We start from the raw sequence: 93,773 nt of genomic DNA, 5'->3' as shown, positions 1-93,773 counted from the left end.
GCTATTAACAAAAAGCTATTAACAAAAAGCTATTAACAAAAAGCTATTAACAAAAAGCTATTAACAAAAAGCCCCTTCACAGGAAGGGGCTTTTTGAAAGAAACCTGTAATACCACTTTAGCAACATGCGGCGGATGTCGTTAAGCTGACTCTCTCACCATCTCAGTTACTCATTAATGACCGCAACTGGGATAAAACATATTACTAGAAGATGGTAGCGGGGACCGGATTTGAACCGATGACCTTCGGGTTATGAGCCCGACGAGCTACCAGACTGCTCCACCCCGCATCAATCTAGGTCGACAATAATAGACACTTGAACCACTTACGTCAAGAACTCATTTTCAAGAACTTGCTTCAAGTACAATTTTTGTCTCAGGTGCCAACCCCTGCTTTCTTTTACAAAAGCGTCTTAGGCAAAAACTCTGGGAAGCTGACAAGCCAGCAAAACAGATGGTGCCGAAGGCGGGACTTGAACCCGCACGACCATACGGTCACTACCCCCTCAAGATAGCGTGTCTACCAATTCCACCACTTCGGCATCAGGGGAGGCTAAAGAAAGCGACATCAAGACGTTACTCGCTGCTTTCCTCTAGCACTGGCGCGGTATTATCCATACTTGCAGGGCCGTCGTCAAGCGTTGGAAGACTACGCTGCTGCTCAATGAGGCGAGAGTCGGGGATACCTGCTTCCGGGGATTGGCTCGCCTGGGTCGCAAAGTAAGCGAGCGTCATCGAGGTTACGAAAAAACCTGCCGCTAGCACAGCGGTCGTACGGGATAAGAAATTACCGCTTCCCCGCGAACCAAAAACGGTTTGCGATGCACCGCCACCAAAGGCGGCCCCCGCTTCGGCACCTTTACCCTGCTGAAGCAGGATGAGTACAACCAGGGCGATCGCAATCACCACGTGAACCATAAGAATTGCAACTTGCATGGCGTTATCCTGCTGACTGACAAATGGCGTAGAAATCGTTGGTTTTGAGCGAGGCACCGCCCACTAAACCACCGTCGATATCCGGCTGCGCGAGTAGCTCAGCCGCATTACTTGCGTTCATGCTGCCGCCGTATAGCAGCTTAAGCTGCTCGGCAAGCGAGGCATCAAAACCAGCCTGGTAGGCGCGAATACCCGCCATCACCTCTTGGGCCTGCTCAGGAGTAGCGGTGCGCCCGGTACCAATTGCCCATACGGGCTCATAGGCAATCACGACATGAAGGCGCTGAGCGGGTTCCAAACGGGCCATCACGTGACCGACTTGGCGAAGCACAACATCCATCGTACTGCCCGCATCACGCTCTTCCAGGGTTTCGCCAACGCAGAGAATAGGCGTCAGGCCGACATCCAAGGCGGCTACCAAGCGGTCAAACACCTGCTCATCGGTTTCACGATAGAGCTTGCGACGCTCAGAGTGGCCGACCAGCACATAGCCAACCTCAAACTCTTTCAGCATTCGGCCGCTAATTTCACCCGTATGCGCCCCTGAGTGCTGGGGGTTGAGCGTTTGCGCCCCTAATTGCAGCGGCGTGTTTTTGAACGCATGACGGGCCGCATCCAAATACGGAAATGGCGGTATGATAACAACGTCGATATCTGCAGACAGTGTTGCTGCCGCGAAAGCGTCTCCAAACGCTTGAATCAACGCCGTCGAACCGTTCATTTTCCAGTTACCGGCAATTAATGGCGTGCGCATTGACTATCCTCACTCAAGGTGGAGCGAAATGGTATAGGAGCAGCCTTGTCAAGACAACCGCTGTTACAGGCATAGCGCGGTTTGTTGTACAGCTTAACTCAGCAGCGCCTGCACCTGATTGGCTAGGTGGCTGGCCAGCTTATCCACATCCAGATGGGCACGACCTTCCACCATCACGCGAATAAGCGGCTCGGTGCCCGAAGGCCTGAGCAGCACACGCCCCTGGTCACCCAACTCTTTTTCAAGCGTCGCTACGGCGTGCTGCAAAGGCTCTGACGCCATTACTTCTTTGGCACTAGCACCCTTTGGCAGCCTAACATTCACCAGCGACTGCGGCACTTTTTCCAAACCTTTTAGCAGCACGGGTAAGGTTTTTTGTTCACGCATCATCAGCGCTAACACCTGAAGAGCAGAAACAATCCCATCCCCCGTGGACTGCACATGCCCGCAAACAATATGCCCCGAGGACTCGCCGCCAAGCTCCCACCCATTCTCAGCCATCATCTCCATCACGAAGCGATCACCGACCTTGGCCCGGGCAAAGGGGATACCCAGCTTTTCCAGTGCCATGGCAAGGCCAAAATTGCTCATGAGCGTTCCCACCACGCCGCCTTCCAGCAGCCCTCGCTCGTGACGGTCCCGGGCAATCAGATAAAGAATATCGTCGCCATCGACTTCGCGGCCATCAGCATCGACCAACAGCAAGCGGTCGCCATCCCCATCAAAGGCAATGCCTAAATCCGCCCCCTGCTGAATAACCGCTGCCCGCAGCGCTGCGGGGTGGGTGGAGCCTACTTGCTGATTAATATTTAGCCCGTTAGGGGAGGCCCCGATGACACTCACCTCCGCACCCAGCTCACGGAACACATTGGGCGCAATGTGATACGTCGCGCCATGGGCGCAGTCGAGCACCACTTTCAGTCCGTGCAGGCTTAAGCGATCCGGCAAGGTAGACTTACAAAACTCAATGTAGCGCCCCGCGGCATCATCAATCCGCGTTGCTTTTCCCAGCGAAGCCGCCGCTGCCGTGGTTAACGGTGCATCCAGCATTGTTTCAATGCGATCTTCTATCTCATCGGGTAGCTTTTTACCCTCCGCCGAAAAGAACTTAATGCCGTTATCATCAAAGGGATTATGGGACGCGGAAATAACAATACCGGCATCCGCACGGAAGGTGCGAGTTAAGTAGGCGATCCCCGGCGTGGGCATAGGCCCCAAAAGCGAAACATCGACGCCTGCAGCAGAAAGCCCTGCCTCAAGCGCAGACTCAAACATATAGCCTGAGATGCGCGTATCTTTCCCAATCAGCACCCGGGTAGACCCCTTTTCACGGCGCAGCACTTGACCCGCCGCCCAGCCCAGTTTGAGCATAAAATCAGCGGTAATCGGCGCCTGCCCAACGGTGCCACGAATACCGTCTGTGCCAAAATAACGTCGTGTCATGCATCAAACTCCTTGTTTAGCGGCGGCTCGCAACCCTCTTGCAACACTGCCCACGCCATATTAACGGCATCCACCGTTGGGCCTACATCGTGAACGCGTACGATATTAGCCCCCCGCTCGACCGCCATAGCGGTTAGCGCAAGACCACCTGCCAAACGCTCTTCTACCGGGCGACCCAGCACTTTACCAATCATGCTTTTGCGCGACATACCGACCAACAGTGGCAGCTCTAACGCCTGTAACGCATCCATATATTTGAGCAAGCGTAGATTATGTTCAACGGTTTTACCGAAGCCAAAGCCGGGATCGAGCAGCAACCGGTTACGGCGCAACCCTGCAGCTTCGCAGGCCGCAACGCGCTCTGCCAAATAGGCCACTACCGCACTTTCAACCGGCTGCTCATAGCGGGGTGACTGCTGCATATTCTGCGGCTCGCCCTGACGGTGCATTAAGCAGACCGGCAGGCCACTACCGATAGCAGCAGCCAGCGCACCTTCTCGCTCTAACGCGCGCACATCATTAATCATACCCGCACCGAGCGCGCTGGCTTGGCGCATGACCGCTGGACTGCTGGTATCGATCGACACCAACGCGTCCAACTCTCGCACCAGCGCTTCCACAACAGGGGACACACGATCTAGCTCTTCTTGCTCAGAGACAGCTGGCGCACCTGGGCGCGTTGACTCGCCCCCCACATCAATCATCACCGCCCCTTCGGCGAGCATGCGCTCCGCATGGCGTAGCGCATCGTCCAGGGCGACGTGCTGCCCCCCATCGGAAAACGAATCAGGAGTCACATTGAGAATACCCATTACTCGGGGAAACGAGAGATCTAGCAAGTGGCGCCCACAGCGCAAGTGAAAGGCGCTGTCCGCTGCCTGTAAAGATGATGAAGAGTCAACTGTCGATTTCATGCGGCGGCCTGATTAAAAAGAGAACATTGCTGCGTGATGACCACAGCATAACAAAAAGGCGCCCCATAATGGGACGCCTTACCCGATGACATTAGATAAGCTACTGGTGCAGTTATATTACTTGTAGCCACTATTTCTCTTCTGGAAGTGATGCTACCTCTTGAGTCGAATCATAAAGATAACAGGCCACCTCATGCTCCCTGGCGATTAACCGCCGCCTTGGCGATGGCTGAGCGTCAAACTGCACAAGCAGGCACTTGCCTTGCACATTGATTCGCGCAGCCTCCCAAAGAGAGGCATGCTTCGCAGAAAGCACCTCTTGAAGCTCTTTGCGTGCGGCCGTTTCACTGACATTTTCGGCTAGTGCTAGCTGAGCCGATAATCCAGTCACGCTAACCCCGGCTAGCTTGTGAAGCTCACCTCCTCGAATTCGCCATTCACTCATAGCAGTTGCCACATCACGCCCCTCCCAGCCACAGCATGCCATCGCCTTCGGACAGCGCGTATGAAAGTGGCAACCATTTGGAGGCTCCACGGCACTTGGAATCTCACCAGCACTTTCTAATGGCGCTTTGAATACGGCGGGGTCGGGTTCGGGGCTAGCATCCAACAAAAGCTGCGTATAAGGATGTTTGCGCTCTCGAATCAAAGTATCAGTAGGGCCGACTTCAACGATTTCACCGAGATACATGATCGCCGTTCGATCCGCCACATAGCGAATTGTCGGCAAATCATGGCTAACGTAGACAAATGATATCCCTAACTCATTGCGGAAACGCCGCATCAGGTTAAGCACCCCGGCGCGAATTGATACATCCAGCATAGACACCGGTTCATCAGCCACCATAAAGCGCGGCTCAAGCACGATGCCCCGCGCAATGGCGACACGCTGCCGCTGCCCGCCAGAAAGTTCGTGGGGAAAACGCTCCTGATAAGCACTGGCTGGCTTTAGGCCCGCGCGCTCCAAAGACTCAACCACCCGCTGCTCTAGCTCTTCACCCTCGGCCAGCTTATGAATGATCAGCGGCTCTGCAACAATATCGTAGATCGTAAAACGCGGGTTGAGCGTTTGATACGGATCCTGAAAGATCATCTGGGCACTGCGTCGGAAAGCCTTAAGATCCGCGCCTTTGAGTGCCGCGATGTTCTGGCCGTCAAAACGAATTTCGCCCGCGGTAACATCCTGGAGGCGAACCAACATTTCACCCGTGGTCGTCTTGCCTGACCCAGACTCTCCCGCTAAACCGAGGATTTCGCCTTCACGCAGCTCAAAGTCGATATCATCAACAGCGTGCACCTTGCGCTCCTGGCGCTTGCGGCCAAAGCCTTCAAAAAAGCCCTGCTCCACGGGGAAGTATTTCTTAAGCCCCTCCACTTCAAGTAGCGGTGTATCGCTAATCCGTCGCTCAAGACTCCCCGCGCCCTGCACCTGTTCACCGAGACGCTCACCAGCAATCTGCCAAGTGTCATTCCTGGCCGCCTGCTGGCGAAATTCCGCCGCCTGCTCAGGATAATGGCAAGCAGCCTGCCGCCCCTCTCCCACGTATGTTAATGCGGGGGTTTCCTCGCTGCAGCGTTGAGTAGCAAACGGACAGCGCTCGGCAAAACGACAGCCCGAGGGTGGATTGAGCAAGTCAGGCGGACTGCCCGGAATCGAGATCAGCTCCTTCTGAGCGCCCTCCAGGGTTGGGAAGGCATTGGTCAGGCCCATGGTGTAAGGGTGAAAGGGCGACGCAAAGACTTCACGCACCGGCCCAGTCTCCATGATGTGACCACCATACATGACCGCCACCCGGTCACAGGTCTGAACGACCACAGAGATGTCGTGGGTAATAAAGATCAGCGCCAAACCGCGCTCACGACGCAGCTTCGTCAAGCGAGATAAAATCTGCGCTTGAGTCACCACGTCCAGCGCCGTCGTTGGCTCATCCGCCACTATCAGCTGAGGATCCAGCGCTAGCGCCATGGCGATCACGGCACGCTGCTTCATACCACCACTCATTTCGTGTGGATAGGCAGACAGCCGCCCAGGGTCAATCCCGACATCACGAAATAACTGCTCGGCATGAGCCCAGGCTTCTTTGCGGTTAATCTTGCGGTGCGCACTCATCGCCTCAAGAATTTGGTCACCCACGGTATAGACCGGATCCAGGGCATTCATAGCGGCCTGAGAGATCCAGGCAATCTCATCCCAGCGCACCTTGCGCATGGCTTCAGGGTCGAGGTTCAACAGGTCTCGGCCAGCAAAATCAATGCGCCCCTTTGGCACTAGGCCATTAGGTGGTAACAGGCGCAGCATCGCCTTGGCGGCAGTAGTTTTACCGCACCCCGACTCACCCACCAGCCCCAAGGCTTCGCCAGGTGCCAAATCAAAGCTCACACCATCGACGGCCTGCACTGGCCCAGCCCCTGTCTGGTAGTGAATGGCTAAGTCATCGATGGTTAATAGCGGTTTAGTGGTCATCGACGTGCCCTCAAACGTGGATTGGCGACTAACTCAAGTGAGCGAGAGATGAAAAACACTGAGAGCACTGTGATCATAATTAGCAGGCCCGGTGGTAGATTCCACCACCACGCCTCGCGCCAGGCGCCGGATAGGCGAGCATTGTGCAAAATCCCACCCCAAGAGATCGATTGGGGGGGGCCTAATCCCAAGAAGGATAGCGTGGCTTCCGCAATGATCGACACCCCGACAATAATTGCCAATTCAAGGAATACCAGCGGCATAACGTTAGGGAAGATATGCAGATACATAATGCGCAAATCGGACGCCCCTGCCACACGTGCGGCTTTAACGAACGGTCGTTCACGCAGGCTCAGGACCTGAGAGCGAATCAGCCGCGCAACGGTTCGCCAGGTCAGTAGCGATACCGCCAAAATCACAATAAAGAGACTGGGCTCAAACAGCAGCACCAGAATCAGCGCAAAAGGCTCAAAGGGAATGCCATACATCACATCTACCGTGCGCATCAGCACGGTCTCGGTGCGGCCACGGAAGTATCCTGCCACCAGTCCCACATTGGCACCTATCAATACCACCAGGGAGGCGCCAAGAAAGCCTACCAGCAGGGCAATTTGAGAACCGTGAACATTCTGACTGAACAGGTCGCGACCCAGGTGATCGGTACCAAACCAGTGCTCACCGCTCGGCGGTGCCAAGCGATTCACAAACCGATCGGAGCCGATAGCAAAGAAGCTATCTTCGGTGACCATTAACGCCCTTAAGTGGCGCTCTTCGTCACTGGGCACCAGCTGCCATTCGCCTCCTGGCTCACGCTCGAAGACAATACCACTCCGCCCCACCGCGAACGCATGGCCCTCATCGGTTATCCAACCAGCGCGCATGGCGCGGGAGTCCGGAGCACTCTGGCTCTGCCAACGAGCCTGGGCATCCTCACGTACCAGCACGGTTCCCCGCTCGCCAACAATCAGCCCCGCCCCGCTATCCGCAATATGGATATGATTGAGTTCACGATTGCCGGGCAACCGCTCCAAGCTCAGGCTATCGTCCTGGGGGTCAAGGCGGAGCGCTATACCACGGTCACCGACCAGCCAGGCGCTTCCGTCTGTGTCCAGCGCCACCGCATTGAGCTCGAAGCCACGACCCACGGGGCTCACCAGCGATGTCACCTCTCCGCTGTCCAAGCTCAATAGCCAGACCGTTTCTCCACCGCCCACCAACAGTGCTGTGTCGTCGTCGCGCCAAGCGATGCCATTGACACTTAGCGGATCGGGCATCTCAAAAGTTTGCCAGCTGTCATCTGGACTCCACAGCGCCACCGTACCTTGAGCCCCAGCCACCAGGGTTGCACCGTCTTCACGAATATTGACGGCGTTCAGCGTCGTGGTGATAGGTGTATCGAGAGGCGACCAATCACCACCCGCATAGCGCCACACCACACCGTCGCGGCCTACTGCCATTCCTAGCCCATCGCGGTAGTCGGCAGCATTAAGGGTGACTTCGCCGAGCGGTGAAGATGCCACCCAATGTACTTGGTCACCGTCGTCGCTACGCAAGAACAGCGAGCCCTCCTCGCGCTCGTTAACAGCCAGCGGCTCATGGGTGGATAGAAACGGCGCAAACAACGCCATAGCGATAATCGACAGCAGCACGAAGAGACCCACGAGCGCCAGCCGATCGCCCAGAACAGCCTTTACAGGCTCCTGAGCACTTTTCAGAAATCGAGATCGGTTCATTTGAAGCTCACCCTTGGATCCAACATGGTGTAAAGAATGTCGACCAACAGATTAAGAGTGACCACGAAAGCGGCCATCACTAGGAAACTGGCTTGGGCAAGCGGGAAATCAGAGGTGCGCACTGAATTGAGAATTTCCCGCCCCAATCCGGGCCAAGAGAAGACTACCTCGACAACCACTTGACCGCCCGCCGCCAAGCCAATTGTCACAGCTAACTGGGTGACCACTGGCAACAACGCATTACGAGCAGCGTGAGCATAGAGAATGCGGCGTTCTGGCAAACCTTTAGCGCGCGCCATTTCGATAAAATCTTCGCCATAAACTTCCAACATGGTGTTACGCATGATCAGTAACGGCGACCCCAGATAGTAGAGAGCTACCACTAGCGCAGGCAGGATCAGGTGATGCAAAAAGTCGAGGGTGAATATTTTGTCAAAAAAGCCCGAGGCTTCGTAGGGGAGTGTTCGCATGCCGCTGGTGGGTAACCAACCAAGCCCAATGCCAAATACCAGGATAGCGATCATCCCTGTCCAAAACATTGGTGCCGAACGGAACATCAAGCCGACAAAGATACCGCTGGTGTCTACACGACTGCCCCGCCGCCATGAAAGCCAGGCCCCTAACGGCGCGCCAACAGCATAAGCAAGCACAATGGCGGGCAGCATCAGCACCATGGTGTTCCCTAACCGCTCCCAGATGATATCCGCAACAGGGGCACGGTAGTGGAAGGAGTAGCCAAAATCGCCCTGCACAATATTGGCTAAGTAGATAAAGTATTGCTCCCAGATTGGTCGATCAAGGCCAAAACTGGCACGGATGCGTTCGCGCTCCTCGGGGTTTAGCCCCTCAGTAATCAGCGCTGCTGTGGGATCCGGCAACCCTAAGCGAAAGAGAAAGAATAGCAACGTGGCGATGATAAACAGCGCCATAAAACCATGCAGAACACGGCGTATCAGATAACTGCTACGTGATGACATGACGGACTCGCTGTGAACGGCCGTTCACCCTGCACAGCCTTGTGGGTGTGCAGGGTGGTGGCACCTATATTAAGGAAGGATGTACCCGACGCGCTTAGCGCAGCAGGCGACCATCCTCGTCCCAGGAGTAACCAGCCTCTTCCAGCTCGGCACGCGCCGCTTCCATATCAAACTCAAAGCGTTCGATAAAGGCGTCATGCCAGAAGGTGTTAACCGGCGCAATCACGCTAGACCCAACCTCACCACGGCCATCGAGCAGCACATTGACCATGCGCTCACGATCACTCGCCATGGTCAAAGCACGGCGCATGGCACGGTCGTCAAACGGTTCGCGACGCAAGTTGAAGGTTAAGTGGAAGTAGCCAAAGTCAGGCACATTGACCACGGTAAGATGATCCTGGCTTTCAGCCAAGCTGATCTGGCCAGGTTCCATGCGCCAAGCAGTCACATCGATCTCGCCAGTCTGCAAGCCGGTGTAGACACCCTCCATATCGGCGTAGATGATAAACTCCACCCCATCAACGTCGATGTTATCAGCATAGAAGTGATCATCGAACTTACTGATGGCCATGAACTCCCCCCGATCAAAGCGCTCGAACTGGAAGGGGCCAGAGCCAACTGTTGGTGTCTCGCTGGGGCTCAGTGTGGACGCATCCTCTATTTCAGACCAGATATGCTCGGGCAGAATAGGAATCTGTGATAAAGAAATGCTCGCAAAGGAAGCGGATGGCTCTTTTAGGTGGAAGTGCACCGTCAGCTCATCGACCATCTCTGCCCGCTCCAGCGCTGCTAGGTAGGAGTTGAAGTAGCTGTAATCCTGGTCAAGGTAGTAGTTCCAGGTAAAGGCAACGTCACTGGCCGTTACTGACTCGCCATCGTGAAACGTCATGCCTTCCCGAAGTGTCACCTCAATCGTGGTGTCGTCAACTTGCTCTACCTTCTCAGCCGCCCAAGGGAGTGGCTCTACATCAGCGGACAGACGCACTAAACGATCATAGTAGAGGCGCATCCATTTCCAGCCCCATACCGAGGTGGATGCCAGTGGGTTAAGGTTGTCTGGCTCCTGTGGCCCACCGATACGCAGGGTGCTGCGCTCGCCTACTGGGACAGCTTCCATCGGCCCCCATTCGCTGTACAGTCCCTCGCCGGCCATCGGCTCAAAACCTTCGAAGGCATCATGGTTGTAGGCCACCACCTCATCGCGGAAGAAAAGCACGATCAACGGCGCATCGGGTTTATAGAGTTCCTGCATCTCCATGACCAGTTGCTGACGCTCTTCTGGGTCGAAGGCTTGCGATTGCTGGTCAAACAGCGCGTCAAACTCAGGGTTATTATAACCACCAGGGTTATTGCCACCTGGCGAAGACTGACGAGAGTCCAATGTGCTCAGGAAAAATTGCGGATCCAAGCGATCTGTGCGACCACTCCAACCAAGAATCGTTGCGTCAAAATCTTGCTGATCGTAGAAGCGTTCTAGAGCGGTACTAAATTCTGTGGGCGCTACTGTGACATCCAACCCCAGCTCCCTCCAACGCTCAGCAACAATAAATGCTGCTTCATAGCGAATAGGGTCATAAGATTCCGTCGTTGTAGTAAGTGTAATCGACGGTATAGGCTCTTGAGCTTGAGCTTGTATAGCAAAAGCGCCAAAACCCAATGTAAGCGCCGCCAGTAATGGTACTGAAGCACTCGGCACCCCCAAAGCGCCGATTAGTCGCTTTTTATTTATATTATGCATTTTATCTCCCTAAGGACATTGCCCAGGCAATTTAAAATTAGTTTTTTTAGTTACTAAACCAACCTAATAAACATACGTTAAACTGTCAAATTCTCCCTTTAAACACTTTTTATGCTGTTCCTACCCATACTTCCATTTCGTAGAGAAACCCAAAGACAAGTAAGGCGCCTATAGAGGCGCCTCAGATTGCTTACAAAATGCTGGCACTTTTGCCAGTGCTTTGATCCTGCACAGCAGAGTCAAAGCACTCTTACCCGCCTAGATCGACCCTTAGTGCGCTATGACAAATAAACTGCACTCCACAGTGATTGCACCAAAATAAGCACCTTAAACGACAAAGCCCCACCAAAAGTGGGGCTCGTCAGCAGTCTTAATCGCCCTGTTCAGGCCGAACAATTTAGAGAATGTTTTTACGACCCAGCAGGACCACCTAACGGATCTGAAGGGCGGCGACGAGGTTCGTCGTCATCTTCTTCACCATCATCCTGGGATGGCGTGCCGTCTACCGGCTCTTCAGCACTGGCTTCTGGCTTGTCATCATTGACGGGCATACCGCCACCAGATGAATCACCATCGTCCCAGCCTTCCGGTGGACGCGGGTCGCGACCTTCCATGATGTCTTTCAGCTGCGTGGCATCAATGGTTTCAAACTTCATCAGCGCTTCAGCCATGGCGTCCAGCTTGTCGCGGTTGTCGTTCAGAATCTGCCGCGCTTGCTCGTAGCACTCGTCAATAATCTTGCGGACTTCTTTATCAAGACGCGTGGTCGTTTCGCCAGACTTTAGCTTGCCGCCTTGACCAGGGCCGCCGAGGAACTGGTGAGACTCATCCTCGTCGTACATGATCGGGCCCATTGCATCCGAAAGCCCCCACTTCGCCACCATATTGTGAGCAAGCTCGGTTGCACGCTTGATGTCGTTCGAGGCGCCCGTAGTCACACCATTGGGGCCTAACGTCATCTCTTCGGCGATACGGCCACCAAACAGCGAGCAGATTTGACTGAGGATCTGCTGACGCGAGAGGCTGTAGCGGTCTTCTTCCGGCAAGAACATTGTCACGCCCAGCGCACGGCCACGCGGAATGATAGTTACCTTATAGACCGGATCGTGCTCAGGCATGACCAAACCGATAATGGCGTGACCCGACTCATGGTAGGCCGTATTGAGCTTCTCTTTATCGGTCATCACCATGGATTTGCGCTCGGCGCCCATCATGATCTTATCTTTAGCAAGCTCCAGCTCTTCCATAGCCACTAAGCGCTTGTTACGACGAGCAGCAAATAGTGCCGCCTCGTTAACCAAGTTGGCTAAGTCAGCACCGGAGAAACCCGGGGTACCACGGGCGATCAATTGCGGCTTAACGTCGTCGGCCAACGGCACTTTGCGCAGGTGAACGCCCAAAATGTGCTCACGGCCACGAATATCGGGCAAACCAACCGTTACCTGGCGGTCAAAGCGACCTGGGCGCATTAACGCGGGGTCAAGTACGTCAGGACGGTTAGTGGCCGCAATAACAATGATGCCTTCGTTCGCCTCGAAACCGTCCATCTCAACCAATAGCTGGTTAAGGGTCTGCTCGCGCTCATCATTACCGCCGCCCATCCCAGTACCGCGTGAACGGCCAACGGCATCGATCTCATCGATAAAGATAATGCAGGGCGCCTGCTTTTTGGCCTGTTCGAACATGTCGCGTACACGGGACGCACCCACACCCACGAACATCTCAACAAAGTCAGAACCCGAAATAGAGAAGAATGGCACTTTCGCTTCGCCGGCAATAGACTTAGCCAGCAGCGTTTTACCGGTACCCGGCGGGCCAACCATCAACACGCCGCGGGGGATAGTGCCACCCAAGCGCTGGAACTTCGTGGGATCGCGTAGGAAGTCGACCAGCTCTTCGACCTCTTCTTTCGCTTCATCACAGCCTGCAACATCAGCAAAGGTAGTTTTAATCTGGTCTTGCGAGAGCAGTTTTGCCTTCGATTTGCCAAAGCTCATCGGGCCGCCTTTACCGCCCCCAGCGCCACCCTGCATTTGGCGCATAAAGAACATAAAGATGGCTAGAATCAACAGAATCGGGAAGCTGGCGATCAGCAGGCGCACCCAAATGCTTTGCTGCTCGGGCTCTTTACCGACAACCGTTACGTTGTTGCTCAACAGATCGTCCATCAGCTTAGGATCTTCTGCCGCAGGGCGAATGGTTTGGAACTGTGTACCATCCGTGCGCTCACCCGTGATGGTATAGCCATCAATAGTGACACTACGCACCTGCTGATTTTGCACCTGCTGCACAAACTGAGAGTAGTTAGTGGCTTGCGGTGCACTTTCCGTACTGAAATTGTTGAACACTGTCAGTAGAACGGCCGCGATGACCAACCACAGAATCAGGTTCTTCGCCATATCATTCAAGGGGCTACCCTCATTACAAGAATCCGTCAGTTAACCGCTAATACTCAGACCTTACACTAGAGCTTAACGTTCAACCATTGCCAAAGCGCATATGGCTTTGGGCCATCTGTGTCACGCTCGTCCAAGATGCCTAATGTGACACATGTTCCGCTTGCCTGTCTGGCAATTGCGGCGATAAAACTTAGCTATTACGGTGAATCAGGTCTATTGAGCTGCCTAGCTGCCGGTTAACTGTGCCTAACACAGCATGCAGCTGGTCAAAAAACAGTACGACACCCATAGCGCGCTATCAGCAGCCCGCAGCTAGCTACAACTAGCCACGAAACCCTTCCGCCAGAAAATAGACTTCACGGGAGCGCGCCCGGGAGGCATCAGGCTTACGTGTTACCACCCGATTAAAACTACCGCGCAACGCCTTCAAGTAAGCGTCAAATCCTTCGCCTTGAAACACCTTAGCCAAAAAACGCCCCCCAGGGGGTAACGTTTCCCGGGCAAGCTCTAAAGCCAATTCTACCAGATACATAGCTTGAGGCTGGTCAATTGCTGCCATACCGCTCATATTGGGGGCCATGTCTGACATAACAAGGTCTACTGGGCGATTTCCTAAACGCTCAAGGATCGCGTTTAGCACGCGCTCTTCGGTAAAATCACCCTGAATGAAGTCAACCCCCGCGAGGGCATCCATCTCCAGTATATCAGAGGCGATGACCACACCTTCAGGCCCCACCTTCTCTGCGGCTATTTGACTCCACCCGCCAGGTGCTGCCCCTAAATCAATCACCGTCATGCCGGCACGAAAAAGCTTATCCTTTTCATCCATCTCCAGCAGCTTATAACTCGCCCGCGAGCGATAGCCGTCTTGCCAGCTCTGTTTAACGTACTGGTCGTCAAAATGTTCCTTCTTCCAGTTATTGCTGGTCTTGCTCACTGAATGTTTACGACTTGGGGGCTTTTGCTGCATGTGGGAATCTAACACTGATATAAGAGATGGGCGCATTTACGCGATTGCTTTCACTTAGCGGCATTTCACCGTAAGATGGAACGTTAAGCGCTAACCGGGATACCGCAAGATACCATGAGCTTGTCACAGGCACAAAAGAAAGCATTTCGTAGCATTGGCCACCACCTGAACCCGGTGGTCACCGTTTCTGAGAACGGCGTCTCCGAAAACCTGCTCGCAGAACTCAGCCGCGCGCTCAATGATCACGAGCTGATTAAAGTGAAGCTTGCCCTGCCCGAGCGCGACGACCGCGCCGCAATGGTCAACGAGCTACTGGCCAACAGTAAGGCCGAACTGGTGCAAACCATCGGTAAAATGGCGCTACTTTATCGCCGCAACCCAAAGGCCAACCCGAAGCTCTCTAACGTTGTGCGCTTTGAGAGCCACCACGGTCGGCACTAGCGCCTGCTCCACGTCTAAAAGCGACGAGCAGCGCTAACATCGTCAGCGATGCAAAAAGCCCGAGGCATTAACTGCTTCGGGCTTTTTTTAGCACGTCATTAGGCTACCAAAGCGCGGGCGCGATTAGCGCCCGCGAGTGGCGACGAACTAGAGATGCTCTACGCTCTCAATTTCGTACTCAACATCACCGCCGGGTGTCTTCACTACCACCACGTCGCCCTCTTCTTTACCAATCAGAGCACGGGCGATAGGTGACGTGACTGAAATGCGGCCCTCTTTAATGTTGGCCTCATCTTCACCCACGATACGATAGGTTACGCTGGCATCGCTATCCAGATTCAGCAGCGAGACGGTTACACCAAAAATCACCTTACCCGTTCTCGGCAGCTTCGTAACATCAATCACTTGAGCAACAGAGAGCTTGCTCTCAATTTCCTGAATACGCCCTTCGATAAACCCCTGCTGCTCGCGAGCGGCGTGATACTCGGCGTTCTCTTTAAGGTCGCCGTGTTCACGCGCCTCTGCGATAGCGGCAATCACTTGAGGGCGTGCCTCGCCCTTCAAATGAGCAAGCTCATCACGGAGGCTCTTTTCTCCCGCTACCGTCATCGGGACCTTGTTCATTGCGTTGCTCCTGCATGCAGATCCTGAAGGCGCCGCACCGTAATCTCCCTACCGTACTCAAGCGCCATGCAAACAGCATTAGCGCCCGCCAAGGTGGTCGCATAGGGCACCTTGCGCGAGAGAGCAGTACGGCGAATTACCGAAGAGTCGTTAATAGCCTGACGACCTTCCGTAGTGTTCACAATGTAGGCGATTTCGTCGTTCTTAAGCAGATCGACGATATGGGGACGGCCTTCGTAGACTTTATTGACGTGCTCTACGTCGAGCCCGGCAGCTTCAAGTGCCGCTGCCGTGCCACGCGTTGCACATAGTGTGAAGCCCAATGTTAGCAGAGAACGCGCCACTTCGATAATCCCCTGCTTGTCCGGCTCGCGCACTGACAGGAATGCTTTACGCTCGCCATCCAGCGCAGGAATCGCTTCACCCGCGCCCAACTGTGCCTTGAAGAAGGCTTCGGCAAAGGTGTCGCCAGACCCCATCACTTCACCAGTAGACTTCATTTCTGGTGAGAGGATCGGGTCTACGCCCTGGAACTTGTTGAACGGGAAGACCGCTTCTTTGACGCTATAAAAATGCGGGATAATTTCGCGCTCAAACCCCTGCTCGGCGAGCTTTTTACCGGCCATGCAACGTGCGGCAATTTGCGCAAGCGACGTGCCGATGCACTTAGACACAAACGGCACGGTACGCGAGGCGCGGGGGTTCACCTCAATCACGTAGATCTCGCCATCCTGCCACGCGAGCTGGACGTTCATTAAGCCTTTAACACCCAGCTCAACGGCCATCTGCTTCACTTGGTCACGCATTTCATCCTGCACATCGGCAGGCAGCGAGTAAGGCGGCAACGCACAGGCGGAGTCACCGGAGTGAACGCCTGCTTGCTCAACGTGCTGCATAATGCCGCCGATCACCACTTGCTGGCCGTCGGACACCGCGTCGATGTCGACTTCTACTGCGGCACTCAAGAAGTGGTCAAGCAGCACCGGAGAGTCATTGGAGACTTTCACCGCATGGGTCATGTAGCTTTCAAGCTCAGAGGCGTCGTAGACGATCTCCATCGCCCGGCCACCCAGTACGTAGCTGGGGCGAACCACGAGCGGATAGCCAATCACTTCTGCCTTAGAAAATGCTTCTTCAAAGCTACGCGCCGTCGCATTAGGCGGCTGTTTCAGCCCAAGCTTGTCGATCATCACCTGGAAGCGCTCACGGTCCTCAGCGCGGTCGATGGCGTCTGGCGTGGTGCCGATGATCGGCACGCCTGCGGCTTCCAGCTCACGGGCCAGTTTCAGCGGTGTTTGACCACCGAACTGAACGATCACGCCTACCGGTTTCTCTTTATCGGCAATTTCCAGCACGTCTTCCAGCGTTACCGGCTCAAAGTAGAGACGATCCGAGGTGTCGTAATCGGTAGATACGGTTTCCGGGTTGCAGTTGACCATGATGGTTTCATAGCCATCGTCGCGCATAGCGAAAGCGGCGTGAACACAGCAGTAGTCGAACTCGATACCCTGGCCGATACGGTTGGGGCCACCGCCAAGTACCATAATTTTCTGGCGATCCGACACATCCGCCTCGCACTCCTCTTCATAGGTGGAGTACATGTAGGCGGTGTCAGACGCAAATTCCGCAGCACAGGTATCAACGCGCTTATAAACCGGGCGAATACCAGCGGCCTGACGGGTTTTGCGGAACTCTTTTTCCGACACGCCAAGCAGTTTTGCCAGGCGCGCATCGCCGAAGCCTTTGCGCTTGAGCTGGTAAAGCTCGCGGGCAGAGAAGTCAGCGAGCGTGCGCTTGGCGACGGCGTTTTCAGTCAGCACTAAGTCTTCCAGCTGCACCAGGAACCACGGGTCGATATTCGTCAGCGCAAATACGTCCTCAACGCTCATACCTGAGCGCATGGCGTCCGCAATGTAGAAAATGCGCTCGGCACCGGCGGCTTGAAGCTCACCCTGAATGACCGACATGTTATCCGGCGTAAAATCGGTGATGATCGGATCAAGGCCATCGTTACCGGTTTCCAGGCCGCGCAGGGCTTTCTGCAGTGACTCTTGGAAGGTCCGGCCAATCGCCATCACCTCACCCACCGACTTCATCTGGGTGGTCAGACGGTCATTGGCCTGGGGGAATTTTTCAAACGTGAAACGTGGAATTTTGGTTACCACGTAATCAATCGAGGGCTCAAACGACGCGGGCGTGCGGCCACCGGTGATGTCGTTTTGCAGCTCATCTAACGTATAGCCCACGGCCAGCTTGGCGGCGATTTTGGCAATCGGGAAGCCCGTCGCCTTAGACGCCAGCGCCGAGGAGCGGGATACCCGCGGGTTCATCTCGATAACCACCAAGCGGCCGGTTTTCGGATCCATACCGAACTGGACGTTGGAGCCGCCGGTTTCCACACCAATCTCACGCAGTACCGCGAGGCTGGCGTCACGCATGATCTGGTACTCTTTATCCGTCAGCGTTTGCGCAGGCGCAACGGTAATGGAGTCACCGGTGTGAACGCCCATAGGGTCGAAGTTTTCAATCGCACAGACGATGATGCAGTTGTCGTTGCGATCGCGTACCACTTCCATTTCGTACTCTTTCCACCCCAGCAGCGACTCATCAATCAGCAGCTCGTGGTTATTGGAAAGTTCGAACCCACGCATACAGATCTCTTCGAACTCTTCCTTGTTATACGCCACGCCGCCGCCGGAGCCGCCCATGGTGTAGGAAGGGCGAATAATGGTCGGGAAGCCCAGCTCAGCCTGAATCTCCCAGGCTTCATCCATACTGTGCGCGACTTTCGCTTTCGGGCACTCTAAACCAATGCGCTTCATGGCCTGATCGAACAGATCGCGGTCTTCGGCCATGTTAATCGCATCGGCGTTGGCGCCGATCATCTCGACATTGTACTTTTCCAGCACGCCGTGCTTTTCAAGCTCAAGGGCACAGTTCAGCGCCGTTTGGCCACCCATGGTGGGCAAAATAGCGTCGGGACGCTCGGCTTCAATAATCTTTTCCACCGCCTGCCAAGTGATTGGCTCGATGTACGTGGCATCGGCCATGGCGGGGTCGGTCATAATGGTAGCGGGGTTGGAGTTAACCAACACAACCCGGTACCCCTCCTCGCGTAGCGCTTTACACGCCTGAGCACCGGAGTAGTCGAACTCGCAGGCCTGGCCGATAACGATCGGACCAGCGCCAATAATAAGAATGCTGTTGATATCAGTACGCTTTGGCATAACGGTTCCCGCAAAAAAGTGGTGACGATGAGCAACAAAAACGGCGTAACGTTGGCAGCGCTGCGTTAGCGACGCGCTTTCATCATGGCGATAAAGCGATCAAACAGCGGCGCTACATCGCGCGGCCCGGGGCTCGCTTCCGGGTGCCCTTGAAAGCTAAACGCCGGGCGGTCAGTGCGCTCAATGCCCTGCAGGGTGCCGTCAAACAGCGAGCGATGCGTTGCCCGCACGTTACTGGGCAGCGTTGCCTCATCAGCGGCAAAGCCGTGGTTTTGGCTGGTGATCATTACCGTGCCGGACGCTAAGTCTTGCACCGGGTGGTTAGCACCATGGTGACCGTGGCTCATCTTGAGCGTCTTCGCGCCGGAGGCCAGTGCCAGCAGTTGGTGACCAAGGCAGATACCAAATACCGGCGTGTCGGTTTCCAGCACCTCTTGAATGGCTTTGATCGCGTAATCGCAGGGTTCAGGATCCCCGGGGCCGTTGGCTAAGAAAACACCGTCCGGGTTCATCGCCAATACCTCGGCGGCTGGCGTTTGCGCCGGCACAACCGTCAGACGGCAGCCGCGAGCGGCCAGCATGCGCAGGATGTTAAATTTCACGCCGTAATCAAACGCCACCACGTGATAAGGGCGCTCACGCTTAGTCATGTCGGCGTAGCCCTCACCCAGGGTCCACTCGCCCTCTGACCACTCGTAAGCTTCTTTACACGAGACTTCTTTAGCCAGGTCCATGCCTTTCAACCCAGGAAACGCCTTCGCCGCCGCCAGCGCCCGCTCAACCGCATCGCTGCCCTCTGCATCCGCCCCTGCCAAAATCGCGCCGTTTTGCGCACCCTTATCGCGCAGAATGCGCGTTAACCGGCGAGTGTCGATGTCGGCAATGCCCAGTATGTTTTGGCTTTTCAGATAATCCGAGAGACTTTGCTCAGAACGGAAGCTACTCGCCATAAGCGGAAGATCGCGAATCACCAGGCCCGCTGCTGCAATAGACGCCGATTCCACATCTTCGGAATTAATGCCGGTATTGCCAATATGCGGGTAAGTGAGCGTAACGATTTGACGGGTATAAGAGGGGTCGGTGAGGATTTCTTGATAGCCGGTCATGGCTGTATTGAACACCACCTCACCGCTTGTGACGCCATCTGCGCCAATCGCTGTACCGTGAAATACGCTGCCATCTTCTAAGGCCAATATCGCGGGTTTGCTCAATGCGGGGTTATTCAAAACAAGTTCTCCCATGCTGGTGGGAGCCTGTGGGCGCAGGCTCGGCGATCCGGTTACGGCGTTTTTATAAGCAAACGTCGGGTCGTAAAAAAGCGGGACGAAGCCGATAATAAAAAAATCGGTTTCATCCCGCTTGTTGTTCTCTTCCACGGCGAGTTGCCATGGCGCAGCGTTTGGCTGACTATTTTTTCTAACCTAAGGCCAGTGCAACAAGCGCGGTGCTTTTTTACAGAGCATTCTCTACAGATGTTCGTTCACTGCAGATATGCTGCTGTTTTTTGCAGCCACTGGGCCAAAATTTTTGGAATGTTACAGGAATTTCAGGCCAAAGACTACCCCTGAATAGCAGAGGTGTTTAGCAATAGTTCGCTGTTTAAAACATTCGCTACCACCTACTCCAGCCCCAACACATCCTGCATATCGTAACGGCCCACCTCTTTGCCAGCGACCCAGCGCGCCGCGCGCACCGCACCTTTGGCAAAGGTCATGCGGCTGGAGGCTTTGTGGGTAATTTCGATGCGTTCACCTTCAGTGGCAAACATCACCGTGTGCTCGCCGACAATATCCCCCGCACGCACGGTAGCAAAGCCAATCTCTTTATCAGTGCGCGGGCCACACTGCCCTACCCGCTCATATACACCGTGCTCTTTGAGGGTCCGACCGATACTTTCCGCGACCACTTCACCCATTTTGATCGCCGTACCTGAGGGCGCATCAACTTTATGGCGGTGGTGAGCTTCGATAACTTCAATATCGTAGCCTTCATCACCCAGCGCCTTAGCTGCCGTTTCCAAAAGCTTCAGGGTCAGGTTAACGCCGACGCTCATGTTCGGCGCGAACACCATGGCCACTTTATCGCGGTAGCTATCAAGCTGGGCCAGCTCGTCATCGCTCATGCCGGTGGTGCCAATCACAATGCGTTTGTCGTGCTCGGCGCAGAAAGCCAAATTGGCCAGCGTTACCTGGGGCGCGGTGAAGTCGATCAGTACATCGAAGTCGTCCACAATCGCACTTAATGAATCCACCGCTGCCACACCGCGCTTACCAACGCCCGCCAGTTCGCCAATATCCGCACCAGCCAGGGAGCTGCCCGGCTCAACAATTCCGCCTGCTAGCGAGGCATTAGCCTCTTGCTCAACCGCGTTCACTAACGTGCGGCCCATACGGCCAGCCACGCCTACAATGGCAATTCGGGTCATGACAACTCCTGCGCATGCGCCGTTCGGCATCACGCGTTAGATAAAAATAAGGACAAAAAAGTGGCCGCGATTATAACAGACCGCCCCCTTAGTTTTCCCAGACGATTTCCAGCGGCTCGTCTTTCGCCATGCGCACTAAGTGGCTCTCCACCACGCCCTCTAACTGATCGAGGTGCTCCTCCTCCAGCGTCTCAATAGACACCAGCAGCCGTTCAGGCTCGGCATACATTAAGCAGGTGCCCGCCTCAAAGGTGATCGTGGCTTGCTGCTCGCTTTGCTCAACGTCGAACTTATGCGCCCAGTGTTGGCAGAGACGGCTCATCAACCGCTCGCCGGAGGGGGTCGCAATTTCAGCACGGGATAAAGGCATCGAAGTCTCTCCATGTAGATAGCGAGTGAGTACCCACTAGCCTAATCCGCGTGGCGATAAGAGCCAAGCAGACAATGAGCACTTATTACAACGATGCGTTCACTTAGCAACTTCCCATAAAAAACCAGCACCCAATGGGTGCTGGTTTTTAGCGTCGTTACGCAAACTGCATAAGATGAAATAAAGTTTTTACGGCTTCATCTCTTCAAAGAACTTCTTCACGCTGTCGAAGAAACCGGTCTTCTTCGGCGAGTGGCTATGGCTGTTGCTGCCATCGAAGCTCTCTTGCAGCTGGCGAAGTAGGTCTTTTTGCTCGTCGTTGAGATTGACGGGCGTTTCCAACACCACTTTGCACAGCAGGTCGCCGGGGGCGCCGCCGCGTACCGGTTTCACACCTTTGCCACGCAGGCGGAAGAGTTTGCCGGTTTGGGTTTCCGGCGGGATCTTCAGCTTCACGCGGCCATCTAGCGTGGGCACTTCAAGCTCGCCACCCAGCGAGGCATCCACAAAGTTGATCGGCACGTCGCACTGCAGGTGCTTACCGTCGCGCTTGAAGATGTGGTGCGGCTTAATGGCAACCTGAACGTACAGATCACCCGGTGGGCCACCGTTAACGCCGCTTTCGCCTTCGCCATTAAGACGAATACGATCTCCGGTGTCCACGCCCGGCGGTATCTTCACCGAGAGGGTGCGGGTTTCGCGAACGCGACCTTCGCCGTTACATTTATGGCACGGCACCTTAATGTGCTGGCCACTGCCGTGACAGGTTGGGCAGGTTTGCTGAACCGCAAAGAAGCCCTGCTGCATACGTACCTGACCATGACCATGGCAGGTGGGGCAGGTTTCTTTACTGGAGCCTGGCTCAGCGCCACCACCATCGCAGCGGTCACACTCGATATGGCGCGGCACTCGGATGTCTACCGTGGTACCGGCCACCGCACTCTCTAGATCAAGCTCTAGGTTGTAGCGTAGGTCGGACCCTCGGGCTGGTGCGTTGGGGCCACGACGACGGCCACCGCCGCCACCAAAGATATCGCCAAACACATCACCGAAGATGTCGCCGAAGTCACCAGCGCCACCGCCGAAACCACCGCCACCAAAGCCGCCGCCTTGGCCATCCACACCGGCATGACCAAACTGGTCGTAGGCCGCGCGCTTTTCGCCATCGCTTAGGATTTCGTACGCTTCAGACACTTCACGGAATTTTTCCGCTGCAGTGTTATCGTCCGGGTTTCGATCGGGGTGGAATTTTTGCGCCAGACGGCGATAGGCCTTTTTGATCTCTTTCTGATCGGCCCCTTTTTCGACACCCAGGACTTCGTAATAATCGCGTTTGGACATGGGTCCTACGCCTCCTGGTTAGCTACGCACTTAATAGGCGTCTCGGCCGCGGAAACAGCAACGCGGGAGTTGCCTCCCGCGTTACCACTTTCCTTGGCAGAAAGAGGTTAATTACTGCTTTTTCTGATCGTCGTTGACTTCTTCATACTCGGCGTCAACCACATCGTCGTCCTGCTTGGCGTTAGCATTTTCAGCGCCTTCACCCTCAGCCTGCTGGGCTGCTTCCGCCTGCTCAGCGTACATTTTCTGCGCCAACTGGCCAGAAGCTTCGGTCAAAGCATCCAGTTTCTTCTGGATGTTGTCCTGATCGTCGGTTTTGATCGCTTCTTCCAGCTCAGTGATAGCGGTTTCGATGGCCTGTTTTTCGTCATCGGTCGCTTTATCGCCCGCTTCCTGTACGGTTTTGCGGGTGGCGTGAATCATGCCGTCCGCTTGGTTACGTAGCTGTACCAACGCTTCGAATTTTTTATCTTCGTCAGCGTGGGCTTCAGCATCGCGCACCATCTGCTCGATCTCTTCATCGGTCAGACCGCTAGAGGCCTTAATGACGATCGACTGCTCTTTATTGGTCGCCTTGTCTTTGGCTGACACGTTCAGAATACCGTTGGCATCCAGGTCAAAGGCCACTTCAATTTGCGGTACGCCGCGCGGTGCTGGCGGAATGTCGGCGAGATCAAAACGACCCAGCGACTTATTCTGCGACACTTGCTTACGCTCACCCTGAACGACGTGAATCGTCACAGCCGTTTGGTTGTCATCCGCCGTCGAGAAGGTTTGTGTCTTCTTGGTCGGAATCGTAGTGTTCTTGTCGATGAGCGCAGTCATCACGCCGCCCATGGTTTCAATACCCAGGGTCAGCGGGGTAACGTCCAACAGCAATACGTCTTTAACGTCACCGCCCAGTACGCCACCCTGAATCGCAGCACCTACGGCCACCGCTTCGTCAGCGTTGACGTCTTTGCGCGCTTCTTTACCGAAGAAATCAGCGGCTTTCTTCTGCACCATCGGCATGCGGGTCTGACCACCGACCAGAATCACTTCGTCGATTTCAGACGCAGAGAGACCAGCATCTTTCAGCGCCATTTTGCACGGCTCAAGCGAGCGTTGTACCAGCTCTTCAACCAGTGACTCCAGTTTGGCACGCGTCACCTTCACATTAAGGTGTTTCGGGCCTGTGTTATCCGCCGTGATGTAGGGCAGGTTAACATCCGTTTGCTGGGCGCTGGAAAGCTCAATTTTGGCTTTCTCGGCGGCTTCTTTCAAACGCTGCATGGCGAGGTTGTCGCCGGACAGATCAATGCCGCTATCTGTCTTGAACTGGTCAACTAAGTAGTTAATCAGCGCCAGATCGAAATCTTCACCGCCCAAGAAGGTGTCACCGTTAGTGGCTAACACTTCAAACTGGGTTTCGCCATCAACGTCAGCGACTTCGATGATCGAAATATCAAACGTACCGCCACCCAGGTCGTAGACCGCGATGGTTTTATCACCGCGCGTCTTGTCCATGCCGTAGGCCAGTGCAGCAGCGGTTGGCTCGTTGATGATGCGCTTAACGTCCAAACCAGCAATACGGCCAGCGTCTTTCGTCGCTTGGCGCTGGCTGTCGTTGAAGTAGGCCGGCACGGTGATAACCGCTTCCGTCACTTCTTCGCCCAGGTAATCTTCGGCGGTTTTCTTCATTTTCTTCAGCACTTCCGCGCTTACCTGCGGCGGTGCCATTTTCTTGCCTTTTACTTCTACCCACGCGTCGCCGTTATCTGCTTCAGCGATTTTGTACGGCACCATTTTGATGTCTTTTTGTACAACGTCGTCTTTGAAGCGACGGCCAATCAGGCGCTTGATGGCGTAAAGCGTGTTTTCAGGGTTAGTCACGGCTTGGCGTTTCGCCGCCTGACCTACCAGCGTTTCACCGTCGTCGGTGTAGGCAATGATGGAAGGCGTGGTACGACCGCCTTCGGCGTTTTCGATTACTTTAGCGCTGTCACCATCAAGCACGGCCACACAAGAGTTGGTGGTGCCCAGGTCGATACCAATAATGCGTCCCATAGCAAAAACCTCGAATTCGTTTGTTACAAAACTGAAAAGTTCGTTTTTTAAAACAGTGTGCGGGCGTATCCCGCGGGGTTGACCCTTATCTGGGGGCCGCTAGCAGCATTTCAAGGGCTTTTTTGTGCTTAGCGGCAACCTTTTCTTACTTAGCTTTTTGGCTAACCACCACCATGGCCGGACGCACTAAGCGTCCGTTGAGCAGATAACCCTTCTGCATCACGTCCATAACGGTATTTGGCTCAAGCTCGGGATTGGGCACCATGGTCATCGCTTCATGCACCTGCGGGTCGAAGGGTTCGCCCTGGGGGTCAATACTCTCAACGCCAAACTTGTTGAGCACGCCCAGCTGCATTGTCAGGGTCATCGAGACACCCTCACGGTGAACATCCGACGCACCGTCTTGCATGCTTTCGAGCGCTTTTTCGAGGCTGTCCACAACGGGCAGCAATTCTTTGACAAACTTCTCAAGGGCAAACTTGCGGGCTTTTTCGGCTTCTTGCTCAGCCCGGCGGCGTACGTTCTGGGCTTCGGCCGCAGCGCGTAGGGCCTGGTCTTTAGCCTCTGCCAAGCTTAATTCCAGCTCTTCTACTTGAGCAGCCAGCACGTCAGCTTCTGGGCTGCCTTCTTCACCCTCCAGCGGAACCTCATCGTTAATCAGCCCTTCGAGCTCGTCTTCAATTAGGCGCTCTTCAGCGGATTGCTCGGTGACTTCCGCTTCTTGCTCACGGCGGGCCAACTCATCATCCATGGGGGTTTGCGGTTCTTTAGCCATGCCTTGCTCCTAAAAATAAATATGCAGTGGTGCCCAAAAGCGGCACACCAGAGTTAAGTAGGGAGTATTAACCACGTATGCAGCCTATATGGGGGCCATAAAAGCCATCTCAAGAGCAGCATTGAAGTGAGTTATCGACTACTGTATAAAACAACAATCATTGGATAAGTATCCAGCTTCTGTGCCGCACCGCCTCAGGAGGCCTTATGCTCACTCAGCTTGCCATCCAGGACTACGCTATTGTTGACCGTCTGGAACTCGATTTAACCCGTGGCATGACCGCCATTACCGGGGAAACCGGGGCGGGTAAATCGATTCTACTGGGCGCCCTTGGCCTCTGTTTGGGTGAGCGTGCCGATGCTGGCAGCGTGCGCCACGGCTGCGAACGCACCGACCTTTCTGCCCGTTTTGATATTCAGCACCTGCCTGCCGCCGTGGAGTGGTTAACCGCCCGAGAACTACCCACAGAAGAGTGCTTACTGCGCCGGGTAGTCACCGCCAGCGGGCGCTCTAAAGCATGGATTAACGGCCATCCCGCCACGATTGCCGATCTAAAATCGCTGGGTGAGCAGCTGATCCAAATTCATGGGCAGCACGCGCATCAAGCACTCATGCGTGAAGAGACTCACCTTGCGCTGCTGGATGATTATGCGGGGCTGCGCGAAAGCAGCCAGCAGCTCGCAGACACATTTCGCGAATGGCGAAGTGCTAGGCGACGGCTGAAAAAGCTCAGCGAAGAAGGCAGCGAAGTGGAAGCCAAGCGCCAGCTGCTGCGCTATCAAGTAGAAGAACTCGACCAGCTTGGTTTGGCAGAGGGTGAGCTTAAAACGTTAGAAGAAGAGCAGCACACCCTGGCCCACGCGGAAGAGACCCTGCGAGAAACTCAGTTTGCCGCCGACTGTTGCGCCAGCGACGAAGGGGGTGCGCTCTCTTTGCTGAATCAAGCTTACGCTCATTTAAGCGCCCTTCCGGGGAGCGATAAGGGCACACTCGCCAATACCTTGGCCATGCTGAGCGATGCCCGCATTCAGGTTGAAGAAGCCTCTAGCGAGCTTAGCCGATTGGCAAGCACCACTGAGCTAGACCCAGAGCGCTTGGCCTGGGTGGAAGAGCGCATGGGGGATGTTCACCGCATCGCCCGCAAGCATCATGTTGCTCCAGAAGAGATTTGTGCGCTGCACGCCCAGCTGAGCCACGAGGTCGCCCAGTTAGAAAGTAGCGATAACGACCTGGAGTCGTTAAGCACTTTGGTGGCTGAGTGCCGGGAGCGCTACCGTAGCGATGCCAAAAAACTCAGTGAGGCACGGCAGAAAGCCGCCGTGCGCCTGGGGAAAGAGGTGCAGCAGCAGCTGGCCTTCCTAGCCATGGGCAAGGCTCGCTTTGAGGTCGATGTTACGCCCCGTGATACTCCCACCCCGGAAGGGCTGGATCACATTCAGTTCCTGATTAGCGCAAACCCAGGCCAGCCCGCAAGACCCCTTACCAAAGTGGCGTCGGGGGGAGAGCTTTCGCGTATCAGCCTCGCAATTCAGGTCGTGGCAGCGGCTCACTCTACTATTCCTAGCCTGGTGTTTGATGAGGTGGATGTGGGTATTTCAGGGGCAACAGCAGAAATTGTCGGCCAACTGCTACGTAAGCTGGGGGAAAATGGCCAAGTGATGACCGTGACCCACCTCCCCCAGGTGGCCGCTCAGGCGCATCAGCATCTACATATCGAAAAACGCGCCAAGCGGGATACTACGCTGACCCACATGGCGCTGCTAGATGAACGCGGGCGAATTAGTGAGCTGGCTCGCATGCTTGGGGGCGTGACGCTCTCCGACCAAACACTGGCCCACGCCCGTGAAATGCTCCACGCCAGCCAGCGCCTGCCGCATTAAGGGTTAACCACTGCAGCGCCACCCGCTTGGCGCTGCAAGCCCTTACAACATCCGACTCGCCTGCTCCATCACTGTGCGCCTCAGTGCTGCAAGCGGTGCGCTTTCTGTTTGCCAAAAGTGCCAATAGAGCGGTACATCCAGGGTAAAAGCGGGCCCTACGTCCAGCAGCTGACCGCTTTCGAGGTAATCCGCCACCTGTAGTTCCGGTAACATACCGTACCCTAGGCCATGGAGTGCCATTTTGACGAAGCCCTCAGAAGAGGGTACGCGATGCTGACGACCAGGCGGCGGCAGCCCCTGCGCCTCAAGAAACTGGTGCTGCAAGCGGTCGTCTCGGTTAAAAATCAAGCAGGGGGCGTCAACCAACCGCCAGGGGTCACACTGCGTGCGATAGCGCTCAATAAAGGCAGGGCTTGCCAGCGCCCGGTAACGCAAAACACCTAGCGGGCTTACCGCGCCCCCATTAACCGGCTGCGCTTCAGCACAGATACACGCCATCACTTCGCCATTGCGCATCCGGCCAAGCCCCACCTCTTGGTCTTCAACCACTAAATCAAAATCCATCTGATGACTTAGTGGGCAAGCCGCTATCGCCTGCGCTAACCATGTGGCCATTGAATCCGCATTGACCGTCAATCGCACCTTAAGCGGCTCCCCCTGCGCTTCGTCTAACAGCCCCAATTCCAGCTGCTTAACCTGCTGCAGGTGGTTATTCAAACGACGCCCCAGCGCTGTCGCCACCGACGGCGAGCGCCTTAGCACTACTGGTTGGCCCAGGCGGTGCTCTAGCTGGCGAATTCGCTGACTAACCGCTGATTGGGTGAGGTGAAGCTTCTGCGCTGCTTTTTCGAACCCACCCGTTTCAATAACCGCACTCAGTGCTTCCAATAGCCGGTAGTCCAACATTTCGCCCCCTTAATAGCATGAAAACTGATGTGAACAGCACATTGCTCAAATTTGCAGCGTAATAAAAAGTGCTTTGCACCATGGCGAGTACGAGACGTCGGCCAAACACGTATTTTTCGCACAACGGTCAAGCACTAATCACAGCTTTTCACACGCTTACCCACCTACTACCCACCTACTACCCACACACCCATCCACACATTTATCCACAACTACATGCACACGCCTGCTCACTAGGGGCTGGAAAGCGCTGTGCTGCCGACGCTGTAGATAGCCCTTGGCATAAGAAATGCTTATGTAGCATAAATATTATTCGTTAGATTAATAAACAAGCCCACACTTACTGTAAAAGGCTCATTAATCAGCATTAGAGGCACTTCGCATGACACCGTCGCTACTCACGGGCTTTGGCATTTCCCTGGGTTTAATTGTCGCCATTGGCGCCCAAAACGCCTGGGTGCTTAATAAAAGCATGCGCCGAGAGTACCCCTGGGTCGTAGCTGCCATTTGCGCCAGTATCGATGCCACCCTGATTACGCTGGGTGTTTATAGCATTGAGTCGCTTCAGCAACGGCTACCCACACTGGTACCGGTCATGACTTGGCTAGGGATAGCGCTGCTGTGCTGGTTGGGTGGGCAAGCTTTCAGGCGCGCCTGGCAGGGCAGCAGCGGTTTGTTAACCAGCCAACAGCGTGGCGCCCATAGCGGCTGGCAGATTGCGGGCCAAGCAGCCGCTATTTCGCTTCTAAATCCGCACGTATACCTTGATACCGTTGTACTTATTGGCAGTGTCGGCGTGCAGCAAGCCAATACAACGGCGTTCGTTATTGGGGCGTCGTCTGCTTCGCTACTGTGGTTTTTCTCCCTGGCGGGGTTTGGGCGCTTTCTTGGCCCCAAACTGCAATCTCCTCGCGCATGGCGAATCTTTGATACGTTAATTGGCATCATTATGTTGCTAGTGGCGTTTTCACTTGCCCCCACTGCAACCGGCTAAAATAGAGATAAAAATGCCCGATATAAAAACGCCCCCAAGGCGCAAGTGAAACGTCACTGGCTCCCTGGGGGCGATTTTTTAGCGCAACTAACGGCTATTTTTTATTCCTAGGGCCACTGTCTTGGCGCGTAATGTCCGACCCGCGAGGGCGCACATACAACACAAGGGCGTGGTCTACTAGCTCGTAGCCGTGCTCTTCCGCTATTTCTTGCTGGCGACGCTCGATGATGTCATCAAGAAACTCGATGATTTCACCGCTTTCCAGACACACCATGTGATCATGGTGGTCTTCTTGAGTCATCTCGAATACCGCATGGCCACCGTCAAAATTGTGACGAATCACTAAGCCTGCCGACTCAAACTGAGTCAGCACGCGATAGACGGTTGCCAGACCAACATCCTCGCCCGCATCAATCAGTGTTTTGTACACTTCTTCTGCGCTAAGGTGGTGTTGGCCCGAAGCATTTTCGAGAATCTGCAGGATCTTGACGCGCGGCAGGGTCACTTTCAGCCCGGCTTTGCGCAGTTCATGGTTCTGATCGGCCATGGTTGCTCTTCGCAGTAACAGGTTAGGTCGGGTATGATCGACCGAAACCACGATAGTGAAGAACAGGCTCAAATGCAAAAATTGACTCGTATCATTACCCTTTCCGTTGCCCTAGCCGTTGTTAGTGGCTGCAGCTACGTTGGCGTTTACAAGCGCGACATTCCCCAGGGCAACCTGGTCACCCAAGAGATGGTTAGCCAGCTCCAACCAGGCATGACCCAGGAGCAGGTAACCTACGTCATGGGTCGTCCGCTATTGGAAGCGCCCTTCGACTCACAACAGTGGGACTACGTTTACCGCCTCGACAAAGCCTACAGCGGCGTCGAGCAGCGCCGCGTTACCCTTACCTTTGATAACGCAGGGCGCTTGGTCAGTATTGATCAGCAAGGCAACTTCTCGGGTAACCTTCCCATCAGCACCGATAGCGGCGTAGGCCCAGCGGTAGAAGGATCCGACCCGCTAGACGCGCTACCTACGCCTACTCAGCAAGCACCCACCCCTGAGAACGCCCCCAACCCGCAGCCGGTGATTATGACCGAGTAATATTACTGGCCCTTGGCTTGGCGCTTTGCGCGCTCAAGCCTTGCGGCTTTGGGATCAACCTGCAGCGGGCGGTAAACCTCCACACGGTCGCCCGCGCGCAGGACTTCCTTTTCAGGCTGACGCAGCGCTTTGCCAAAAATACCCAGCGGCGCCTGTTCAAAGGTAGTGCTAGGCAGCTCAGGAAACAGGCTCGGTAAATCGGCGAGTGCCACTGCCTGGCGCGCCGTTGTACCCTGAGGCACCCTAACGGCCACTAGACGCTGCTTATGAGGCAACCCAAAGGCGACCTCCACGGTAAACGCATCAGCGTCCATACAGCTCGTCAGCACGTTTAGTGAAAGCGTCTACCAGCTGTCCAGCAATTTGCTGAAAAAGTTTGCCAAACGCCATGCCCAACAGCCGATTGCTAAACTCAAAATCCATTTCTAGGCTAACCTTGCAGGCATCTTCCCCCATGGGGATAAACAGCCAGCGACCTGTGAGCCGCTTGAAGGGGCCTTTCACTAACGACATTTCTATCCGCTCGGGCGCAAAGAGATTGTTACGGGTGGTAATAGTTTGTTCAACCCCGGCGCGCCCTAAGGTCATTTCGCCGATTAAGTGAACATCATCGCGCTCAAGCAAGCGCGCGCGGCGACACCCCGGCAAAAATTCGGGATAGCGTTCGAAATCATTGACTAAATCGAACATTTGCTGGGGGGTGTGCCGCACCAAGGCGGTACGATTAACGGTTGGCATTGACCTCTCCGCTGACTTCACAGTGCCCAAAGCGTATCATGGGAAACATTTTTCAGACCTTGAATGGTATCACGCATCCCCCTATAACGAATGGGGGCGCTACCGACAGATCAACGATGAGGTTCCATGGCCACTAAGAAAGGTAAGAGCAAGGGCCCCAGCAGCAGCGTAATTGCCCAAAACAAGAAGGCGCGGTTTGAGTACCACATCAACGAGGTGCTTGAAGCCGGTTTGGTGCTTGCTGGCTGGGAAGTAAAGAGCTTGCGCGCCGGTAAGGCGCAGCTGACGGATACCTATATCCTGGTACGCAACGGAGAAGCATTTCTGCTGGGTAGCCATATCATGCCACTGAATACGGCAAGCACCCACGAGATTGCCGACCCTACGCGCACGCGAAAACTGCTGCTACATCGTAAAGAGATCGCCAAAATCTTTTCGATCACCCAGGATAAAGGCCATACCTGTGTGCCGCTCAAGCTTTATTGGAAGCGCAATAAAGTAAAGTGTGAGCTGGCGTTGGTGACAGGTAAACAGCTGCATGACAAGCGCGCAACTGAAAAAGATCGCGACTGGAGCCGTCAAAAAGGGCGAATCATGCGGGAACATAACAAGGCTTAACTGGTCAATTAGCAGCGAGCACGTTAGAATGCTCACTTGTAATAAGGGGGCGACATGGTTTCGACGCCGGTGACAACCCTTGCGGTGCATGCCGAGAGCGTGATGTATCTCGTAAATCCCACATCACAATCAAATAGTCGCAAATGACGAAAACTACGCTCAAGGCGCGCTAGCAGCTTAAACACTGTTAGCTTCTTGTCTGGCCCCAAGGTGATGTGCCTATTCATCACTGAGGGGATACGAGCTAAAGCTGATAGGACCGCGGTTGGTGGTGTCTTCTCTCCAACCGTTAAACTTTAGAGGGCTCGCGTGACTGAATCCTGACCGTCGGAGTCAGTTGCGTTAAAACAAATGACGGAATCTAAGCATGTAGAGCCAATAGGCGAGTGCTGGCGGACGCGGGTTCAATTCCCGCCGCCTCCACCACCTTACTATACAAATCAAGCACCTACGGGTGCTTTTTTTGTGCCCGAACAATCACTAAAGCGATTTCCATTTAACGTGGGTAGCTAATTCGTCTATGCCTCTTCCCGCATAGCCTAAAAAGAGCGCGATGCGCCCTGTTATATGAATCGAGCAGGATTATCAGTTAGGATACCTTCAACAAACGACACGGGGTGTCCTGGCGTTACGCCAGGGCTGAGATAAGACCCGCTGAACCTGATCCAGTTCATACCGGCGAAGGGATGTCACACTAATGCCCTGCCATGGGCCGGTATGCATCCCTCGCCTTTACGAGGGAAATACCATAATGCCAACAACACCCACCGCACTCCCGCTTTCCCAGCAACTTGTGTTGATCACCGGCGCTAGCCGTGGCCTAGGCGCGTGCCTAGCGCACGCGTTTTTAGCCCAGGGCGCACGGGTTATCGTCAACTACTTAAACAGCACTGACGCGGCAAATGCCGTGGCGGCACACGCCCCTGAGCGCGCGCTGGCAATACAAGCCGACGTGCGTGACCCTGCCGCCGTGAAGGCGATGTTCACCACCGCGCAAGCACATTTTGGGATGCCGATAACCACGCTGATTAACAACGCCCTGCCGGATTTTTCATTTAACGGCGACGCCCGCCCATCTCCAGATACACTCACCTGGGAAAACCTCGACCAGCAGCTGCAGGGCGTGGCACGCGGCGCGCTCAACACCATTCAGGCGGCGCTGCCGGGCATGCGCGAACAGGGTGGTGGGCGGATTATCAATATTGGCACTAACCTCTTCCAGAATCCGGTCGTGCCTTACCACGATTACACCGCTGCCAAGGCGGCGCTGCTGTCGCTCACCCGCACGCTTTCCAACGACCTGGGGCCTGACGGTATTACGGTGAATATGCTCTCGGGCGGGCTGCTGCGCACCACCGATGCCTCAGCAGCTACGCCTGAAGCGGTGTTCGACCTCATCGCTGCCAACACCCCGCTGCGCCGCGTCACTACTCCGGAAGAGTTTGCAGATGCAGCGCTGTTTTTCGCATCGCCTTGGAGTCGGGCTGTCACCGGCCAAAACTTGGTGGTCGATGGCGGGTTGGTTAAAAACTAATGACAACACCGATGCATCTCAATCTTTTCATCATGGGCTGCGGGCATCACAAAGCCGCGTGGCGCGAACCGGGTTCTGCTGCCGAGCGCATGGGTGACATTGGCTATTATGAGTCGCTGGCACGCACCGCTGAGCGTGGAAAATTAGACGCCGTCTTTTTTGCCGATGGCCATGCCGCAGGCAACGTGAGCGGAGGGCCGCAGTGGTTTTTAGAACCGTTGACGGCGCTATCCGCTATGGCCCGCGCCACCGAGCACATCGGCTTGATTTCGACGATATCCAGCACGTTTTTTAGCCCGTTTCATGCGGCGCGAATGCTCGCTTCGTTAGATCATATTTCTAACGGCCGCATGGGGTGGAACTTAGTCACCTCGATGTTTGATAGCGAAGCGCGCAACCATGGCTTTGAGGCCATGCCTCCTCAGCAGGTGCGCTACGACCGCGCTGAAGAGTTTGCGCAAACGGTGTTAGCGCTCTGGGATTCATGGTCCGACGATGCGTTACGCTGCGACCGAGCGGGCCAGTATGCTGACCCACGCAAAGTGCGGCCTATTGAGCACCATGGCGAACACTTTTTGGTCGATGGCCCGCTAACCGTACCGCGCCCACCCCAAGGGCATCCTGTGCTGTTTCAAGCGGGGGCGTCTGAACCGGGGCGCAACTTGGCAGCGCGCTATGCAGAAGCGATTTATGCGGTGGCCTACGACCTCCCCTCGGCGCAAGCCTACTCCCAAGACATTCAGGCCCGCGTGCGGGCGGCTGGCCGCGCGCCAGTGGCGATTATGCCTGGGCTGGTCACGTATGTAGCGCCCACCGAGGCCGCCGCAAAGGCAAAGCAGCGTGAACTGGATGAGCGGTTACCCACCGAAGATTCGCTGCATCAGCTAAGCCAATTTATCGGTCAGGATTGCCGCCACTGGGAACTGGATGCACCGCTGCCTAAGCTACCACCCTTAGAGGATTTTGCTGGCCCTAAAGGGCGCTATGCCACCATTTTGCGCATTATCGAAAGCGAATCCCCGACACTACGCCAGCTATTAGGCAGGTTAGCGGCCGGCGGTGGCCACTGCACCATGGTGGGCACACCCGAACAGATTGCGGATGAGATGCAGCGCTGGGTAGAAGGCGGTGGCGCAGACGGCTTCAACCTGATGCCGCCGACACTACCGGGTAGTATTGAGGACTTTATTGAGCAGGTCGTTCCACTGCTGCAGGCGCGTGGGCTATTCCGCCGTGAGTACACGGGTAACACCCTGCGTGACCATTTGGGGCTGGCCCGCCCGACAGCGTAAGCGATGCAGGGCGGACATATTAGCGCTATATCGACTGCCCGGCATTCACCCCCTAAAGCGGCGCACTGCCGTGTGCAACAAGCCAAAATCATACGCTGGGCGTGACGGCAGGACACGTAAGAGCAGTAACGACACCGCCACGGGCACCAGCGCCGCTAGTAGGAAAGACTCCAATAAGGTTGCCGTACTCGCTCCGGGTGCAGGGAACATTGCCAATCCCGCCACAAGCCCCAGCGCGGTACTGATAACCGCGTTAAGGCCCGTGTAACGACGATAGAAAAGCCCAAAAAACACCGGGAATGCAGCGGCTGAGCAGAGCAAATCAGCGAGCAAAAATAGATAAAGCACGCTGTACCCCTGGGAGGCGACCCAGGTAACCGGGATGGCAGCCAATACAATCAACCAGCGTGACATACTCATCAATGAAGCACTGCTGGCGTTGGGGAGTAACCGCCCCATATCCACAGCAATAATACTCGACGTTGCGCTAATGGTGGAGTCCGCGCTACTCATCACCAACGCGAGGCCCAACGGCACCAGCGCTAAAGCGAACCATAACGGCACATCCGCCAATAGCACGCTAAACAGCGCCACAGAGCCGTCACCTTCAAGCCCCAGCCCTACAAAGGCCAACCCAAATAGCCCCATCAGGGCCACCACGATGAAGCTGCATACACCACTAATCCAGAAGCCTCGGCGCAGCACCTTGGTATCTTTCGCCGCGTAAATACGCTGCCACGTACCTTGATAAAAGAGTCCGGTAAGCGCTACGGCAAGAAAGAACGTTAACCCTGCGCGTATACCGCCTATATCGCTCACCTGCAGGAGCTGTGGCGCACTCTCGGCAAGCCCTGCAAGCGTTGGCGCAACGCCACCGGCAGCCTGCCAGCCAAACACCAGCAGCAGCCCTAGCAGTGGCATAATCACCACCATCTGTAACTTATCCGTGTAAATGGATGCGCGCAGGCCGCCGTAAAAGGTATAAATCAACGTGGCGACCATCACCACACTGGCCGTTACCCACAGCGGAATAGGGGCCAGCAGACCCACCATACGGGCAACAGCGGTTAGCCCAGCGGCCAACAAAATAAAGAGGTAAAACAGCATAATCACGAGCGTGAATGCGTACATGGTGCGGCCATAACGGTGGATAACGAACTCCGTCAAGCCATGGCCTTCAGGGATCAGCTCGCGCATGCGTCGGCCAAGAGGGATCATCACTAGCCTGGGCACCATCGAACCAAACGCATAGCCTAGCACGGCACCAATGCCACCCCAGGTAGCGGCCTGGGCGGGGCCAAACAGAATCCAGGTACCTAGCGTGGTCGCGACCAGCGTAAGCACCGTGGCACGGGTATTCTGGCTATTGCGGGCGATAATGTAGTCTTCAAGATTATCGCGATGACGGCGGGCATAAAGCAGGCCTGGCACAGCTAGCGCAACGGCACATAGCGACAGCCACAGGCCAGTCCAGATAGGGTCAAGCATCATGAAAGCGGGTCCTCTTTGCCTGTTGTTAGACCGGGCTGTGCAGTGGGCGCACGGCAGGCAGGCGAAAGCAAAGAGGGAGTATTGTTAGGCTACATCCTTCCCTTCGCCGGCATGACCCGGATCAGGTTCTAAGGGTTACCAACGCCAAATGGCGGTGGAGTCTCAGCCAGTGCAGGCTCCCCTAGGACAGCAGCTACCCTAGGTGCTGAGACGGGCGCTGTCAATTGAGGATGCCCACGGGCACCTCTCAGTAACCGACTCAGCAACGTCTAGCTTATCGGACGCTAACTCAACCATAACTCGATAAGCATGTGGTAAAGCGGTATGCCCAGCATGACATTGAGCGGAAAGGTAATCCCCAGTGAGGCGAGCATCGCTAGGCCGATATTGGCCTGGGGTATGGCCGCGCGCATCGCAGCGGGAGCAGCAATATAAGAAGCGCTGGCAGCAAGTGCCGCCAGAATGACCACCGAGCCGACCGGGAGTCCCAATGCCGTGCCCATGAGAATGCCCAGCATGGATAGCAGCAGCGGCGTGATGAGGGCGAAGGTCACCAAGCGCCAGTGATGCCAGGGCATTGGCCGCAAAGTTTGCGCAGCGGTTAACCCCATTTCCAACAAGAACAGCGCCAACACCCCCTTGAACGCCCCCGTGAACAGCGCAGTGACTTCTTCCCCTTGGAAGGGCCCGTAGAGCGTTCCAATGACCACACCGCCTGTCAGCAAAATCACGCCACGGTTGGTGAGCGTCTCATGCCACAGCTTACGAGTACTTTCTTTTACCGCCGCGCCTTGATGGCGCCTAAATAGCGCAATCGCCACCATAATGGCAGGCAGCTCCATGGCCACTAAATAGAGTGTGACTTCACTGCCCACGGCCAGCTGCCGCGCCTCCACATAGGCCAGCGCCACCGCAAACGTTCCCGCACTGACCGAGCCGTAGTGGGCGGCGATACTAGCGCTGTCCGCCGGGGAAAGGCGTACCCAGCGCCGCAGCACCGGCATTAGCAGCAGCGGCGTTAAAGCAGAGAGTAGCGCAACGCCTAATAGCTCGGGTACCAATCCCCAATGAATATTCCCGTGCAGCGCCATACCGCCCTTTAAGCCGATGGTCAGCATTAACAGCAGGCTTAACGTGTCGTAGGTGGCTTTGGGTACCTGCAGGTCTGACTTCACCGCCCCTGCTATAAGCCCCAGTAAGAAAAACATCACCACAATATCTGGCATCGCTGACGCTCCACAGGGTTAAAAGAGGCTGCATTTTGCGTGGATTTACGGATGACAACTAATAATAACTTGAAAGACAGTCATAGATAATCATCTATACTAGCTGGCGTAACCAAAGGGCACCTCAGGAGCGCCTAGAGCCATGAACATTCGCCAACTGACATTTAGACTACTGCAAGTCTATGTCACTGTCGTGCGCTGCGGATCGATCAGCGAAGCCGCAAGACAGCTGCACCTCACCCAGCCGACGGTCTCCCAACAGCTAAAGCGGCTAAGCGAGGCAGTCGGTAGCCCACTACTGGAGCATCATCTACAAGGGCTTACCATGACGGCCACCGGGCAGGCGCTTTATCAGGCAAGCCGGGATGTCTTAGGCCGTTTTGATGACTTTGCAGATCAACTCAGTGATTTTCAGCAAGGCAGCAAGGGGCGCTTTAGTATTGCCCTGGTGAATACCGCCCAATATGTATTGCCACGCTTACTCGGCCCGTTTAGCCAGGCGTTTCCTGAGGTGGACGTAACGGTACATATTGGCAACCGCCGCCAAGTGTTGGCACGCTTTGAGCGTCAAGAAGACGACCTTTATGTATTTAGCCATCCGCCTGCTCTTGCCCATGCCGTGGCAGCACGCTTTATGCGCAACCCGCTGGTGGCCATCGCTGCCGCTGGCCACCCCCTTACACAGCACTCATCAATCACCATGGAGCAGCTGCTTAATGAGCGCTTGTTGCTGCGCGAACCGGGGTCAGCCACGCGTATGCTACTGGAAAGTTGGCTACAAGAGCATGGGCTAACCATGAAGAAAACCCTGCAAATGGCCAGCAATGAAGCGATTCGCGTTGGCGTGGCGGCGCGCATGGGGGTCGCGGTGCTATCAGAGCATGTACTGCCAAGCGAGCATCCCGAGATATCGATTCTTCCGGTAGAAGGCTTACCCATTGAAAGCCACTGGCAGATGATTGTCCGCAATGACCAGCGGCTTCCCCAATCCGCCCAGCGCTTTCTTCACTATGTCAACGCACATCTTGCCCAGTGGATCGAGCCACGCTTCATATGCAATGAGCTGGATGCGCTGCTTCACAGAGAGCATGAGCATAGTCGCTGTCACTAGTCACTAGCGAGCTCCGGCAAATATCAGCGATAGCTACTTCAACAAAATCTTATGTTTTTTATTAGCAAAATAATTAGTTTCTAAAAAAAGACGTAATACCTGCCTTATTAGCGGTTTTCATTCGTTTTTATTCCGTATTGCAATGCAACACGGATTGATAAACTAGCCGCGATTAACCCTCTCCCCTTCTAATCTTTATTAGGATAAAGCCCATCATGTTGATGTTGCAGCAAGACCCCAGCCAGCCGCGAGTTTCTCGCCGCTGGCTTTTTCTGTTTGCAGCTTTACTACTCGGTATAAGCCCTGCGGCTTTTGCTGTCACCGGAGATATTGATTTAACCACGTCTGTTATCGGCTTCTTTGCAGTCGCAGTTTTCGTTTTGGCCTACGCGTTAGTTATGGCTGAAGAGAAAATCCACATGCGCAAGTCCAAGCCTGTACTGGTAGCAGCCGGTATCATTTGGGGACTCATTGGCTGGGTGTACGTCCAAAATGGCATGTCGGAAACGTCAGAACATGCGTTCCGTGTGACCCTTTTGGAGTTCACCGAGCTAATGCTGTTCCTGCTAGTAGCGATGACCTATATCAACGCCATGGAAGAGCGCCGGGTATTCGATGCGCTGCGTTCGTGGATGCTGCGTAAAGGCTTTAGCTACCGCCAGCTGTTCTGGCTAACGGGTGGCCTCGCCTTTGTGCTATCTCCCATTGCCGATAACCTAACCACGGCGCTACTCATGTGTGCTGTCATCACCAAAGTGGCTGAAGGTGATAAGCGCTTTATTAATCTTGCCTGTATTAACGTTGTGGTGGCCGCCAATGCCGGCGGGGCCTTTAGCCCATTCGGGGACATCACCACGCTGATGGTGTGGCAGGCAGGTATGGTCGCTTTCCAAGAGTTCTTTGTGCTCTTCTTGCCCTCTCTGGTCAATTTCCTGATTCCTGCCGTCATCATGAGCGCCTTTATCAAAGACGAGAAGCCCAGCAGCGTCTATGAGGATGTATGGCTAAAGCGCGGTGCACGGCGAATTATCGCGCTGTTCCTGCTGACCATTACCACCGCTGTGTTGTGCCATACGCTGCTGCATCTCCCGCCGGTACTCGGCATGATGACCGGGCTTGGCTACCTACAGTTTTTCGGCTATTACCTGCGCCGCACGCTACCTCAATCACTGGAGCGCAAACGTGAACGCTATAGCCGGCGCGGCGACAATAAAAAACTTGAGCAGCTAGGCGGCGTGGTGCCGTTCGATGTGTTTAACCGCGTGGCACGCGCTGAGTGGGATACACTGCTGTTCTTCTATGGGGTGGTGATGTGCGTAGGCGGTCTTGGCTTCATGGGCTACCTTGGGTTGCTTTCCGAAGCGCTTTACACAGGCTGGGATGCTACCTGGGCAAATATAGTGCTGGGGGTCGTATCGGCGGTGGTGGATAACATTCCGGTGATGTTTGCCGTACTCACCATGCAGCCAGAGATGTCCCACGGCCACTGGCTATTGATCACGTTAACCGCAGGCGTAGGCGGCAGCTTACTCTCTATTGGCTCAGCAGCAGGAGTGGCCGTTATGGGCCAAGCCCGCGGCGCTTACACCTTTATGGGCCACCTGCGCTGGGCACCGGTTATTTTTCTCGGTTACATCGCCAGTATCCTCGTGCATCTGTGGCTTAACGCCGACAGCTTTACTGTCTTTAATTAATAAATAACCGCCATAACACCTAATGCCCGCGCCAAGCGCCTACAAGCGCTGCGCGGGCGTTTTAGTAAGCTTCAAATAAATACTCGATTGGCGTTGGTCTGCCCAGCAGGTACCCCTGGTAGCGGTAACACCCATGCCCCCGCAGCCATTCCAACTGCTCTTTCTTCTCGACCCCTTCGGCCACCACGGTTAGGCCCAGGCTTGCTGCCAGAAGAATCGTCGTATCCACAATCGCAGCATCGGTTTTGTCGGTCAGCAGCTCACGAATAAACGACTGATCGACTTTGAGCTCATCAAGTGGCAAGCGCTTTAAGTAACTCAACGACGAGTAGCCCGTACCAAAATCATCCAACGCAAAGCGAATGCCCTGGGCACGCAGCTTAAGCATGGTATTGCGAACTCTGGTCGGCTCCCGCATGAGCAGGCTCTCGGTTACTTCCAATATCAAACGGTTTGGCGGCGCCTGAGTTTCAGCTAATAACGCCTCTAAATCCCGCACAAACTCAGGGTGTTGGAACTGCACTGAACTGACGTTGACCGAAATCGTCAACGATGAATAGGCGGGCTGGAAAGCCCACTTCGCCAGCTGCTCGCAGGCGGATTTAAGTACCCAGTAGCCAATGGGTAAAATTAGGCCATTCTCTTCGGCCAAAGGAATGAAGGTCCCGGGAGACACCCAGCCGCGCTGCGGGTGGTACCAGCGAAGCAGCGCCTCTACTCCGACCGTCACGCTGCGATGGTCAACCTGCACTTGATAGTGAAGCGCCAATTCGTTACGCGCCATTGCTTGGTTCAGGTCACCTTCTAAACTGGCGCGCTCCAGTACGCTGGTTTGCATATCCCGATTAAAGAAACAGAGGTTATTGCCGCCCGCTGCTTTGGCCTGCTGAAGCGCTATATCCGCCTGCTGCAATACGCTATTCATGCTGTGCTCTGTCCCTTTAAATAGCGTAATACCAATGCTTGCGCTAATCGGTAGCGATCGGTCGTTGTGCAGTTGGGAAACAGCTTCAAGCAGTTGGCACGCGACACGCTCAGCGCTCAGCCCAGCCACCTCGGGCTCTTCCCCTAGCGCATTTAACAACACGACAAACTCATCGCTACTTACCCGCGCAACAGTCGCTTCCTGGATGACTTTATAAAGCGACTCCTGCAGCTGCACTGCAACGTTAATCAACAGCTGATCACCGCTCTCATGACCCTGGATATCATTGATAAGCCGGAAGTTATCAAGGTCAATAATCAGCACGGCACTGAATGTCGACACGTCATCATCTTGTTCCGTCACTAATGCTAACGAATCCATCAAGAGGCGCCGATTTGGCAATCCCGTTAAAGCGTCGTAAAAGGCTAAATGATGAGTGCGCGACTGCATCTCCAAGTATTCTGTCAGCTCGGTTGAAATACCGCATAAGCAAGGCGCCTCCCCTTTACGCATCACAAGGGGCATTTTTATGGATAAAAACGTACGTACCCGCTCTTCACCCTTGAGCAAGCTGTGCTCTTCCAGCGTCGTTTTTTTGCCCGACGCTAATACCTGACGGTCAACTTGATGCATTTCTGCGGCGCTTGCTGCATCAAAAAAAGCCTCATCGCACTGGCCGATGATTTTCTCGGCAGGCAAGCCAAACAGCTCGCTAACTTGTCGGTTAACAAAGCGGTACTTCAAGGAGGGTGACTTGATGTAAATATGCGCATCGACACTATCCAAAATAGTCGCCAATAGCGCTTCATGAGTAACGAGCTGCTCACGGTTAGCCACTACCCGTCTTTTTAGCAGCACATTGCAGCCCAAGGCCAGCATCAAGAAAAGCGTCAGCAGGCCAACCCCCCACCACAGCCAAAGGGGAACTAAAGGGGGAGGCGGGGTGGAAACGCGCCAAGCGCGTAACGTATCAAAATAGACAGAATTACTATCCTGTTTCCAGGCTCTGAGCGTTGTATCAATACGCTCTAGTACGCTATCAGAGACTTGATAAGAGGCTGCATAAAATAACTGTGCGGGCTGGAAAATAATCGGCGTCTCTCGCAGGCCATATTCACGAGCACGCCAATCACCATATAAGTGATTAGACGCCACCAGATCAGCCTCATCACTTGCAACGGCTTCAAAGCCCTCTGAAAAACTGTTAACCAACACCCACGTTACCGGCACACTAAAACGCTCGGTAACGGCCGCTAAATACTGTTGCTGTATGGCATTCTCAACCACCGCCACGCGCATTTGGGCCAGATCCAAAATTGCCTCAACACTCATTTCTTCACGCTGATAGAGCAGTGACCAGCTGTGCATCACCGGTTCTTTATGGAAAGCAAAGCGCTGGGCGCGTTCCTCACTCCACGCAACATCAGGCAGCAGGTCAATCTCGCCCTGCTCTAGCAGCGTTAGGCAGTGTGAAAATTCACAGCTTAGGCTCTCTAAATGCCATTGCTGCTCCTCAGCAATCGCTTCTAGCAACTCACCCAATACCCCCCGCAGCTGGCCTTGGTTGTCAGCAAATAACTTCGGTGGATTGTGGTAGACCCCAACAAGTAGCGCTTCACTCGCCAACGATGAAGGGGCCCATAGCCACATGCTGACCAGCATAGCGCCGGTAAGCCAGCGGAGGGGGGAACACCGAGCCTCGCTCTCAGTAGGCGAAAAGCGGACGCCGAGTGGTTTTCGCGTGCGCGAGATCATCGGCCCTACTCACCGGGCATGGTGAGCGGGCCTGCCCGCACAACTACTCGCTGCCACGCAGCATCATTTTCGATACGCGCTACAAACGCGGCAATGTGCGGGTACTTTTCCAGTGACTGGGTAGCCGCCACGGCTTGAAGCGGAAAACTCATTTGTACATCAGCCCCACTTGGCCAACGTCCGGCGAAGTTTTCCTTTGAGCCCAGGTGCTTATTAATAACGTCTAAATGCTGGTTCATTTGTGGCTGAATAAAACGCTGGCGCACGGTCGAACTAATGCCTTTAGCCAGGGGCTTAATGAACCATGGTGACTGTTTGGGGATTTGATTAAACACCAGGCCCATCACCAACAGGGGCATCAATGAGCCTTCGGCATAGTGTAGCCAGTAGCGATAATCTACCCAGTCATTCGTATCAGCCTCCGCTGGCTGCAGGCGCCCTTCACCATAACGGCTGATAAGGTAATCAATAATAGCGCCAGACTCAGCGACGGTTAATTCGCCATCGGTAATAACAGGAGACTTACCTAGCGGGTGGATTTTTTTAAGCGCATCTGGCGCTTGTTGAGTTTTACGATCACGCTGATAAACCTGGATCTCGTACTCAACGCCTAGTAATTCAAGAAGCCATAAGATTCGGTGGGAACGGGACTTTTCCAGATGATGAACGTGAATCATAAACACTCCATGGGGCGACTTGTCACGCTGCCAACGGGTCAGCGCCAGTTATCCTTTTACTGCAAGCTTATATAGCGTAGCACCCTTGCAGCGTTGAACCCTATGGAAGTGTTAAGCAAAGCTTAGTTTTTGACTCAAGACAACTATTTGCACAATAGGAGTGCAAATAGYGCACCATTTTGGTCACATTGACGCTCTACTTACTTATGCTTTGTGCTCGTGGCGCCACTTTGCCAAGAGATCAGCGAATGACCATTTACCCTGCAACCAGGGAGCCAATAAACGCATTGAAAGCGGGATAAATACAAACACCATAACCGGGGTAAGCATCAGCGTGCTAACGACTACCCGGGGAACTAACGCCCAATCCGCGATGGCGCCGCCAAATAACCATTGAAACATTAGTGAGACAGGGAAAAACGCCAACCAAACGGCCACCGCTTGCTTCCAGCGGGGCGGGGTAACCCCTGGGTTAACCTGAAACCAAGCATCAAGACCCGTCGCGCGATGCTCATGGGGGGCCTCATACAGGTCTTTCCCACGGGCAAGCCAGGCGTGGCGTGAAGCGGAATGTTCCCAGGCGTTTAGCGTGTCGCTGCTGCTAAATCGAAAAATAATTTGATACTCGTCGTCATCTTTTGGCGGCGCCAATACGCCTGACCCCAGGTAGCCTGGAAAGTCAGCCGCTAGTTCACGCCCTTCATTTAACCAACGGTTAAAGTCTTGATAGCGGCCATTCGCCACGCGGCGGGCCACCATTAAGGTGACAGGTGAAGCAGACATGGTATATCTCCTAAAGATACTACAGCCATTGCCGGGTAAGCAGGCTGTTTACTAGTGGGCGGGTAAGCCCGTTACTTGCACTGCAGTATACATGCAATGTTGGTGCCATGTGGGCACTGATCAAGCGCTCAACGCTTTGAGAGCGGCTGGATGCTAACAAAGCGCCCCTGATCAGAAAACTCAAGCCGAAAAATGCCCTGAACACCCTCTCTTGTTACAACACGGCGCAGCGCTTCGGCAGGAAAAACCACCCAGCGGCCATCCACACTACGGGTACGCACATTGGCGTAGCGACCTTCATAGTGCGCTAGGCATTCACTCTCGGAGAGATGGATAACCACATCAATGGCAGGCATAAACACTCTTAAAAAAGTAACACTTAATATTGAGCAGATAATAATAGAGCGGTACTAAAGAGGACAGCACTTACGCCCGCTAGCGACTCCCAAAGCAGGCAAATGCCGAGAAAAACAGAACGCCATATTTGCGCACCAGGGCTGGCTCGCTGATACTCAAGACTACCTATAACCATTTATACGCCGGTAACTGCTTATGGAACTCTCCTTTATGAGTGCGTTTATTGCTTCGCCCATAGCGGCCAGTAGCCCATCGTCGCCCGCTATCGCCGAAGAAGCACAGCGCCGCGCTCAAACCGACGATGCTACGCAGGTGAGCGAAGATGATCAGCGCGCCAGTGAAGCAACAGGCCCCACCCGGGCGGACGGCACCCCGTTAGCACCTGAGGAAATCCAGTATTTAGAGCAGCTAAAGCAGACTGACCGGGCGGTGCGCCAGCATGAAATGGCCCACCAGATAGCGGGCGGCCCTTATACTGGCGGCGCCTCTTACGAGTATGAGATAGGTCCTGATGGCAAGCGCTACGCGGTTGCCGGCGAAGTGCCCATTGACTACGGCCCGGTTCCTGGCGACCCACAAGCGACAGTGGAAAAAATGCAAACGGTGATCGCCGCGGCCTTAGCGCCTGCCGACCCCTCACCTAAAGATTATCAGGTCGCTGCCCAAGCGCGACAATACCTGCTGGAAGCTAAGCTGGAAGCGGCCTTAGAGCAGAGTCAAATGAATCAAGCACGTAACGATGGAGCCGCCACCAGCCCACCGGAGCAAGCCGCCTGAATCGAGCCGCCCAGGTTAAATCCCTTATAACCCTAGCGGCGTTGAAGCGTTGCCATATCCTTATTGCAGCGTTGCTAAAGAGTGCCAATCATTGCGCTGCGGCCACCCCTCCAGCCAAGCTGGCATTTCACACGGGGGCATAGGGCGAGCAATGCCATAGCCCTGGGCAAGCTCACAGCCCAATGCCATTAACGCTTTCGCATGGGCCAGGGTTTCAACACCTTCGGCTAACATCGGCCGCTTAAAGCGGTTAGCCATGTAGATTACGCTTTCCACGATTGCCATATCGTCCTGGTCGCTCAGCATATCGCGTACAAAGCTCTGATCGATTTTGATTAGATTAACGGGCAGCTGACGCAAATGCGTTAACGACGAAAAGCCCGTTCCAAAATCATCAATGGCAAACCCAACCCCTAAGGCTTGGCAACGTGCCATGTTTTTTAGCGCTGCCTGAATATCGTGCATGGCAGCGCTCTCAAGCACTTCGAGCTTAAGCATGGCAGGCGCAACCGTAGGGTAACTAGCTAGCAGCTCGGCAAGCCGCTCACTGAACTCTTTACCCAGCAGGTGGGCAGGGCTGATGTTCACGTTGATAGGCAGCACAATACCGGCTTTTTGCCATTCGGTAAGCTGCTGTAGTGCCTGCTCAATCACCCACTCCCCAAGGTCGACCTCCAGCGGCGTGGCATCAATAATGGGTAAAAACTGGGCCGGCGAGAGCAGCCCCTCATCTGGGTGCTGCCATCGAATCAACGCTTCCACGCCCACCACTCGCCCACTGGCCATATCTACCTGAGGCTGATAAAAAAGCCGCAACTCGTTGTGGTTAAGGGCATCCATGAAACGCTGACGCTGCTCATGACGCACTTGCAACAGACGATCTTGGGTGGGGTCAAAAAAGTGGTAGGTATCCCGTCCCCGCTGCTTTGCTCGGTACATAGCTTGGTGAGCATGGCGCAGCAGCACATCGCCCTGGGAGTGGTCATTTGGGTAACGTGTAATGCCCAAACTCGCGGTGAGATAGATGCTTTGTCCATCAATCACCAGCGGTTTTCGGATCGTGGTCAGCAGCTTTTCAAAGAAGTGCTCATCGTCGCTGTGGTGCAGTAGCAGCACAAACTCATCGCCTCCCACCCGCGCCAACACATCATCGCCAAACAGCAGGTGGCTAATACGCTGCGCAAAGGTGGAAAGTAAACTATCCCCGACATGGGCACCTAGCTGCTCGTTAACCGTCTGAAAATGGTCGATATCCAGGGAACATATTGCCAGCGGTAGTTGTTTGGCTTCCGCATGCTGGATCGACTCCTGAATCAACTGGGTGAGTAGCTGAAGGTTAGGCAACCCGGTCAACGCATCAAAAAAGACCTCACGTTTCAGGTGACGCGCGTGGGCAGGGATGGCGGAAAGATCAGCCAGGACAACGACATGGTGGTCGACCTGCCCCTGTGCATTACGCACGCGATTTATCGACATCATGCCAGGGTAAAACTGGCCGTCGTGGCTGCGGTAACTCACTTGGCATTTACTGCGATCCCGAAGCTGCTGTTGCTCACGCATGAAGCGCGTGGTGCGGCTGTCGTCGAGGGATAAAATGCTAAACGCCTCTAAGGATTGGCCGTAGACCTCTTCAAGGCATAAGCCGGTGAGTTCACAAAACGCGGGATTAACGTCGGCCACACAGCCGTTGGCATCGGTAATAATGATGGCTTCGTTGGCGAAATTAAACGCCGACTCAGCGCGAAGAAGCGGTGCACCGGGGGTGGTTTTCGACGCTAGGATCGTCGACATAGAAGTTATGGACCCAGTCGTTCTCGACCCAGTCGTTCTCGACCCAGTCGTTCTTGAACGTGCAGTAGCACTATCCAGTTCAGGAGCATCATGATTAGTTTGCAGAGACAACGCCAGCTCCTTAAGCAGACTCAGAGACTGACACGCGCAGCTGCGTTCTCCTCATCTAACTCAGTATAGGTTGGATTACGTTTAGCCATACTACCACCACACACAAACACTATGTTTTACATGAAACAGCGATTAGTCAACGCGACAAGGGTCAAGAAACATGCAAAAACCACCCCTACGCCGATGATGCTGGTTTAAGGCGCAACCCCTGCCGCGCCTAAAAAGCGCTGCTCCCAATAATCGATATCCAAGGGCACGCTGACCACTGCCCGGCCGCTGCCAGGGGCGTGAATCATCTGCCGGTTACCGCGATAAATCCCAACATGCGAGGCTTTCGCGCCACTGCCAAAAAACAGCAAATCCCCAGGACGGGGAGTATCAACCGCAGGCAGTGCCCGGAATTGATCATGGGCGGTACGGGGAACACGAATACCTGCTGCGCGGTAAGTCATTTCAACTAACCCCGAGCAGTCCAGCCCTTCTGGAGAGTTACCGCCAAAACGGTACGGCGTACCAATGGCTTTTTGGGCATGGGAAAGAATCAGCGCTCGCTCCATGGAGATCCCCGCCTGAGCACCAGGCGCAGATGGCGGGGCAACCTCTTTGCCGGCACACCCAGCTATCAGCAACAGGGCGAACAGCGTGATTAAGCGCTGCAGAGGCATCAACCGCCGCAAGCGGACCAGCGGCACAAAGTACATAGAGAGCACACAGGGAAACGGCATAAAACGCTCCAGCGCGGCATGTTAGCAATCGCTTTATCATGGCCTAAGAGCTGGTGACTCGCTACTGATTCATGGCGCGGTTTATTTAACGCCCAATCCACTCAACGAAGGTGGTTTCTCCCAGCGCATGGCGCTCATGGCGTAGTCGGCTCATCGCGGCATAGGGCAAATCCATCACTAAGCTATTGCAAAGCGGCTGTTCCAATACTTGACGCAGCAACGCGTTACATACAAACAGGTGGGCGACCACCAGTACATGCTTGCCCGGTGGGCTTACCAACAGTCGCCGCCAGACATCACTGACCCGAGCATCCAATGCATCTACTGTTTCCCCTTCGGGTGGAGCCGCTTGGGAAGGGTTATGCCAAAACGCGCTCATCTGCTCGCTACCCTCTTCGGCAAACACCTGAGCATGGGTTTTGCCCTCCCAGCGCCCCAAGTGAAGCTCAGCTAGGTCATCCTCCACCTGTACCGGCAGGTCGAACTCTTCACCTAACCACAGCGCAAATTCACGACAGCGCAGCAGCGGTGAGCTGATAACGGCATCATAAGGCAGCCGCCCATCCACACTTTGTCGCATCACGGCATCACTCACTTGCTGCCAACCGGCTTTACTCAGCGGATGGTCGGTACTACCACGCAGCATGCGCCCGCCGACTGGCTCGCCGTGGCGCATAATATCGATGGTCGTGATAGTGGCATTTGGAAAGCGCATGATCGCTCCTTACCCTGGCTGTCTGGCTAGATAATAGCGTGGCGTACACGGGCAGAGATCCACTCTGAGACCAATACCGTGGCAAAAATCATCACAAAGATAACGCTAACCTGGTTCCAGGCGAGGCTGTTAATCGACGCGTTAAGCTGCAAGCCGATACCGCCAGCGCCAACCAGACCTAGCACGGTAGACTCACGAATATTAATGTCCCAGCGATACACGCTGATACCCGCGAAAGCAGGCATAACCTGGGGCAGCACACCGTAGTTCATCACCTGTAGACGGCTGGCGCCGGTGGCGCTAATTGCCTCAACGGGGGTGGGGTGAATCTCTTCAATGGCCTCATAGAGCAGCTTGCCGACAAAACCAATTGAGCGCAGCGCGATGGCGATGATTCCCGCCAGCACACCGGGGCCAAGAATGGTGACCAGCAGCATGGCCCAAATCAGCGAGTTAATAGAGCGCGATGAGACGATAACGGTGAGCGCTAGGCTGCGTACCAGCGGGTGCGGCGTAGTGTTGCGTGCGGCTAAAAATGCCACAGGAAACGCCATGGCAATGCCCAGCACGGTGCCTAACGTAGCGATGTTCAGCGTATCCCACATGGGCTTCCATAGCACGCTGGCATACTCCCAACGCGGCGGCATCATTCGGCTGATCAAGTCGCTGCCTTGGCGGCCCGCATCTTCGACAAACACCCACATGGTGTTATCAGAAATCACTTTCCAGCACAGTAGAAACAGGCTGATGCCGACAAGCCAGGCGGCGTACTGAAGCCACTGGGCGCGAGTAGTGCGCCGCTGCCACAGCGGCGCGCCCTGGGGTGTTGTTGAAACTGGCATAACGTTTCCTCTTAAAGACAAGCGGCGTGGGGTTATTGCGTCCAGCGACGAACGTAGCTGGAGGCGTACTCGCTCATCAGTACAATCGCGATGATAATTAACAAGATGGCGGCAGAAGTACCGTACTCATAACGGCTGAGTGAGGTGTTGAGAGTCGCGCCAATGCCGCCCGCCCCGACAATGCCAATCACCGATGACTCACGGAAGTTGATATCCAGCCGGTACATCGACAAGCCAATTAAGCGCGGCATCACCTGGGGTTGGATGGCATGGTTCATGGTTTGCCACCAGCTCGCCCCGGTGGCGCGCACGGCTTCTACCTGCCGCCAGTCGAGGTCTTCAATATCTTCTGCCAGCAGTTTGGCCATAAAGCCAATGGTGGCAAACGCCAAGGTCAGCATCCCGGCAAACGGCCCAAAGCCGAACATCACCACAAATAGAATCGCGATGATAATTTCCTGGAAGGTGCGCGAGACCGCAATAATGGCGCGGCATACTGCGTAGATGGGTAAGGGCGAGATATTGCGCGCCGCCCCCAACCCCACGGGAATCGCCAGCAACACGCCAATCACCGTAGAGGTTAACGTCATGGTGAGGCTTTCCAGCAGACCCGCCATAATGTCGTTTTGGCGACTAACAAAGTCGGGCTGCAAAAATGCCCCGAGAAAATTCAGTGCGCGCCCAGAACCTTCCGCCACACGCGCCCAGTTTACTTCGACAGACGCTAATGCGAGCACCAAATACACGACGCCGCCCAGCACCAACCCCCAGCGCATACGCGGATTATCAATCAGCGGTAGCCTCCGCCAATGGCCTTGGCGTGCCGCCTGTTGACGCGCCAGCGTATCAACACCGCTCATAGCGCGCCTCCGCTGGCAACACTGGCCAACGGCCGCTGCGTGTGGGCAGCATAGGGTTGGCGAGTGAACGCATTTTCCTTCTCTTCAACATCGCCACTCTCAACAGGCTCAGGCGACGTATCCCAATACTCTTCACCGTATATCGTGGTAAGAATCTCGCTGGTTAGCTCACTTGGCTTGCCATCAAAGACGATTTCACCTGCCCGCAACCCCACAATACGGTCGGCAAACTGCTTCGCCAGCGCCACATCGTGAATATTAATGATCGCTGCAAGTTCCCGTTCAGCGCATAGCTCACGAATCAGTCGCATGATTTGCCGGGAAGTTTTTGGGTCAAGGCTCGCGGTGGGTTCATCGACCAGGAGCAGCTTAGGGCTTTGTAACAGCGCACGGGCTATGCCAACCCGCTGGCGCTGGCCGCCAGAGAGCGCATCGGCGCGCTTGTCGATGGCATGGGGAAGGCCAACCCGTTCAAGTAGCCGAAACGCCTCGGTCACGGCTTCCTGAGGGTAACGGCGCAAAAAGCTACGCCAGAATCCAACATAGCCTAGCTGACCGGAGAGCACGTTATCCATCACGGTTAAGCGATCCACCAAGGCGTATTCCTGGAAGATCATCCCCATGGAGCGACGCGCGTGGCGCAGACGATTGCCTGATAGCTTCGTCAGCTCGATATCTTCCAACCGAATGCTGCCTTGGGTGGGCTCCACCAAGCGATTAACACAGCGAATCAGGGTGCTTTTACCCGCCCCAGACGGCCCAATCAGCGCCATGACCTGGCCTTTGGGAAGCGCCAGCTCGATATCAGTAAGCGCACGATCCCCAGTGGGGTAACGTTTGCCAACGCCGGTAAGTGTCAACATGGGTTTTACCTCATCTTCATAACGGTTCGGCCAGAAGGTTGCCCTTCTGGCCGATGGGGTTGCACAGCTGCCAAAGGGTTAATCGCAGTCGTAAGTCACACCGTTGGCTTCAGCAATGGTGCGAATCACAGACCAATGCTCTTCATAGGTGATCGGGATAAACTGCGCTTCACCGGAATTGGCAAACTCAGCCTCAAGGGCGGTGCCTTCCCAGTCGTAGCTGAAGAATGCGTCTTGAATTTGCTGGGCAAGCTCAGGCTTTAGATTGTGGGCAACGCCATAAGCCGTGGTGGGGAAGGTTTCGGAGGTATAGATAATCTCGTAATCGCCTTCGCTTACCACACCGCGCGAGATCATCCGAGTAGCCACCGAGTTAGCAATGGCGGCAGCATCGTAATCTTTATTCACTACACCTAGCACAGAGTTATCGTGAGAGCCGGAGAACGCGGTCTTGTAATCGTTATCGGCTTCTAACCCATACTCAGAGCGCAGCAGCGCAGAGGGCGCACGGAAACCAGAGTTAGAGGTTTCTGAGGTAAACGCCAATTGGCGACCTTCAAGGTCTTCAACGGACTCAATACCGCTACCGGGATAGGTAATAATTTCCATCTCATAGCCGTAGCTACCATCTTCACTCGCCATAATGGCGAAGGGGCGAAAGCCACCACAGTTAACAGCAACCGGCACACCGCCTGTGTTGAAACCCGCGACATGCAAGCGGCCTGCACGCAGCGCCTCTTGCTGGGCAGCATTCGACTGCACGGGGAAGAACTGCACACGCTTACCGGTTGCTTCGCTTAGATGATCCAGAAAGCCAGACCATACATCCGCATAAACAGCAGGGTCTTCAACCGGCGTATAGGCAAAGACCAAGGTGTCCGGGTCGACCCACTGAGACTCGTCAGTCGGTGCATCGGCAACCATATCGCCATCGTTGTCTACGTAGCGCGAGGAGAGGTCGGCGGAGGCGTTAACTGCTGCCAGCGCAAATGCACTTGCAACAGCAGCGCTAATCAATGTGCGGGAAAGCGAGTTAGAAAGCGTGGGAGCGTGCATGCATCACCTAAGTGGCTGTTCAAAGATGACGCTATCCTGCCAAGCCTGCATGACAGCAGCGGGTCACTCTCGTGACAACCTAGTGACGTCTCAATGACAGCAAAGTGACACCCCTTAGCTAAGGCAGCACGCGTCAGTTCCGTCGATCTATAAAGAGACTATTACCGACTATTTTTTTCGCCTGATGTTTTAGCTCGGAAAGTTGGGCGGCAATGTCCAGTGCCTTGCAGGTGCTGGGGTCGATAATGGGTTTAACCGCAATCGACACGCTAACAAAGGGAAAGAACGCCGTAGCACCTTGGCGGCTTTCAATAGTGATACCGCCCTGCAGCAAGCGCGACAGCAAAATAATCACGAGATCACCGCGGGCCTAGCCATAAGCATCGTTAAACGCTTTGAAATTATCTAAGTCGACGTAGGCGGCTGCGAACACTTAGCGGGCCCCTTTGGGCCCGCTACTCTTTTTGTACTGACTTTAGTTAACGGTAATTCTGGCAATTTCCTCGCGCCATGATGGCTTCAGCGATGCGTTCTATTCCCTGGCGGTAGGCGGCTTGGCGATAGGTGACTTTCTCTTTCTCCGCCCGCGCCAACACGCTTTCTGCCTGCACACCCAGCAGGCTATCTAGGCGCTGATTGACCTCTTCTTCTAGCCATTTTTCGCCTGCGCGGTTCTGCAGCCACTCAAAATAGCTAACAATGACGCCGCCAGTATTAGCCAAGACATCAGGTAGCACAGGTATTTCGCGTTTGGCTAATACATCATCGGCATCGCTGGTTAACGGCCCGTTAGCAATTTCAAGAATCGCCCCCGCCTGCACATCGTCAACGTTATCGCAGTGAATTTGGTTCTCTAGTGCCGCTAACGCCAACACATCCACCTCAAGCGACAGCAGTTTATCGCCTGCCAGTGATTTACCTTGTTTACTCTTGGATAACGAACCGTGCTTGTCTTTGTCCTGCTTCGCAGCGTCAACATCAAGCCCGTCCGCGCTGTAAATAGCGCCGCTTGAGTCCGATACCGCCACAATTTTATAACCCCGCTCACTGGCTAGTCGGGCAAAATGATAAGCAGCATTACCAAATCCCTGCACGGCAACGGTGGTCTCTTCTGGCTTGCGCTCTTCGCGCTCGGCCCACAAATTCAGCACTTTTAACGCGCCGCGCCCGGTGGCCGCTACCCGACCCGGGGAGCCCCCTAGAGACAGCGGCTTACCTGTGATAGCGGCAGGCGCTTGGGCACGCACGATATGTTCGTACTCATCAATCATCCAGCCCATTACCGTAGCATCGGTATTTACATCCGGGGCGGGAATATCTCGGTCTGGCCCCATAATATCGGCAATGGCACGAATATAGCCCCGAGCCAACCGCTCTCGCTCAAGGGAGGAGAGGGCCTTGGCATCTACCTGTACACCACCTTTCCCCCCGCCATAAGGTAAGCTAACCACCGCGCACTTCACCGCCATCCAGAAACTTAGCGTGGTGACTTCGTGCTGATTAACGTCCGTATGGAAACGCACGCCACCTTTGGCAGGCCCTAAGCTGGTATCGTACTGAACCCGCCAAGCGGGGAAGGCCTTCAGGCTTCCGTCATCCATGCGGATTGGCACACTTACCTGCAACGATAGGCTCGGCTGCATCAACCGTGCCTGGGCATCCGGGTGAATATCCAACGCTTCAAATACCGCCTCCAGCCGCGAGCGGGCATCTTCAAAAAGCGCCGCGCCTGTTTCAGGGGTCAGGGCTTGCAGCGTCTTCTTTTCAGCTTGCGGTTTACGTGTTTTGGATGCTTGCTGCTTTGCTTTATGCTTTTTCGCTTTCGCATTGGCCATGTAGCACTCTCCTTCTGCTTGATAGGCGCCAGCGCCTGCTCATAAGGGACCTAGCACTTTGTAAGCGTAGCAGCTTGGTAAATGCACACGCTTTTTAACTTGCGAAATCCCAGCTTTTTCTCACACTTAGGCTATTCGCACGGATGCCCAGGGAGAACATAGTGAGTCCAATAACACGTAGCGCCCTAGCTTGGGGAAGCCTTTACAGTTTACTTGCCCTGCTGCCGATAGGCTGGCTGCTGCTCTCACCACCAACACCCCGCAGTTGGCTTGGTGAAGCGGCGGTGTTGCTTGGCGCACTCGCCCTAAGCATCATGGCACTGCAGGCGTTAATATCGGGCCGACACGCTTGGTTTGCCCATGAGATCGGTTTTGATAACGTACTCCAGTTTCATCGCCAGATCGGTATTGGGGCGCTTTTCCTGGTTATTGCCCACCCCGTTGCCCTGTTTATCGCCCACCCTTCGCTGATTCACTTTCTTGACCCACGAGAAGAAACCCTGCGCGCCCTAACCCTGATAGCGCTGCTAGGTGCCAGCATTGTGCTGATTATTAGCTCGCTCTGGCGAAAACGTTTTGGGCTACCATATGAGTGGTGGCACCTACTCCATGGCGGCTTAGCGCTGTTTATCGTTTTTGGGGGGCTTGGCCACGCCATAATGGCCCAGCGTTACACTGAGGGCTTGGTTACCTCGATGGGTCTGGCGCTGCTTATTCTGATTCCGGCCTGCTTGGTACTCGAAACCCGCTTATTAAGGCCATGGCGTATGCGCCGTCGCCCCTGGCGCGTGGTGGACACAAAGCTTGAGCGCGGCGATACCACCACACTGACGCTTGAACCCGCAGGCCCTCACCGCTTCACTTTCCAACCGGGGCAATTCTTCTGGATTACCCTGGGCGACACCCCATGGTCGCTACAGCAACACCCTTTTTCGCTCTCATCAAGCGCTGCCAGCAGTGGTCGTATAACCTTCAGCGCTAAACGCCTGGGCGACTTTACCCGACAACTACCCAAGGTAACCGCCAATACACCTGCGTTTATTGAGGGCCCATTTGGCGCTTTCATCCCTCGCCCCAACAATCCCTCGGGGCTAGTAATGATCGCAGGGGGAATTGGCATTACGCCGTTTATGAGCATGCTCTACACCTTTCGCGACCAGCAAGACCGCCAACCGATTTGGCTGATTTATGCCAACCCCACCTGGCAAGAAGCCACCTTCCGTGACAACCTGGATGAATTGGCTCAGCAACTTAACTTAACGCTGATTCACGTTATTTCAGACCCCCATGAGGGCTGGGAAGGGGAAGTGGGCTACGTTGACCAAGATCTCCTGGCCCGCTGCTTGCCCCAGGATGATGGGAAGCGTGACTACTTTATTTGCGGCCCGGACCCCATGATGGATAGTGCTGAAAAGGGCTTAATTGCCCAGGGCATCGCCCCCACCCATATTTTCTCCGACCGCTTTGACATCGTTTAGGGAGTTTTTATGCTGCATAACTACGCAAGATACGCAGGGGGGCTAGTGCTGGCGCTATTAGTCGCCGTTGTGCTCCTGGCAGCGTACGCCCTGCAATGATTCACGAGTGCCTTCTGTGATAGTGAGCAACGCGCCCAGCGAGCACTACTCCGCTCACCTTAGCTCTCAAGCAGCCCGCGACTTAGCGTGGCTAATCGCCACACCGGATGTCGTTGAGCTACCGCCGCCCATCCCCTGTGGCGGCAAGCCAACGCAACAAGAGCTTGGTTTGACGGACAGCATAGACGCCTGGTTGGCGCAGCTTACGCCAAAGCTGAACGCGCTGGATGGCAGGTTAGCTACCCGTATGGGCCACTACCACGAACAGCTTTGGCACCTGCTGTTAGATAATGCCCCTACTACCCGGCTTTTGGCCAAGAACCTACGCATTACGCAGCGGCGCAACACGCTCGGCGAGCTGGATATGCTCTACCGTACCCGCGACAACACCGCTCCCGTGCATTTGGAAGTAGCCATTAAGTTCTACCTAGGGCTACCCGAAGGGCCGGGAGATGCCACCAGCCAAAGCCGCTGGATTGGCCCTGGCGGGCTAGACAGCCTAGCGCTGAAATGCAGCCATCTGCGCCACCATCAGCTGCCCATTTCGAGTACCGCCGTCGCGCAGGCACTGATCACCCAATGGCTAGCGCCAAGGGACCTTGGCCCCACCGCGCCGCTTAACGGCCAGCTCACCCAGCGCCTAGCCATGCCCGGCGTACTGTTTTATCCCTGGCACACGGCAATGCCGCCGCCCATCGGGGCAACAGCCAATCATCGGCGCGGTAGGTGGTGTTATATAAAAGATTGGCCAGCGCTTGCAGCCCAAACGAGTGAGTCACTGCACATGGCGTGGTTGGAGAAACCCCATTGGCTGGCCCCGCCACCTAAAGCGGCGTTTCAGCCAGCCAACGAGGAAATGGCAATCGTGAAGCCACTGATTGAGCGCTACGGGCCACAGCAGGTGATGCTTTACGACCCAGAAGCGGAGACAGGAACAGCAACAGCAACAAAGATGCAGCCACTGGAGCGTCTCATCCTTGTCCCCAATGACTGGCCACGCCAAGTGCCGCTGCCGCCCCGCCCTCGCGATTAAACAATCACTTCGCTAAACAGCCACCTTGCCGTTAAACAGCTACTTTGCGGTTAAACAACGACTAAGTTATCGCGGTGGATCAACTCGTGAGCTTCTACGTACCCCAGGATTGCTTCAATCTGGTGGCTTGGCTGGCCTGCTAACTGACGAGCTTCCTCAGCTCCATAGTTGACCAACCCTTTGGCCACGCGCGTGCCCTGCTCATCCACGCACAGCACCATATCACCGCGCTTAAAGCTGCCCTGCACTTCGCGCACGCCCACTGCCAGAAGGCTAGAGCCTTTGCCACGCAGTACGTTCACCGCGCCGGCATCTAGCACCAAGGTGCCCCGCACCTGCAATTGCCCCGCCAGCCAGCGCTTGCGGGCGGCGATAGGTGCCTGGTCAGGCCGCAACAAGGTTCCCAGCGCTTCGCCTGCCATGACGCGAGAAATAACGTCTGGCTGACGACCACTGGCAATCACCGTGACTGCGCCAGAACGGGCCGCGAGCTGCGCCGCGCGTATTTTGGTGCTCATACCACCGCGCCCCAAGGCCCCACCACTGCCTGCTACAGCGGCTAGCCGTGGATCGTCAGCGCGCCCTTCGGCAATCATCTGAGCATTGGGGTCGTGGCGAGGGTCGGCGTCAAACAGCCCCTCTTGGTCGGTAAGCAGCAGCAGTGCATCGGCTTCTAACAGGTTGGCAACCAGCGCGCCGAGGGTGTCGTTATCGCCAAAGCGAATCTCGTCGGTGACCACGGTATCGTTTTCATTGATCACCGGCACCACGCGCATCTCGACCAAGGTACGCAGCGCCGACAGCGCGTTGAGATAGCGCTTGCGGTTAGACAGGTCATCGTGGGTAAGCAGAATCTGAGCCGTTAACATGCCGTGGCGAGCAAAATGCTGCTCGTAGCACTGGGTAAGGCCGTTCTGGCCCACCGCTGCGGCGGCTTGAAGCTCATGGACAGCGCTGGGGCGTGCTTGCCACCCCAGACGCACCATACCGGCGGCAACCGCGCCGGATGAGACCAGCACGACCTCGATACCCTGCTGATGCAGCGTGGCGATCTGGTCGACCCAGCCACCAATCGCCACCTCGTCCAAGCCACGGCCATCGTTGGTGAGCAGCGCGCTACCAATTTTAACCACTACCCGGCGGGCGCTGCTTAACGCCTCCCGGCCGGGCAACTGCTCATTGCTTTCCACGTCGCGACTCTCCCAAGCCTTTTCGCTCACAGCCTTGCTTCCGTTAACCCTGTTGACGCTTCCCACTCAACCGAGGGTCGGTTATGGGGCGTACTCTACCTCGACATCGTAATCATCATCGTCGAAATCGTCGTCGTCTTCGTCATCGTCCCGCTTACGGCGGCGGCCAAGACGCGCTTCCGTACGGGCTACTGACTCCTCTTCCATGCGGCGGCGCATTTCCTGCTCGCGGGCATGAGCTTCTTCATCTTCATTTTCCAGACGCTGCTGCTCGGTCAACCAGCGATACGCTGCCTGTACCAGCTTGTCAGTGCCGTCGTTGCTGATTGCCGAGATGCGGAATACCGGGCCATCCCAGTTCAGCGCTTGGATAATCGCCTCGGCGCGGGCTTCGCGCTCATCTTCTGGCAGCAGGTCAAACTTGTTCAGCACCAACCAACGGGGCCGCTCAGAAAGGGCTGGCGAGAACTGACCAAGCTCGTGAATAATCGCCTGCGCCGCTTCCACCGGGTCGGACTCATCGAAAGGTGCCACATCCACCACGTGGAACAGCAGACGCGTGCGGGTCAGGTGCTTCAAGAAACGCAGCCCCAAGCCCGCGCCGTCAGAGGCACCTTCAATCAGCCCCGGCACATCTGCCATCACAAAGTGCTCGTGCATACCCAGCTTCACCACGCCCAGGTTAGGCACCAGGGTAGTGAACGGGTAGTTGGCTACTTTGGGCTTGGCCGCAGATACCGAACGGATCAGCGTAGACTTACCCGCATTCGGCATGCCAAGCAGACCCACGTCCGCCATTACCTTCATTTCCAGGCGCAGGTTACGGCGGTCGCCTTCGGTGCCCGGCGTGGTGCGGCGAGGCGCACGGTTGGTCGAAGATTTAAAGTGAATATTGCCCAACCCACGGCGACCACCTTCGGCCACCAGTACCACCTGACCGATATCGGTGACATCGGCGATGACCTCAAGGGTATCCTCATCGATCACCGTGGTGCCCACCGGCACTTTCACGTGCAGGTCTTCACCGGCTTTACCACTCATCTGACGGCCCATGCCACCCTGGCCGTTTTCAGCTTTATAAAAACGCTGAAACTTGAAGTCAATCAAGGTATTCAGTGAATCGTCACCAATCAGGTAGACGCTACCACCATGGCCACCATCGCCACCATCAGGGCCACCTTTGGGCACATATTTTTCGCGGCGAAAGCTCAGACAGCCATTGCCGCCTTTACCTGCCTCAACAATAATCGAGGCTTCATCGACGAACTGCATTGGATTCTCCCGGCCGCTTCCGCCGCCCTAACTGCAATATCCCGCCCATTAATAACAGGCAAAAGGGATCGAAAAGACAAAAAAGCCCCGCCATGGCGGGGCTTTTATTTCGTCATCTTCGCTCTGCGCAACAGCTGTTGCTTAGGCAGAAACGATGCTAACGAATTTACGGTTGTTCGGACCTTTGGTCTCGAACTTCACGAAGCCGTCGTTCAGAGCGAACAGCGTGTGATCACGGCCTAAGCCAACGCCAGTGCCTGCATGGAAACGTGTGCCACGCTGACGAACGATGATGCTACCTGCGCTGGCTGCTTGGCCACCGAACAGTTTCACACCTAAGCGTTTGGACTCGGAATCGCGACCGTTGCGCGTGGAGCCGGCTGCCTTTTTATGTGCCATTGCAAAATCCTCCTAAAGGAAATAGCTGCTTACGCAGAAATTCCGGTAATTTTGACTTCAGTGAACCACTGACGGTGGCCCTGACGCTTCATGCTGTGCTTCCGGCGACGGAATTTGATGATCGTTACTTTATCGCCACGGCCGTGGGAAACGATCTCAGCAGACACTTTGGCACCGCCGATGAAGGGCGCGCCAATGTTTACGTCGTCGCCGTCTGCAACCAGCAGCACTTCATCAAACTCAATCGTTTCGCCGGTAGCGACTTCGATTTTTTCGAGCTTGAGGGTTTGACCTTCTTTAACACGGTACTGTTTGCCACCGCTTTTAATAACTGCGTACATGTCGCTCTCCGGACTTGTCGTTAATGCCGGTTACGCCCCGCGTAACCAACGCTCATCGCCTTCCGCTCTTATCGACCTGCTGCGAGTGGCGCCCCTTTTGGCAGCCATCTGACAGGGAGCATGATGAGTGGGTCGCGAATTATAGCGACTATCGCTGTCTACCACAAGACTACAAGGCCTTGTCAATCACACCTTACGCCATGAGCGCTTAGCTCTACCTTGACGCCTCACAACCAGCCCCATAGCATGGCCTCAACTACCCCACCCCCGCGATGAACGGAACCCATGACAGCCAACGTCTCTCAAACCCCGCCTGCCAGCCCAACGCCTTCACCGCTGCACGCCGTGGTGGCCGATGACTTTGACGCCGTAAACCGCACCATTGTCGCGCAGCTGAACTCCAAGGTGCCGCTGGTCGAAACCATCGGCCAATACATTATTGAAAGCGGTGGTAAACGCCTGCGTCCGCTGCTGGTGCTGCTGGCGGCCCGCTCGCTAGGCTATGAGGGCGACAAACATATTACGCTCGCCACGCTGATCGAATTTATGCACACCTCCACCCTATTGCACGACGACGTGGTGGATGAGTCGCACATGCGGCGTGGCAAAAAAACCGCCAACGACGCCTGGGGCAACGCACCTTCCGTGCTGGTAGGTGACTTCCTCTATTCGCGCTCATTTCAAATGATGGTCGATGTAGGTTCCATGCGCATCATGGCAATTCTTTCCAGCGCTACCTGCATTATCGCCGAAGGGGAAGTGCTGCAACTGACTAACATTGGCAACCCCAGCATTTCTGAAGCGGACTACTTTGAAACTATTCAAGGTAAAACCGCCATGCTGTTTGAGGCCGCCTCCCACAGCGGTGCCGTACTTGCAGACGCTACACCTGGCCAAGAGCGCGCCCTGCAGTATTACGGCCGTTATCTAGGCCTCGCCTTCCAGCTCATCGACGACCTGCTGGACTACCAAGGCGATGCCGAAGCCATGGGTAAAAACGTTGGCGACGACTTAGCAGAAGGCAAACCTACCCTGCCACTGATTCATGCCATGGAACGCGGCACGCCGGACCAGGCTAAGCTGATCCGTCAAGTGATTCGCCAGGGTGGGCTTGAGCAGCTCAACGAAGTGCTTGAGATCATCAACGCCACCGGTGCGCTGGAATATACCCGTGCACGCGCCGTTGAGATGGCCAATAAAGCCCTAGCTGAACTGGACGCCCTGCCCCCTAGCCCCTACCGTGATAGCATGGCGAACATCGCACGCTTAGCGGTTGATCGCAAAGCATAAAGTCCGCGCAACAAAGCAACGGAGCACGTAAAAAGAGGCTTGAAAAAAGCCCTTCGCCTGCGTATGATTCGCTCCGTTGTTAAGCGCTGCCTAGCACTGTTTAAGCAACGTTCGGAATATAGCTCAGCTTGGTAGAGCGCTGCCTTCGGGAGGCAGAGGTCGTAGGTTCGAATCCTGCTATTCCGACCAAGAATTCTATTAAAAACGGCCACTTAGCTAACGCAGCAAGTGGCCGTTTTTWGTTGGGGTGGCGCTAGGTTCCATATAGGTGACAGCGCCAACAAGCCACTACAGGTAAGGTAAGCTATCGGCCTACTCTGTCAAGCCTGAAAACGATTGGCCATTCCCCTACATTTTGGAGCGTGTCATGGGCGTTCTTCATTTACTGACTCGCAGAAGTGGCCGCCTTCGCGCCTCGCTTGCCACTTGGATAGCGCTATTAGCTTTGCTGCTGGCCGCGCCAGCGGTCGCCAATTGTGCACTTCCCTCCACCACCGACATAGTCAGCATCAAGGGCGACAGCCAACAGCCTGCGCTCCCCGAGGGCAGCGACGTCGTTGTCGACGGCATTGTGACTGGCGTGTTCCTCGGCAGAGACAACCTTAACGGCTTCTATCTTCAGCAATTCACTGACCCCGGCCCGGCGGGCGTGTTCGTCTATATGCCCAGGGTCACACCGAGTCAGGCTGAACGAATCGCCCCTGGGCAGCACCTGCAGCTCCACGCGGAGGCTGGCAGGTTCCACGATCGGATTCAGCTCCAGCGGGTCGCGCAGATCGAGACCTGCGCCAACCATCAATTGCCTGAGCCTATAGAAGCAACCTGGCCTCTTAACGAAGATCAGCTGCACCAGCTAGAAGACCTGTTGGTGGTGTTCCCGCAACCCCTCACCGTTACCGGCAACTATGAGCTTGCACGCTACGGCACGCTGAAGCTGGCCGCAGAGCGCCTGTTTCGGCCAACAAATACAGCGGAGAAAGCGACTGAGGAGGGGGCTATTTTGCTGCTGGACGATGGCAGCTACCGTGCTTTCCCAAGCCCCATCCCCTACCTGGATACCAACGGCAGCCGCCGAGTAGGTAGCACCATTGAGGGGCTGACCGGGGTTATCATGCAAGCCTTTGACGCCTATCGTTTGCAACCAACTGAAGAGCCGCGTTTCGAGGATACCAACCCGCGCCCACAACCGCTGACCGCCCCGGGTGATCAGCTGAGAGTAGCGACCTTCAACGTAGAAAATTATTTCACCACCCTAGGGGAACGGGGAGCTGCCAACAGCGATGAGCTGGAACGCCAGAGAGCCAAGCTGGCCGCTGCGGTCTCAGGCCTTCAGGCCGATATTCTTGCGCTGGTCGAAGTCGAAAATGATCCGGGCGCTCTGGCCGACCTGATCAAGCAACTAAGCACGCGCACAGGCATCCGCTATCAGGCCGTCGGAGGTAGCGCAAATCGTGGGTCTGATGCCATCAAGGTGGCACTGATCTATCGGCCAGACCGAGTGGAAGCGCTGAGCGACCTATATGCAGACAGCCACCCTGCTCACCACCGCCCTCCTTTAGCCGCTTTTTTTCGTGATATGAACGGCGGCCCAGCCTTCGGAGTAGTGACGGCGCATTTCAAGGCTAAGTCGGGCTGCCCATCCCATGGGGATATTGACCGTGGCCAAGGCTGCTGGAACGAGCGCCGAGTAGAGCAGGCTGAGGCAATGCGTGACTTTTTGGCCCAGCTTGCCGATACCGCCGGTCATCAACGTCTACTGCTAACCGGCGACCTTAATGCCTATGGCGCCGAAGACCCGATCCGTACCCTGGTTCATGCGGGCATGGTCGATCTGCTTGCTCGCGACCTGCCGCCTGAGCACCGCTATAGTTATGTCTTCCGCGGCGAATCAGGCTACCTGGATCATGCATTGGCAAGCCCCGAACTGGCTGGCTCCGTGACCCAAACGAAAACGTGGCGAATCAACGCAGATGAACCGCGTTTTCTTGGTTATGACGGGCCGGACACTGCGCACGCTTATATCCAGCCCGATCCCTTTCGCTCTTCAGATCATGACCCGGTTGCCGTGGACTTAAGCTGGCCTTAAGCCCCAGTTCACCAATAGCCAACGTTGTGATAATACACAAGGAAGCGCCACCATGACCGACTCAACACCTTCTGTCATCCTGCTCGATGGCGGCATGGGCCAGGAACTACGCAAACGTAGCCGCTACCCGGCCTCGCCTCTGTGGTCAGCACAGGTCATGCTCGATGAGCCGCACCTGGTCACGGCGGCTCACCGCGACTTTATTGAGGCCGGGGCAGAGGTCATCACGCTCAATAACTACAGCGCCACCCCTCAACGGCTAGCGCGGGATGGCGACCCAGCGCTGTTTGCAACGCTACATGGGGCGGCACTTGCCGCAGCCCGACAGGCGCAGCAAGAAAGTGGCCGTGCTGTCCTTATTGCTGGCTGCCTGCCGCCTCTGGTGGCAAGTTACCATCATGAGGTAGTGCCTGATGACGAGACTTGCCTGGATAGCTACCGCCAGTTGGTGGATGCCCAAGCAGGCGTAGATCTCTTCATTTGTGAAACCATGTCACTGGCGCGGGAAGCACTGGCAGCCACCACTGCGGCGGCGGAGCGCGATACCCGGGTATGGACAGCATTTACCGTCGACGATACGGATGGCACACGCCTGCGCTCTGGCGAGCTTCTTGCTGACGCGGCAGAAGCGACTATGTCCGCAGGCGCTGAGAAAATACTCGTGAACTGCTCCGTACCCGAAGCCATTACCACGGCAATGGGCGTGCTGGCAGCCGCCAACATTCCCTTCGGTGGCTTTGCTAATGGGTTCACCTCTATCGCAGCACTTCAGCCAGGGGGCACCGTGGACACATTAACAGCGCGAGAGGATCTGGGCCCACAGGCGTATGCTGATTACGCGCTTCAGTGGGTGGAACAAGGCGCGACGGTGGTCGGTGGCTGCTGCGAAGTCGGCCCTGCCCATATTGCGGCTATCGCCACACGCTTAAAAAATGCCGGGTACACGCTGACAACCCCCTAGGGCGCTAGCACCCACCAGCGTGGCAGCAATGCGCGCACCTTGGTCTGGGCAAAACGATCATCCAGTAACACCACTACCCCTTCGTCCTGGGGGCTACGAATCACCCTACCGGCGGCTTGCACGACTTTAATCATGCCAGGTATGCGGTAGGTGTAATCGTCGCCCTGGCCGAAACGGGTGTTCATGCGCGCTTTCAGCGCTTCGTTAAAATCGTTGAACGGCGGCAGGCCTAAGGTAGCAATAAACGCACCGATTAAGCGCTCGCCAGGAAGGTCTATCCCTTCGGCAAAAGCCCCGCCTAGCACTGCAAATCCAATCCCTTTACCCCCTGGGGTAAAGCGCGCCAGAAAGGCGTCGCGCTCGGCTTCCTGCATACCCCGGGTTTGGGCAAACGTCGGTACGGTGGGGTGTGCGTGATGAAGCTGCGCTTTCACCTGTTCCAGGTAAGCAAAGCTGCTAAAAAACGCCAGATAGTGGCCAGGTTGACGCTGATACTGATTGACCAAGGCTTCTACAATAGGCGCCAAAGAGGCCTCGCGGTGATGATAGCGCGTGGAAATATCGACGCGAATACGCACTTCCAGCTGGCGGGCGGCAAACGGTGAGGCCACTTCCCGCCACACGCTGTTTTCGGGCAACCCTAGTAAATCGCGGTAGTAGTGAAATGGGGACAGCGTGGCTGAAAACAGCACAGCGCTGTGGGCCGCCTTGAAGCGCGGCGCTAGAAAGTCCGCTGGAATGACATTGCGCAGCCCAAGTACCGCATCGCCCCGGCCATATATAGCAAGATCGCACAGAGAGTGGTCACCAAACCGCTCCGCCAAACGGCAGAAGGCCAACGCTTCAAACAACAACTCTTGAAGCTCCACGCTTGCGGCGTCGGGGTGTTCAACCAAATAATCGGTGATCGCGCCAGCCAGCGTGTACAGCGCAGCCATCAGCTTGGTGGGCAGCGCATCAAGTAAATGGTAACGCTGTAACGCCGCTGCATCGGTGGACACTTCCTTCGTTAGCGCCTGCCACTGCCTACCGACCCGGGCTAACGATTTTGCAAGCGCGGGAGGTGAGCGGCGACGCAGACGGCTCAAGCGCTGCTGGGAAAGCTCTGCGCTGTACATGCCCCGCGCTCGTTCAACTAAGTTGTGCGCTTCATCTACCAACAGACCTACCCGCCAGTCGTTGGCGTGGGCCAATCCATGCAGCAGCGCATGAGTATCAAACCAGTGATTCACATCGCCCACCACCACGTCGGCCCAGCGGGCTAACTCTTGGCCCAAATAGTACGGGCACACACTGTGGGCAAGCGCCACCTCACGCACTCCATCGCGATCAAGCCAGCGACGTGCCACCGCAGCTTGGCGGGCGGCAGGCAAGCGGTCATAAAAACCGGCCGCCAACGGACAAACATCGCCCTGGCAGGCGGTGCCGGGGTATTCACAGGCTTTGTGCTTGGCCACCAACTCCAGCACACGCAGCGGCACCGGGGGTGTAGATGGTTTGGATGTAGATGAAGTGGATGTAGAAAGACACGCCAACGCGTCCAGAGCCAAGCGACGGCCTGGGGTTTTCATGGTCAGAAAAGCCACTCTATCCAACTGCTGGCGGGGCATTGCCGAGAGCATCGGAAACAGCGTACCAAGGGTTTTGCCAATGCCCGTAGGGGCCTGGGCCAGTAGGCACCGCCCGGTGCTGGCCGCCTTGTATACATCTTCCGCCAGCGCCCGCTGACCAGCGCGAAAATCCGGATAGGGAAACGTGAGCCTAGCCAGCCATGCATCCCGCTCCTGGCGATGGGCAGACTCCTGCTCCGCCCAGGCCAAAAAGCGCTGGCACTGATCGGTAAAAAACACCTGCAATTCGGTTGCGCTAGCCTCGTGGGTGAGCAGCGTTTCCTGGCCGCTGGTAATCTCCAGATACACTAACACCAGCGTGACCCGCTCTAGGCGGCGCTCGGCACATAGCAGTGCGCCGTATATCTTTACCTGTGCCCAGTGCAACGCGCGCTGATTAGCCGCCATGCGATCTAGATTGCCACGGTAGGTTTTGACCTCTTCCAAACGGTTAGCGTTGGGATCAAAACCGTCGACGCGGCCCGCCACGCGAAGCCCCTGATACTCACCGGAAAGCGGCAGTTCGGCCAGGTAACCCTCGCCCCGACGGCTAGCCACTAACCCATGCCCTGCGATGCCTTCCAGAGCGCTGGGGGCTGGCGTAAAGCGGTGGTCAAGGTCGCCTTCCCGAGCGGTGAAATCGCACAGCGTGCGCACCGCTACCCGATAGCGGCTCATTCGGCTTCTTCTAGTTCAGGCCCTTCTGGTTCAGCCCCTTCTACGTCAGATTCAGGCTGCCAGCGTACATGGCACACCTCAACGGGCATGCCGAAGCGGCAAAAGAAGTCGATCCAACGGCGCTGGTTATCTTGCAGGCGATCTCCCGGCCCTTTTACTTCTATCATTTTGTAGCGTGGCTCGCCGGGCGGTGCATCCGGCATTAGCTGAATCAAGTCAGGCAAGCCCGTGCGGTTATGCTTAAGGTCATCTAATAGCCGCATAAAACAGGCACGCAAATGGGCAGGCGGTAAACACTTAAGCGCAAGCGTCAGCAGTGCTTCACTGACAACTCCCCAGTGAACAAACGGCGATGCGATGCCCTTTTTGGCGTGCCACGTTCGAAGGATCGTGTCCTGGTAGCGGCCGTCATCCAACTGGGCTAGGCAGGCGTCGATATCGACTTGGCGCTGGCTAACAAAATCGTCGCGGTATAAATCCGCAGGCCCGCTGTGAAACGGGTGAAAAAACGCCCCTGGCAGCGGTTTAAAAATGGCCGGCCAGAGCAGCAAACCAAACAGCCCGGTCAGCAGGCTATTTTCAACGTAGTACACCGGCGCGTTAGGGGTCGCCATATAGTCAGCAACGGCACGCTCAACTGGCTGAGGGCCTGGCAAATGAAGCACATAGGTGGGCACCTGAGCCGCCTGTTTATTAGACACCGTCGAGCGCTCAACCTGTTGCGGTAGTTTGCGTGCCAAACGCGGTAACAGCCGCATCAAGGCTTGGATCTCGCCTTCCTTTGGCTGCGCGTCCAGCGCGCTGACCGTAAGTTCATAGGCCTCTGAATAACGGCCCAGACGCTCTAACACGCGCAACCTGCGAATACGCGCATCGCTGTTATTGGCATCGGCGTACAGCGTTAAAGCTAACGCTGCATCGCCACCACGCTCGGCCTCACGGCCCATGGTAAGCAGTAGCCGCGCCCGCCGAGAAGCTAACCAACGGTTGCTGGAAGCAGGCGGCACCTGTGTGGAAAGCGCCTGCGGCGGCTCGCCGTCGTCCAGGCGTTCGCGCAAGCGGTGAAGCGTTAAGTACGTTGTCACGTCATCGCGGCTTTGGAACGCGCGCGACGCTGCGGTTAGCGGTACCTGCTCAAAACGCTGCAGGCCCAGCTCAGTTAGCACGAACTCTGCCCAATCCTGACGTAGGTTGCCAAAAAACATCAGCCGTAGGCGGTCGCAAAGCGCCATCACCGTCAGCCGCACAATCTGCGTTGTTGACGTTGGCCACCACTGTTGAAGGGGTGCAAACACCTGGAACGGCTCGTCCAGCGCCGTTTGAAGCGCAGCTTTCGTGCTGTTGCGCGCTAGGCCTGCCTTGGTGATTTCACCTGCCAGCGCCTGGCGCAGCTCACTCAGCCGTAAGAGGCGAAACAGCTCACGGCGGCTTAACTGCGGTGCGTCGTCTACCCAACCAAGCGCTATCAGCGGTGCCAGGGCCTGCTCCGCATCTCCGATTTCCTCATACATCAGTTTGTCCAGGCGAAACAGCTCACCTTTACGCATCACCATGCGCACCAGTAGCGCTTGGGAAGCTTGGGGTAGCGTCTCAAAACGGCCAATAGCGTCGCGCTCGGAAGCACTTAATAGATCATGGTGGCGGGTGCTTACCCATGCCAATACATAACGAAAGTTCGTCAGGTAATAGAAAGGGTCATCTAGGGAGGCGGTCGCTGACGCGACAAGTGCACTGTTCATCTATCCATTGTAACAGTGCTTAATGGAGCAGGTTAACCCACCCGGTGTTGATAGAGCACGTCCAGCGCGTCTGCGTCATCCGGCTGCTGATCGGGGGTCGGGGCTTCTGCGCGAGAAGAGGGTTTGAAGACCGCGGGGTTGTGGCTGCCCACCAGTACATACCATTCCGCTTCACTTAAATAGTGCTGACACCAGCGGCCTAAACCGTCGGCCAGCTGCTCACGGCTATACTCGCCGCTGCGAAAAGCGTGGGCCAAGTGCAAGAGGTCTTGGCGGGCGGTACGGGCACGGGCGTTACCGCCATGTACTTTGGAAAGCGGGCAGCGTCGATCATAGGCCGCGTTGGTTAACGCATTTAACCAACGCTCTACTTCATGTGCCTGAATACCGCCGTAAACTGCCACACTCCACTCCATGCTAAACGGTTATTTGATATTACTAACGTTGACTGAAAGGTCATTAGACTGCCCGATTTTGGGATAACTGTCATCTTCTCATCCCGCGGCTAGCCTCGCCCCTGCTCAAAACCTTGCAAGACGTTCACCACATTGACACCGATCTCTTCAACGGCATAGCCCCCTTCCATTAAAAACACACACGGGAGCCCAGCGTCAGCTAGGCGCTTACCCAGGGCAGTAAAGTCAGCGTGTTGAAAGGTAAAGGCACTTATAGGGTCGCCTTCAAATATATCCACTCCAAGCGATATCACAATAAGCTCGCATTCAGCTTGATGAATACGCTCCAGCGCCTGTTCCAAGGTAGCCATCCACGTCGCTACCGAGGTACCTGGTGGTAGCGGGTAGTTAACAGTATAGCCTTCCCCCGAGCCTTCGCCGATTTCATCAGCGTAGCCAGAGTAGTAGGGGAAGGTTACCTCTGGGTCGCCGTGCAGCGATAAAAACAGGACATCGTTACGATGATAGAAAATGTGTTGGGTACCGTTACCGTGGTGGAAGTCGACATCCAGCACCGCGACCCGGCGCTTACCGGCACTCACCGCCCGCTGGGCGGCTATTGCGGCGTTATTGAAAAAGCAGTAGCCGCCAAATTGATCATAGGCCGCGTGGTGGCCGGGCGGGCGGCACAGGCCAAAGCTTGGCTCGCCCGTTGCTAGGGTATAGTCGACGGCGCCCAAGGCGGTGTCTTTGCTCGCCATGGCGGCGGCAAAAGTGCCTTCAGTAATGGAGGTTTCCGCCGCTAGGGCATAATAGCCTAGCTGGCCACTGACAGAGCGGGGGATTTTGTCGCTCCGCAGGGTGCGCGCTGGCCAAATATTAGGAATGGCTTCCCCTTCATGCCCGGCGGCTTGCCAGGCCTGCCAGCAATTTTCTAAAAACGCGATGTAGTCTGCATCGTGCACCGCAAGCACCGGTGCAAGTCCGTAATCACTGGGTGCGCGCACCTCAAAGGCCGCCTTGCGCAGTGCGCTAAGCACTAAATCTATACGTTCCGAGCACTCGAACGGCGCCACTATTGCGCCATCATGTAGTTCGCTTCGCGCTTGCCGCCGGCGGCTGTCTTCGGAGAAAAATGTCAGCATTGCGAGTCCTCATTCAATAGGGAGTAAGGCCAGCGAGCAGCCCATTGGCGTTTTTGCGAAGGCGATTGCTGTTTCAATTGGTACTCCGCCCGGCTGGCGGCGGCACGGTCAGCAAAGGGCTGCGCCCCTAGCAGCGCTATCGGCGGGTTAGCCCGGGTATAACGTGCACCTTTTCCACTGCAGTGGGCGTGGTAACGCTTGGCAAGGTTATTGGTAATCCCTGCATAGGTGCCGCGTTGGCACTCCAATAAATAGAGATACCACTGAGTCGCTGCCGCTGAGTGTGCCGCCGTTACCATATCGCCTCGCTAAGGCATGGGAGATGAAGAGAGTGCCTGAGCCGTCATTAACTGCTCCAATGCCGATAGCGGCATTGGCCTTGCTAAGCCAAAACCCTGGAAAAAATCGCACTGGTAAGTGAGTAGCCGCTGATGCTGCTCATCAGTTTCGACGCCTTCGGCCACCACTTTTAACCCCAGGTGGTGAGCCATGGAAATAATACCTTGCACGATAGCGGCATCGTCATCGCTATGGGTTAACTCTTTAATAAAGCTGCGATCAATTTTAACGGTACTAATCGGCAAATGCTTTAAGTAGCTCAAGCTTGAAAAGCCGGTACCAAAATCATCAATTGAGACTTTAATCCCCATACTGCGCACCGAGTGCAGAATATCAATAGCATTGGCCGTGTTATCCATCAAAATGCCTTCTGTCAGTTCTAGCGTTAGCTGCGCTGACGGCATCCCTGTATCCATTAGCGTTGCGCTCAGTGTTTCCAGAAAACTAGCGCGATGAAACTGCAGGGGAGACAAGTTGACAGCTACGCATTTTGCTCCCAGCCCTTTATCGTTTAACTGCTGCATATCCGTGCAGGCACGGTTAAGCACCCACTCGCTAATAGGCATAATTTGCCCTGTCGCTTCTGCCAGCGGGATGAATCGATCGGGGGAGATATACCCCTGGGTAGGATGAGGCCAGCGCAGCAAGGCTTCTAAACTGGCAACTTGGCCATCGCGGTTAAAGATCGGCTGGTAGTAGAGTTCAAACGCTTGGCGTTCAATAGCTTCTTGTAGGTCATTGCGCAGCGTGACCCGCTCGCTGGCGATATCGTGGCTGTTGTGGTGAAACCAGGCGTAGGCATTGCGTCCCTGCTGCTTGGCCCGGTACATAGCGATATCGGCTTGCTGAATCAGCGTTTGCGGTTGAGGTGTGTCTGGCTGACTCATGGCGATACCGACGCTGGCACTTAAATGAAGCTCGCGCCCGTCGATACAGTAAGGCTTTGACAAGGCAGGCAACAATCGCTCAACGACCTCTTCTGCCTGGGCCTCATGGGGCGTGTTGGTCAGCAGCAGGACAAATTCATCGCCACCCAAGCGCGCTACCGTATCCTCTTGACGTAGCGTATCGCGTAAGCGCTGGGCCACTTCTACCAGCACTTGATCTCCTACCGCGTGGCCTAGGCTATCGTTAATCGGCTTGAAATCATCTAAATCAACAAACAGCACACTGATACGCTGATGATGCATGTTGGCTAGCGCAAATTGCTTACACAGCGTTTCCTCAAACAGCATACGATTGGGCAGCCGCGTTAGATCGTCGTGACTCGCATAGTAAGATAAGCGCGCTTCAGACGCTTTTTGCTGGGAAATATCGTGCTGAATGCCAACGAAGTGCGTTACCTGCCCTTCTTGATCCCGCACAGGCGCTATATATAAATCATTCCAAAACGGGGTGCCGTCCTGCCGATAGTTGCATATCGTAACGTGGACTTCGCGCCGCTCTTTGATGCCGCGTCTTAGCTGTGCAACCACCTCAGGGTCGCTATCTGGCCCCTGCAAAAAGCGGCAGTTGTGCCCAATAACGTCTTCCTGGGAGTAGCCGGTTATTGCCGTAAATGCCTTATTGGCATACACAACCGGTGTGTCAGGCAGGCTGGCATCGGCAATCAGCACCCCGTTCACGCTAGCCTCAACGCCACGTTCCAGGGTGCGCAAGCGGGTTTGTTGTTCACGGCTAGCAGTCACATCCTGGGCAATACAGTGCACGCCCACAAAACTGCCATTAATACTAATCGGTAACGCGACTAAATCGAGAAGATGGGCTTCTCCATCACGATCCCGAAGAGTGAGCTCAAACCGGACACTGTTGCCCATCACTACATGTTTAAAATACTCACCCACACGCTCAACATCCGCCCCCTCGATGAAGTGCGTAAAATGCTGGCCAATAATGTCAGCGTTGGCATATCCGGTGATGGCGCCACAGCTATTATTCGCCGTCACGAAACGCCCCTCGGCATTGAGAGAAAACACGGCATCGGGGTGATGTGTAAACAAAGAGCGGTAGTGCTGTTCGCTTTGCTCTAATGATTCCCGTGCCAGAAAAAGCTCTTTAGTACGGCTCATGCTAACGATGACGACGCCCACGCTAAACGCCAGCAACCAGCTCAGCAATAGCCCCCCTAGGGCCACTGCCACCGGTATGACGCCTACCATATACCAATTATAATGCTCGCCGGGATACGCATGTAGCGTTACGTTTATGCCACCGGGCAGCCCCACATGACGCGATACTATTGCCTGTACAGGCGCCAGCGCCTCATTCGCACTAAAACCAGCGGGATGAAGCACCATCAGTGTTTCGGCCCTGCGGTTTATCCCCACTTGAAAAGGCCCCAGGCCTAGCCTCAGCTCTTGGCCTAGTAGCGTGCGCAGGTCAAATGCCGACAGCAGTTGCTGTTCACGGCTCTCGATGGGCACCGCCATCATCACCACGCTGTTCTGCGTCTCATCGGGCTGAAATAAACGGGGGCGGCTAAAGGGCACGGCTAGCCACGACTGAACCAAAGGCTGGTTCAGCTGCTCTAGTAGCCATACATCACCGTCGTTGCTACGCCCTTGCGACCAAACTGCCTCGCTCTGGGCATTCACTAACGCGATGGCTTACAAACTGGGCGTATCAAGGAAATAGCGCTGTGCGTCGCTCTCATGTAGCACCAGCCCCTGCTCAGCAGGTACTACATCCAAACGGTTTGCCATTCGCTGCATTAGCTGTAACCGCGCAGTCATCACCTGCTCAGCATTGAGTTGAACACTATCAAGCAAGTAGCCAGCCTGCTGTTCAATCTCGTTGCGCTGGTTGATACTCAAAAACAGCCAGGCTAGGCAACTGATCACGACGCCCCCCAGCGCGACGATCACCGTGTGTTTGCCTGGGCTTAAGCGTTTAGAGCGCTCGCGCCAACTGGCCACCAGCAGAGCCGTCCCGGTTAGAAACACAAACACCAGTGCAGCAAGGGGTGACGAGCTAAAAGGCGGACGATAAGCAACGCTTGCTTGCCACATCAACACGATGACAACGCCACCAAACAGCCATAGGCCCAGCCCCACCGTGCGCCAAACCATACGGCTGCGGGAAGGCGCAATACCTAACCAACAGCAGAGATTAATCAGCAAAAGCATGACGGCAGATAGCGACGTAATGCGCGGCTCGCCGGTTATCAAAGAGGCGCTAACGCCGTTATCCACCTGGTTGTGTAATAAGGTGTATATCAGCAGTATGGATAACAGCGTAGCGCTGGCGAGCCTGACAACGGCAGCGTGAAAAAGCGTGGCCAACAGGGCACTGCCAATCAGTACCGTGACGATAGACGCGTCGGGCACTAACATGGGCCCTACCAGAATGCCCGGGAACATCATCCAGCCGATTAACCCCGCACACCCCATCACTAGAAGCGTTGCCGCTGCCATTAGCAGCAGCGTTTGTGCTGCTAAGTCTCGCGTATTTAATGGCATGAAACGCACTTACTCCTTTTCAACGCTTGCACGCGACTAGCGCTGAAACTGTATCGCACCGGCAAGGGCCTGCAGTTGCTGATACTGCTCTTCCAAGTAGTGGCCGTAGGCATCTAAGGCTTTAAAATCAACGAAAGAGCCATACGTTTGCTCTAGTGCATGCACCAACTCGGGCGCTGCCAGCGCTTGCTCGAATGCTTTGGCGACGACTCCCAACCGCTCTTTCGGTGTATTCAGCGGTGCAAATAAGCCACGGTCAGTGGTGTTGACCAGCGCAATGCCCTGCTCATGCAGTGTAGGCACATGGGGTAAATCAGCCAGCCGGTCTTCGCTGGCCACGCCAAGGGGTAATAAAGCGCCAGCATTAAAAAGCGCGCGCGCCGAGGGCAAGTTCAGCATGGCAAAGTCCAGCTCGCCTCCCAGTAACGCTTCCACTTGGGCGCTGGTGCCCGGGTAGTGAACAAATTGTACATCCGCCGCTGAAATGCCTTCTTCGGCAAAAAAATGCAGCCAAAAAAAGTGATCAGTCGAGTGCGGGATAACGCCAAACAACAGCGGCTCGCTCTGCTGGTGAATCAACCTCTTGATGTCCCCAGCCCCTGTAGCAGCGTGGCCTGCTCTAGTAGCAGGAATGTTGACCGTTCGCGTAAGCAGTGCCACCGGCGCAAACGCTTGGTGAGAGTACGCGGCGACTCCCGAGAGATAGGAAAGGTCGATGGTTTGGTGGCTGCCTAGCAGCGTGTAGCCATCGGGGGCGCTCTCCTTGACGAACTGAGAGCCCAAAATAGCGCCACCCCCTGGCATGTTAACGGTGGTGATGGGGGCCTCAAGGTACTCTTGGGCCTGAGCAGCCACAGCGCGCAAAAGCACATCGGTAGCCCCACCCTCGCCATAGGGCACAACTAAGGTAACCCCTGCAGAGGGATAAGGCTCATCGGCTAGTAATGATGCGCTCACACTCAGCCCCATCACCCCTGCACCCATCACGGCGAACCCGGTCACGCCAAACCCGATCACGCCAAACCCTTGTAACAGCGTTAACCAACGCCAGTAGAAATACCCTACCCAGTGTTGGCACACAGATAATGGTTGATGGACGGATAGTGCTCGCTGCTGGCTCATTGCTTGGAATGCCTCATCCTTCTTAGCGTTAGCTACTCACCGCAACATACCTTTAATTTACGCTCGCTACCACATAAGCACCGCTCATTTCGACGAGGCTTTAGCCGCTCAACCCTAGGATCGCCATCCACATACCACCAGCGCCCCTCTTTAAAGCGAAAACGCGAGATCTCCTCTAACACATGCCAGCCGCCTGGCTCACGAAAATAGGCTCGAAAATGCACGCTGCCGGTGCTGCTACTCGGCGGGGGCGCAGCCACAATAACCAGCGACTTCCATTGAGTATCCGGGTCTGGCGGCAAGTGTGCTGGCCGCGTGGTGGCGTACCAGGAGTTTAATAGATAATCCGGTTGATTCAACGCAAAGGCTGTGTAGCGCGCGCGCATAAGCGCTTCTGGCGTGGGCGCGTTAGCACCTTGGAGATAGGGCTGGCAACACCCTTGTAGCGAAGTATTGCTGCCACATGGGCAACTATCGGTGGCTAACTGAGTCATAATGGTGGCTCTAGTATGAACAAAGAGTAGGGGCGCAGTAGATAATTTGTTTTGATATCACCTCAGTGTAAATGTATCGGTGCTGCCCTAGAGTAGGTATAGTATCAAAGCAACATCACTAGACAGACGGAGTACGCAACACGACCGATCATTCTTTCCAAACGCAGTGGAGGTTCTCCTATGAAGGTTTATAAACCGGAATGGCAGTGCACGTTTAGCGTAAACGAAGGCGCGGTAGAATCAGCAAACTGGAAAGAGCGAATCGCGTGGCGGCTAAGAGCGTTTGCCGACCGTCTTGAAGGCGGCGGACGCACAGTGAAGATCGACTGCAACGTCTCTCCACACGTTAGCCAAGACGAAGTCGATACCTGTTTAGGGAAAGGGTTTGAAGTGACCCAGCGGCTGCTAACCCAGCTGGCCCGCCAGCAGGCCTGTGAAGATGTGATGCGCCACGCAAAAGCAGAGCTTTACGAAGAGCAATCTCAAGCTTGAAGCAGTAGAGTAATATCTTAGAAAAGCACCCGCCCGTTGTTAACAGCTTTTGTTAATAGTTGGCGGGTGTTTTTTATTGGACGTTTTTCACCTAGACCTCATCCCGAAAACGGCGTTTCTAACGCTTCGCCTAAGCGCTGCATAAACGCAGAGCACGCGTTTAGCTGAGTTACCTCAATATACTCATCCGGCTGGTGCGCCTGGGCAATACTGCCCGGCCCCAAAATAATCGTTTGCAACCCCTTCCCCTGGAACTGCCCTGCTTCTGTCGCGTAAGCAACCGCGTGGCTGCAGCAGTTATCAGGCAAATGGTCTTTAGCCAAGCGGAGCACCTGATCGTTATCGCGGTCGGCTAAGCCTGGCACCGTAACGTTTAACGGCTCTGTGACTATCTCAACCGTTTTGCCTTTCGCCGATAGCGCCTCGCTAAGCTGAGCGCAGTACGCCTCAAAACGTGCATATATTTCGCTGAACGACTCCGTTGGCAGGTGGCGAATTTCCCATTCGAACTGGCACTCACGCGCCATGATATTGATCGCCGTACCGCCTTTAATTTTACCTACATGCAAACTGGTATGGGGCACATTAAACGCTTCGTCGACTCGCCCTTCTTCTACTAGCGCCGCCATAGTGTCTTCAATAAAGGTGACCAGTCGCGCGGCGATATGAATCGCCGAGGTACCCTGATTCACTTGGCTACTATGGGCTTCGCGGCCAATCACCGTGGTACGCAGGTTGGTAGCGCCCTTTTGCGCTACCACCGGCTGCATGCTGGTGGGTTCCCCCACAATGACATGGGCCGTGGTGGTGTAGTGTTCATAAAAGCGTTTAATCAAGCTAGGGGCACCGACGCAGCCAATCTCTTCGTCGTAAGAAAACCCAAAATAGATAGGCTGCTTAAGGGGCGCGTTCACCCAGGTGGGCACCATGGCCAGCGCGCAGGCAATAAAGCCTTTCATGTCACAGGTGCCACGTCCGTACAAGCGGCCATCACCGCCATCACATAGGGTAAACGGATCGCTCGACCATGGCTGGCCTGCCACTGGCACCACATCGGTATGGCCAGAAAGCATCACACCGCCAGGGGCATCAGGGCCTACGCGGGCGATCAAGTTGGCTTTGGTGCCGCAGGGGCTCATGACGCGCTCTGAGCTAACGCCGTAGTCTGCCAAATAGCGCTCAACAAACTCAATCAAGGCCAAATTGGATTCGCTGGAGGTCGTGTCAAATGACACAAGCTTCGCCAGTAACGTGGTTGCGTCTGTCATAGGACTCTCTTAATTCTCTGATTTTCGCCACACTAGCACTGCACCAGGGCTTTTCCTACTCAGCGAGTTAACCGATAACTGCTAAACGTGACTGTCACGTCAGCTTCATCGTGCATTCATAAAAACGTCATCTACACTACTTATTGTTCAATGCACCCAATGAATCCAAAAAACGCATTGTCGAGAGCTTACGGGCCAGACCGACCTGGCGACTCAAGCTCAGACCTACAAGGAGCTGTTATGTCTCGCTTCACACTGCGCGCACTTGCTATTGGCGTGGCCACTGCCAGCCTTAGCCTATCTGCCCACGCCACCACAGAGGTCAACTGGTGGCATGCGATGGGTGGTCAGTTAGGAGAAATTCTTGAAGGCATCACCGATGACTTCAACGCTTCACAAGACGATTACCGCGTGCGCCCCAGCTATCGGGGTAACTATACCGAAACGATGACCGGTGCCATCGCGGCTTTTCGTGCTGGTGAACAGCCCCATATTTTACAAGTCTTTGAAGTTGGCACGGGCACCATGATGAATGCCGCCGGTGCGGTATATCCGGTATACCAGCTGATGGAAGACCACGGCCGTGCGTTTGACAATGACGCCTTCCTGCCTGCGGTGGTCGGTTACTACACCGACACAGAGGGCAACATGCTCTCCTTCCCGTTCAACTCGTCAACTCCCATCATGTACTACAACCGTGACGTGTTTGAGGAAGCCGGTTTAGACCCCGAGCAGCCGCCGCAAACGTGGCAAGAGATGGAAGCCTTCTCAGCGCAAATCCAGGAATCCGGTGCTGCTCGCTGTGGTTTTACCTCCTCTTGGCCTAGTTGGGTGATGCTGGAAAACTTCTCAGCCATGCATAACTTACCGCTGGGCACGCTGGAAAATGGCTTTGGTGGCATAGAAACAGAGCTGAATTTCAATAACGAGCACGTCGCCCGCCACTGGGACAACTTGAAAGCCTGGCAAGAAGAGGGGCTTTACCGCTGGGGCGGCCCAGGCGCTGGTGACGACGCGGTGCCTATGTTCTACGCCGGTGACTGCGCGATGTTCTTTGGCTCCTCCGCTTCTCGTGCTGACATTGCCGCTAATGCCGACTTTGAGGTTGGGTTTGGCATGTTACCTTACTACGATGATATTGACGGCGCACCGCAAAACTCAATCATCGGCGGCGCTACGCTGTGGGCCATGCAGGGCCACGATGACGAAGAGTATGAGGCCGTTGCCGCTTTCTTTGACTACCTCTCCCAACCTGACGTGCAGGCCGATTGGCATCAGCGCACTGGCTATCTGCCGATTACTCAAGCGGCCTGGGATTTAAGCGAGGAGCAGGGGTATTACGACGAGAACCCAGGTGCCGACACGTCCATCAAGCAAATGACCCTCAACGAGCCCACAGAAAACTCCATGGGCCTGCGCTTTGGTAACTTTGTGCAGATTCGCGACATCATCTCCGAGGAGATGGAAGCCGTCATGAGCGGTCGCAAAGATGGGCAGCAGGCTGCTGACGATGCGGTTCGCCGGGGTAACGCGCTGCTCCGCGATTTCGAAGCCGCCAACCAATAAGCTAGTAACTTCTTCGCCGCCTACCTACCCGTAGGCGGCGCTTTCGTTTGTTGTAAGGTGAGCTTCCATGCAGACTAAACGCATGACGTTTCCTGGCCGCTGGTTGCCTTATGCACTGCTGGCTCCCCAGGTCATTATTACGCTGATTTTTTTCATCTGGCCTGCGGGCAAAGCGATGTATCAATCGCTGCTACGCGAAGATGCTTTCGGCCTGCGTAGCACCTTTGTGGGTCTGGAAAACTTTGCCCGACTGTTTCGTGACGGCGCGTACCTCAACTCACTGTCAGTCACCGTGGTATTTGCCGTCGGCACCACGCTGATTTCCATGTCAGTGGCGCTGCTGCTCGCCAGTACCGTGAACCGCATGATCCGCTCTCGAAGCACCTACACCACACTGCTCGTATGGCCTTATGCCATTGCGCCAGCCATTGCCGGGGTGCTGTGGTGGTTTATTTTCAACCCCTCTATCGGCATCGTGCCTTACCTGCTGGAGATGGTGGGTTACAACTGGAATCACCGTACCTCGGGTAATGATGCCATGCTGCTGGTGATTTTGGCTGCGGCCTGGAAGCAAATTTCCTATAACTTTTTGTTCTTCTTGGCAGGCATGCAGTCTATCCCCCAGTCGTTGATTGAGGCCGCCGCTATTGATGGCGCAAGCCCCATGAAACGCTTTTGGACCATCGTGTTCCCCCTGCTCTCACCCACCACGTTCTTCTTGATGGTCGTTAACGTGGTGTACGCCATGTTCGATACCTTCGGCATTATCCACGCCACGACCCAGGGCGGTCCCTCTCAGGCCACCAACATTCTGGTTTATAAAGTTTACGCCGATGGCTTTATTGGCCTGAACCTCGGCTCTTCGGCAGCACAGTCCGTGATTCTTATGATCATCGTGATACTGCTCACCGTTGTGCAGTTCCGTTTTATTGAGCGGCGGGTGAACTACTAATGGCGCACGTTCTAACCTTTACCGATAAGAGAGCCTTGTGATGGTTGAAAATCGCCCCTGGGCCAACCTGTTTGCCCATACCATTCTCATTATTGGCGTCGCGCTGGTGGTGTTTCCAGTGTATATCGCCATTGTTGCCTCGACCCATGGCCCGGGTGAATTCTTACGCGGCACGCTGCCCCTACTGCCTGGCCCCCACGCCATCGACAACTACACCGCTATGTGGAGCACCGGCCTTTCCCGCGCCGGCGCGCCGCCCGCCGGACAAATGCTCTGGAATAGTTTTGTAATGGCGATGGCCATCACAATCGGTAAGCTCTCCATTTCGCTGCTGTCCGCGTTTGCCATTGTGTACTTCCGCTTCCGCTTCCGGATGTTCTTCTTCTGGATCATTTTCATCACCCTGATGCTGCCGGTGGAAGTACGCATTATCCCAACGTTCCAGGTGGTCGCGGACCTGAAAATGCTCAACAGCTTTGCCGGGCTCTCTATCCCGTTAATTGCCTCGGCGACCGCCACGTTTCTGTTCCGGCAGTTTTTTATGACCGTACCTGAAGAGATGCTGGAAGCAGCACGGGTCGATGGCGCGGGGCCGCTTAAATTTTTTAAAGACATTTTGATGCCGCTGTCGATTACCAATATCGCAGCGCTGTTTGTGATCATGTTCATCTATGGCTGGAACCAGTACCTCTGGCCGCTGCTGATCACCACCGACCCCGACTACTACACCATTGTGATGGGCATTCAACGGATGACCACCGCCGCCGATGGCGACCCGCAGTGGCACTTGGTGATGGCGGCGGTGGTCATGGCAGCACTCCCCCCTGTGCTGGTGGTGCTCTTTATGCAGCGCTTATTTGTGAAAGGCCTGACCGAGACGGAGAAATAAGATGGCCAGTATTACCTTGGAAAGGCTAAAGAAAACCTACACAGGCAATGTCGATGCGGTAAAAGGCATCGACTTGCACATTGAAGACGGCGAGTTTGTGGTGCTGGTAGGGCCTTCAGGCTGCGGAAAATCCACGCTACTACGTATGGTGGCGGGCCTTGAAACCATCACCGATGGCACGCTCAAAATCGGTGATCGTGTGGTCAATAAGCTCGAACCCGCCGAACGCGATATTGCCATGGTGTTCCAAAACTACGCGCTCTACCCGCACATGACGGTGTACAACAACCTCGCCTATGGCCTGAAGAACCGAGGCTTTAAAAAAGATGAGATTGAAAAGCGCGTACGCACTGCTGCCAAAATGCTTGAAATTGAAGACTTTTTAGAACGCAAACCGCGCAAGCTTTCTGGCGGGCAGCGCCAGCGGGTGGCCATGGGGCGCGCGCTAGTGCGCGAGCCAGCAGCCTTTTTGTTTGATGAGCCGCTTTCCAACCTAGACGCCAAGCTACGGGTACAGATGCGCGTAGAGATCAAGCAGCTTCAGCGGCGCCTGAAAACCACCAGCCTGTACGTGACCCACGACCAGCTGGAAGCCATGACCCTAGGCGACCGCTTGGTCGTGCTGAACGCTGGGCAAATTGAGCAAGTGGGCACACCCATGGAAATCTACGCCCGTCCGGCGACGATGTTTGTGGCTGGATTTATTGGCTCCCCCGCCATGAACATGTTGCCCATTGAGTACTTAAACGCACGGGGCTCCCAGGGGCTATTAGACAACTTGGCAGAAGGTACAGATATCGTCGGTATTCGCCCAGATGACATGCATTTAGTACCACCAGCAAGCCCCCACTTAACTGTCGATTCGACGCTGGCGCTATTTGAGGCCGCCGGTGCTGAAAGCCACCTGTATGTAACCCTCGCCGATAGTGACCAGCCTACGGTCATTCGCGTGTCAGGCCAGCCGCCGGTCGCCGAAGGCGAAACACTGCGCTTTTACGTTCCCCTAGGCGCACTGCACCCCTTTAACAGCGCCACGGGGCAGCGCACTGACGCGTTAGAAGAGACTGTCCTAAACACAACTCTGAAAACATAGACGCAGAGGCACAACCCTAGAGACAAGCCCTGGAAACACCGCAAATCCCCCCGGCGGGTAGCGCTTGCCGCCCGCCGCACCGTGAGCACTTATTAACACTCCCCTCTGCGGCACTACATTCATACGGGTGTCATCGTTCACCGTTAGCATGCCATTAAGGCTAAACGAAACGGTGACCACTATGGCGAACCAACCGCGCGCACCGCTAAGTGACGAAGAAATCGCTTACTTAATTCAACTGGCTAATGGCAACGCTATTGCGAGGCAGCGCAGGCGTGAAAAAAAGCGGTCACGTTCATTGCGCCCGCCATCACCAGGGGAGTGACTCCCCATTGCTATGCCAAAACCCGCCACTGTTCTCTAGTGTTAGCGCTTCAATACGCGCGGCGATGCCTAATGCTGCCTCTTGGGGGCTGATCAACCCACCAAAATTCACCATGCGTGTTTGCACATAACCGGGATGTAGTTGCGCCACCGCAATACCTTGAGGCTTCAAGTCCATCGCCAGCGATTTCCCAAACGCATTGAGCGCCGCTTTAGAGGCACGGTAGCCATAGCGTCCACCGGAGTCGTTATCCGCTATTGAACCCATCCGGCTAGTGATATTGGCAATTTTGCTGCCCTTTTTAAGGGTAGGCAGAAGCGCTTCGACGACACGCAGCGGTGCATAGGCGTTGATCTCCATCTGCTCACGGATACTGTCGAAATCAACGCTGCCCAGGGCCTCATCGCGAAGCAGCCCCGCGTTGTTAATTAGCAGATCGACCGTTTGGCCATTAAGCGCCTCGGCTAACCGGGCAACATCGTGGGGATGAGTGACATCAATTCCATCGAACACGTGATCCGCAACGCGATCCAGCTCTTCTGACGACTGACGGCAAACGCCTAGCACGCGCCACCCAGCGTCAACGTAGTACTCAGCAAGCGCTAAGCCTACACCCCGGTTAGCTCCGGTAATAACAACGGTTGATTTCATTCTGGCTCCCTGCTGCTTTTATTGATGAGGACGAAGAGGATAGAACATCTATACACGTCCAGTGTAACTGGCTCTCGACAGGTGTGTTGTAAAGCCTGCCCTATCTATGGAGTAGCCTACGCAAACTAGCGCAAGCCTGTCATCAGTTCTTCATCCTGCTGTCTTACCAGTGTCACCCGCACGGCCCACCATGGCGTTAAATGTGATGAGGGATGAATCGCACATGCGGCTTTGTATCGTCAGCGAAACATGGTCACCCGATGTCAACGGTGTGGCGCACACCTTGGGCAGGCTATGTCGCGAACTAAAGCGCCAGGGCGTGACAGTGGATGTGATACGCCCGAAACCCAGCATTGCCGGTAAAGCATCAAAGGTGACAAGCGAGCTTCAGGTGCAGCGGCTAGCGCTACCTGGCTATGCCGAGGTGCAAGTGGGGCTTTGCACACCCGCTAAAATACGGCGTTTTTGGCACAAGCACCGGCCTGATGCGGTGTATTTAGCTACCCAAGGCCCACTCGGTTGGGCGGCTCGCCAAGCGGCACGGCGGTTGAAAATTCCGCTGGTAGCGGGTTGGCATACCAACTTTGACCACTACTGCCACGACTATGGCGTGCCCTGGCTATCAGCGATTACCCGCCGCTACTTAGGATACTTCCATAACGGGTGTGCGCTCACGCTGGTGCCTACTCACCAACAAGCAAAGGCGCTACAGCAGCAGGGCATTCATGATGTGAATGTGCTGTCTCGCGGCATCGACGGCGAACACTTTTCACCCGCACACCGTGACTCCCGGCTGCGTCGCCAATGGGGCGTTACCGACCATCAACCTGTTGCTCTTTATGTAGGGCGCCTAGCGCCGGAAAAAAATCTAGCGCTACTTCAAGAAACCCTGCAGGCCATGCGTAATGTTTGCCCTGATATGGCACAGGTGATTGTTGGCGACGGCCCGGGTCGTGCCCAGTTGCAAAAGGCACTGCCCGAGGCTCACTTTACTGGGTTTGTCGATAAATCGACCTTGGCACGCCACTATGCCAGCGCCGACATGTTTGTGTTTCCTTCGCTTTCGGAAACCTGGGGCAACGTAGTGAGCGAAGCCATGGCAAGTGGGTTGGCGGTGGTGGCCTACCAGCATGCCGCCAGCGCTGAGCTGATTCAAAGCGGCCATAACGGCATTACCGTTACCCCAGACGACACCGCTGCCTTTTCACAGGCAGCCATTGAGCTATGCCAACACCCTGCCGACTACGCGCGCCTTGGCCGTGTTGCCCGGCTACGAGTGTTAGAACAGAGCTGGTCAGGCATTGCTGAGCAGTTCACGCGTTACCTTCACCAAGCCCAGGAGAACCACCATGCGTCCACGTCCGCTTGCCGTATTCGACCGTCTTGACCTGTGGGAGTGGCGGTTTTGTCAGCGCATCACGCTGCTAAGCCTCTACCGCCCTTGGCGCCTTACGCTGCAAGCGGCTAGCCGATTAGGCGACTGGCCGGTATGGGTAGCGCTGATTGCCGCTCAGCCCTGGCTGCAGCCTCAGCATGGTTGGCGTTTGGCGCAGTACGCCGCCACTGCCTGCTTGGCGATTGTTGCTTACCGGTTGCTTAAAACTCGCCTTTGTCGCGAACGTCCGTTTATTACCTACCGCAACGGCGTGCACTGCGGCGAACCTGCCCGTGACCGCTACAGCTTCCCTAGTGGTCATACCATGCATGCGGTTATGTTTTGCGTATTAGTCGCCGCGCATACCCCGTGGTTACTGCCGATTGTGCTGCCGCTTTCACTGCTGATCGCCGTTTCACGGGTGGGCCTGGGGTTGCACTACACCAGCGACGTGATAGCAGGGGCTGCCATCGGGTATGGGTTCGCGCTTCTTAGTCTTTATGTCATGGGCTAACGCGCTTGATATAGCGTCGGTTTAATAGCGCTTTAAACCATTTCGCACTACGTTTACATCATTCCTGTCTATTTTTAGGCTTAGCCGAATCGCCTTCGGCGCCAGCTATTCATCAAGGAGTGATGAAATGACTTTATCAGTGGGTGAGCTGTTTATTGCGCTGGTGATTATTGCCCTGGTTTTGCTGGTAAGTAACGCACTACGCCTTTGGCTACCTTGGCTGCGGCGACTTTTCTTACCAAGCTCAGTGATTGGTGGGTTACTTCTACTGCTTCTTGGCCCTGACGTTATTGGTCGGTTTATGCCGACTCTATTTACAGACAGCCCTGGGCTATTCCCCGCCTATGTCCAAGAAAGCTGGTCGGCCCTGCCGGGCCTGCTGATTAACGTCGTATTTGCCGCACTTTTTATAGGCACCGCCATTCCTGGTTTACGCGCCATTTGGCTACGTGCTGGGCCGCAGGTAGTCGTGGGACAAACCATGGCCTGGGGCCAGTACGTGGTAGGGCTTAGCCTCGCGCTTTTAGTGTTAGTACCCATTTTTAATATGAATCCAATGGTAGGCGCACTTATCGAAATTGGCTTTGAAGGTGGCCACGGTACCGCCGCGGGCATGGCCGACACCTTTTCAGAACTAGGCTTTGAAGAGGGGGCTGACTTGGCATTAGGGCTTGCCACTATAGGCATTGTTTCAGGAATCCTGATCGGCACCGTGCTGATCAATATTGCTGCCCGCAGAGGAGTGGTAAAGCTTGAAGGCGAGCAAGAAGACCCTGACGAGCTGATGCGTCATGATGATCGCCCCTCAACCGAAGAGTTTAGCGAGTTTAAGAAAGACCTGATGCAAGAAGCAGGCACTACCGACCCACTCAGTCTTCATATCGGCTTAGTGGGCATTGCGATTGTCATTGGCTGGCTGCTGCTCACCGCCCTTCAGTGGATCGAGCAAATGACGTGGGCGCGCAATGACGGGCTGGAAATATTAGCCCACGTGCCGCTATTCCCGATTGCCATGATTGGTGGAGTGATTGTTCAACTGTTTATTATGCGCTTTAACTTGGAGCGGCATGTATCCACGCGAACCATGTCACGCATTGCAGGTACCGCGCTCGACTTTACCATTGTTGCCGCTCTGGCCACTCTGTCGCTCACAACGCTAGGTGACTACTTTATGCCTTTCTTACTGCTTGCTCTGGCAGGTATCGGCTGGTCCCTATTCGTACTGATCGTCATTGCCCCACGGGTGATACCTGAAAATTGGTTTGAGCGCGGCATAGGTGATTTTGGCCAATCCATGGGGGTCACCGTTACCGGTTTGCTGCTGATGAAAATGGCCGATCCCAAAAATAAATCTGGCGCACTTGAAAGCTTTGGCTACAAGCAGCTGATGTTCGAACCCGTCGTGGGGGGCGGACTATTTACAGCCGCCGCGCTACCCCTCATCGCCCAGTTTGGGGCGCTTTCAGTACTTATATTTACCGGCATTTTAACCCTCAGCTGGTTAGCCTTTGGGTTGCTCTATTTTGGACGCATGGTGCCTGAGGGCGGGAAGGGTCGGTGGCATAAAAGTAAATAAAAATGGCTACTTAAAACACCAACGCCCGCAGCTGCGGGCGTTGGTGTAATGATGTGGCGGGCTCATCTCTCAGGAGGCATATCGTCAATATCGTCGACAGTCGCCAAAAATGATGTTTTAAACATCATGTAAAGCCCAAGCCCTGAAAACACTAGAAACAGCACGAACATGCATAACATCAGTACCATGGCCATAACGCTCGTCCCTGAAGGTGTGCGGCTGCTGCGTTGACGTTTTATAACCGCTAAAAGTTGCGTGTCCCGCAAGAATAGACCAAAAAGCCTTGCTCATCTGTACAAAAAGCCGAGTGTTACGCAAAGGTTTTAAGAAATCCTAAAAATATCAGCGCGTTATTAAATCACAAACATGCAAAAAAACCACCTCGGTTAAACGAGATGGTGATTTTGCATCGTTGCCGCTCCATGACCTTGATGACCAACGCTTCCCTGCGCAGGTAGTAACAAGCAAACTGAGCGTCCTTTTAAATCCTTTTCAACTGCTGGCCTCCGTGCCTTCCTGACTTACCTGTCAGCTTACTCGTACTATTTTTCTGTCATTGCCAATTACCATCCTTGCTAACGCTTCCTTTGCTGGCTTCAATAATCCTTTAACTATAATCCTTTAAATGACAGTGTTTCTTCAGGGTACACCAAGTAACTGCAGACAATAGGCCAACAAGCCAAGATAAAGGATTAATATTATTAAAAACATAGATTTACTAAAAAATGATTTGCTGAAAAATCGACTGGATTGACTTAAAAAATCGTTTTCTAGTGTATAAAACTGACACATGAGACAAAAAGTTGCGGCAAACATCAGCATTCCCCCCCTTAAACCTGTGGCATCAGTCGCCAACTGGGCTTATTTTAATCAGTGAACCTCTTTGCCCGTGCTGGGCTCGTGTCCTTGTAAGGAATTTTCGATGAAGCGCACACTTTTACTTGGCGTGTTAGTACTGGCGACCCTACTTGTTATCAGCGGCTGCAATACCATTCGCGGCGTGGGTCAAGATATCGAACAGGGCGGCGAAGCCCTCCAACGCTCAGCAGGTAGCTAACCATTATGATGACCGTCTACCTCTCCCACGGTTTGGAAAGCGGCCCAGGTGCGTTAAAGATCCAGGCGCTCAACGGCATTGCTGAACAGCTAGAGGATTGTGAACCAGTGGTGATGGACTACCGAGGAATGCCGGAACCACAACAGCGTTTACAGCACTTGTTGGCCACCATGTCATCCCGGCGCGACACCCCTGCACGCTGTGTTTTAGCAGGTTCAAGTATTGGTGGCTGGTTAAGCGCGTCTGTGAGTGCTCAGCAGCCGGTGCTTGGCTGTTTTTTGCTGGCCCCCGCGCTGGGCTTACCCGACTACCCAGAAACTTCGCCCACTATTCAAGCAGCCGTTACGCATATTATTCATGGGTGGCGAGATGATGTGGTTCCGCCCGCCCCGGTGATTGAACGCGCCCGCCTGCAGCGGCTATCGTTACGCTTGGTCGATGACGACCACCGTTTACACGACAGTCTGGATACTATTCTTGCTGATTTTAAGCGCTTTTTAAGCCAATGCGCCGCCTTTAACCGATCACGCTAGACAATCTTCTTGGCGGTATCTCAACAAATATTCGACATACACCCCACAAACCTATACAAATAGTATACGTCAATCAGGAGAGTGCTCATGTTCGGACTATTTAAGCGCGACCCCAAAAAGAAGCTACAGCAAGAGTATGAACGCAAGCTGCAGGCGGCCATGGAAGCCTCTCGTAACGGTGACATGCGAGCTAACGCCACCTTAACCGAAGAAGCCGAAGCCCTGCTGGCCGAGATCAACCGCCTCAAAGCGGCTGAGAAGTAGGCGCCTCGATGAATTCACGTTGGATAGTCGCCTCGCTAGTAGCGCTTAGCTTAACGCCGCTTAGTGTGAACGCCAGTTGCCCCAGCCCAGGTGAGTGGTGGCAAGCTAATCAATCGGTGCCCAATAACGAACTTCTCGCTCAGGCTGCCCAGCAACAGGTAGTGCTACTAGGCGAGCGGCATGACGACATTGACCATCACCGCTGGCAGCTAAGCACGCTGGCGGGGCTGCACGCATTGCGTAATGATATGGTGATCGGTTTGGAGATGCTGCCACGTCACGCGCAGCCGGTACTAGACGACTGGGTGGCAGGTGAGCTGAATGAAAATGAACTGCTAGAACAGACCCAGTGGCAAGAGACATGGGGCTTTGATCCTGCACTTTACCTACCCATTTTTCACTTTGCGCGATTACAGCAGATTCCGCTCATTGCCCTAAACATTACCCCGGCGTTGCGCCAGCGCTTGTCTGCAGAGGGATTTGAAAACGTTCCCGCTGACCAGCGCCACCACATTCCCGCCCCGCAAGACGCGCCTGCCGCCTACCAACAAAGGCTGCAAGCGGCATTTGAGCAGCATGCCATGGACATGGACGACCCTGACCGGCTAACGCGCTTCATTAACGCCCAGCTCAGTTGGGACGTCGCCATGGCCCACGGGTTAGCCGACGAAGCTCGTCAGGGATATTTGGCCGTAGGTTTAATGGGCCTGGGCCATGTTATCTATAACGAAGGTGTTGCCCACCAGCTTAACGGGATGGGCGTAGAGCACGCCTTGAGCCTGTTACCCTGGGAGCGTAACGAGTGCCAAATACCCGACCCTTCATTAGCAGATGCTGTGTTTGTGCTTGAGGCGGATGCTCACACTCACTCTGCACCTACTAATCACAACTAGTCTCCCAGCTGTTTTTTCTCACAGACCGCATTAACGGCGTCGCATTTACTTAAAAAAGCGTTGATTGTCGCGTTTAAATGTTTCATTGCGGCAAGTTGATTATTGCCTGCTCGACTCATAGGGTGGTGATACTCAACTCATTTCAATAAAAAATAACTATGACGACCGATATCGCAGAACGCCGTAAAAATCTGTGGTCAGGACTGGGGGTTACCCTCCTCTCCTGCTGGCTGCTGATTTGGATTATCCCTCGGTATGGTGGTTCAGGCATGGCCTTTGGCATGCACCCCCAACGCCTTGCCACGCTAGGTGCTTGGGTAATGCTGTTATGTGCCGCTGCGCTTGCGTTTGTTAGCCTGATCCAGCTCAAAAAAAGCCGTGCGCCACTGTTTAAGCTCCCTCCCCTATCAAACGTTTGGCACCAATCTTGGCCTTTCTGTTATGTGCTTTTGTTTATCGGGCTAGCCACGTTTATCCCACTTACCTGGTTAGCTCCTTTTATTGTAGGCACACTGGTCGCGCTGCTTGGTGAACGACGCTGGTACGTTATTCTTCTGGCAGCGGCCATTCCGACCGCAGCGCTCTATTTATTAACGGTTCATCTAATGCGCATAGGGGTGGTCTGATATGCCGGAACTTAGCGCAATTACGGGTGCATTTGGCGATGCATTAACCCTGCACTCCATTAGCGTCATCCTTGGCGGTGTACTATTAGGTTATTTAGTCGGGGTCATTCCTGGCTTAAACCGCTCCGTTGCCATCGCGATCGCTATTCCCCTCACGTTCTATATGTCCGCTTATGCGGCTATCGCCTTTCTTATCGGCCTTTCCAAAGGCACGGCAGCAGGCAGCGCCGTTTCAGCTATTTTGCTTAACACCCCGGGCGAGCCATCCTCAGCGGCTACCTGCCTGGACGGCTACCCAATGGCCAAAAATGGCCAGCCCCGCAAAGCACTCAAGGTTGGGCTGCTAGCCTCGGTCATTGGCGACTTACTCTCGACCTTACTGCTGATCGCCGTGGTGATCCCTTTTGCCTCTGTGGCGCTCAAATTTGGCCCCTATGAGTTAGCGGCTATCCTAATTTTTGCGTTGGTGTTCATTGCTGGCATGGCAGGCGGCTCGTTCCTAAAAGGCATGGCGGCTGGTGGAATGGGCGTTATTTTGGGAACGGTGGGCCTCGACCCTGAAACGGGGGCGATGCGCTTAACCTTTGGCTTCGCTGAGTTGATGGAAGGCGTCCCTATACTTCCTCTGGTGATTGGCACCTTAGCGCTCTCGGAAATGTTTGTGCAGTTAGACGAGTACCGGCGTACTAAAGGGGGCAGCTCGGTGCGTCTTGGCCATAACCCTGATGACGACCTCTCTTACGGTGAATTTAAAAAGACGCTACCTACTATTTTTAAAAGCACCGGCGTAGGGGCCTTTGTAGGTGCGTTGCCCGGCCTTGGGCCATCAGTGGGTTCCTTTATGGCCTATGGGCTTGCTAAACGGGGCTCAAAAGACCCCCACAGCTTTGGCAAAGGCAACCCAAATGGCATTGCCGCCGCGGAAGCAGCCGATAACGCGGTTATCCCCGCCAGCTATATTCCACTCTTCGGTTTAGGCATTCCTGGCAGCGTTTCTGCTGCCCTGCTGGTAGGCGCCTTTATGATTCACGGCATTCAGGTGGGGCCGCTTATGCTGCGCGACCATCCACAAATGCTGTTTACTATTTTTGCGGGCATGGTAGTGGCAAGCCTACTTATGCTCGCCGTGGGCTGGTATGGCCTACGCATCTTTGCCAAAGTCACTAATGTGCCACAAAACATCGTCATTCCGGTGGTTATATTCCTGTGCCTAGCGGGCATACAGGTGCAGGGGTACGGCACCTTTGGCTTATTAACCGTGTTCGGTTTTGCCATTTTTGGTTATTTCTTGAAGAAGCACGATTACTCCTTCGTGACGTTCTTGGTCGCTTTCATTGTGACCCCTATGCTGGAGATGAATCTGCGCCAATCGGTGATTCTATCCGGCGGTGAAATCAGCATTTTGCTGCAGCGGCCTATCGCGCTGTTCTTCGTGGTCGCCACGGTGCTGATGATGCTACATCTTGCTTGGAGCAGCTACCGTACTTACCGACAGCGCCGCTCGGTCTCTCTATAGCCCTGCGGTGCTCAAACTAACCAACATCTGGAAACTATTTTTATAAAGCGACATATAAAAAATCAAAAAACTATTCTTATAAACGATTGAGGAAATGGCACCATGAAAAAAACACTTCTTAGTACAGCGATTCTTTCTGCGGCACTGGCTGTCGGCATGAGCACCGTTCAAGCAAGCGACTTCCCTAACAAGCCTCTTACGTTAGTGGTTGGTTTTGGCGCGGGTGGCAGCACCGATATTCAGGCGCGTGTACTTGCCAACGTACTGGAAGATGAGCTGGGGCAGCCCGTTAACGTGGTCAACCAACCCGGCGCGGGCGGCGGTATTGCATTAACACGCTTGGCCAATAATAGCGATGAGGGCTATACCTTCGCTTTCGGCACTTCAATGACCATTACTTACGGCCCGCTGGCAACTGAAACCGCCTATCAGCTGGACGATTTCCGCTACGTTGCAGGCGTTACGTTAGGGCAGTCGGCCATTGTAACCGGTGAAGACCGCCCCTTCGGCGACAGCTGGGAATCCCTGGTTGAGTTCGCGCGGGAAAATCCCGGCACTAGCTACGCCACGCAAACCGCCCTTGATCGCATGATCATTGAGTACATCTCTCAGAAAGAAGGCCTCGACCTTCGCATCGTGCCGACAGCTGGGGGAGCCGGCATGGCGCCACTGATTCTTTCCGGCGATGTGGATTTTGCCTACAGTGGCGGCACCCACTCAGGCTATGCCGAGTCTGGCGAAATGCCCGTACTGCTTAGCCTAGCGGAAGAGCGTTTAGTGGCGTTCCCCGATGCCCCAAGCATGCAGGAAGCCGGCTATGACATTAACCCGGCGGAAATCCGTGTGGTAATGGTGCCCAAAAACACGCCTGACGCCCACGTTGAACGCTTGGCCGAAGCACTGGAAGCCGCTACCCAGGATGAGCGCTTCATTGAAATCACCGAAGAGCGCATCTTAATGCCGGTGGTTTATCTCTCAGAAGATGAAGTTACCCAAACACTCACTGAGCAGACCGAAAGCTACAAAGCGTTGATTGAAGAACTAGGCGGCGTACCCGGCGCAAACGAATAAGCAACACCTAAGCCACACTAAAGCGCCCGCTGCTAAGCATAAGCAGCGGGCGCTTTTTTATAGATCACTCGCGACCACGCAGTTACGCCCCTTCGCTTTAGCGCAATAAAGGTGCGCATCTGCTCGTTTGAGAACTTCCTCGCTGGTTTCCAAGGCCTGGGGGCAGGCCACGCCTATGCTGTCCGTTACAGGCACCGGGTGGCCGTCATGATCAAACAGCGTTGCAGTTTCAACCGCCTCACGAAATAGATAAAATCACGGCTTTGATGGCGAGCCGCCAGCGTATCGCGCGTGACATACGTCACTCTCTGGTGCTTAAACGCTTAATGCGGTGTTATCACCCCTCATCGGCTAGCGCGGGCAGTAGCGTTTTTAGTTTACGGGTCAGCGTATTGCGCCCCCAGCCCAGCAGTTCCGCAGCCTCTCCTTTGCGGCCTCCGGTATGCTTCAGCGCTGTCTCTATTAAGATGCGCTCAAAATCCGGCACGGCTTCTTCCAGCAAATGGGTATGCCCTTCTGCCAAGGCGCGGTCGGCCCACTCTCTGAAAGCCGAGCGCCAATCGCCGTGGGCGCTGTTTTCTGTCGTGCTTAACGTACGTAGCTCCGGCGGCAGGTCTTCAATGAGAATCTCACGGCCCGAAGCCATGACCGTTAGCCAGCGGCAAATATTTTCCAGCTGACGCACGTTGCCCGGCCAAGGCAAACGGGTAAGGTGAGCCTCTGCTTCTGCGGTAAGCACTTTGATATCTGTTGCCAGCTCTTTCGCCGCCTCGGCCAAGAAATGGCGCGTGAGGCGGGGAATATCTTCCCGACGCTCTGCTAGGCACGGCAGATGCACACGGATCACATTTAAACGGTGGAACAAGTCCTCCCGAAAGCGCCCATCCTCTACCAGCGACTCCAGGTTTTGGTGAGTGGCCGCAATAATGCGCACATCAACTTTTACCGGCGTATGCCCACCCACGCGGTAAAACTCACCGTCAGCAAGCACTCGCAGCAGCCGTGTTTGCGTTTCAGCGGGCATATCGCCGATTTCATCTAAAAACAGCGTACCGCCGTTGGCCTGCTCAAAGCGCCCCTGACGCTGCTGGGCCGCGCCTGTGAAAGCGCCTTTTTCATGACCAAACAACTCAGACTCAATTAAGTCACGGGGAATCGCCGCCATGTTAAGCGCGATAAACGGCTTACCCGCCCGGGGACTGTGTTGGTGAAGTGCCTGGGCAACGCGCTCCTTACCCGTGCCCGACTCCCCATTAATTAATACCGTAATATGCGAGTGAGAAAGGCGGCCGATGGCGCGAAACACTTCCTGCATAGCAGGCGCCTCGCCAATAATTTCAGCGCTTAAGCCTTCTGGAACCGTTACCGGGCGCTGGCGTTCCCGGGCATGGGCAACGGCTCTACGCACTAGGGCAAGCGCCTCATCCACATCAAACGGCTTAGGCAGATATTCAAATGCCCCCCCTTGGTAGGAGGCCACCGCGCTATCTAGATCGGAATGAGCGGTCATCACGATAACGGGCAAATCGGGGTGGGCATCGCGCACCCGCGACATCAGGTCAAGCCCATCAATACCCGGCATACGAATATCGGTCACCAGCACATCGGGCGGGTTCTCTAATAGCCGGGCTAAGGCGGTGTCGGCCCGCTCAATACACTCGACTTGCAGGTCTGGCTGCGCCAGCGCGCGCTCAAGCACCCAGCGGATAGCGCGGTCATCGTCGACAATGACCACCCGTGCAACATCGGTACGTGTCGCCT

At 55.2% G+C, this 93,773-nt stretch carries 84 protein-coding genes, 3 tRNA genes, 1 other RNA gene and 2 riboswitches; of the genes, 32 read left to right on the top strand and 56 right to left on the bottom strand.

The window, feature by feature from the left end:
* Nucleotides 1–212: 212 nt before the first annotated feature.
* The 12 genes from MOY_RS05560 to rlmE all read right to left on the bottom strand — a co-directional run bounded on the left by MOY_RS05560 (nt 213) and on the right by rlmE (nt 14,327).
* A tRNA-Met gene (locus tag MOY_RS05560) sits at nt 213–289 on the bottom strand.
* Nucleotides 290–454: 165 nt separating this feature from the next.
* Nucleotides 455–541: transfer RNA gene (locus MOY_RS05555), tRNA-Leu, on the bottom strand.
* Between the two features lie 34 nt (nt 542–575).
* A complete protein-coding gene (gene secG / locus MOY_RS05550) occupies nt 576–935 on the bottom strand; it encodes a preprotein translocase subunit SecG (protein ID WP_009097414.1) in 360 nt (119 codons plus the stop codon).
* A 4-nt stretch (nt 936–939) separates the two neighbouring features.
* Entirely contained in the window at nt 940–1,689 is a 750-nt protein-coding gene (gene tpiA / locus MOY_RS05545) for a triose-phosphate isomerase (protein ID WP_009097412.1), read from the bottom strand.
* A 93-nt stretch (nt 1,690–1,782) separates the two neighbouring features.
* Nucleotides 1,783–3,132, bottom strand: coding sequence for a phosphoglucosamine mutase (gene glmM / locus MOY_RS05540; RefSeq protein WP_009097410.1), 1,350 nt, complete (start codon nt 3,130–3,132; stop codon nt 1,783–1,785).
* Entirely contained in the window at nt 3,129–4,046 is a 918-nt protein-coding gene (gene folP, locus MOY_RS05535; protein WP_035540157.1) for a dihydropteroate synthase, read from the bottom strand. The genes glmM and folP overlap by 4 nt, the downstream gene beginning before the upstream one ends.
* 130 nt (nt 4,047–4,176) lie before the next feature.
* A complete protein-coding gene (locus MOY_RS05530) occupies nt 4,177–6,510 on the bottom strand; it encodes a dipeptide ABC transporter ATP-binding protein (protein ID WP_009097405.1) in 2,334 nt (777 codons plus the stop codon).
* Nucleotides 6,507–8,243 carry an ABC transporter permease subunit gene (locus MOY_RS05525; protein ID WP_009097403.1) on the bottom strand — a complete coding sequence of 579 codons (1,737 nt, stop codon included), beginning with the start codon at nt 8,241–8,243 and terminating at the stop codon, nt 6,507–6,509. The genes MOY_RS05530 and MOY_RS05525 overlap by 4 nt, the downstream gene beginning before the upstream one ends.
* Nucleotides 8,240–9,220, bottom strand: coding sequence for an ABC transporter permease (locus tag MOY_RS05520; RefSeq protein ID WP_009097401.1), 981 nt, complete (start codon nt 9,218–9,220; stop codon nt 8,240–8,242). Before MOY_RS05520 ends, MOY_RS05525 begins: the two co-directional genes overlap by 4 nt.
* 94 nt (nt 9,221–9,314) lie before the next feature.
* Nucleotides 9,315–10,958, bottom strand: a complete 1,644-nt coding sequence (locus MOY_RS05515) for an ABC transporter substrate-binding protein (protein WP_009097399.1) — start codon at nt 10,956–10,958, stop codon at nt 9,315–9,317.
* A gap of 410 nt (nt 10,959–11,368) precedes the next feature.
* Nucleotides 11,369–13,366 carry an ATP-dependent zinc metalloprotease FtsH gene (gene ftsH, locus MOY_RS05510; protein ID WP_035540153.1) on the bottom strand — a complete coding sequence of 666 codons (1,998 nt, stop codon included), beginning with the start codon at nt 13,364–13,366 and terminating at the stop codon, nt 11,369–11,371.
* A gap of 313 nt (nt 13,367–13,679) precedes the next feature.
* Nucleotides 13,680–14,327 (bottom strand): 23S rRNA (uridine(2552)-2'-O)-methyltransferase RlmE, encoded by a 648-nt coding sequence (gene rlmE, locus MOY_RS05505; protein WP_009097395.1) that lies wholly within the window; start codon nt 14,325–14,327, stop codon nt 13,680–13,682.
* 114 nt (nt 14,328–14,441) lie between these two features.
* Between rlmE and yhbY the strand changes: the two genes are divergently transcribed.
* Complete coding sequence (gene yhbY, locus MOY_RS05500) at nt 14,442–14,768, top strand: ribosome assembly RNA-binding protein YhbY (protein WP_009097393.1); 327 nt, start codon at nt 14,442–14,444, stop codon at nt 14,766–14,768.
* A gap of 147 nt (nt 14,769–14,915) precedes the next feature.
* Here the strand turns inward: yhbY and greA are convergent, their stop codons facing one another.
* From greA to grpE, 8 genes are all read right to left on the bottom strand, one after another.
* Nucleotides 14,916–15,392, bottom strand: coding sequence for a transcription elongation factor GreA (gene greA, locus MOY_RS05495; RefSeq protein ID WP_009097391.1), 477 nt, complete (start codon nt 15,390–15,392; stop codon nt 14,916–14,918).
* Nucleotides 15,389–18,619, bottom strand: coding sequence for a carbamoyl-phosphate synthase large subunit (gene carB, locus MOY_RS05490; RefSeq protein WP_009097388.1), 3,231 nt, complete (start codon nt 18,617–18,619; stop codon nt 15,389–15,391). Before carB ends, greA begins: the two co-directional genes overlap by 4 nt.
* A gap of 65 nt (nt 18,620–18,684) precedes the next feature.
* The gene (gene carA / locus MOY_RS05485) at nt 18,685–19,830 is read right to left on the bottom strand and encodes a glutamine-hydrolyzing carbamoyl-phosphate synthase small subunit (RefSeq protein ID WP_009097386.1); all 1,146 of its coding nucleotides are present in this window, start codon (nt 19,828–19,830) and stop codon (nt 18,685–18,687) included.
* Between the two features lie 407 nt (nt 19,831–20,237).
* Nucleotides 20,238–21,044: a 4-hydroxy-tetrahydrodipicolinate reductase gene (dapB, locus tag MOY_RS05480; RefSeq protein ID WP_009097385.1), complete on the bottom strand. Its 807-nt coding sequence runs from the start codon at nt 21,042–21,044 to the stop codon at nt 20,238–20,240.
* 88 nt (nt 21,045–21,132) lie between these two features.
* Nucleotides 21,133–21,414 (bottom strand): DUF2218 domain-containing protein, encoded by a 282-nt coding sequence (locus tag MOY_RS05475; RefSeq protein ID WP_009097383.1) that lies wholly within the window; start codon nt 21,412–21,414, stop codon nt 21,133–21,135.
* Between the two features lie 189 nt (nt 21,415–21,603).
* Nucleotides 21,604–22,755 (bottom strand): molecular chaperone DnaJ, encoded by a 1,152-nt coding sequence (dnaJ, locus tag MOY_RS05470; protein ID WP_009097382.1) that lies wholly within the window; start codon nt 22,753–22,755, stop codon nt 21,604–21,606.
* Nucleotides 22,756–22,866: 111 nt separating this feature from the next.
* A complete protein-coding gene (gene dnaK / locus MOY_RS05465; RefSeq protein ID WP_009097381.1) occupies nt 22,867–24,801 on the bottom strand; it encodes a molecular chaperone DnaK in 1,935 nt (644 codons plus the stop codon).
* Nucleotides 24,802–24,946: 145 nt separating this feature from the next.
* A complete protein-coding gene (gene grpE / locus MOY_RS05460; protein WP_009097380.1) occupies nt 24,947–25,576 on the bottom strand; it encodes a nucleotide exchange factor GrpE in 630 nt (209 codons plus the stop codon).
* Nucleotides 25,577–25,782: 206 nt separating this feature from the next.
* Between grpE and recN the strand changes: the two genes are divergently transcribed.
* Nucleotides 25,783–27,456 (top strand): DNA repair protein RecN, encoded by a 1,674-nt coding sequence (gene recN, locus MOY_RS05455; RefSeq protein WP_009097379.1) that lies wholly within the window; start codon nt 25,783–25,785, stop codon nt 27,454–27,456.
* 42 nt (nt 27,457–27,498) lie between these two features.
* Here recN and MOY_RS05450 read toward each other — a convergent pair whose 3' ends face one another.
* A complete protein-coding gene (locus tag MOY_RS05450) occupies nt 27,499–28,362 on the bottom strand; it encodes a LysR family transcriptional regulator ArgP (RefSeq protein ID WP_009097378.1) in 864 nt (287 codons plus the stop codon).
* 382 nt (nt 28,363–28,744) lie between these two features.
* On the opposite strand from MOY_RS05450, the gene MOY_RS05445 reads away from it, so the two are divergent.
* Complete coding sequence (locus MOY_RS05445; protein ID WP_009097376.1) at nt 28,745–29,356, top strand: LysE/ArgO family amino acid transporter; 612 nt, start codon at nt 28,745–28,747, stop codon at nt 29,354–29,356.
* 94 nt (nt 29,357–29,450) lie between these two features.
* Here MOY_RS05445 and fur read toward each other — a convergent pair whose 3' ends face one another.
* Complete coding sequence (gene fur / locus MOY_RS05440) at nt 29,451–29,903, bottom strand: ferric iron uptake transcriptional regulator (protein WP_009097373.1); 453 nt, start codon at nt 29,901–29,903, stop codon at nt 29,451–29,453.
* 72 nt (nt 29,904–29,975) lie between these two features.
* Between fur and bamE the strand changes: the two genes are divergently transcribed.
* On the top strand, nt 29,976–30,446 hold the full coding sequence (gene bamE / locus MOY_RS05435) for an outer membrane protein assembly factor BamE (protein ID WP_035540188.1): 471 nt from the start codon (nt 29,976–29,978) through the stop codon (nt 30,444–30,446).
* A 2-nt stretch (nt 30,447–30,448) separates the two neighbouring features.
* Here bamE and MOY_RS05430 read toward each other — a convergent pair whose 3' ends face one another.
* Entirely contained in the window at nt 30,449–30,760 is a 312-nt protein-coding gene (locus tag MOY_RS05430; RefSeq protein ID WP_009097369.1) for an RnfH family protein, read from the bottom strand.
* Complete coding sequence (locus tag MOY_RS05425) at nt 30,750–31,184, bottom strand: type II toxin-antitoxin system RatA family toxin (RefSeq protein ID WP_009097367.1); 435 nt, start codon at nt 31,182–31,184, stop codon at nt 30,750–30,752. Before MOY_RS05425 ends, MOY_RS05430 begins: the two co-directional genes overlap by 11 nt.
* A gap of 126 nt (nt 31,185–31,310) precedes the next feature.
* On the opposite strand from MOY_RS05425, the gene smpB reads away from it, so the two are divergent.
* From smpB to MOY_RS05410, 4 genes are all read left to right on the top strand, one after another.
* Nucleotides 31,311–31,802 (top strand): SsrA-binding protein SmpB, encoded by a 492-nt coding sequence (gene smpB, locus MOY_RS05420; RefSeq protein WP_009097365.1) that lies wholly within the window; start codon nt 31,311–31,313, stop codon nt 31,800–31,802.
* Between the two features lie 45 nt (nt 31,803–31,847).
* Nucleotides 31,848–32,228, top strand: a transfer-messenger RNA (tmRNA) gene (ssrA, locus tag MOY_RS16870).
* A gap of 177 nt (nt 32,229–32,405) precedes the next feature.
* Nucleotides 32,406–32,506, top strand: a riboswitch (TPP riboswitch).
* A gap of 47 nt (nt 32,507–32,553) precedes the next feature.
* Nucleotides 32,554–33,336: a 3-oxoacyl-ACP reductase gene (locus tag MOY_RS05415; protein WP_009097363.1), complete on the top strand. Its 783-nt coding sequence runs from the start codon at nt 32,554–32,556 to the stop codon at nt 33,334–33,336.
* An 11-nt stretch (nt 33,337–33,347) separates the two neighbouring features.
* Nucleotides 33,348–34,628, top strand: a complete 1,281-nt coding sequence (locus MOY_RS05410) for an LLM class flavin-dependent oxidoreductase (protein WP_009097361.1) — start codon at nt 33,348–33,350, stop codon at nt 34,626–34,628.
* Nucleotides 34,629–34,673: 45 nt separating this feature from the next.
* Here MOY_RS05410 and MOY_RS05405 read toward each other — a convergent pair whose 3' ends face one another.
* Both MOY_RS05405 and MOY_RS05400 read right to left on the bottom strand, forming a co-directional pair.
* Nucleotides 34,674–36,119 carry a sodium:solute symporter family protein gene (locus MOY_RS05405; RefSeq protein WP_009097359.1) on the bottom strand — a complete coding sequence of 482 codons (1,446 nt, stop codon included), beginning with the start codon at nt 36,117–36,119 and terminating at the stop codon, nt 34,674–34,676.
* An 81-nt stretch (nt 36,120–36,200) separates the two neighbouring features.
* A riboswitch (TPP riboswitch) is annotated at nt 36,201–36,312 on the bottom strand.
* A 91-nt stretch (nt 36,313–36,403) separates the two neighbouring features.
* Complete coding sequence (locus MOY_RS05400) at nt 36,404–37,345, bottom strand: sodium-dependent bicarbonate transport family permease (RefSeq protein ID WP_009097358.1); 942 nt, start codon at nt 37,343–37,345, stop codon at nt 36,404–36,406.
* 142 nt (nt 37,346–37,487) lie between these two features.
* Between MOY_RS05400 and MOY_RS05395 the strand changes: the two genes are divergently transcribed.
* Nucleotides 37,488–38,456, top strand: coding sequence for a LysR family transcriptional regulator (locus MOY_RS05395; protein ID WP_009097356.1), 969 nt, complete (start codon nt 37,488–37,490; stop codon nt 38,454–38,456).
* Between the two features lie 215 nt (nt 38,457–38,671).
* Complete coding sequence (gene nhaD / locus MOY_RS05390) at nt 38,672–40,150, top strand: sodium:proton antiporter NhaD (protein ID WP_009097354.1); 1,479 nt, start codon at nt 38,672–38,674, stop codon at nt 40,148–40,150.
* A 61-nt stretch (nt 40,151–40,211) separates the two neighbouring features.
* Here the strand turns inward: nhaD and MOY_RS05385 are convergent, their stop codons facing one another.
* From MOY_RS05385 to MOY_RS05370, 4 genes are all read right to left on the bottom strand, one after another.
* Nucleotides 40,212–42,830, bottom strand: a complete 2,619-nt coding sequence (locus MOY_RS05385) for an EAL domain-containing protein (protein WP_009097350.1) — start codon at nt 42,828–42,830, stop codon at nt 40,212–40,214.
* Nucleotides 42,831–42,835: 5 nt separating this feature from the next.
* Nucleotides 42,836–43,507, bottom strand: coding sequence for a glutathione S-transferase (locus tag MOY_RS05380; RefSeq protein ID WP_009097348.1), 672 nt, complete (start codon nt 43,505–43,507; stop codon nt 42,836–42,838).
* 204 nt (nt 43,508–43,711) lie between these two features.
* On the bottom strand, nt 43,712–44,290 hold the full coding sequence (locus MOY_RS05375) for an antibiotic biosynthesis monooxygenase (RefSeq protein WP_009097346.1): 579 nt from the start codon (nt 44,288–44,290) through the stop codon (nt 43,712–43,714).
* 128 nt (nt 44,291–44,418) lie between these two features.
* Entirely contained in the window at nt 44,419–44,646 is a 228-nt protein-coding gene (locus MOY_RS05370; RefSeq protein ID WP_009097344.1) for a DUF2835 family protein, read from the bottom strand.
* Nucleotides 44,647–44,857: 211 nt separating this feature from the next.
* On the opposite strand from MOY_RS05370, the gene MOY_RS05365 reads away from it, so the two are divergent.
* Nucleotides 44,858–45,424 (top strand): putative metalloprotease CJM1_0395 family protein, encoded by a 567-nt coding sequence (locus tag MOY_RS05365; RefSeq protein WP_009097341.1) that lies wholly within the window; start codon nt 44,858–44,860, stop codon nt 45,422–45,424.
* Nucleotides 45,425–45,484: 60 nt separating this feature from the next.
* Here the strand turns inward: MOY_RS05365 and MOY_RS05360 are convergent, their stop codons facing one another.
* The 9 genes from MOY_RS05360 to MOY_RS05320 form a co-directional block, all read right to left on the bottom strand.
* Entirely contained in the window at nt 45,485–47,215 is a 1,731-nt protein-coding gene (locus MOY_RS05360) for a putative bifunctional diguanylate cyclase/phosphodiesterase (RefSeq protein WP_009097339.1), read from the bottom strand.
* Nucleotides 47,216–47,520: 305 nt separating this feature from the next.
* Nucleotides 47,521–47,991: a C40 family peptidase gene (locus MOY_RS05355; RefSeq protein WP_035540178.1), complete on the bottom strand. Its 471-nt coding sequence runs from the start codon at nt 47,989–47,991 to the stop codon at nt 47,521–47,523.
* Nucleotides 47,992–48,136: 145 nt separating this feature from the next.
* The gene (locus MOY_RS05350; RefSeq protein ID WP_009097335.1) at nt 48,137–48,766 is read right to left on the bottom strand and encodes a histidine phosphatase family protein; all 630 of its coding nucleotides are present in this window, start codon (nt 48,764–48,766) and stop codon (nt 48,137–48,139) included.
* Nucleotides 48,767–48,792: 26 nt separating this feature from the next.
* Nucleotides 48,793–49,608: a phosphonate ABC transporter, permease protein PhnE gene (phnE, locus tag MOY_RS05345; RefSeq protein WP_009097334.1), complete on the bottom strand. Its 816-nt coding sequence runs from the start codon at nt 49,606–49,608 to the stop codon at nt 48,793–48,795.
* 32 nt (nt 49,609–49,640) lie between these two features.
* On the bottom strand, nt 49,641–50,468 hold the full coding sequence (gene phnE, locus MOY_RS05340) for a phosphonate ABC transporter, permease protein PhnE (protein ID WP_009097332.1): 828 nt from the start codon (nt 50,466–50,468) through the stop codon (nt 49,641–49,643).
* Nucleotides 50,465–51,331, bottom strand: coding sequence for a phosphonate ABC transporter ATP-binding protein (gene phnC / locus MOY_RS05335; protein WP_009097330.1), 867 nt, complete (start codon nt 51,329–51,331; stop codon nt 50,465–50,467). The genes phnE (MOY_RS05340) and phnC overlap by 4 nt, the downstream gene beginning before the upstream one ends.
* Before the next feature lie 78 nt (nt 51,332–51,409).
* Nucleotides 51,410–52,387 carry a phosphate/phosphite/phosphonate ABC transporter substrate-binding protein gene (gene phnD / locus MOY_RS05330; protein ID WP_009097328.1) on the bottom strand — a complete coding sequence of 326 codons (978 nt, stop codon included), beginning with the start codon at nt 52,385–52,387 and terminating at the stop codon, nt 51,410–51,412.
* A 133-nt stretch (nt 52,388–52,520) separates the two neighbouring features.
* On the bottom strand, nt 52,521–52,742 hold the full coding sequence (locus tag MOY_RS16865; protein ID WP_009097326.1) for a hypothetical protein: 222 nt from the start codon (nt 52,740–52,742) through the stop codon (nt 52,521–52,523).
* A 124-nt stretch (nt 52,743–52,866) separates the two neighbouring features.
* Nucleotides 52,867–54,222, bottom strand: a complete 1,356-nt coding sequence (locus MOY_RS05320) for a Glu/Leu/Phe/Val family dehydrogenase (RefSeq protein ID WP_009097324.1) — start codon at nt 54,220–54,222, stop codon at nt 52,867–52,869.
* A 161-nt stretch (nt 54,223–54,383) separates the two neighbouring features.
* On the opposite strand from MOY_RS05320, the gene MOY_RS05315 reads away from it, so the two are divergent.
* Both MOY_RS05315 and MOY_RS05310 read left to right on the top strand, forming a co-directional pair.
* Entirely contained in the window at nt 54,384–55,700 is a 1,317-nt protein-coding gene (locus tag MOY_RS05315) for a ferredoxin reductase family protein (RefSeq protein WP_009097322.1), read from the top strand.
* Between the two features lie 115 nt (nt 55,701–55,815).
* The gene (locus tag MOY_RS05310) at nt 55,816–56,832 is read left to right on the top strand and encodes a DUF1853 family protein (protein WP_009097319.1); all 1,017 of its coding nucleotides are present in this window, start codon (nt 55,816–55,818) and stop codon (nt 56,830–56,832) included.
* Nucleotides 56,833–56,882: 50 nt separating this feature from the next.
* On the opposite strand, the gene proB is transcribed toward MOY_RS05310, so the two are convergent.
* From proB to rplU, 4 genes are all read right to left on the bottom strand, one after another.
* Complete coding sequence (gene proB, locus MOY_RS05305) at nt 56,883–58,022, bottom strand: glutamate 5-kinase (protein WP_009097317.1); 1,140 nt, start codon at nt 58,020–58,022, stop codon at nt 56,883–56,885.
* Nucleotides 58,023–58,103: 81 nt separating this feature from the next.
* The gene (gene cgtA, locus MOY_RS05300) at nt 58,104–59,294 is read right to left on the bottom strand and encodes an Obg family GTPase CgtA (protein WP_009097315.1); all 1,191 of its coding nucleotides are present in this window, start codon (nt 59,292–59,294) and stop codon (nt 58,104–58,106) included.
* Nucleotides 59,295–59,435: 141 nt separating this feature from the next.
* Nucleotides 59,436–59,693, bottom strand: a complete 258-nt coding sequence (rpmA, locus tag MOY_RS05295) for a 50S ribosomal protein L27 (protein ID WP_009097313.1) — start codon at nt 59,691–59,693, stop codon at nt 59,436–59,438.
* A 29-nt stretch (nt 59,694–59,722) separates the two neighbouring features.
* Nucleotides 59,723–60,034: a 50S ribosomal protein L21 gene (gene rplU / locus MOY_RS05290; RefSeq protein ID WP_009097311.1), complete on the bottom strand. Its 312-nt coding sequence runs from the start codon at nt 60,032–60,034 to the stop codon at nt 59,723–59,725.
* Between the two features lie 285 nt (nt 60,035–60,319).
* Between rplU and ispB the strand changes: the two genes are divergently transcribed.
* From ispB to MOY_RS05270, 4 genes are all read left to right on the top strand, one after another.
* Nucleotides 60,320–61,324: an octaprenyl diphosphate synthase gene (gene ispB, locus MOY_RS05285; protein ID WP_009097308.1), complete on the top strand. Its 1,005-nt coding sequence runs from the start codon at nt 60,320–60,322 to the stop codon at nt 61,322–61,324.
* A 112-nt stretch (nt 61,325–61,436) separates the two neighbouring features.
* Nucleotides 61,437–61,513 (top strand) — tRNA-Pro (locus MOY_RS05280).
* Nucleotides 61,514–61,691: 178 nt separating this feature from the next.
* A complete protein-coding gene (locus MOY_RS05275; RefSeq protein WP_009097305.1) occupies nt 61,692–63,410 on the top strand; it encodes an ExeM/NucH family extracellular endonuclease in 1,719 nt (572 codons plus the stop codon).
* A gap of 52 nt (nt 63,411–63,462) precedes the next feature.
* Nucleotides 63,463–64,371 (top strand): homocysteine S-methyltransferase family protein, encoded by a 909-nt coding sequence (locus MOY_RS05270; protein WP_009097303.1) that lies wholly within the window; start codon nt 63,463–63,465, stop codon nt 64,369–64,371.
* On the opposite strand, the gene MOY_RS05265 is transcribed toward MOY_RS05270, so the two are convergent.
* The 9 genes from MOY_RS05265 to MOY_RS05225 form a co-directional block, all read right to left on the bottom strand.
* Nucleotides 64,368–66,659 carry an ATP-dependent DNA helicase gene (locus MOY_RS05265; RefSeq protein WP_009097302.1) on the bottom strand — a complete coding sequence of 764 codons (2,292 nt, stop codon included), beginning with the start codon at nt 66,657–66,659 and terminating at the stop codon, nt 64,368–64,370. The genes MOY_RS05270 and MOY_RS05265 overlap by 4 nt on opposite strands.
* Complete coding sequence (locus MOY_RS05260) at nt 66,656–68,398, bottom strand: VRR-NUC domain-containing protein (protein ID WP_009097300.1); 1,743 nt, start codon at nt 68,396–68,398, stop codon at nt 66,656–66,658. Before MOY_RS05260 ends, MOY_RS05265 begins: the two co-directional genes overlap by 4 nt.
* 32 nt (nt 68,399–68,430) lie before the next feature.
* On the bottom strand, nt 68,431–68,802 hold the full coding sequence (locus MOY_RS05255) for a hypothetical protein (RefSeq protein ID WP_009097297.1): 372 nt from the start codon (nt 68,800–68,802) through the stop codon (nt 68,431–68,433).
* A gap of 101 nt (nt 68,803–68,903) precedes the next feature.
* Nucleotides 68,904–69,938 (bottom strand): histone deacetylase family protein, encoded by a 1,035-nt coding sequence (locus MOY_RS05250; protein ID WP_009097294.1) that lies wholly within the window; start codon nt 69,936–69,938, stop codon nt 68,904–68,906.
* Complete coding sequence (locus MOY_RS05245; protein ID WP_009097292.1) at nt 69,932–70,237, bottom strand: GIY-YIG nuclease family protein; 306 nt, start codon at nt 70,235–70,237, stop codon at nt 69,932–69,934. Before MOY_RS05245 ends, MOY_RS05250 begins: the two co-directional genes overlap by 7 nt.
* A 9-nt stretch (nt 70,238–70,246) precedes the next feature.
* Complete coding sequence (locus tag MOY_RS05240) at nt 70,247–72,871, bottom strand: putative bifunctional diguanylate cyclase/phosphodiesterase (protein ID WP_009097290.1); 2,625 nt, start codon at nt 72,869–72,871, stop codon at nt 70,247–70,249.
* Nucleotides 72,872–72,883: 12 nt separating this feature from the next.
* Nucleotides 72,884–73,735 carry a hypothetical protein gene (locus MOY_RS05235; RefSeq protein WP_009097288.1) on the bottom strand — a complete coding sequence of 284 codons (852 nt, stop codon included), beginning with the start codon at nt 73,733–73,735 and terminating at the stop codon, nt 72,884–72,886.
* Between the two features lie 36 nt (nt 73,736–73,771).
* A complete protein-coding gene (locus tag MOY_RS05230) occupies nt 73,772–74,857 on the bottom strand; it encodes a Bug family tripartite tricarboxylate transporter substrate binding protein (RefSeq protein ID WP_009097286.1) in 1,086 nt (361 codons plus the stop codon).
* A 32-nt stretch (nt 74,858–74,889) separates the two neighbouring features.
* Nucleotides 74,890–75,351, bottom strand: coding sequence for a YchJ family protein (locus MOY_RS05225; protein WP_009097284.1), 462 nt, complete (start codon nt 75,349–75,351; stop codon nt 74,890–74,892).
* 180 nt (nt 75,352–75,531) lie between these two features.
* Here MOY_RS05225 and MOY_RS05220 point away from each other — a divergent pair, with 180 nt between their 5' ends.
* Complete coding sequence (locus MOY_RS05220) at nt 75,532–75,843, top strand: hypothetical protein (protein WP_009097282.1); 312 nt, start codon at nt 75,532–75,534, stop codon at nt 75,841–75,843.
* A 98-nt stretch (nt 75,844–75,941) separates the two neighbouring features.
* On the opposite strand, the gene argE is transcribed toward MOY_RS05220, so the two are convergent.
* Entirely contained in the window at nt 75,942–77,111 is a 1,170-nt protein-coding gene (argE, locus tag MOY_RS05215) for an acetylornithine deacetylase (protein ID WP_009097280.1), read from the bottom strand.
* 240 nt (nt 77,112–77,351) lie between these two features.
* On the opposite strand from argE, the gene ugpB reads away from it, so the two are divergent.
* The 4 genes from ugpB to MOY_RS05195 all read left to right on the top strand — a co-directional run bounded on the left by ugpB (nt 77,352) and on the right by MOY_RS05195 (nt 81,611).
* Nucleotides 77,352–78,677, top strand: coding sequence for a sn-glycerol-3-phosphate ABC transporter substrate-binding protein UgpB (gene ugpB, locus MOY_RS05210; protein ID WP_009097278.1), 1,326 nt, complete (start codon nt 77,352–77,354; stop codon nt 78,675–78,677).
* Between the two features lie 67 nt (nt 78,678–78,744).
* Nucleotides 78,745–79,629, top strand: coding sequence for a sn-glycerol-3-phosphate ABC transporter permease UgpA (ugpA, locus tag MOY_RS05205; protein WP_009097275.1), 885 nt, complete (start codon nt 78,745–78,747; stop codon nt 79,627–79,629).
* A gap of 40 nt (nt 79,630–79,669) precedes the next feature.
* Nucleotides 79,670–80,518 carry a sn-glycerol-3-phosphate ABC transporter permease UgpE gene (ugpE, locus tag MOY_RS05200; RefSeq protein ID WP_009097273.1) on the top strand — a complete coding sequence of 283 codons (849 nt, stop codon included), beginning with the start codon at nt 79,670–79,672 and terminating at the stop codon, nt 80,516–80,518.
* Between the two features lies 1 nt (nt 80,519).
* Nucleotides 80,520–81,611, top strand: a complete 1,092-nt coding sequence (locus tag MOY_RS05195) for a sn-glycerol-3-phosphate import ATP-binding protein UgpC (RefSeq protein ID WP_009097270.1) — start codon at nt 80,520–80,522, stop codon at nt 81,609–81,611.
* 310 nt (nt 81,612–81,921) lie between these two features.
* Here MOY_RS05195 and MOY_RS05190 read toward each other — a convergent pair whose 3' ends face one another.
* Nucleotides 81,922–82,587, bottom strand: coding sequence for an SDR family oxidoreductase (locus MOY_RS05190; RefSeq protein WP_009097268.1), 666 nt, complete (start codon nt 82,585–82,587; stop codon nt 81,922–81,924).
* 223 nt (nt 82,588–82,810) lie between these two features.
* Between MOY_RS05190 and MOY_RS05185 the strand changes: the two genes are divergently transcribed.
* From MOY_RS05185 to MOY_RS05145, 10 genes are all read left to right on the top strand, one after another.
* A complete protein-coding gene (locus tag MOY_RS05185) occupies nt 82,811–83,974 on the top strand; it encodes a glycosyltransferase family 4 protein (protein WP_009097266.1) in 1,164 nt (387 codons plus the stop codon).
* Nucleotides 83,937–84,476, top strand: coding sequence for a phosphatase PAP2 family protein (locus MOY_RS05180; RefSeq protein ID WP_009097264.1), 540 nt, complete (start codon nt 83,937–83,939; stop codon nt 84,474–84,476). Before MOY_RS05185 ends, MOY_RS05180 begins: the two co-directional genes overlap by 38 nt.
* Nucleotides 84,477–84,603: 127 nt before the next feature.
* Nucleotides 84,604–86,052, top strand: coding sequence for a sodium/glutamate symporter (locus MOY_RS05175; RefSeq protein WP_009097262.1), 1,449 nt, complete (start codon nt 84,604–84,606; stop codon nt 86,050–86,052).
* 922 nt (nt 86,053–86,974) lie between these two features.
* The gene (locus tag MOY_RS05170) at nt 86,975–87,109 is read left to right on the top strand and encodes an entericidin A/B family lipoprotein (protein ID WP_009097260.1); all 135 of its coding nucleotides are present in this window, start codon (nt 86,975–86,977) and stop codon (nt 87,107–87,109) included.
* 5 nt (nt 87,110–87,114) lie between these two features.
* A complete protein-coding gene (locus tag MOY_RS05165) occupies nt 87,115–87,642 on the top strand; it encodes a YqiA/YcfP family alpha/beta fold hydrolase (protein WP_009097258.1) in 528 nt (175 codons plus the stop codon).
* An 87-nt stretch (nt 87,643–87,729) separates the two neighbouring features.
* Nucleotides 87,730–87,906 (top strand): DUF6435 family protein, encoded by a 177-nt coding sequence (locus MOY_RS17140; protein WP_009097255.1) that lies wholly within the window; start codon nt 87,730–87,732, stop codon nt 87,904–87,906.
* Nucleotides 87,907–87,914: 8 nt separating this feature from the next.
* Complete coding sequence (locus MOY_RS05160) at nt 87,915–88,799, top strand: ChaN family lipoprotein (protein ID WP_009097253.1); 885 nt, start codon at nt 87,915–87,917, stop codon at nt 88,797–88,799.
* A gap of 158 nt (nt 88,800–88,957) precedes the next feature.
* Nucleotides 88,958–89,425, top strand: a complete 468-nt coding sequence (locus MOY_RS05155) for a hypothetical protein (protein WP_009097251.1) — start codon at nt 88,958–88,960, stop codon at nt 89,423–89,425.
* A 1-nt stretch (nt 89,426) separates the two neighbouring features.
* The gene (locus MOY_RS05150) at nt 89,427–90,941 is read left to right on the top strand and encodes a tripartite tricarboxylate transporter permease (protein ID WP_009097249.1); all 1,515 of its coding nucleotides are present in this window, start codon (nt 89,427–89,429) and stop codon (nt 90,939–90,941) included.
* 102 nt (nt 90,942–91,043) lie between these two features.
* Nucleotides 91,044–92,012, top strand: a complete 969-nt coding sequence (locus MOY_RS05145) for a Bug family tripartite tricarboxylate transporter substrate binding protein (protein ID WP_009097248.1) — start codon at nt 91,044–91,046, stop codon at nt 92,010–92,012.
* 57 nt (nt 92,013–92,069) lie between these two features.
* Here MOY_RS05145 and MOY_RS17760 read toward each other — a convergent pair whose 3' ends face one another.
* Both MOY_RS17760 and ntrC read right to left on the bottom strand, forming a co-directional pair.
* The gene (locus MOY_RS17760; protein ID WP_082429670.1) at nt 92,070–92,231 is read right to left on the bottom strand and encodes a diguanylate cyclase domain-containing protein; all 162 of its coding nucleotides are present in this window, start codon (nt 92,229–92,231) and stop codon (nt 92,070–92,072) included.
* A gap of 118 nt (nt 92,232–92,349) precedes the next feature.
* The coding region (gene ntrC, locus MOY_RS05140) for a nitrogen regulation protein NR(I) (protein ID WP_009097246.1) at nt 92,350–93,773 on the bottom strand (1,424 nt) is incomplete at its 5' end.

The organism is Halomonas sp. GFAJ-1, from assembly GCF_000236625.2.
In the GTDB taxonomy this organism is placed as follows: Bacteria; Pseudomonadota; Gammaproteobacteria; order Pseudomonadales; family Halomonadaceae; genus Vreelandella.
The sequence above is the reverse complement of the archived record's forward strand: the minus strand, read 5'-3'. Positions and strand labels throughout refer to the sequence as shown.

Bases quoted from the DNA above. Each gene is read 5' to 3' on its own strand.
- MOY_RS05175 (WP_009097262.1), top strand. From the start codon at position 84,604: ATGACTTTATCAGTGGGTGAGCTGTTTATTGCGCTGGTGATTATTGCC.
- ispB (WP_009097308.1), top strand. From the start codon at position 60,320: ATGACAGCCAACGTCTCTCAAACCCCGCCTGCCAGCCCAACGCCTTCA.
- MOY_RS05220 (WP_009097282.1), top strand. From the start codon at position 75,532: ATGAAGGTTTATAAACCGGAATGGCAGTGCACGTTTAGCGTAAACGAA.
- tpiA (WP_009097412.1), bottom strand. From the start codon at position 1,689: ATGCGCACGCCATTAATTGCCGGTAACTGGAAAATGAACGGTTCGACG.
- smpB (WP_009097365.1), top strand. From the start codon at position 31,311: ATGGCCACTAAGAAAGGTAAGAGCAAGGGCCCCAGCAGCAGCGTAATT.
- ugpA (WP_009097275.1), top strand. From the start codon at position 78,745: ATGCAGACTAAACGCATGACGTTTCCTGGCCGCTGGTTGCCTTATGCA.
- MOY_RS05235 (WP_009097288.1), bottom strand. From the start codon at position 73,735: ATGCCATTAAATACGCGAGACTTAGCAGCACAAACGCTGCTGCTAATG.
- MOY_RS05180 (WP_009097264.1), top strand. From the start codon at position 83,937: ATGCGTCCACGTCCGCTTGCCGTATTCGACCGTCTTGACCTGTGGGAG.
- MOY_RS05415 (WP_009097363.1), top strand. From the start codon at position 32,554: ATGCCAACAACACCCACCGCACTCCCGCTTTCCCAGCAACTTGTGTTG.
- MOY_RS05385 (WP_009097350.1), bottom strand. From the start codon at position 42,830: ATGATCTCGCGCACGCGAAAACCACTCGGCGTCCGCTTTTCGCCTACT.
- ugpE (WP_009097273.1), top strand. From the start codon at position 79,670: ATGGTTGAAAATCGCCCCTGGGCCAACCTGTTTGCCCATACCATTCTC.
- MOY_RS05405 (WP_009097359.1), bottom strand. From the start codon at position 36,119: ATGATGCTTGACCCTATCTGGACTGGCCTGTGGCTGTCGCTATGTGCC.
- fur (WP_009097373.1), bottom strand. From the start codon at position 29,903: ATGGCCGATCAGAACCATGAACTGCGCAAAGCCGGGCTGAAAGTGACC.
- MOY_RS05375 (WP_009097346.1), bottom strand. From the start codon at position 44,290: ATGTCTGCTTCACCTGTCACCTTAATGGTGGCCCGCCGCGTGGCGAAT.
- MOY_RS05195 (WP_009097270.1), top strand. From the start codon at position 80,520: ATGGCCAGTATTACCTTGGAAAGGCTAAAGAAAACCTACACAGGCAAT.
- dapB (WP_009097385.1), bottom strand. From the start codon at position 21,044: ATGACCCGAATTGCCATTGTAGGCGTGGCTGGCCGTATGGGCCGCACG.
- MOY_RS05260 (WP_009097300.1), bottom strand. From the start codon at position 68,398: ATGAACAGTGCACTTGTCGCGTCAGCGACCGCCTCCCTAGATGACCCT.
- MOY_RS05520 (WP_009097401.1), bottom strand. From the start codon at position 9,220: ATGTCATCACGTAGCAGTTATCTGATACGCCGTGTTCTGCATGGTTTT.
- rpmA (WP_009097313.1), bottom strand. From the start codon at position 59,693: ATGGCACATAAAAAGGCAGCCGGCTCCACGCGCAACGGTCGCGATTCC.
- MOY_RS05475 (WP_009097383.1), bottom strand. From the start codon at position 21,414: ATGCCTTTATCCCGTGCTGAAATTGCGACCCCCTCCGGCGAGCGGTTG.
- cgtA (WP_009097315.1), bottom strand. From the start codon at position 59,294: ATGCAGTTCGTCGATGAAGCCTCGATTATTGTTGAGGCAGGTAAAGGC.
- phnE (WP_009097334.1), bottom strand. From the start codon at position 49,608: ATGCCAGTTTCAACAACACCCCAGGGCGCGCCGCTGTGGCAGCGGCGC.
- MOY_RS05245 (WP_009097292.1), bottom strand. From the start codon at position 70,237: ATGGTAACGGCGGCACACTCAGCGGCAGCGACTCAGTGGTATCTCTAT.
- MOY_RS05225 (WP_009097284.1), bottom strand. From the start codon at position 75,351: ATGACTCAGTTAGCCACCGATAGTTGCCCATGTGGCAGCAATACTTCG.
- MOY_RS05360 (WP_009097339.1), bottom strand. From the start codon at position 47,215: ATGTCGACGATCCTAGCGTCGAAAACCACCCCCGGTGCACCGCTTCTT.
- MOY_RS05150 (WP_009097249.1), top strand. From the start codon at position 89,427: ATGCCGGAACTTAGCGCAATTACGGGTGCATTTGGCGATGCATTAACC.
- MOY_RS05430 (WP_009097369.1), bottom strand. From the start codon at position 30,760: ATGGACGCTGATGCGTTTACCGTGGAGGTCGCCTTTGGGTTGCCTCAT.
- carB (WP_009097388.1), bottom strand. From the start codon at position 18,619: ATGCCAAAGCGTACTGATATCAACAGCATTCTTATTATTGGCGCTGGT.
- MOY_RS05145 (WP_009097248.1), top strand. From the start codon at position 91,044: ATGAAAAAAACACTTCTTAGTACAGCGATTCTTTCTGCGGCACTGGCT.
- MOY_RS05525 (WP_009097403.1), bottom strand. From the start codon at position 8,243: ATGAACCGATCTCGATTTCTGAAAAGTGCTCAGGAGCCTGTAAAGGCT.
- secG (WP_009097414.1), bottom strand. From the start codon at position 935: ATGCAAGTTGCAATTCTTATGGTTCACGTGGTGATTGCGATCGCCCTG.
- MOY_RS05425 (WP_009097367.1), bottom strand. From the start codon at position 31,184: ATGCCAACCGTTAATCGTACCGCCTTGGTGCGGCACACCCCCCAGCAA.
- rplU (WP_009097311.1), bottom strand. From the start codon at position 60,034: ATGTACGCAGTTATTAAAAGCGGTGGCAAACAGTACCGTGTTAAAGAA.
- MOY_RS05320 (WP_009097324.1), bottom strand. From the start codon at position 54,222: ATGGCCAATGCGAAAGCGAAAAAGCATAAAGCAAAGCAGCAAGCATCC.
- MOY_RS05270 (WP_009097303.1), top strand. From the start codon at position 63,463: ATGACCGACTCAACACCTTCTGTCATCCTGCTCGATGGCGGCATGGGC.
- MOY_RS17140 (WP_009097255.1), top strand. From the start codon at position 87,730: ATGTTCGGACTATTTAAGCGCGACCCCAAAAAGAAGCTACAGCAAGAG.
- recN (WP_009097379.1), top strand. From the start codon at position 25,783: ATGCTCACTCAGCTTGCCATCCAGGACTACGCTATTGTTGACCGTCTG.
- yhbY (WP_009097393.1), top strand. From the start codon at position 14,442: ATGAGCTTGTCACAGGCACAAAAGAAAGCATTTCGTAGCATTGGCCAC.
- MOY_RS05380 (WP_009097348.1), bottom strand. From the start codon at position 43,507: ATGATTCACGTTCATCATCTGGAAAAGTCCCGTTCCCACCGAATCTTA.
- grpE (WP_009097380.1), bottom strand. From the start codon at position 25,576: ATGGCTAAAGAACCGCAAACCCCCATGGATGATGAGTTGGCCCGCCGT.
- MOY_RS05370 (WP_009097344.1), bottom strand. From the start codon at position 44,646: ATGCCTGCCATTGATGTGGTTATCCATCTCTCCGAGAGTGAATGCCTA.
- phnC (WP_009097330.1), bottom strand. From the start codon at position 51,331: ATGTTGACACTTACCGGCGTTGGCAAACGTTACCCCACTGGGGATCGT.
- MOY_RS05355 (WP_035540178.1), bottom strand. From the start codon at position 47,991: ATGCCTCTGCAGCGCTTAATCACGCTGTTCGCCCTGTTGCTGATAGCT.
- MOY_RS05530 (WP_009097405.1), bottom strand. From the start codon at position 6,510: ATGACCACTAAACCGCTATTAACCATCGATGACTTAGCCATTCACTAC.
- MOY_RS05350 (WP_009097335.1), bottom strand. From the start codon at position 48,766: ATGCGCTTTCCAAATGCCACTATCACGACCATCGATATTATGCGCCAC.
- MOY_RS05265 (WP_009097302.1), bottom strand. From the start codon at position 66,659: ATGAGCCGCTATCGGGTAGCGGTGCGCACGCTGTGCGATTTCACCGCT.
- MOY_RS05515 (WP_009097399.1), bottom strand. From the start codon at position 10,958: ATGCATAATATAAATAAAAAGCGACTAATCGGCGCTTTGGGGGTGCCG.
- glmM (WP_009097410.1), bottom strand. From the start codon at position 3,132: ATGACACGACGTTATTTTGGCACAGACGGTATTCGTGGCACCGTTGGG.
- MOY_RS05160 (WP_009097253.1), top strand. From the start codon at position 87,915: ATGAATTCACGTTGGATAGTCGCCTCGCTAGTAGCGCTTAGCTTAACG.
- phnD (WP_009097328.1), bottom strand. From the start codon at position 52,387: ATGCACGCTCCCACGCTTTCTAACTCGCTTTCCCGCACATTGATTAGC.
- dnaK (WP_009097381.1), bottom strand. From the start codon at position 24,801: ATGGGACGCATTATTGGTATCGACCTGGGCACCACCAACTCTTGTGTG.
- MOY_RS05365 (WP_009097341.1), top strand. From the start codon at position 44,858: ATGAGTGCGTTTATTGCTTCGCCCATAGCGGCCAGTAGCCCATCGTCG.
- MOY_RS05400 (WP_009097358.1), bottom strand. From the start codon at position 37,345: ATGCCAGATATTGTGGTGATGTTTTTCTTACTGGGGCTTATAGCAGGG.
- MOY_RS05445 (WP_009097376.1), top strand. From the start codon at position 28,745: ATGACACCGTCGCTACTCACGGGCTTTGGCATTTCCCTGGGTTTAATT.
- MOY_RS05450 (WP_009097378.1), bottom strand. From the start codon at position 28,362: ATGTTGGACTACCGGCTATTGGAAGCACTGAGTGCGGTTATTGAAACG.
- greA (WP_009097391.1), bottom strand. From the start codon at position 15,392: ATGAACAAGGTCCCGATGACGGTAGCGGGAGAAAAGAGCCTCCGTGAT.
- MOY_RS05185 (WP_009097266.1), top strand. From the start codon at position 82,811: ATGCGGCTTTGTATCGTCAGCGAAACATGGTCACCCGATGTCAACGGT.
- dnaJ (WP_009097382.1), bottom strand. From the start codon at position 22,755: ATGTCCAAACGCGATTATTACGAAGTCCTGGGTGTCGAAAAAGGGGCC.
- MOY_RS05410 (WP_009097361.1), top strand. From the start codon at position 33,348: ATGCATCTCAATCTTTTCATCATGGGCTGCGGGCATCACAAAGCCGCG.
- MOY_RS05190 (WP_009097268.1), bottom strand. From the start codon at position 82,587: ATGAAATCAACCGTTGTTATTACCGGAGCTAACCGGGGTGTAGGCTTA.
- MOY_RS05250 (WP_009097294.1), bottom strand. From the start codon at position 69,938: ATGCTGACATTTTTCTCCGAAGACAGCCGCCGGCGGCAAGCGCGAAGC.
- MOY_RS05165 (WP_009097258.1), top strand. From the start codon at position 87,115: ATGATGACCGTCTACCTCTCCCACGGTTTGGAAAGCGGCCCAGGTGCG.
- MOY_RS05275 (WP_009097305.1), top strand. From the start codon at position 61,692: ATGGGCGTTCTTCATTTACTGACTCGCAGAAGTGGCCGCCTTCGCGCC.
- MOY_RS05230 (WP_009097286.1), bottom strand. From the start codon at position 74,857: ATGAGCCAGCAGCGAGCACTATCCGTCCATCAACCATTATCTGTGTGC.
- MOY_RS05170 (WP_009097260.1), top strand. From the start codon at position 86,975: ATGAAGCGCACACTTTTACTTGGCGTGTTAGTACTGGCGACCCTACTT.
- MOY_RS05155 (WP_009097251.1), top strand. From the start codon at position 88,958: ATGACGACCGATATCGCAGAACGCCGTAAAAATCTGTGGTCAGGACTG.
- MOY_RS05395 (WP_009097356.1), top strand. From the start codon at position 37,488: ATGAACATTCGCCAACTGACATTTAGACTACTGCAAGTCTATGTCACT.
- bamE (WP_035540188.1), top strand. From the start codon at position 29,976: ATGCAAAAATTGACTCGTATCATTACCCTTTCCGTTGCCCTAGCCGTT.
- nhaD (WP_009097354.1), top strand. From the start codon at position 38,672: ATGTTGATGTTGCAGCAAGACCCCAGCCAGCCGCGAGTTTCTCGCCGC.
- folP (WP_035540157.1), bottom strand. From the start codon at position 4,046: ATGAAATCGACAGTTGACTCTTCATCATCTTTACAGGCAGCGGACAGC.
- phnE (WP_009097332.1), bottom strand. From the start codon at position 50,468: ATGAGCGGTGTTGATACGCTGGCGCGTCAACAGGCGGCACGCCAAGGC.
- argE (WP_009097280.1), bottom strand. From the start codon at position 77,111: ATGACAGACGCAACCACGTTACTGGCGAAGCTTGTGTCATTTGACACG.
- rlmE (WP_009097395.1), bottom strand. From the start codon at position 14,327: ATGCAGCAAAAGCCCCCAAGTCGTAAACATTCAGTGAGCAAGACCAGC.
- ugpB (WP_009097278.1), top strand. From the start codon at position 77,352: ATGTCTCGCTTCACACTGCGCGCACTTGCTATTGGCGTGGCCACTGCC.